The following is a 114958-nucleotide window of genomic DNA, read 5'->3' as shown; positions in this document are numbered from 1 at the left end:
GGGCTGACCCCGCTCGCCCGGATCGTGTCCACCGGGGTGTCCGGGCTGTCGCCGGAGATCATGGGACTTGGCCCGATCGAGGCGTCCAAGCGGGCCCTCGCCATCGCGGGACTGGGCATCTCCGACATCGACCTCGTCGAGATCAACGAGGCGTTCGCCGTGCAGGTGATCGGGTCGGCGCGGGAGCTGAACATCGACGAGGACAAGCTCAACGTCTCCGGCGGCGCGATCGCCCTCGGCCACCCGTTCGGCATGACCGGTGCCCGCATCACCGCGACCCTGCTCAACAACCTGACCACCCACGACAAGCAGTTCGGCCTCGAAACCATGTGCGTCGGAGGCGGACAGGGCATGGCCATGGTCCTCGAGCGGCTGTAGGCGGCTCCGCCGCCCGTGCGCCTTTTTGGTAGCCAGAACAACCACAAAGGCGCACGGGTGCGAAGCGCCTACGCCAGGCCCGACAGCGGCGGCGGGGTGTTCTCGTCGCGCCAGGCGATGGCCTCCTTCAGCGTGCCGAGGTCGTAGTCGGGTCCGCCCACACCGACGGTGAACAGGGTGACGCCGGCGTCGACGTGGGCTGCCGCGTCGTCGACACCCGGCCACGACGTGGAGTGCTGGATGCTGTCGGGGCTGCGTCCGGCATCCCGTGCGTACCCGGCGAGGATCCCCGACTTACGTTTGTACGTGTCCATGTCGCTGAAGCTGTGCCAGATGTCGCCGTACTGCCCGACCAGCGGCAGTGTCTTCTTCTCGCCGCCACCGCCGATGAGGATCGGAATGTGCCGGGTGGGTGCGGGTTCCAGCTTGCCGAACCGGGCGGTGATCCGCGGAAGGTACTCGGCGAGCAGGTTCAGCCGCGATCCCGCGGTACCGAATTCGTAGCCGTACTCGTCGTAGTCGCGCTCGAACCAACCCGAGCCGATGCCCAGGATCAGCCGTCCACCGCTGATGTGGTCGACGGTGCGGGCCATGTCGGCGAGCAGATCCGGGTTCCGGTAGCCGGCACACGTGACGAGTGCGCCGATCTCCACCCGCTCCGTCTGCTCGGCGAACGCCCCGAGCATCGTCCAGCACTCGAAGTGGGCGCCGGCCGGGTCGCCGTACAGCGGATAGAAATGATCCCAGTTGAAGACGATGTCGACGCCGGCGTCCTCGGCGCGCAGTACCGCGTCGCGGATCAGCCCGTAGTCGGGCGCGTGCTGCGGCTGAAGTTGGACACCGATGCGAACTGGACGAGTCATTCGTGGCTCCTCGGAGTAGACGTTGGGCCTTCTCGATCCATAGTGCTCGCGCGACGGTCGGGCGCACAACGAACCCGCCGAGCGGGCGATTTGAGCGGGCGAATGTACCGTCCGGCGCCCCAGATACGCCAAGCGGTACATTCACCCGGTTGTCGGCGCGTCTTCCGCCCATCGTCTCCGAAATGGACGAGGACGCATCACCGCCCGACTGCACGGCGGACGTGGAAGACTGGGTGTGTGAAGGTCACGCAGAGGCCTGACCCGCCCACCGGCATCCGGCGGGCGTTCTTCCGCGCGCCGATCTACCTCTACCGCGTCCACCTCGGTTTTCTCCTCGGGGGCCGATTCCTGCTCCTCGAACACGTCGGGCGCAAGACCGGCGCCCGGCGGCAGGTCGTGCTCGAGGTGGTCAACCACGACGCCGTCGGCGACGGCTACGTGCTGGCCGCCGGGTTCGGTCCCAAGTCCGATTGGTACCGGAACCTGCGGGCGCAGCCGAACGCGAGGATCCAGCTGGGCCGCCGGCGACTGTCCGTCACAGCCGAATTCCTCGACCCCGAGACCGGTGCGGACTTCATGGCGCACTACGGGTCGGAGCATCCGAAACTCGGAATGCGGATCGCCCGAGGCATGGGCTTCGACGTCGACGGCAGCGCGGCCGACTTCCGGGCGGCCGGCCGTGAGATCCGTTTCGTCCGGCTGCGCCCCCGCGTCTGAGGCGCCTCAGTTCAGCCGCACCCCGCCCGCGAGGAGCATGGTCCGCAGGACGAATGCCGCCTCGGGGCCGATGATCTCCCCGACCAGGGTGAGGTAGCGGTCCACGTACTCCGGTCCGTGCGGTGCGACCGTCGGGTACTCGGGGTCGGACGGATCCAGGTGATGGGCCACCTCGTGGAGCACCACCAGTTCGCGGAACGCCCAGGCATTTCCGTTCCGATGCTCGGGGACCGCGATTGTGGCGCAATCGCTTTCGTAGTGGGCGGCCTTGTTGCCCGACCGCGCGCGGACGTGAACCGGGGTGGCCGCCCGCGTCCACGTCGACCGCACCCAGTTCAGGGCGAGCACCCGGTCGACGTAGTCCTGCACCGAGTCGATCGACGCAAATTTGCGTTCCACCGGCAGCGTCACCTGCGACCCCATCACGTCCACGACGCGCAGCCCGCGCTCGTCGGCGCGGTCGAACATGGTGCGCACGAGGGCTTCCGCGTCGTACACGGCGGTCCGCTGAGTGTCGCGGGGTCGCTTCACGACGGGATCTGCTTGCGGGCGGTCGACAGTTCGGGTGAGTTGCTCAGGCGGGCGGTCCGGGCGGCGCGGTCGCCTGCCCGGCGGGCGCTCGACGAATGTCCTGCGGACGCCCGCCCTCCGCGCCACGTGCCGCGGGCCTGCGAGTTCTCCGAGTAGTAGTCCTTCAGCTCGAGCTGTTTGTCGCGCAGGACCAGCGCCGTCTCCGCCGACGACTCCGGCACGGACACCGCCTGCTCCTCGGCCTCCTTCTTGGCGTCGGCGAGGCGCTGCCCGATCCGCGCGGCGTAGGCGAGCTGGAAGTTCAACCGGGCGGTGACACCGGCGACGGGGCGCCGCACCCGTGTCGCGACGCGACGGCGTCCGCGCTTCTCGACCTGCGTCCGCACCGTCGTCTCGCCGCGGTACTCCCCCGACTTGATGTAGGAGTCGGACGCCCGGACCATCTGGATCAGCAGGCTCGCGTACAGGGCTTCGCAGACGTCGATGTCGCCGGCGAACCCGTACGCGTAGATGACGGCCGACGTCTGGGCGATGTCGCACTGGACGTCGTTGGCGGCGGCGATCACCAGGAACAGTTGCGCGTACGTGCGCAGACCCTTCTTCCCCGGTTCACCGATGGTGATCAGGCGCTGCGTGGGAGTGGCGCGCTTCTCCCGGCCCGCCGCGTGTGCGCGCGCCACCGCGAGGTCGATCGAGGAGGCGGTGGCGAGCCGCTGGGCGGCGGCCATGAAGGCCTCGCCCTCGTGCGGGTTGTCGGTGGATTCCGCCTGCCGGAGGAGCCCACCGATGCGGGTCAGCATCTTGTCGGAACTCACCCAGGCAGGCTAGCCCCCGTGCGCCTTTCTGGTCGTCGGCGCTACCAAAAAGGCGCACGGGCGGCGGAGCCGCCTACAGCCGCTCGAGGTCGTCGAGGATCAGGTTTGCGCCGGTGAGGCCGATGCCGGTGATCCACACCCGGTAGTCGGTCTGGCGGACACCGTCGCGTCGTGACGGCCCCATCTGCCCGATGAGTACGGGGTCGATCCCCAGTTCTCCCGGTGCGGACGTGTTGGCGACGAACGCGATGTCGGAGTCGATCTGGGCGACGTTCTCGAGCGAGATCTCGGACATGTCGTTCTTCGCGTCCCACGGCTGCCCGGTGATGGTGTAGCCGGCCGCGGTCAGCACGGAACCGGAGAACGTGCCGGGTCCGTGCAGGCGCAGACCGTCGTCCATCACGCGGATGACGTGCGCGGTGCGTCCCCGGTTGGTTTCGGTCAACGCGGCGGCGCGGGCGTGGAACGCCGACAGCTTCTGCTCGGCTGCTTCCGTCTCACCCATGGCCTCGGCGAACAACCGGAGAGTCCCCTGCCAGTCGACCGCAGGCGACACCGAGAAGACGGTGGGCGCGATCGCGGACAGCGCGTAGTACAGGTCGCCGTGCCGCTGCTTGCTGCTGAGGATGAGGTCGGGCTGCAGCGCGGCGATCGCCTCGAGGTTCGGTTCGGCGATCGATCCGACGACGGTGGTGCTGTCGAGACCGCCGCCCAGGTAGGCGGGCAGCGCGTCGGCGGAACCGGCCTGAGCAGCCCCGACCGGTGTCTTCCCGAGCGTGACGACGGTGTCGATAGGCAGGCTGTCGAGGGCGACGATGCGACTGGGCCGGTTGCTCACCGTCGTCGTGCCCATGGCGTGGGTGACGGTGCGCTGGGCGCCGCTGTCACTGCCGGTTGCCGCGTCGGGTCGCGCGCAGGCGGCGGTGAGGGCGGCCAGTGCGGCTGCTCCCAGCCCGGCCCCGAATTCGCGTCGCGTCAGGGCGTCGACGATCTCCTGCCATTGGACGTCGGTGACATTCGGAGAGCACGTGGCTGAACGCATCCTGGACCTCGATCTCGAAGGGGGTAGAAGATAGGCGAACCTAACCTTATACAGTCTGCTGCGTGAGCGTGCAGACGACGATGTCGCCCGAGGGGTGGAGGCCACCGGCCTGCGCGGCGCTCTCCCGGTCACTCCAGGAGCCGTTGTGCGGCACCGCGCCCCGGGTGCGCGGCTGGCTGCTGATCGAGCAACCCGGACCGTGGGGCCGCGACCGGCTCCGGCAGAGCCGCCTCGACCCTGTCCTGGGCGACGCGCTCGCCGCCCGGTGCGCCGACGCGGGAGTGCGTCCGGTGCTGATCCGCACCCGGCAGCGCCGCGACGTCGCCGCCGGACGTCACGTCTACCTCGTGCGTCCCGGACGAGCCGACGGCTGGGCGGAGCGTCTGCTGGTGCGTGAGGACCGGGAGCTGCTCGACCTCGATCTCGACCTGCCACCCGGAGTGGGGGAACGCCTCGACCCCACCGAGTCACTGTTCCTCGTCTGCACCCACGGCAAGAAGGACGCCTGCTGCGCGTCGTTCGGACGCCCCGTCGTCACCGGCCTCGGCCACCGCGACGGACGGGTCTGGGAGTCGACGCACGTCGGCGGCGACCGGTTCGCCGCGACCGTGGTGTGCCTGCCGTCGGGCATCTACTACGGCCGGGTCACCGCGGAGTCCGCGGAACACATTGTCGCCGAACACGATCGCGGACGCGTGGTGCTCGAGCACTATCGCGGCCGGTGCGCCGACGACCCGGTGATGCAGTTCGCCGAGCACACCGTGCGGGCCGAGCGGTCGCTGCTCGGACTCGACGACGTGATCCCGCTGTCGGCGGTCCCACGCCCGGACGGCGACACCGACGTCCTGGTCCGGCATCCGGACGGCACCGACCTGGTCCGGGTTCGCACGACCCGCGCCGAACCCCGCCTGACCGCCTGCAGCGCGGGTGTCGTGGACAGCCCGGACCGGTTCGAGGCGGCTCCGCCACCCGTGCGCCGTTCTGGTAGCTAGGGCAACCAAAAAAGGCGCACGGGCGCGAAGCGCCCCTTGCGGCAGGAGGTCTCGTTTGCGGTTGCGCCGGCGACTCGTGGTGTTCACGCGGAATTCACCGCGCCGATTCATCGGCACATTCATCCCCAGCTGTGGAGAAACCTGTAGATGAATGCCACCAACATGATTCGGACCGAGGCTAATTCGGCCGAATCGTCATCGGTGGCTTCGCGACGAGGCCTGACGGCGGTTGCGCGAGCCGATCATCCACCGACCCGTAGGTGAGTGAGAAAGTGCGTCAACAGGTACATTCTCACGCACCTGTGCGCGGCGCCGGGTAGAAGGGACTTCGACGTTCATGGCCACAGTGACCTATGACGGTGCCACCTGCCTGTTCCCCGGCTCGGACAAACCGGCCGTCGATACGCTCGACCTGAAGATCGAGGACGGTGAGTTCCTGGTCCTCGTCGGCCCGTCCGGCTGCGGCAAGTCGACGTCGCTGCGGATGCTGGCCGGGCTCGAGGACGTCCACAGCGGACGGATCCTCATCGGTGACCGCGACGTCACCACCCAGGAACCCAAGGAACGCGACATCGCGATGGTGTTCCAGAACTATGCGCTGTACCCGCACATGTCGGTGGCCGAGAACATGGGTTTCGCGCTCAAGCTCGCCGGCGCCGCGAAGGACGACATCCGCACGCGTGTGGAGGAGACGGCGAAACTCCTCGACCTCGAGCCGTACCTGGACCGCAAGCCGAAAGCGCTGTCCGGCGGTCAGCGGCAGCGTGTCGCGATGGGACGTGCCATCGTCCGGCAGCCGCAGGTGTTCCTGATGGACGAGCCGCTGTCCAACCTCGACGCGAAGCTCCGCGTGCAGACGCGCACCCAGATCGCGCAGCTGCAGCGCCGGCTCGAGACGACGATGGTGTACGTGACGCACGACCAGGTCGAGGCCATGACGATGGGCGACCGGGTGGCGGTGCTGAAGGACGGGGTTTTGCAGCAGTGCGCGTCGCCCCGCGACCTCTACAACCGGCCCGCCAACGTGTTCGTCGCCGGCTTCATGGGGTCGCCGTCGATGAACCTCTTCACGCTGCCGATCACCCCCGACGGGGTCGTGCTCGGCGACGCGACCATTCCGCTGCCCCGGCAGCTGCGCGCGGATACCGACGAACGTGAGGTCGTCGTCGGGATCCGCCCCGAACACCTGGAACTGTCGACCACCGGTATCCCGATGGAGGTCGCGGTGGTGGAGGAACTCGGATCCGACGCCTACATCTACGGCCGCAGCACCGTCAACGGGGAGACGCAGCAGTTGGTGGCCCGCGCCGACTGGCGGAACCCGCCCCGCAAGGGTGACCTGGTGAAACTGCACGTCGACCCGTCCCAGGTGCACCTGTTCTCGGCGTCCGAGGGCTACCGGCTGAGCTGAACCGGCGGTGAACGGAACGGCTCGTGACCGATTCAGGTCGGGGGTAATGCGGCACTTCGACGGTGTTCCATGCCACAGTATGTTCCGACACCGCGCCGGTGCCGCGAGTTCTGTCGTGCCGGTAACGGGTTCATCCACATCTACCTACGGGGAGACTCCATGGTTCAGATTTCGAGAGCGGTCCGGCGCGCCGCGGTGTTTGCCACCGCTGCCTCGCTGGTCACGCTCACCGCTTGCTCGAGCGACAGCGGCAGCGACTCCACGTCGGAGAACCTCGACGGTCGCGGACCCATCACGTACGTCGAGGGCAAGGACACCACCGAGACCGGTGTCGTCCGCCAGATCATCGACGCGTGGAACGCCGAGCACCCGGACGAGCAGGTGACGTTCAAGGAGCAGTCGAATGACGCCGATCAGGCGCACGACGACCTGGTCCAGCACCTGCAGGCCAAGCAGTCCGACTACGACGTCGTCGCGCTCGACGTCCCCTGGACCGCGGAGTTCGCGGCCAAGGGCTGGCTGCAGCCGCTGACCGGCGAGTTCGCGGTGGACAACACCGGAATCCTCCCCGCCACGGTCGACAGCGCCACCTACAACGGCACCCAGTACGCCGCGCCGAAGAACACCAACGGCGGCCTGCTGTACTACCGCAGCGACCTGCTGCCCGCCGCACCGAAGACGTGGGCCGAGCTGGCCGCCGCGTGTGAGGTCGCGAAGACCAACAACATCGACTGCTACGCCGGTCAGTTCGCACCGTACGAGGGCCTGACGGTGAACACCGCCGAGGTCATCAACGCGTACGGCGGCTCGTTCGTCGGCGAGGACGGCAAGACGCCGACCGTCGACAGCCCCGAGGCCCGCGCCGGCCTGCAGGTTTTGGTCGACAACTTCAAGAACGGTGACATCCCGGCCCAGGACACCACGTTCAAGGAGCCCGAGAGCCAGAAGGCGTTCGAGGACGGCAAGGCGTTGTTCCTGCGCAACTGGCCGTACGTGTACGGCACCGCCGACAAGGATTCGTCCGCGGTCAAGGGCAAGTTCGCGGTCGCCCCGCTGCCCGGCAAGGACGGCATCGGCGCCTCGACCCTCGGTGGCTACAACGCGGCCATCAGTGCGTACTCCGAGAACAAGGCCACGGCCCGCGACTTCCTGACCTTCCTGCAGGGTGAGCAGGCGCAGCGGATCATCGCCACGGGCTCGCTGCCGCCGGTCCGCGCCGCACTGTACGACGACCCGGAGATCATCGCGGCCTACCCGTTCATGCCGACGCTGAAGGTGTCGATCGAGAACGCCGTCCCCCGTCCGGTCACGCCGTTCTACCCCGCCGTGTCGAAGGCCGTGCAGGACAACGCCTACGCTGCCATCAAGGGTGAGAAGTCGGTGGATCAGGCGATCACGGACATGCAGTCCGGCATCCAGTCCGCAGGCTCGTAGAGCACAGGAGTGAACATGGCCGTTCCGACTGGGACCACCAGTGGAGCGCCGACCCGTCCCGCGGCCGGGGATAACGACCCCGGCCGCGGTTCGCGTGAGGTGAGCGAGAACAGGCGACGCTTTGGGCTGAGCAGTCGCCGCGCGTGGCTGTTCGTCGTCCCGACGCTGGCCGTGCTGGCCGTCGTCATCGGCTACCCGGTGATCCGGGCAGTGGTGATGTCGTTCCAGAAGGACGCGGGACTCGATCCGTCGACTGGCATGTTCGTCGAGGGCGGCTGGGCCGGATTCACCAACTACACGCACTGGATTCTGCAGCAGTGCACCTCCCCGAGCGGCGTGGCCGTGGCGTGCCCGCCCGGCACGCTCGGCTCGCAGTTCTGGTCGGCCGTCGGGAACACCGCGTTCTTCACGGTCGTCACGGTGGGCCTCGAGGTCGCGATCGGCCTGTGGATGGCGATCATCATGGGCAAGACGTTCAAGGGCCGCGCACTGCTGCGTGCGGCGGTCCTGATCCCGTGGGCCATCCCGACCGCGGTCACCGCCAAGCTCTGGTACTTCATCTTCGCCTACGACGGCATCGCCAACCGCCTCCTCGGCACCGAGATCCTGTGGACGTCGGACGCCTGGCCCGCGCGATTCGCGGTGATCATCTCGGACGTCTGGAAGACCACCCCCTTCATGGCCCTGCTGATCCTCGCCGGCCTGCAGATGATCCCGCAGGACGTGTACGAGGCGGCGCGGGTCGACGGCGCCTCCGCGTGGCAGCGGTTCCGGCAGATCACGCTCCCGCTGGTGAAGCCGGCGCTGATGGTCGCGATCCTGTTCCGCACGATGGACGCCCTGCGCATGTACGACCTCCCCGCCATCCTGACCGGCGGCAACCCTGCCACCACGACGGTGTCGATCCTCGTGGTCGACCAGGTGCGGCAAGGGTTCAACAGCGCGTCCGCGCTCTCCACCATCACGTTCCTCCTGATCTTCGCGGTGGCGTTCGTCCTCGTGAAGTTCCTCGGTGCCAACGCCGTCGAGACTCAGGAAGCCCAGCGAAAGGGGCCGAAGTCGTGACCCATCGCGCCCCGGAACTCGAACTCCCGAGCAGGCCCGTCCGCCGCAACCGTCCGAAGCGGTTCGCTTTCAAGAACTCCCGCATCTACATCGGTGTCGCGATCATCCTCGTCTGGGGGCTCGCACCGTTCTACTGGATGATGGTGACGGCGTTCCGCGACCCCGACTACACGTTCGACACCACACCCTGGCCCACGCACGTCACGCTCGAGAACTTCCAGAACGCGCTGTCGACGAGCAGCGGCAACAACTTCACCCGGGCCGTCGTCAACAGCATGATCATCGGCGGTATCACCACCGTCGTCGCCCTCGCCGTCGGCATCTTCACCGCCTACGCGCTGGCCCGCATCGAGTTCCGGTTCAAGTACGTGGTGGTCGGGATCGTGCTCGGCGCGTCGATGTTCCCCGTCGTCGCCCTCGTCACTCCGCTGTTCCAGCTGTTCACGAACATCGGCTGGATCGGCACCTACCAGGCGATGATCATCCCGAACATCTCGTTCGTCCTGCCGCTCACCATCTACACGCTGACGTCGTTCTTCAAGGAACTCCCCTGGGAGCTCGAGGAGGCGGCCCGGATCGACGGCGCCAGCCGCGGTCAGGCGTTCCGTCTGGTGATGTTGCCGCTCGCGGCGCCCGCCCTGTTCACCACCGCCATCCTCGCGTTCATCGCGACCGTCAACGAATACCTGCTCGCCAGCCAGCTCTCCAGCGATGCCACCGAACCGGTCACGGTCGCGATCGCCCGGTTCTCCGGCAACGACCCGCACGTCGTGCCGTACGCGGCGATCATGGCGGCGGGCACGATCGTCACCATTCCGCTGGTGATCATGGTGCTGCTGTTCCAGCGTCGCATCGTGTCGGGTTTGACGGCCGGCGGCGTGAAGAGCTGACGGTCGAGCGGAGCGAGGGGAAAGGTGTCGGCCATGCATCCGGTGGCGAAGCGGCAGCGGCTCGAGGTTCTGATCGGCGTCCTCGGGTTCTTCACGGTGATGGCGTTCATCGCCGCTGTCGTCGAGGTCGTCCGCGGCGACCCCGGCGTCACCCCCGCGCTGGTGTTGCTCGGATGCCTGGTGCTGTCGGGGCTGGCGATCGTCGCCCGGAATCGGGTGCACTGAAACAGTACGGTCGGTATGAACAGTACGGTCGGTATGGATATTTGCTGACCGTTAGCGCGGCGAGCGTCACACTCGAGGCCGTTCACATAACATACGTACGGGTGGGTGCGATGATCCTCCGTGACCGGATAACTGACCGGGAGTGTGGAAGTGAGTTCTGGCAACGACGCGACGGGCAATCATGCCTCCGAACCGGGGGGCACACCGCCCGTGGACGACGGTGCGGCTGACACGACCACTCCACCACCGGACGGGCAGAAGAAGCGCAACCGGTGGCGCACGGTCCGCCGGGTCAGCCTGGTCGTGATCGCGTTGCTGCTGGTCGTCCCCCTCGTCGGGTTCCTGGTCAGTTACGTCCGCGCCGAGGTCCCGCGCCCGTCGGACATGAAGACCAACCAGGTGGCCACCGTCTTCGCCGCCGACGGCACCACCGAGCTGACCAAGGTGATCCCGCCGGAGGGCAACCGCACCGAGATCGCGCTCGACGCCATTCCCCAGCACGTCCGCGACGCCGTCCTGTCGGCGGAGGACCGCAACTTCTACTCCAACCCCGGCTTCTCCGTCACCGGGTTCATGCGTGCCGCCCGCGACAACGTCCTCGGCAAGGAAAGCGCGGGCGGCGGGTCGACGATCACGCAGCAGTACGTCAAGAACGTGCTGGTCGGCGCGGACCGCAACGTGTACCGCAAGATGCGCGAACTCGTGATCTCCACCAAGATGGCCCGCGAGTGGTCCAAGGACGAGATCCTCGCCGCCTACCTGAACACCATCTACTTCGGGCGCGGCGCGTACGGCATCGAGGCGGCGTCGCGCGCCTACTTCGACAAGCCGGTCGGCGACCTGTCGGTGGCCGAGGGCGCGGTGCTCGCCTCCGTGATCCAGAGCCCGTCCTACCTCGACCCCGAGGCCAACCTCGACCAGCTGCAGGCCCGCTGGAACTACGTCCTCGACGGCATGGTCGCGATGGGTGTGCTCGCTCAGCAGGACCGCAGCGCGACCGAATTCCCGGTCACCGCCCCGTCCAACCGGCCCACCGACGCCAACTCCGCGCCGGGGCCCGACGGCCTGATCCGCAACCAGGTGCTGCGCGAATTGTCGGACGCGGGGATTTCCGAGCAGACTCTCAACACCGAGGGTCTGCAGATCACCACCACGATCGATCCGAGGGCGCAGCAGTCCGCGATCGACGCCGTCCACGACAACCTCGAAGGGGAGGATCCGGGGCTGCGGACCGCGGTCGTGTCGATCGATCCCCGCACCGGCGGGGTGCGCGCGTACTACGGCGGCGAGGACGGCGCCGGCTTCGACTACGCCCAGGCGCCGTTGCAGACCGGGTCGTCATTCAAGGTGTTCGGCCTGGCCGCCGCACTGGAACAGGGCATCCCCCTCTCCGCCCGCTTCAGCAGTGCACCGCTGACGGTCGGCAGCGTGCAGATCGGCAACGTCGAGGGCGAGTCCTGCGGCACGTGCACCATCGCCGAGGCGACGAAGCGGTCGCTGAACACGAGCTTCTACCGGTTGATGATGTCGCTGGACAACGGTCCGCAAGCCATCGCCGACGCCGCCCACAAGGCGGGGATCCCGGAGTTCATCCCCGGGGTGCAGGGCAAGACGCTCAGCGAGAACGGCGGCGAACCCGAGGGCGGGATCGTCCTCGGCCAGTACCTGTCGCGGCCGATCGACATGGCGTCCGCGTACGCGACGCTCGCGGCGTCGGGCATCTACCACCAGCCGTACTTCGTGCAGCGGGTCGTGACCGCCGACGGCGTCGTGCTCCTGGACCGTGCGCCGAGCCCGGGTGAGCGCCGGCTCGATGCCGCGGTGGCCGACAACATCAGCCAAGCTCTGATGCCGATCGCCTCCTACTCGCGTGGCCACGCCCTGGCGGGGGGACGCCCGTCCGCGGCGAAGACCGGCACGGCGCAGCTCGGGGACACCGGCGAGAACAAGGACGCCTGGATGGTCGGTTACACGCCGTCGCTGGCGACGGCGGTGTGGATCGGCAAGGCCGACGCCACCGCCATCAACAACAGCTGGGGCGGGCTGATCTACGGTTCGGGTCTGCCGTCCGACATCTGGAAAGACACGATGGACGGCGCCCTCGAAGACACCGATTGGGAAGACTTCCCGTGGCCCGACCCGATCGGCGGCCAGGCCGGTGTGCCCACGTGGTCCGGTCAAACCAGCGGCGACGGAACGGGACCCGGCACCAGCGGGGTTGTCCCGCCGCCCGGTGCCCCCACCCCAGCGCCCGTCGAGGTTCCGCCCCCGGCCGTCCCGGTCCCGCCCGTCCCCCCGGTGCCCGCACCCGTCCCGGCGCCGACCCAGATCGAAATCCTCCCGGGCGTCATCATCCCGCTGCCGGGTTAGCCGAGGTTCTGAATCCCGCCGCGCGGCGGAGTCCTGTTCGGCAGCACCACAACCCGCAGCGCGGCGCGGAGGCTTTCCTTCGTCTTGGCCCAGGCCGTCGCCTCGTCCTCGCACATGTCGGCCTCTTCGGGCTCCTCGTCGCGGGCGAGTTCCGCGTTGTGACGCCACTCGAACTCCTGCTCGGTGCAGAGCCGGAGGAACTCGAGGATGGTGTCGCGGTCGCGTCCGCAGATCTCCGCCACGTCGTCCGGGTCGAGCCCGCTCTCGGAGTCGAGGTGGATCAGCGTCACGAGGGCGGCCGGGAACTCGTCCTCGCATTCGTGGTCGGCGTACGAGGACGTGGCGCCGGGCGTGGAATTGAGTTTGCCGCCGAGCTTTTCGGCGAACGCGTCGTCGACGGTGTCCACGAAATGCTCGAACATCCGGAACACCGACACCAGATGATCGGCGACGAACGGTGACCCGTCGACGCGCATGACGGCGACCACGTTGTCGACGATGAGCAGGAACTTGATGTCGGGCCACTGGCGATTGAGGTCGGCGAGCGCTTCCGCGGTGCGCGTGCGATCGCTGATCGTGTGGACCACGCGGGCGAACACCTCGACGCGGGCGTCCTCCTCGATCACCCGCACATACGTGGGGAGGTCGCCGACCCAGACGAGGATGTCGCCGTCCGCGTCCTTGCCCGGTGCCTGCTCGAGCATCGATTCGACCGCGGCATCGACACGGTCGCGCAACCCGGCGCCGTCACGTAGCTGGGCCGGGACGTCAGCAGAGCCGAACTCCGGAGTCTCGTCCCGGCCACCGGTGATCGCCTTCAGGAACGAGGGATGCAGAAGGTCCCAGATCTCCCGGAACACGGTGACCGTCATCGACGCCAGCAGGTGGGCGTCCTCCCGGTCGGCGTCGAGGTAGTACGACGCGGAACCGTTGCCCTCGTCGGCGTGCTCGCACAGGTCGGGGCGGTTCCAGCCGAGCTCGATCAGCCGATCGTGCTCCTCCTCGGTGAGCGCCCGCGCCGGGTGCAGGAAGCGGTTGGACGGCACCTCGCACCGCACCTTGTCGCCGGCCCACGCGAAGAATCGCACGCACGCGGCGGTCTCGACGAGGCCGTCGTCGACGCTGTCGTACTGCGACTGCAGCACCAGTTCGTCGTCGTCCTCCATAGCGTGCACGTACCCGGTCAGACGGTCCTGGAGCTCGGTCCAAGCGTCGTCGATCTCTCGATCGAAAGTGTTGTCGGACATCACGCCTCCCTCGATGAATCCTGGGTGTCACCGTAGAGGGAGGGTCTGACAAGAAATCGAACACAAAGGCGAATGCACCTTTCATCGCCGTGAAGACGACGAAAGGTGCATTCGCCCGATATTGCTGCGTGGTGAACTACGCGTCGATGATGAACGCCTCGAGCTCGGTGCGAGCCTTGTCGTCCGCCATCTGGACCGGCGGGGACTTCATCAGGTACGCGGACGCCGGGTAGACGGGTCCACCGATGCCGCGGTCCTTGGCGATCTTGGCTGCGCGGACGGCGTCGATGATGATGCCGGCCGAGTTCGGGGAGTCCCAGACCTCGAGCTTGTACTCCAGGTTCAGCGGAACGTCACCGAAGGCGCGACCCTCGAGGCGGACGTACGCCCACTTGCGGTCGTCGAGCCAGCCGACGTGATCCGACGGGCCGATGTGCACGTTGCCCGGACCGAGGTCGCGCGTCAGGTTCGACGTCACGGCCTGCGTCTTGGAGATCTTCTTCGACTCCAGGCGGTCACGCTCGAGCATGTTCTTGAAGTCCATGTTGCCGCCGACGTTCAGCTGCATCGTGCGGTCGAGCTGCACGCCGCGGTCTTCGAAGAGCTTCGCCATCACGCGGTGGGTGATGGTGGCGCCGACCTGCGACTTGATGTCGTCACCGACGATGGGGACGCCGGCGTCCTTGAACTTCGCAGCCCACTCGGGGTCGGAAGCGATGAACACGGGCAGGGCGTTGACGAACGCGACATTCGCGTCGATGGCGCACTGGGCGTAGAACTTGTCGGCGTCCTCGGAACCCACGGGAAGGTACGAGACCAGCACGTCGACCTTGGCGTCCTTGAGAGCCTTGACGACGTCGACGGGCTCGGCCTCGGAGATCTCGATGGTCTCGGCGTAGTACTTGCCGATGCCGTCGAGGGTGGCGCCGCGCAACACCGGAACGTCGGCCGGCGGGACGTCGGCGATCTTGATGGTGTTGTTCTCGCTGGCGAAGATGGCCTCGGACAGGTCGAATCCGACCTTCTTGGCGTCGACGTCGAACGCGGCGACGAACTGGACGTCGCGCACGTGGTACTTGCCGAACTTGACGTGCATGAGGCCGGGAACGGTCGCCGTCTCGTCGGCGTCCTTGTAGTACTGCACGCCCTGAACCAAGGACGAGGCACAGTTCCCCACGCCCACAATGGCCACGCGCACCGCGGTGCTGTTCTCACCCATGGTCGGGTTCTCCTTTTTTCTTAGGTGTTGCTGTCGATTGCTCGGCGGCGATCAGCTCGTTGAGCCAGCGCACTTCACGCTCACTGGATTCGAGACCGAGCTGGTGGAGCTGCTTGGTGTAGCGATCCAGCGTGCCGCTCGCTTTTCCGATCGCGTCGCGAAGCGCCTCGCGGCGCTCCTCGACCTGGCGTCGTCTGCCTTCGAGAATCCGCATCCGCGCCTCTGCGGGAGTGCGGCTGAAGAAGGCGAGATGAACGCCGAATCCGTCATCGGTGTAGTTCTGCGGACCCGTGTCGGCGACCAGTTCCTTGAACCGCTCCTTGCCGATCGGCGTGAGCTGGTAGACGCGGCGGGCGCGACGCTTGACGGTCCCCGGAGGGCCTGCGTCCTCGGCGATCAAACCGTCTGCCTGCATGCGTCGGAGCGTCGGGTAGAGGGAACCGTACGAAAAGGCGCGAAATGCACCCAGCAGTCCCGTCAACCGTTTGCGCAGCTCGTATCCGTGCATGGGTGACTCGTGGAGCAGCCCGAGAATTGCCAATTCGAGCACGTCCACCCCCTGAGTCGCCCGACCTAACCGCGTGATGCGATTCAAAACTATATCGCACCGATATATAGGAGGATACGCGCGCTCGATACATGGGACAAGCCGTCACAGGTTGTTAACACAGGTCCGGGTGTCCGGCTGCGTCGCCGAATGTCACACCGGTGCCGTCTGACTGAACGAATGTCACATCGGGCGACCAACCAGCGGCCGACGGATCCCAGCGGGCACGACCCCGGACGCTCAGTCCTCGTAGGGGTAGATGTCGAACGGTTCGCCGTCGAATCCGACGACCATGTGTCCGGTGTGGCCGGCGGCGTTCTTCACGTGGATGGAGATGGTCGGCGGTCCGTCGTCGGACCCGGGTTCGTACCGGAAGGACACGATCTCCACCGCACCGTCGGGGACGCGCAGGGTTTCGGGTGCCCCGGCGAGCAGGCGGGCGATCGCAACCTGGTCGACGGTGCCGAGGTCGAAGGACTTCTCGTCGTCGGATCGGGTGGAGGAGCTGCCCCAGTCGTCGAATTCGCCGTCGTAGAGGTAGGAGTCGGATTGCCGGGCGTTGCCGGCGGACGGCCGGTCGAAGACGGCGTGGGCCGGGTAGAGGCCGAGTTCGTCGGCGACGGTGTCGCGGTATTCGGCGCGGTACTCGTCGAGGAAGAAGTGCAGCCCGGCGCCGGTGGTGAGGTTCGGCACCGATTTCGCCGGGCCGAGGTCGCTGTTCGCGACGGCTCCGGCGATGGCGCCCACGGCGGCTGCGGCGACGACGAGGACCGCGGCATACACCCACCGCCGCGACGATCGGCGGCGTCGCGGCGACACGACGGGGCTGGCCGCGAGCCGGCTGGGGATCTGGAGGTCCCCGATGAGGCGGTCCAGTTCGTCGAACGTCTTCGCCCGCATCGCCGTGGAGGTGCGGGAGGCGTGTTCCTCCGCGGACAGTTGCCCGTCGGCGAGTGCGGCGTCGAGCATCCCGCAGGCGTCGGCGCGGTCGGAGTCGCGGGCACGGATTCCCGCGAGTGTGGTCCTGGGCATCTGCGTCCTATCGACCGAAGGGGTAGACGCTCAAAGGCTCACCGGACGAGGCGAGTTCCATGTGTCCGCTCTCGCTGAATTCGTTCGTCACGTAGATCGACACGCTGGGGCCGTCCTCGTCGGCCTCGAACGAGATGTGGCTGACTTCTCCGTCGGGGACGTTGAGGCTCACCGGGGCACCCACGACCGTTCCGCCGATCCGATCGAGGTTCAGCGTCGACAGGTCGAACACGGGTGTGTCGACCTTCCGGGTGGTCGGGGTACCCGACGGCGTGAACCCGCCGCGGTAGTCGTAGCGGACCATCCGGTTCGGTTCGAGGGGAAGCGCGCGTTCGAGGCTGGCGTGGCCGCCCTCGTAGAGGGTGAGGTCCTCGACGATCAGGTCGCCGAACTTGGCGCGGTACCGGTCGAGGAACACCTTCATGCCCTCGGGGGTGACGGGATTCGGCGTCGCGACGACCAGCGGTTCGACGGAATCGAAATCGACCTGCTGCGCGACGGGGGTCACGGTGGCCTGCGCGTCGTCGCTGTCGACGAGCGTGAAGGCGCCGACGGCCGCCACCACTGCAGCGACGGCGACGGCGGCCGGGAACCATTGCTTGGCGGTGTCGCGTGGGGGACGTGCGTCCGGTGGTGCGTCGGCGGGCCTTTGCAGGTCACTGACCAGGACCTCGAGGTCGGCGAGGGTGCGCGCCTCCGCGGCGAGTTCGGACATCGCGCGGTGTTCCGCCTCGTTGATCTGGCCGTCGCCGAACGCGGCGTCGAGCAGTGCGGACGTGTTCGCTCGATCGACGTCGCGTGCCCGCGTGTTCGGTGGGTATCGGCTGGCCACGGGTGGATCTTAGAACTAGTTCGCGGGGTTCACCTGCCATACGTCTCCGCCGAGCGTCGCCCGCAGATAGCCCCCGCCGGTCTGTTGCTTGTCGTAGACGTACACGTTGATCGTCGGTCCCTTGCCGCCGTCGGCGAGGAGAACGTGCCCGATGGTGCCGTCCGGGACTCCGACCAGCCGGGGTGCGTCGGCGATGAGCGCGACGAGGGCCGGCACGTTTACCTGCGCGAGGTCGACCTCGCCGGTTCCGGGGAGGCGCTGCGTGCGGATGCCCGACGTCTTGAACCCGCCGCGGAAGTCGTACCGGTCGACCTTGTCGGGCGCGTCCGGGGCTGTCCGCGACAGGATCGCGTACTCGTCGTACAACCCCAGTTCGTGGACGGTGAGGTCGCCGAACCTCTGCCGGTATTGCTCGAAGAGGGCGTGGATCCCGTCCTGGGTGAGGGGCTGCGCCTGGCCCACGATGATCGGTTCCACCGCGGGCACCTCGACCTCCGGCTGGGCGAGTGGCTTGTCGACCTGCACCGGGACCGGTGGCGTGGCGGGGTCCGGGCCGTCCTGCTCGGTGAGCGCGAGACCGACCGCGCCGACCGTGATCACCGCACCGCACGCGAGCGCGATCCGCAGCGCCCGGCGGGGCGATCCCGGTGTCCGGACAGGTGCCTGTGCGGTGATCGACGACGGCAGCTGCAGGTCGCTGATCAGCAGGTTCAGTTCGGCGAGGGTCTTCGCCGACATGGCCTGGGCGGTGCGGTCGTGGTACTCGCCGGCGCCGAGCTGCCCGTCGGCGTAGGCGGCGTCGAGCTGGCTGCATGCGTTGACCCGATCGAGGTCACGTGCGCGAGTCTGCGAGGACGGTCCTGAGGCCACACCGGCATCGTAGTGCGGCAACCGTGTTTGACCAGCGTCACTCGACCGACCCCTTCTCTCCGGACGCGACGCACGTACTCTGGTCTCCGTGCGGATACAGCGGCAGGTGGTGGACTATGCGCTTCAGCGCCGGTCACTCCTGGCCGAGGTCTACTCGGGCAGGACAGGTGTCACGGAAGTGTGTGACGCCAGCCCCTACCTGCTTCGTGCCGCAAAGTTCCACGGCAAGGGCAGTGATGTGGTGTGCCCGATCTGCCGTAAGGAGCAGTTGACTCTGGTCTCCTGGGTCTTCGGTGACAAGTTGGGCCCGGTGTCGGGTTCGGCTCGTACGGCCGAGGAGCTGGTGCGTCTCGCGTCCACTCAGGAGGAGTTCTCGGTTCACGTGGTCGAGGTGTGCCGGACATGCAGCTGGAACCATTTGGTCCAGTCCTATGTTCTCGGTACCGTGCCCGAACCGAAACGGCCCAGGCGTTCGTCGCCACGGCCGCGGCCTCCGAGCCGTCGAACCGCGAGCGAGTAGACACGCCCGAACACGGACGCGGGCAGAAGAGTGCCCACAGACGTAACGCAGGACTGAAGCCGGTCCACAACCACTGGAGATTTGTACGTGAGTTCCCCCCGCAGCAACGCCCCGGGTGATCGACCGAACGGACCGAGACGACCGAGTGGCCCCCCGCCACAGGGACGCCCCGGAGGTCCACCACCCCGCGGCGGACAGCCTGCGGGTGGGCCCCCGCCGGGCCGATCGGGCGGCCCGCCGCCGCGTCGGATGCCGCCTCCGCCCCCGCAGGGTGGTGGCCGTCCCCCCGGCCCGCCGCCTCGTCGTCCCGGTCCGCCGCCGCAGGGTGGTGGGCGTCCGCCGGGTCCCCCGCCGCGTCGTCCGGGCCCGCCGCCCGGACGCCCCGCAGGCGCGCCCCCGGTGGCGCGTAACCAGTCGGGTCCCGGTGGGCGCCCGCCGGGACCTCCGCCGTCGAACGGTCGCAAGACCGGCGGCGGCCGCGGTGGCGAACCGCCCAAGGGTGGAAAGAAGGCGGCTGTGAAGAAGTCGCGGTGGAAGATCGTTCGCCGGACGGCGTACGCGTGCGTCGCGATGGGTCTGATCATTCCGATCCTGCTGTTCATGGCGGCGTACGTCGTCCAGGACGTCCCGCGGCCCGGCGACCTCAAGACCAACCAGGTGGCGACGATCTACGCATCCGACGGAACGTCGGTGCTGAGCAAGGTCGTGCCGCCGGAGGGCAACCGCACCGAGGTGACGCTCGACCAGATCCCGAAGCACACCCGTGACGCGGTGCTCGCTGCCGAGGACCGGGACTTCTACTCGAACCCCGGCTTCTCGATCGGTGGGTTCGCGCGTGCCGCCCGCGACAACGTCCTGGGCAAGGACAGCGCCGGCGGTGGCTCGACCATCACGCAGCAGTACGTCAAGAAGACGATGGTCGGTTCCGAGCGTTCGCTGACGCGAAAGATGAAGGAACTCGTCATCTCGTCGAAGATGGCCCGCGAGTGGTCCAAGGACGACATCCTCGCCGCGTACCTGAACACCATCTACTTCGGGCGTGGTGCGTACGGCATCGCGGCCGCGTCGAAGGCGTATTTCAACAAGCCCGTCGACCAGTTGACGGTCGAGGAGAGCGCGGTGCTGGCGTCGTCGATCCAGCTGCCGTCGCTGCTCGATCCGGAGAACAACCCGGAGGGTGCGCAGGCGCGCTGGAACTACGTCCTCGACGGCATGGTGTCGGCGGGAACTCTGGAGCAGTCGGCCCGGTCGGTGATGCAGTACCCGCCGTACGTGCCGATCGCGCAGGTCGACAACGGCAACCAGGACTCCGGGCCGGAGGGCCTGATCAAGAACCAGGTTCTGCGGGAGCTGGGTGAGGCGGGGATCAGCGAGCAGCTGCTCAACACCGAGGGCCTCGAGATCACCACGACGATCGACCCCGTCGCCCAGGCGGCGGCGGTGGATTCGGCGCGCTCCAACATGGAGGGTGAGCCGGAGAACCTGCGGACCGGTGTCGTGTCGGTCGATCCGAAGACCGGCGCGGTGCGCGCGTACTACGGCGGCGAGGACGGCGGCGGGTACGACTTCGCGAACGCGGGACTGCAGACCGGTTCGTCGTTCAAGGTGTTCGGTCTCGCCGCGGCCCTGGATCAGGGCATTCCGCTGTCGCAGATGTACGACAGCTCGGAGCTCACGGTCAACGGCATCACCATCAGCAACGTCGAAGGCGAGGGCTGCGGCACCTGCACCATCGCCGAGGCGCTGAAGCGTTCGCTGAACACCAGCTTCTACCGTCAGGAACTCGAACTCGACGGTGGACCGCAGGCGATCGCCGAGATGGCCCACAAGGCGGGCATCCCGAAGGAGATCCCCGGCGTCGGGCCGTCGCTGACCGAGCCCGACGGCAGCGGTCCGAACAACGGCATCGTGCTCGGCCAGTACCAGTCGCGGGTCCTCGACATGGCGTCGTCGTACGCCACGTTGGCCGCCTCGGGTACGTACCACGCGCCGCACTTCGTGCAGAAGGTCGTCAGCGCCGACGGAACGGTCCTGCTCGACCGCGGCGGCGACACCGGTGAGGACCGCATCGACAAGGACGTCGCCGACAACGTGACGTCGGCGATGGAACCCATCGCCGGGTACTCGCGCGGCCACAACCTGGCGGGCGGACGCCCGTCGGCGGCAAAGACGGGTACCGCGCAGCTCGGTGACACCGGCAAGAACAAGGACGCCTGGATGGTCGGGTACACCCCGTCGCTGTCCACGGCGGTCTGGGTGGGCACCACGGACGGTCAGGCGCTGGAGAACAGCGGCGGCGCCATGATCTACGGTTCCGGTCTGCCCTCCGACATCTGGAAGGACACGATGGACGGCGCCCTCGAGGGCACGGACGTCGAGAAGTTCCCGAAGCCGGGTGCGATCGGTGGCCAGTCGGGTATCCCCGCCTATTCGGCACCGGCACCGACCAAGACGTCGGCGCCGCCGACGAGCACGTTCCAGCTGCCGACGGAGCTCGTGCCGCCGGTGGTCGTGACGCCGTCGCCGGTCGAGATCCTGCCCGGGATCACCATTCCGATTCCGGGTCTGGCACCGAGGCCGACCACCGCGGCCCCGGCGGTTCCGGAGGAACCGGAGACGACGACGCCGCCGAACGCCGGTAACGGCAACGGCCAACAGCAGGTTCCGGCCCGTTAACGGCGACCGGTAGCCTCGCGGAGTGGCCGACAACCCTGACGCGCACGCCGTCCGCGACGCGGGTGAGACGGGATTCGTCTCGCCCGCGCCGCTGGCGAAGGATCGGCGTTCCGCGGATTGGCGGGACCTTCCCGGGCGCACCGACCCGCTGACCGCCGACCTCTCCGGGGTGATCGGTGGTCCGGTCGGACGGCATGCGGTCGTCGGGCGCAGCCGGTTCTTCACGCCGATGCGCGCCATTCTGTTGCTGGCGATCGTGTTTCTCGCGCTCGGCTGGTTCGCGAAGGCGCCGTGCATCCAGCAGGCGCCGGTCGGCGAGAACGGCGCGCTCGGGCTCGACTGGAGTGGCAGCCGGCAGTACGTCGCCATGTGCTACTCGGACACGGTCCCGCTGTACGGGGCGGAACGGCTGAACGAGGGCGCCTTCCCTTACAAGAAGTGGTGGGAGGAAGACGCCGGCAACGGCCAGACCCAGCGCCGCTACATGGAGTACCCGGTGATCTCCGGGCTCTACCAGTACGGCGCGATGACGATCGCGAAGTCGTGGGATGCGGTGCACTGGCTGCCCGGTGCGCTGCAGGTAGCGATCTATTTCAACGTCGTCGCGTTCGGTCTGGCGCTGGCGTGGCTGGTCACCGTCTGGGCGAGTGCGCTGCTGGCCGGACGGCGCATCTGGGACGCCGCGCTGATCGCAGTGTCCCCGCTGGTGATCGTGCACGTGTTCACGAATTTCGATCCCCTCGCAACGGCTTTCGCTACGGGTGGGCTGCTGGCGTGGTCGCGGAAACGGCCGGTTCTCGCCGGAATCCTGCTCGGGCTCGGTGGTGCCGCCAAGCTGTATCCGCTGCTGCTCCTCGGACCTCTGCTGGTGCTGTGCCTGCGCACGGGCAAGGTCCGTGAGTGGTCGGTGACGGCGCTGACCGGTATCGGCGCGTGGCTGGCGGTCAATCTGCCGATCGCCCTGCTGTTCCCACGCGGATGGGCCGAATTCTTCCGGCTCAACTCCGAACGCGGCGCCGACCCGGACTCCGTCTACAACGTCATCTCGTCGTTCACGGGCTGGACCGGATTCGACGGGATCCTGTCGGCCGGTCAGGCGCCCACCGTGCTCAACGCGGTGTCGTTCCTGCTGTTCGCCCTCGTGTGTGTCGGGATCGGGTACATCGCGCTGACGGCGCCGCGACGGCCGCGGCTGACCCAACTGTGTTTCCTGCTGGTCGCGGGTTTCCTCCTCACCAACAAGGTGTGGAGCCCGCAGTATTCGCTGTGGCTCGTCCCGCTGGGTGTGCTCGCGTTCCCGCACCGGCGGATCCTGCTGGCCTGGATGACGATCGACGCGCTGGTGTGGGTGCCGCGGATGTTCTACTACCTCGGCGTGTCCAACAAGGGACTCCCCGAGCAGTGGTTCACCGCCGCGGTGGTGGTCCGCGACATTGCGGTCGTGGTCATCTGCGCGCTGATCATCCGCCAGATCTACCGGCCCGGCGAGGACCTCGTGCGATACGGCTTCATCGACGATCCGGCGGGCGGCGTGCTCGACCAGGCGCCCGATGCGCAGCCGCGGTGGCTGCCCGCCTGGCTACGGCCGCGGCCGCCGGTAGAATCGGCTCCCGCTCACAGCGTTTAGGGCTTCGACAGCACCAGCGCCGCCCCGACCGCGAACACCGCGATCGACAGGCCGAGGGCGATGGCGCGGATCGACCACTGTCGGGCGTCGGCGGCGGCGCGCACCGAAAGGTCGTATTCGCCCCGCTCCCACAGTCGGTGGACGGTGAGCGAGCGCAGCAGTGCGACGATGCCGAACGGCACGAACGCGATGATCGCAACAATGGCCAGCGGCAGACTGCTGGCGGGCGGCGGTGCCAGCGGCCCGCTGTGGTCCGCCGAGGTGTCCTGCTGCTGCGACGTCATGCGTTGCCTCCCCGTGGTGGAGCCCACGACCGTGGGCGACGAGGTGGAGTATAGACCGTCGAGATTCCCGACTGTGCAGTGCCTTTCGCGCGGCGGGCGGTAACGGTCCGGTTATCGGCCGGTCTCCACGGCGGGCGGATGAGCCCGGGCGGCGACCCACGCCGCCACCTGCGTGCGGGAGCTGACGGCCAGCTTGTCGAAGATGTGCTCGACGTGTCCGTCGACGGTGCGCCGCGAGATCACCAACGACTCGGCTATCTGCCGATTGCTGAGGCCCTGGGCGAGCAGGCCGGCGATTTCCTGTTCCCGTTTGGTGAGCGGTGACGCCTCGGCGCGAGGTGCCCTGTGCTCGGTGGGGGTTCCCAGTGCGAGGTCGACGGCCTCCTCGATCGTGAGCCGGACTGCAGGCGTTGCGAGCTGGGCGAACTCGTCCGGTCCCACGATGCGGGCCGCGGTGCGCTCCGACGAGAGGGAGTCGTCGGTGATGTGCGGGCCGAACGCCGCGACGGACGTGCCCAGCCGATGCCACACACCCTTCGCGGCGCCGCACAGCCTCGCCGCCGCGTTCGCGTCACCGCTCGACGTGGCTACCCACGACAGCACCTCGATCGACAGGGCCGTGCAGATCTTGTCCTTGAAGTCGCGCTGGATCCGCAGTGCCTGCTGGGCAGCGTCGACGGCATCGTCGCCCCGGCCCAGGTGAAAGTACGCGACGCTCGAAACCCACAGGGCGTAGGCCTTGTTCCACTTCTCGCCGTGCGCGTCCGCCACCGCGATCACGTCGCGGCACGTCTCGAGGGCGTCGTCGAGTCGCCCGTCGTAGGTCTGCGCCATGCCCATCTCGAACGATGCGGTCAGCACCGAGGCCGTGTCGCCGACGGCGCGGTGAACGGCGATGGCATCACGGAACAGTCCGATGGCGTCGTCGGGGCGGCCGGAGAACACGGCGTGGATCCCCGCCCAGTGGTCGGCGTGCGCGCGCAGTCGTTCGTCACCGAGCGCGGTCGCGATCGCCGTGCACTCGTCGAGGTGCTCGCGCGCGGCGTCGCGGTCGCCCTGGATCAGCGCGGTCCACGCGGTCACCCACAGCACGTCGCCCCGTTCCCGGGTGGGTTCGGTGAGCCGTAGCAGTATCCGCTCGAGCCGGGTCCTCCCGTCGGACAGGTTGCCGCCCGCGATCCAGTGGTACCGCAGCGAGACGGCCAGTTCCGCGGCCGCCGCCCGCTGCGAGTCGTCGTGCAGCGCCCAGTCCAGGGCGGCCACGAGGTTGGGGTGGTCGATCCGCAGTTCCGCGAGGATCTCGGATTGTCCTGGCCCGCACCAGTCGAGCGACGACCGGCGGGCACGCTCCGAATAATGCTCGAGATGTCGCCGGTACAGCTCGTCGCGCTCCCCGCTCAGCTCGAGGAGCTCGTGCCCGTACTCCCGCACCGTCATCAGCTGCGAGTAGCGGAGACGCTCGGTCGAACGGTCCACGGTGACAAGACATTTTCCGACCAGGCGGTCGAGAACGTCGATGACCGGCGAGTCCGACAACGCACCGAACCCGCTGATGGCTTCCGCGGCTTCGAGATCGAAGCTTCCGGGGAACACGGCGAGCCGCGACCACAGCAGCCGCTCGGTGTCCGAGCACAGTTCGTAACTCCAGTCGATGAGGGCGCGCAGCGTCTGCTGGCGGGGCATCGCCGCCCGGTCACCGCCGGTGAGGAGTGCGAAACGCTGGTCGAGTCGTTCGACGAGCTGCGACGCGGACAGCGACCGCAGCCGGGCCGCGGCGAGTTCGATGGCGAGCGGGATCCCGTCGAGCTGATTGCACAGCTGCGCGATGGCGGGGGCGTTCGCGTCGGTGAGGCGGAAGTCGGCGACGACGCCCTGCGCGCGCTCGACGAGCAACGACACCGATTCGAACGGGGCGATGTCCGCGGCGCGGCAGTCCTCGATGTCACCCGGAGTGCTCAGTGGCGGAAGGAGGTACGTGAATTCGCCGGCGATCCCGAGCGGTTCGCGACTCGTGGTGAGGATCCGGACCTCCGGCGCCGAGGCGAGGACGGCACCGACGAATTCGCTTGCCGCGGACAGTAGGTGCTCGCAGTTGTCGAGGACGACCAGCATGTGCCGGGACTGCAGTTGGTCGATCACCTTGTCCATCACCGCACGGCTCGACTGGTCGGTGACGCCGAGGGCGGCCGCGGCCGCGGAGGGCAGCGCGGCGGGATCGCGGACGGGTGCGAGGTCGATCCACCGGACGGAATCGCGGAAGGCACGCGCGGAGCGGACCGCGAGTTCCTCGGCCAGCCGCGTCTTGCCCACGCCGCCGGCACCGAGCAGCGACACGAGCCGGGATTGCTGCAGTCGTGCGCGGGCTTCCTCGATCTCGCGGCGCCGGCCGACGAAGCTGGTCATCGACCTCGTGAGTTCTCTCGAGCGAGTCAGTGGATTTCTCCCGTGTCCGGTTGGCCAGGTGTGGAACGAAACCTACCCCCATCGAATGTGACGGACAACACAGGTAACCGAGGGGGTGTTTTACCCGGTGTGGGGGTGATGTGACGTGGGTCATTGTCGTTGGCATACCCCGGTTGCCCGCTCGACTCCGGCCGGAACCCATCGCCTCGAGGAGCTCAACACCATGTCAAAGCCCATTTCTTCTGCCGACGTCGATGTCGTCGTCGTGGGTGCCGGATTCGCCGGCCTCTACGCGCTGCGCAAGCTGCGCGACACGATGAAGCTGTCGACGCGGGTGTTCGAAGCCGGCTCGGACGTCGGCGGCACCTGGTTCTGGAACCGGTACCCCGGTGCCCGCTGCGACATCGAGAGCGTCCACTACTCGTACTCGTTCGATGAGGACCTGCAGCAGGAATGGCAGTGGAGTGAGAAGTTCGCCGGACAGCCGGAGATCCTCCGCTACCTCGAACACGTCGCCGACCGCTTCGACCTGCGCAAAGACATCACGTTCGACACCCGCGTGGTCGGCGTGCACTGGGACGACGAGAACTCCGTGTGGACGGTCCGCACCGACGACGGCGCCGTCGTGCGCAGCCGGTACTTCATCTCGGGGGCAGGCAACCTGTCGGTGCCGAAGACACCGGAGTTCGGCGGTATCGACAACTTCCGCGGCGAGGTGCTGCTCACCGGAAACTGGCCGCGTGCGGGCGCCGACTTCACCGGCAAGCGGGTGGCCGTGATCGGGACCGGGGCCAGCGGCATTCAGGCCATCCCGTTCATCGCCGAGGACGCCGCCGAACTGGTGGTCTTCCAGCGCACCCCCAACTTCGCGACCCCCCTCGGCAACGGTCCGATCGACCCGAACGAGGTGGCGGATATCAAGAGCAACTACGCGGACGTGCGGAACGCGGCCCGCAACCACTTCCTCGGCGTCCCGTTCACTCAGGTGCAGCCGTCCGCGCTCGCCGTCGATGCCGAGGAGCGCCGCCGCACGTTCGACGAGCGCTGGAACGCCGGCGGGTTCCGGTTGTTCATCGATTCCTACCAGGACATCCTGTTCGACAAGAAGGCCAACGACACGATCGCCGACTACATCCGCGATCGGATCCACGAGCGCGTGCAGGATCCGGAGAAGGCCGCGACGCTGGCGCCGACGGGCTACGCGTACGGCACCAAGCGTCCCCCGCTCGAGACCAACTACTACGAGGCGTTCAACCGCGACTCGGTGAGCGTCGTCGACGTGAAGTCCACGCCGATCGACGAGATCACCGAAACCGGAGTCCGGGTCGGTGACCGCACCTACGAGGTCGACACCATCGTCCTCGCAACCGGATTCGACGCGATGACCGGTCCGCTGATGGCCATGGACATTCGCGGTCGCGGCGGTCTGCCGCTGGCCGAGAAGTGGGAGCACGGACCCAAGACCTACCTCGGCATCATGGTCAACGAGTTCCCGAACCTGTTCCTCATCACCGGACCGCAGTCGCCGTCGGTGCTCTACAACATGCCCCTCGCAATCGAGGACCACGTCGACTTCGCGACCGACGCGATCGATTACCTGGACCGCCGCGACCTCGACGTCATCGAGCCCACCGCGCAGGCCGAAAGCGATTGGGGTGCCTTGACCAACGACATCGCCAACCAGACCCTGCTGCCGGAGACGAACTCGTGGTACATGGGCGCGAACATTCCCGGCAAGCCTCGTGCCTGCATGGTCTACCTCGGCGGCGCCCCCACCTACCGGGCGACGTGTGACGAGGTGGTGGCAGGCGGCTACTCCGGTTTTGCACTCACCCGGGCGGAGGCCCACGTGGCCTCCACCGTGTCCTGACCCCGAACCACTACGAAGGAGACCGACATGGCACTCGACGCACACGCAGCAGAATTGATCGCCGGACTACAGGCGCAGGGGCTGAAGGCTTTCGAGCACAGCACCGTGGAGGAGGCGCGGGCGGTGGTGGCGACGTTCACCGGACTGCAGGCGCCGCCCGAACCCGTCGCCCGGGTGGAAGAAGCGCACTACGAGAGCGGCGGAGCGCAGATCGCGCTGCGGGTCTACGTGCCGGAGGGCCGGGCGCCGCACCCGGTGGTTCTGTACTTCCACGGCGGCGGGTTCGTCGCCGGCGACATCGACGTCGTCGACGAACCGGCGCGGGCGGTCGCGAACGGCGCGGGCGTGATCGTCGTCGCCGCGACGTACCGCCGCGCGCCGGAACACCGGTTCCCGGCCGCCGCCGACGACGCGGCCGCCGCCCTGCAGTGGGTGGCCGACAACGTCGAAAGTTACGGCGGTGACCCCGGCAACGTCGTCGTCATGGGTGACAGCGCGGGCGGCAACCTGGCCGCCGTCACCGCGCTGCGGGCCCGGGACGAGGGCGGACCGCGCCTGCGGGGGCAGGTGCTGATCTACCCGGTGATCGATCCGAACGCGGACCTCCCGTCCAAGACGGAGTTCGCCGAGGGGTACGTGATCGGCGCCGGGGACCTCGACTGGTTCTGGAGCAACTACCTGTCCTCCCCCGAGGATGCGAAGCACCCGTACGCGGTTCCGAGTCGCGCCGGCGGTCTCGAGGGGTTGCCGCCGGCCCTCGTGCTCACCACCGAGAACGAGGTGGCCCGCGACGAGGCGGAGGCGTACGCCGAGTCGTTGCGGCAGGCGGGGGTCGACACCGAGGCGATCCGCTTCGACGGGCTGATGCACGGCGCGTTCTGGATGTCCGGGGCGGTTCCGCGCAGTGCCGAAATGCGCTCGGCGGTAGTCGAGTTCGTGAAGAGGGTGACGGCCACCGCACCCGTCGCGTGACGTGACGTGACCCGACCGTGTCAGCCCTCGACTCGTGCCTCGAGTCGGGGGCAGATGCGCGGCCACTCCTCGTCGATCATCGAGAACAGTGCGGTGTTGCGCCACGTTCCGTCGCGGCGCCGTCGGTGCTTGCGAAGGATTCCCTCGAACTCGGCCCCCAGCTTCGCGATGGCGCCGCGGGAGTGGGCGTTGCGTTCGTCGGTGTGCCATTCGACGCGGACCGCGCCGAGGTCTTCGAACGCCCGCCGCAGCAACAGCAGTTTCGCCTCCGGATTGATGAGCGTGCCCTGCGCGGAACGGGACAGCCAGGTGTGCCCGATCGCGAGGCTGCGGTTCTTCGGGTCGATCAGATACAGCGACGTCGAGCCGACGATCCGCTCGGTGGTGATGTCGATCTGCGCGTACGCGAGGCGGGTCGGATCCTCGTCGGCGGTGCGGACGAACGCCACCGCGTCGTCGCGGTCGGCGATGGCGGCGGACGTCCAGTGGAAGATGCGGGGGTCGTCGGCGGCGTCCAGCAGGCCGTCGACGTGGTCCTCGCCCAGCGGTTCGAGTCGGACGTGCCGTCCGGTCAGTGTGGGGTGCGCGAACCAGGATTCGCTCATCGCACCGGCTCGGGAGATTTCAGCACCGGCCGCCGGCCGGATTCGGGACCGGTGCGCCCGCGGACGGGCGGATGTCGTTGGGCGGCGCGCAGGAACACGAAGAACAGCACCACCAGCAGTCCCGCGCGGCCCCAGACCCCGAACTTCACGAGAACCTCGAACGTCGACGCGTCGGTCTGGGCGGCGAGCGCGCCGAAGTATTTGAAGACGCCGATCCCCATCGACAGGTCGGCCACCAGATACGCCGCGACGAGCCCCCACGGGACGCGCAGCAGGACGAAGAAGGGGATGAGCCACAACGTGTACTGCGGCGAATGCACCTTGTGCAGCAGCAGGAATCCGCAGAGCATGGCGGCGCTGACGGCGATCCACGGGTAGGCGCCGTCGCGTTGGAACCGCAGCCAGCCGAGACGCAGGGCGATCGCGAACGCCGCGCACACGAGGAGCGGCGACAGCAGGCTCACCGTCTGGTCGTACGCGGGGAGCGGGACGTCGTCGGCGACCGGACCGAACAGCGGCCGCAGGCCCCAGTACCAGATGGAGTTGGTGGTGAGGTCGGCCTGACGGTTCTCCTGGAACGTGAACGACGCCCGCCACCCGCTGTAGGAGATGAGGGCGAACGGCAGGTTCACCGCCACGACGGTGGTGATCGCGGCCACCGCGACCATCACCGCGCCGCGCACGTCGTAACGCCGCCCGGCGGTGCCGTTCCGAGTGAGGACGTAGGCGATCAGCGGAAGCACGAACGCACCCGGATACACCTTCAGGCAGAAGCCGACGGCGAGGAGCACCGCCGCGAGGACAGCACGGGCGCGGAGGGGGATCCGTTCGAGTGTCATGACGAAGATCGCGGCCACCGACGTCGCGACCACGGGCAGTTCCCAGTTGTGGAAGGCGTACAGCACCAGCGGCGGGGCGGCCGACCACAACAGCGCCCACCAGCCGGCCAGCCGTCCCAGCATCCACGCCGTGAGCAGGCCGAACGGGGCGAGGATCAGCGCCGAGTGCAGCAGGAAGTCGGCGTCGGTGTGTGAACCGATGCCGCCGAGCCACATCAGCACACCGCTCAGCACCGGGTACTCCACGGTGCCGCCGGTGAGGATGCCGTCGGCGTTGATTCCCCCGGTGACGTACGGAAAAACGTGCAGGTTGACGTCGCGTCCGAGCCACAGGAACTGGATATCGGAGTAGCAGACCTGTGTGTCCTTGATGCGGTCGAAGATCAGGCTTCGCCCGACGCCGTCGAACGGAGCCCCAGCGCACCGCGCCTTCTGCAGGTAGCCGGCGAGCATGGAGAGGCCCGCCAACCCGACGACGAGCGCCGTGATCGGCGACCGCTGCCGAGCTCCGATATGCATGAATCCACATTAGGGTGCGCGGGCCTCCACGTGCGAAGCGGAAACGCCGCGGGTGCGGAGGTCAGTCGCTCGGCCGGCGCAGGGCGTCGGGTCTGTGGACGGCGTCCCGCCCGCTCTTGTCGCTGACGACGCGGTACTGCGGGTCGTCCTCGGACGCCCGCACCGTGCGGCCCGCCGCCTCGGTGTCCTCGGTGATCTTCTCCTCGACCGTCCCCGACGTGGTGGTGCCGTGGGTGTTCCACTCCACCTCGTCGCCCTGTCGGAATTTCTTGTCCTCTGCCATCGTGTCGGCGTACCCCGCGGTTCCCGGTGTCACACCGGCTTGCCTGATTTCGCTGGTCAGGGGCTCGTCGTGTAACCTGCAAAGGTTGCTGACGCAACGACCCTCCTGCCACGGACAGTCCGTGGCCGTTTTCACTAGTCCATAGGAGGTGATGAGGTCTTATGCGTCATTACGAATTGATGGTCATCCTTGACCCCAGCCTGGACGAGCGCACTGTTGCTCCTTCGCTGGATACGTTCCTCAATGTTGTTCGCCAGGACGGCGGCAAGATCGACAAGGTCGATGTCTGGGGTAAGCGTCGTCTCGCCTACGAGATCCTGAAGCACAGCGAAGGTATCTACGCGGTGATCGACATCAGCGCTACTCCCGCCACCGTCGCAGAGCTCGACCGTCAGCTCGGTCTGAACGAGTCGGTGCTGCGTACGAAGGTTCTGCGCCACAACAAGTGATTTCTGTCGGTCACCGGCCCTAGGCTCGTGCCCAACCGAACTCCACATTCTGCAGGAGGAACCATATGGCAGGCGACACCGTCATCACCGTCATCGGAAACTTGACGGCTGATCCGGAGCTTCGATTCACCCCCGCGGGTGCCGCGGTCGCGAACTTCACTGTCGCGTCCACGCCCCGCACCTTCGACCGTCAGACCAATGAATGGAAAGACGGCGAAGCACTGTTTCTGCGTTGCAACATCTGGCGCGAGGCAGCCGAGAACGTCGCGGAGAGCTTGACCCGTGGCTCGCGAGTGATCGTGAGCGGCCGGCTCAAGCAGCGTTCGTACGAAACTCGTGAAGGTGAAAAGCGCACTGTCGTCGAGCTCGAGGTCGACGAGATCGGCCCCTCGCTGAGGTACGCCACGGCCAAGGTCAACAAGGCCAACCGTGGTGGCGGCGGCGGCGGTGGCTTCGGTTCCTCCGGCGGATCGGGCGGCGGACGTCCGCAATCCAACACCGGCGGAGATGATCCGTGGGGCAGCGCGCCGCAGGCGTCCGGCTCCTTCGGAGGCTCTGGTGGCGGGAGCGACGAACCCCCGTTCTGATCCGTACCTGATCGGAACATCCAGAAAAGAGCAAACTAATGCCGAAGCCGCCCTTGCGCGACAAGGTAATGAAGAAGAAGATCTGCATCTTCTGCAAAGAGAAGAACACGCAGATCAACTACAAGGACACGACGCTTCTGCGTAAGTACGTCAGCGACCGCGGCAAGATCCGCGCGCGCCGTGTCACCGGCAACTGCGTCCAGCACCAGCGCGACGTTGCCATTGCCGTCAAGAACTCACGTGAGGTGGCGTTGCTGCCTTACGCCACCGTGGCTCGCTAAGGAAAGGGAGGAAAGACATGAAGCTCATCCTCACCGCTGACGTGGACAACCTCGGTGCGCCTGGCGACACCGTCGAGGTCAAGGACGGCTACGGCCGCAACTACCTGCTGCCCCGCGGCCTGGCCATCGTCGCCACCCGTGGCGCCGAGAAGCAGGTCGAGGGCATCCGTCGTGCGCAGGAAGCTCGCGCCGTGCGCGGACTCGACCACGCCAAGGAGCTCAAGGACGCCATCGAGGGCCTCGAGAACATCTCGCTGTCGGTCAAGACCGCCGGTGACTCGGGCAAGCTCTTCGGTTCGGTTACCGCCGCCGATGTCGCCGGTGCCATCAAGGCCGCCGGTGGACCCGTCGTCGACAAGCGCAATCTGGAGCTGCCGAAGGCTCACATCAAGGCGACCGGCAAGCACGCCATCGTCGTGAACCTGCACCCCGACGTGGTTGCGAAGTTCCACCTGAACGTCGTCGGCGCCTAGTCGACTCGTTCACTCACAGGCCCCCCGGACGCCTCGGCGTGTGGGGGGTCTGTGCTTGTCGATTCCGGCTCGCAGCCGCCCTCTCGAACCCGTTTTCACTGGTGTGAAGCACGCAGAGGAGCGGCTTCCAGCTGTGTCTGGAAGTTAGCCGCCCCGCCGACGATCTGTGAGGTGAATCATATTGCCACGCAGGGGCGACCAACTCAACACGCCCGAGTCGTCAACGCGAAAGACACGCCGAACGGGTTTTCATCCACAGTGGTGAGAAACCAAAAAACGGCTCTGATCTGGGTTTTTGGGATTGTGATGTGCACTTATCCTCAGGTTATCCCCATGGGGTTAACAAACGTACCCAGCAGTTTCCACAATTTGTCCCCAGCTGTGTACACAGGCTGGTTTGAACACCGGGTAGCTAATCCCTAACGTCGTCCCGGCGTGTCTCGCGATCACGACGCCGGCTGCCGCGAAGAGCCTGCGAAGGTTGTCGGTAGGGGCGAGTACAAAGAGTTCGGGGCACCAACACCGGGAAGTATTTCCCGGGGTGGCGCAACAGTGATGGGGAAGGTCGGTCGAGTGGCTGTAGTAGACGATCGGGGCCGTTCCGAATACCCGGGTCCGCCTGACGCGGAGCCCGGCGAAGAGTTCGGCCGGCAGCCACCTCAGGACATGGCGGCGGAGCAGTCGGTGCTCGGCGGCATGCTCCTCAGCAAGGACGCCATCGCGGACGTGCTCGAGGTGCTCCGTCCCGGCGACTTCTACCGTCCCGCACACCAGTCGGTGTACGACGTGATCCTGGACCTCTACAGCCGCGGTGAGCCCGCCGACCCGGTCACGGTGTCCGCGGAGCTGGATCGCCGGGGCGAGCTCCGTCGGATCGGTGGAGCGCCCTATCTGGTGACGCTCACCCAGACCGTCCCCACCGCCGCCAACGCCGGCTACTACGCCGAGATCGTGGCGGAGAAGGCCATCCTGCGTCGCCTCGTCGACGCCGGCACCCGCATCGTCCAGTACGGCTACACCGGCGCCGACGGTCAGGACGTCGCCGAGGTCGTCGACCGCGCGCAGGCCGAGATCTTCGAGGTCACCGAACGCCGCACCACCGAGGACTTCGTCCCCCTCGAGGAGCTCCTGCAGCCCACGATGGACGAGATCGACTCCATCGCCAGCCGCGGCGGCATCTCCCTCGGTGTGCCCACCGGCTTCGTCGAACTCGACGAGATCACCAACGGCCTCCACCCCGGCCAGATGATCATCGTCGCGGCCCGACCCGGTGTCGGTAAGGCGCTCGCCCTCGACACTCCCCTGGCCACACCCACCGGCTGGACCACCATGGGCGACGTCCAGGTCGGCGACCACCTCATCGACGCCGACGGCAAGCCCACCCGCGTCGTCGCCGCCACCGACATCATGGTCGGCCGGCCCTGCTACGAGGTCGAGTTCTCCGACGGCACCGTCCTCGTCGCCGACGAGCAGCATCAGTGGTTGACGGAGACGCGGGCATCTCGGCGGTCCGCGCAGCAGGCCGCCACCGGCTACAACCGATACAAGAACCAGGGCACGTTCGCGGAAGTCCGCACAACTGCCGAAATCGCCGCCACACTCCGCTGCCCTGGCGTGGATGCGCGCGTGAATCATTCGGTCACCAATGCGAAACCGCTCGAGTTGCCTGCACAGGACCTGCTGGTGCCTCCGTACGCGCTCGGAGCGTGGCTCGGTGACGGCACTTCGGCGGCTGCTCAGATCACGTGTGCCGACCCCGAGATCATCATGCTGATCGAGGCGGAAGGCTTGGTCGCGGTTCCGTCGACGACTGCGAAATTGCGATACAGCTTGCAGTTGGCACCTGAGGCTCCGACCGCTCCCCGCGACTGCGTGGTGTGCGGAGAATCGTTCGTGCCGTTCACGAGCCAGGTGCGCACCTGTGGTCAGTCTTGCGGCGGCAAGGCGCGTTTCATGTCGGATCCGGTGCCGGCTCCGACCTGTGCACATTGCGGCGGGCCTTCGATCGGCTTGAGGCTCTGCCAGACCTGCCGGAACGAGGTGGGCACCCTACAGGCGCGACTTCGGACCCTCGGGGTGTTGGGTAACAAGCACATTCCCGTCCAGTACCTGCGCGGATCTGAGCTGCAGCGCCGCTGGGTTCTTGCTGGTTTGCTGGATACCGACGGCACTGTGACGGCCGGTGGTTCCGTGCAATTCTCCGTTACGAGTGAGCGTTTGGTGCGTGACGCGCAGGAGCTGATCGTCAGCCTCGGCTACCGCTGCCAGATGAGCACAAAGAAGGTGCGCGGTCGCACGGAGGCGTCGTCGACTGCCTACACCCTGACATTCGCAACCGATGACGAAGTTTTCGGACTCCCACGGAAGGCTCTGCTCCACAAGGAGCGTCGCGCAAGTAGCAGCACCGTCCGTTCTGGTTCGCGATTCATCACCGACGTGCGCAAGGTCGACAGCGTCCCCGTGCGTTGCGTCGAGGTCGACAACGCCGACCACCTGTACCTTGCGGGTCGCGCGATGGTGCCCACCCACAACTCCACGCTGGGAATGGACTTCCTGCGCTCGTGCTCGGTGAAGCACGGTATGGCCAGCGTCATGTTCTCGCTCGAGATGAGCAAGACCGAGATCGTCATGCGTCTGCTGTCGGCGGAGGCGAAGATCAAGCTCGGTGACATGCGCTCCGGCAAGATGACCGACGACGACTGGACGAAGCTCGCTCGACGTATGAGTGAGATCAGTGAAGCGCCGCTGTTCATCGACGACTCCCCCAACCTCACGATGATGGAGATCCGCGCAAAGGCCCGGCGGCTCAAGCAGAAACACGACATCAAGCTCATCGTGATCGACTACCTGCAGCTGATGAGCTCGGGTAAGAAGGTCGAGTCACGTCAGCAGGAAGTCTCCGAGTTCTCCCGTAGCCTCAAGCTTTTGGCGAAGGAACTCGAGGTTCCCGTGGTCGCGATCTGCCAGCTGAACCGTGGTCCCGAGCAGCGACAGGACAAGCGCCCCCAGGTCGCCGACCTTCGTGAGTCGGGATCGCTCGAGCAGGACGCCGACATGGTAATTCTGCTCTACCGCCCCGACGCCACCGAACGCGACGACCCCCGCGGCGGCGAGGCCGACCTCATCCTCGGCAAGCACCGTAACGGCCCGACAGCGACGATCACCGTGGCGCACCAGCTTCACCTGTCCAAGTTCGTCGACATGGCGCGGGGCTAGTACCGCCGCCGCCGACGATAACAGCAGCAGCTCGCCTGCTTGCTGCCGCCGCCGCTCCCTCCTCCTGCACTCGGCCTGTTGCCTGACGGCTACCGCTTGCGTGCTTGCAGGTGGCCGGATTCTCGTCCCACCGGACGTTTCGGCGACCGGCTGTCGGCCCGACGAAACGCTTCCATATGATGAGTGCGTCGGGCGCGCCGGTGTCCGCGAGTCGCGAAACCGGGTCCGGTGATCCAGGTCACCGCTGGTGGAACGGTGTGCGCTCGCCGGCATCCCACCTAAGGACACGCCACATGAGCCGGGAAGGCAGACAAGCGCAGTGAGCACAGTGGAACTGGCCCAGTGGAACTCAGAGGAAGCTCTCGCGGAGGCGATGATCCCGATCATCGGCGGCCTGCACCGCCGACGTTCGGTGACCATTCTGCTTCACAGTCGCTCCCTGGTGAACAAGTCGGTCATCAGTATCCTGCGGACCCATCGTTTCGCCCGGCAGATCAGCGGCGATGAACTGTCGGTCGAGGAGACGTTCCCCTTCCTCGAAGCGCTGACTCACCTCAATCTTCGGCCCTCGAAGATCGACCTCGGACTGCTGGTGATGGCCTATCGCGCCAACGGTGACGGAGCATCGGTCCCAGAGTTCGTTGCACGGAGCCTCGCCGACCTGGTCGGCGGCGCCCAGACGAGTCCCGCGCAGCCGCAGGACGTGATCCTGTACGGATTCGGGCGTATCGGTCGCCTCGTCACTCGACTGCTCATCGAGAAGGCCGGCTCGGGCAATGGGCTGAACCTGCGTGCCGTGGTGGTCCGCAAGGGTGGCAGCGACGATCTGACCAAGCGCGCATCGTTGCTGCGCCGTGACTCCGTCCACGGGCAGTTCAACGGCACGATCAAGGTCGACACCGACAACAACACGCTGATCGCCAACGGCAACGTCATCAAGTTCATTTACAGCAACGACCCGGAGAGCCTCGACTACACCGAGCATGGCATCGACAACGCCATCCTGATCGACAACACCGGAATCTGGCGCGACCGCGACGGACTGTCGAAGCACCTCCGCCCCGGAGTCGCGAAGGTGGTGCTCACCGCGCCCGGCAAGGGAGACGTCCCGAACATCGTGCACGGCGTCAATCACCGCGACCTCGACCCGAACGAGCAGATCGTGTCGTGCGCGTCCTGCACCACCAATGCCATCGTCCCGCCGCTGAAGACCATGGACGACGAATTCGGTGTGTCTCGAGGCCACGTCGAGACCGTGCACTCGTTCACCAACGACCAGAACCTCTTGGACAACTACCACAAGGCCGACCGTCGTGGTCGTTCAGCGCCGTTCAACCTCGTGCTCACCGAGACCGGCGCCGCGTCGGCGGTCGCCAAGGCGCTCCCCGAGCTGAAGGCCAAGATCACCGGCAACTCGATCCGCGTTCCCACTCCGGACGTATCCGTCGCCATCCTGCACCTTCAGCTGGGTCGTGAGACCACCAGGGAGGAGGTGCTCGAGCATCTCAGCCAGGAGTCGCTCACCGGAGCGCTGAGCCGGAACCTCGACTACACCGCTGCAACCGATGCCGTGTCCAGTGACTTCATCGGTTCGCGCGCCGCGTGCATCGTCGACGCGAACGCGACGATCGTCGACGGCGACACCGCCATCCTCTACGTCTGGTACGACAACGAGTTCGGATACTCGTGCCAGGTGGTGCGCACTGTCCAGTACCTGTCCGGTGTGGAGTACCCCATCTACCCCGCGGTCGACGCCGCTGATGCGATGTCCGTGGGCTGACCGGCGGCACCGTAGTTTCGCGACGCCCGGGCCGAGCAGTGGCTGCTCTCCCGGGCGTCGTCGCGTATTCGGTGGGCCTCGCCGCTGAAAGCTCATCGTTCGTATGGTTCCCGACGTTGAAATTTTCCGGCACCGAGGGCCCGTCGATGGATCGTAGCGGGGGAATCAAACCCTCCGGATCGTTCGGGTCCGGAATTTACGAGCTGACGGTCGTCGATCTGCCGGGCGAGAGCTGCGCAAGTTCGACCGGCTCCGCCCTGTCGTCTTGCTGGGTGCCGCTTAAGTCACGGCTCGATAGAAGCTGCGCGAGACGTAGCTTGGTGCGTCTTTGGCCAGAAGCGCACTCAGTTCGGATTTAAGTGTGCGGGCGTGGTGGGCCTCCGGGAAGTCTGCGGTCGCGAGTGCCAGCAGATCGACGACGTGCAGCGCTTCCTGAACCTGTCCGGCGTCACGCAGTCGGTGTGCCTGGTCGAGCACGGCCTGCTTGTCGGTGATCGCTGCCGCGCGTGCGTTGGCGGCGATGTCGGGCCGGGCGGGGTGTAGGTGGGTCGGGTTGCCGTCCCACCACCCGGTTTCCGAGCGGACGATGTCCCGCACGATGAAGTCCCGATGCCCGTAGGCTTGTTTCATCCACGGGACGTCGAACAGTTCGGTCGGGTAGTCGATATCGTGCACGATGTCGTCGACGCCCATTCCCTTGTTGAGGCGTTCCACGACGGCTCTGCGCAGCCAGCGAAGTGCCGCCGAGGTGGCGGCCAGCTGCTCTGCGCCGACGTCGTGGATGACTGATCCGAACTCGGGGATCAGGACGGCAGGATTGAGGGCGGCAAGACTGTCGAGGGTGTTCGCCCACCGCACGGCGTCCCGCATGGTGCGCATGGGCGTGCCGATGTTCGGGATGCTGTCGATGACTGCGGCGCTCCCGTAGAGGATCCGTTCATGGGGCAACCACACGGCGGTGACATCGTCCGTCTCCGAAGGCGCCCACAATAGCCGCACCTGACGGCTCGGGCCGCCGAGTGTCATTGCATCCCGGTAGGTTTGGTCGGGGAATGTCAGGGTCGGCACCGGCGCGAACTGTTCGATCGGCCGACGGAACTGGCGGGAGTTGATGTGGTTCTGGAGTCCGGCGGTCTCGATGTAGCGCTGGTAGCGGCGAACGACATTCTCGTGGGCGATGATCGTCGGGCGGGGTTCTCCGCGCCTCTCGGCTTCGGCCAGGAACCCTGGCACACCGTAGTTGTAGCCGAGGTGGCCGTGGCTGTAGACGATCCAGCGGACTGTCTGGTCGGTGTGTTCGCGGAGTTGTGCGAGTGCCTGAGGAACCACGGATGGACTCGGTCCGGAGTCGACGACGAGCAACCCCTCATCGGTTTCTACGGCCAAGCTATTTCCCTGTAGGCCCATCGTGAAGATTCCTGGGGCCACAACGGTGATTTCGGTGCCGCCGAACAGCGGGTTGTTGTCGACTTCCGCTACGGGCATCGGTGTCTCCTTCCAGTGTGTGCTTCGAATTGTGTTTCGAGACTGCGGCTATCGGGCAAAGGCTGCGGTCGCGGCAGCGGCGACCGCTGTGGCCGTGACGAGTAGCGCTATCAGACCGGCATGGTGTCCGGTCATTCCCTGAGTCCCCCGCCGCAGCGAACGGCCTCGCCGGTGGCTGACGTACGTGATCGCGAGCAGCAGCACCGCCATTGGTACCAAGCTGAGCGAAGCAGCGCGGTCACCGTGGACGGTGGGAATGTGGAGGAGCGCCACCGTCGCCGCCGCGGCGGAGAGTGTGGTTCTCCGCCAGGCCAATGCCGTGCGATCTGGTTGTAGTCCCGGATCCCGGTCGGCGGACCCGATCACGACCACAATGCCGCTCCGGCGGCGAGGAGCGTGAGGATCCCCAGACCGAGAGCGAGAGCGGGCACGAGGACGGAGCCCGGAAGTGGCAGGTTCCGCCTGATGGCCGACTGCGCGGCCCTCCAGCGCAGATACGCGCCGGAGGCGAGGACGGCAGCTAGCCCGAAACACACCATCGTGATCGTCATCTGCAGTGCCCCGGAGGGCAAAGCAAGTAACTGATGGGCAGCCACACCCGCAGCCAGGAGCGCCATAGCAGTGCGGATCCAGGCCAGGTAGGTGCGTTCGTTCGCCAGTGTGTACCGGTAGTCCGGTTCCTCATCCACCGAACCTGAGTCCGCTGATGGACGGGGATTGTCTGAGGTCAGAATGCCCATCGCGCGCGGCCGGCTGTTTTGGCTTTCAGTTCGGTCGCGTGGTCGCTGCCGTCGAGGAAGGCCCGCGATTCCGCCACCGCCCATCCGTAGACCCCTTTCGCCATGGTGGAGGTGGCGCCTTGTTCCAGCTGGCCGAAGATGTCGACGCGGGCCTGATGTGAGTCGCGGCTCTGCGGATCGGCGTCGGTGGCCATCTGGGCGAAGTGCCCCGCCAGCCGGTGTTCGCCTCGTGCCAGTAGGGCGCGGGCCCGCTCGGCCAGTTGGGCGGCGCCGCCGCCGAGGTCCGCGACCTCGCGGGCGAGGTCGGTGCGGGGGGCGGACTTGAGGTTGGCGGGGTTGCCGTCGTACCAGCCGCCGTAGAGGCGCCAGACGTTGCGAATGACGAACTCCGGTTCGTCGTAGGAGGGTGCGAGGTAGGGCTTGCGGAGCAGTTCCGCGGGGGCGGTAACAGTGTGCACGACCTCGTCGAGGGTCGCTCCGGCGTTCATCATCTCGAGGGTGCGGCCGTGCAGGATTTCCAGGAGTTCGGCGGCGTCGGTGAGGGTGGTGCGGATTCGGTCGGCGCCGAGGATCGGGAGCCCGTGTCCGGGGAGCAGGATTTCGGCGCCCAGGTCGGCCATCCACCGCAGGGTTTGGGCCCATTCATGTGCGAAGCGCTGCACCTTCTGCGGATTTCCGGCGTTGGGGCTGGCCCAGATGAAGAAATCCCCACAGCACAGGATCTTGCGGTCGGGGATCCAGGCGATCGCGGCGTCATCGGTCTCGCCGCGGGCGTGATGGAGGTGCACCTGCAGGTCGTCGACGGCGAGGGTGGTCTGGTCGGTGAAGGTGGCGTCGGGGTATCGGTATTCGTCCGGCCACATCAGGTTCGGTGCCTGGAATTGGCGTTGGTTGATGATGCCGTTGTAGCCGCGGGTTTCCTTGTAGCGGTCGAACCTGCTGATGACGTTTTCGTGTGCGAGGACCGTGGGGCGGGTCCAGCCGCGCTCGCGCGCTTCGGTGTCGAAGGGGTCCATGCCGAAGACGTGGTCGACGTGTCCGTGCGAGTAGACGGCCGTGTGCACCGGTTGCTCGGAGATTCGCCGGGTGGCTGCGAACAGGTCTTCGGCGGTGCGGCGGTCACCGGTGTCGTACACGAAAAGACCCGCCTTGGTTGGAAATACGTAGACGTTGCCGAACGCCGGCCACATGTATGCGCCCTCCGCGATGTAGTGCATTCCCTCCTTCCGGAGGTCTCCGTGGTGGTAGGCGTTCTGGTTGGCTTCGCCCTTCCAGACCTTGTCGGCGTAGTCGATGATGTCCGTCATGTGGCGCTCTCCTCGGCATGGGTATCGGACCGCGACGCTGCGATCCGTGCGCCTCATTCTGTGCACCGGACATCAGCCGAACAATCGTCTGCGCGCACACCCCTGGCGGCCCCAGTCTGTGACCGATCACAGATTCACAGCGGGTGGTCGGCCCCCGCGTCGGGGTGAACGGTGGCGGCGCTGACCGCGACCGCGAGAGTGAACAGCTCCGTGGTGACGTGTACGTCGAGGCCGGTCAGTTCGCGGACGCGGTTGAGCCGGTTGTCGACGGTGTTGGGATGGACCACCAGGGTGTCGGCAGTGGCCCGTCGATCCAGGTTGCTGGCCAGATAGACCCGGAGGGTGTGCACCAGGTCCGATCGTGATTGCAACGGGGCGCAGCGCTCCAGTAGCACCGGCAGCGACGCACTGGTGTGGGCGAAATGGTGCGCAAGTGCGACATCGCCCATTCGGCTGACCGTGCCGGTGCGGCCGGACCGGATCGCGATGTCGAGTACCTCGGCGGCCGTGGTGCCGGCACGCGGAAGATCCTCGATCGAGGTGGCGTCCTCGATCGCGATGGTCACTGGTGCGCCGCTGACCCGCGCAAGGTCCACGGCCAGCGGGTCGAGAGCCCCGATCGGTGGATACAGCAGAATCCGAGCGTGCCGAGGCCGGACATCGATGAGCCACAGGCCGGGGACCGCCCTGGCGAGGTGGGCGCGAACGGCGCGGACCTTCCGTGTGGCCGCCAGTGATCGGGCCTTCCGGTCGCCGGATCCTTCGGCGGGGGTGTCACCGATGTGCAGCAACATGATGCTCGGTTCGGCAGGGACGGAGTCGGGGTCGTCGAACACCCACCCGTCGCCGCGCAGGAGGGCATCGATGGTGGGGGCATGGTTTCGGTCTTGCGCCGAAATGAGGTCGTGCGCGTGGATCTCGTACGCGGAGACGACCTCTCGTAACATGCAGTCAAACGTGGTATGGGCTCGGCGGTATGCGAACCAGAACAGTCCGTGGTCGGTGCCGAGTTCGCGTTCCAGTTCTTCGGAGAGTACGTCGAATCCGATCTGCCAGCAGCGCATGTACTCCCGTAGCGGTAATCCTTCCGCGACTCGTTCGGTGCCGCGTTCGATGTTCTCGCGCATCGTGTCGGCGACGTCGATGGACTCGTCGGTGATCGACTGCAGGCACACCTCGAGCAGCGATCGAACGGTCTGGGCGCCTTCCCGGTGCAAATGTTCGGGCACCGCGGTCTGCGTGTAGAGCGGCGAGGTGGCGATGTAGCGGTCGATGATTGCCCGTGCCATCCGCGGCACCGACCGGCGAATACGGGCGATCGTGCACTGCAGATCGTCTTTGGTTGCCTCGGGCGCGGTGCGCATCGAACGCCTCCTAGGTGTGACGGGTCACACACTACCGACGTGAAGAGTGTGACAGCCGCCGATGGTACGACAGCTACCCATTCGGCCAGGCTGAGGACCCAGAACGGCTCCACCAGCCCCGAGGTCCACACCGGCACAGAATGAGGAACCATGCCAGACTCTGCGTACGCTCCCGATGACCTGCCCCTGACCGGGATCATGGTCGTCGATTTCGGTCAGTACATCGCGGCGCCAGGCGCCGCGCAGACCCTGGCCGACCTCGGCGCCGACGTCCTCAAGATCGAAGGCCCCGGCGGGGACCAGGCGCGCGGTATCGGCGTCTACGGCGAGGCCATCATGCGCGCCTACAACCGGCGCAAGAAGTCGATCGTGCTCGACCTCAAAGCCGAGGACGATCTCCGCCACGCGCGGGCCCTCATCGCCCGAGCCGACGTCGTGATCCACAACCTGCGACCAGGGGTGATGGAAAAGCTAGGCCTGTCGGCCGACGAAATACGCGAACTGAATCCCACCGTCGTCCTCGCCGCGGTGTCCGGCTTCGGCACCGAGGGACCCTCCCGCCGCCGGCCGGGCCTCGACATCGCCGCCCAGGCGGAAACCGGCATGATGTCCGTGACCGGAGAGGCGGACGGAGACCCGCAACGGGTCGGTTTCCCGCTCGTCGACCACGCCACCTCCTACGTGGTCACGCAGGCGGTGCTGGCGGCCCTGTTCCGACGAGAACGTACCGGCCTCGGGGACGACATCGACGTCTCACTGCTCGACGTGGCGATCGATCTGCAATGCGTGAACTGGGGCGAATACTCCCTCACCGGCGTCGCGCCCCACCGGCGCGGTAACGGGCAACCGACCGCGGCACCGGCCGCCGACATCTTCCCCACCGCCGACGGCTCGATCGTCGTCTCCGCCTACACCGAGCAGCGATTCACCCAGCTCTGCGACCTCGCGGGCCGACCCGACCTGCCGAAGGATCCCCGCTTCGCCGACAACCCGGCGAGGGTCGCCCACCGCGGCGAACTCCTCGCCGCGCTCACACCCTTCTTCGCCGGCCTCGACACCGAAGCCGCCCTCACGGCGCTGACTTCCGTGGGCATCGTCGCCGGCGCCGTTCGCACCTACGACCAGGTTCCCAGTGCGCCCGATGTGATTGCCAGCGGCATCTTCACCACCGGCAGCACCGCCGACGGACACACCTATTCCATCCCAGGACTCCCCTACCGCTCCCGCAGCACCCCCCGCACCGCAGACGCCGGGCGGGTCCCCGAACTCGGCGAACACAGCCACGAGATCGTCGCGCGCTACCGGCTGGGCGAGTACTCCCTGACGTGACCTGACACGCCACCGCGCCACCCACCCCTCACCGTCACGGCCCCAGGAGCACTCGTGTCCCTACAGAATCGACAAACCCGCACCGAGGGCGGCCTCGCCGCCGACCGTGAACTCGACAGCCCCCGCGTTCGCCGGCGCGGCTGGATCATCACCCTGATGCTGATGGCGTTCATGCTGATCAACTTCGCCGACAAGGTCGTCGTCAGCCTCGCCGGCGTCGAGATCAAGGCCGACCTCGGACTCACCAGCGAACAGTTCGGCACCGCCCAAAGCGCATTCTTCTGGCTGTTCGCCCTGGGCGCGATCGTTCTCGGATCCCTCGGCGGCCGTATCTCCGCGCGATGGCTCCTCGCCGGTCTGGTCGGACTGTGGGTGCTCAGCCTTGCCCCGATGACCACGACGGTCGGATTCGGGGTCTTCCTCGCCTGCCGGATGCTGCTCGGATTCGCCGAAGGCCCCGCCGGGGCGTTGTCCCAGCAGATCGCCCACACCTGGTTCTCCCCGACCCGCCGTTCACTACCGGCGTCAGTAGTCATCATGGGAGCCTCCCTCGGCCCGCTGATCGCCGCCCCGGTCCTGACCTGGATCATCCAGAGCTACAGCTGGCACGCAGCGTTTCTCGTGCTCATGGCCGCCGGAGTGATTTGGCTGGTGGCCTGGCTGTTCATCGGCGGTGAAGGACCCGCCGGCAATGCCGGGGCGGGCACCGGGAAACAGGCGGTGACGCTTCCCGACACCGTGCCCGTCCGGCTCCTGTGGACTCGCCCCACGGTGATCGGTGTCGCGATCTTCTCGTTCTGCTCCTATTGGGCGACCGCGTTGAAGGTGAGTTGGTTACCGCTGTACCTGCGCGAAGGCCTGCACTACAGCGCCAACGCCACCGGACTGCTGATCACATTGCCCTTCGCCGCGGCCGTCATCCTGACCTTCCTCGCCGGCCTGATCTCCACCCGCCTCTCGCTGGCCGGACGATCGTCCCGCACCGCCCGCGCCCTGTTCGCGGCCGGCCTACTCGCCGCCGGCGGTGTGTGCATGATCGGATTCACAACATTGCCCGTCGGACCCACTCAAATGGTGCTGATCGCGCTCGCGTTCTCCCTCAACACCGCAGCCTGGGGACTGGCGTTCTCCCTGCTTTCCGACGTAGTACCCGCCAAACAACGCGGATCCGTCATGTCCATCACCGTCGCGATCTACAGCCTCGGCGGTGTCGCGGCACCACTTCTCATCGGCTCCCTCGTCTCCGGCGCCGCCGATACCGCCGCTGGATACGGCCGAGGCTTCGTCATCGTGGGAGTCATCATGCTGGTCGGCGCACTCGCCGCCACCATCCTGGTCAACCCCGAACGCGACGCAACCACGATCGCCGCACACCACCCGAACAGTTAGGAAGAACCAGAACGTTCGACGGCACCGCCGTCCATAAACCTGGCCTGACGGCACCAGCCGGTCGTCAGCGACTCTGGAAGGAAGCAATGAGCACACCAATGTGGTTGAGAGGCAACGTGTCCCTGATAGGCGGCGAACGCGCCACGGGACGGCAGGCTGCTCCCGTCGGGCAGTTCGACGGCCTCGTGAGGAGCATGTTGTGAGTTCTACGGAGAGCGATGTCGTGGTCGTTCGGCACCATCAGAGCGGACGGCTGGACATAGAACTCAATCGTCCCGAGCGCAAGAACGCCCTGACGGTCCCGATGGTCACCCAGCTCGCCAGAACGTTCGCCGACGCTCAGGACGATGACACAGTCACAGCGGTGTTGCTGTATGGCGCGGGCGGATGCTTCAGTTCCGGTTTGGATCTGGCCGAGGTACGCCCGGGTGAGCCGGCGATTACCGCGGCGATCACCGACCTGCACGCCACCCTGTCCGAGTTCGAGAAGCCGCTGATCGGGGCGCTGGAGCGGGCCGCTGTCAACGGTGCTGCGGCGATCGCGCTGTCCTGCGACCTCCTCGTGGTGGGAGAGACGTCGTTCCTCATGGTCGGCGAGGCGGAGATGGGGGTGGCTGCGCCGAACAATCTGCGGTGGTTGCTCGCGAAATTCGACGTGAACCAGGCACTGCAGCTCACGCTGGCCTGTGAACGTCAGTACGGTCCCGACCTGTTGCGCCGCAGCTTCGCCTACGAGATGGTGCCGGACGAGCAGGTTTTGGTCCGGGCCACCGAGCTCGCCGACAAGATTGCGGCCTACCCCAACGGCGGGGGAATCGCCATGAAGCAAGCGATTCTGACGCGCCGAACACTGCTCGTGTGAGTGCGTGCGCACGGCGGCACCAGCGGTCGAAAAGCCATATAAGACAACATAATGCACAGCCGGGCGGGCAGGTCGCAGGCCGCCCGGTCATCCCAGGTCTGGGGATCCCGACCGAGGTGGTGCTACACGGGACACTCGAAGGAGACAATCGAATGGGTATGACTACAACCGCTGAACACCGCGCGCTTCGCGACGCGGTTCGAGAGTTTCTCACCGCAACCAGTGCACCGGCCGAAGTATTGGCCGTCCAGGACACGGAACTCGGATACCGACCCGAGATGTGGGCGACGATGGCCGAACAACTCGAACTGCAAGGACTGCTCGTCGACGAGAAATACGGAGGATCAGGCGCGAGTATCGGTGACCTCGTGGTGGTCGCCGAGGAATTCGGGCGCTCCGCAGCGTGCAGCCCCTTCTTCGCGAGTTCCGTGTTGACCACGCTCGCCATCGCGGATTGCGCCCGGGAGCGGTGGCTCAGTGAGCTGCTGCCAGGTCTCGCCGCCGGCACTCGTCTCGGGTGTCTGGCATTTGCCGACGCCGACGGGTGGTGGCAGGCCGGCTCGGAGACCGTGCGTGCACAGCCGGACGGCGATAGCTGGCGGATCGATGGACGGGCCGATCACGTGATCTTCGGACACTGCGCCGACACGATCGTCGTCGCCGCCCGAACCGAAGACGGGACCGGCCTGTTTCTGGTGGAACCATCGGACGCGAGCATGCTGCGGGTCCGGCAACCCGCGCTGGACCTGACCCGCCCGCTCACGACCATCACCTTCGACAGCGCAGCAGCGCAACGGATCAGTGGCACCGCAGACATTTCGGAGGCGCTGTCCCGAGCGCTCGACAAGGCGCTCGTCGTGCAGGCGGCGGAGAGGGTCGGTGGCGCTCGCAGGTGCCTGCAGCTGACAACTGACTATGCGAAGACCCGCAACCAGTTCGGTCGTCCGATCGGTACCAACCAGGCAGTCAAACACGGACTGGCCGATCTGACCCGTGCGCTCGAACCGATCGCCGCCGCCGTCGACGTCGCCGCTCACGCCGCGGATACCGGAGCGCCGGAACTGCCCGCACTGGTGAGCCTGCTCAGCGTCGCGGGGACCGAGAGGTACCTGCAGATCGCCGGCGAGACGATTCAACTGCACGGCGCGATCGGTTTCACCTGGGAGCACGAGGCTCATGTTCATCTCAAGCGGGCGAAGACCGATCAGCTGATGTTCGGGTCGTCGGTGTGGCACCGCGAGCGTCTGCTCGCCGGAGTCCTCGCCACCGGCGCCGCGTTCGAGGCGCCGGCGCGGGCCGACGAACCCGCTCGGCTGGCGGACCTGCGGACCGAGGTCCGCGCCTGGCTGGCCGACCACCGCGCCGAGGGGATGCCACTCGAATACGCGCAGGAACCGTTCGGGCACGAAGACACCGATGCCGAGAAGCACTGGACCGATCTGTTGCGGAAGGGGCGTTGGCTGTGCCTGTCGTGGCCGGAGGAACACGGCGGCCGGGGCCTGGGACCGGTCGAAACTCTCGTTGTGGAAGAGGAGTTCGCGCGCGCGGGACTTCGACGCCCGCAACTCGGAATGGGCGAGACCCTGCTCGCGCCCGCCCTGTTGGCCCATGGGAGCGAGGACCAGAAGCGCCGGTTCCTGTCCCGCATTCTGTCGGGCGAAGACACGTGGTGCCAGGGCTTCTCCGAACCCGAGACCGGATCCGATCTCGCCTCGCTGCGGACCAGCGGAATCGTGAACGGTGACGAGTTGCGGATAACCGGTGACAAGATCTGGACCAGCAACGGAGCCCGGGCCAACATGATGTTCCTGTTATGCCGCACCGACCGCGAAGCACCGAGACACCGCGGTATCTCGTTTGTCCTTGTTCCCATGACGGACAACAGCATCGACGTCGACTCCATCCGGATGGCGTCGGGCGACAGGGGGTTTGCGCAGGAACGGATAACCGATGCCCGCGCCCCCTTGACCAATGTGGTGGGTGGGCTCGGCAACGGTTGGGTGGTCGCGATGACCACACTCGGCGCCGAACGAGCGGGCAAGGCGGCGACGCAGTACGTCGGCTATCGCCACGAACTGGACGTGCTGGTGGAGCGGCTGGACAAGAACGGTCGGCTCGGCGACGTGATCGTCCGCCAGCGGTTGGCGGATCTGGTGGTCGAGGTCGAGTTGATGCGTGCCGTTGGTTCCGTGATCAGTGCCCGAGTCGCAGAGGGGCAGGCCGTCGACGAGTTGCTGGCTATCGACAAGGTCAACTGGTCGGAGTATCACTGCATCTTCGGCTCGACGGCGCTGGAGCTTCTCGGCGCGTCTGCGTTGACCCGTCCTGAGGGGGACGGATATCAACTCGACTCCCTGCAGCGAGTGTTCCTCGAGAGCCGGGGACGCCGGATCGCTCGCGGGTCGAATCAGATTCAGCGCAACATCATCGGCGAAAGAATCCTGGGTTTGCCGAGGTAGACACTCAACTGTAGGTAGTCGACCAGACGTCCGTGCCGGTCGGAACCCCGTGTGCAACATGTTTACGAGCCCGCTTCTCCAGATGTGAGTCCCACCAACGGTCGATGGCGTCAGTACCGGCGGACAGTTCCACGGAACTGTTGGCGGACAACGTCGTCGCCGTGTCAGGACTGTGGAAACAGTAAGAGCCCGGGAACGCTCAGTCGACTATGACGACGACGCCCGTAGGCTCGCCCAGCGCCTCCACCGTTCGTTCGGCAGCTCGGTCGATACCAACCCGAGGTCCCTCGGGTTGTTGCTGCTCGTGATAGGTACCGGGACCGTAGAACTGTCCATAGCGCAATACAACACCGCCCTCGGCGAGAACGGAACGCTCCAATTCTGCGACCGCCCGAGCGGCGGGCCCATCAGGCAATTGCCAGGCGACGCTTTGAGCCAGGATCTTCGGCGACCCGCTCTGCCGAGCGGCCTCGATAAGATTCTGGGTTCCCTCGGTTCGGATGCGAGCGTTCAGATCTGCGTGTTCACTGATCTGCGCCGAATCATCCGGCAGATCGGTCAGCTCGTTCAGCATGACGTCCGGTGTGAAGTCACGAACCGCCTGAATTACAGCCTCCCGATCGAAGACATCACACAGCACCGGTTCGGCACCGAGGTCGCCCAGTAGCTCCGTCTTGCTGGGTGAGCGCGTCATACCGCCGACTACGTGCCCCGCCTGAATCAACCGGGGAATCAGCCGCTGCCCGATCACGCCGGATGCGCCGGCAAGAAATATCCTCATGATTACTCCTTACTATACGAAATGGAAGTGAGCACCGAACCGCCGCTGTCAACCGCGGCACGGTGATGTCATACGGGTCCCTGCCTTTTCGGAAGCGCTGGCCTCTGTGCAGGCCCAAGGAGGCCGACTACCGCGGCCCTCGAGGGAAGCAATGGCTCTGGGGAGAAGAGCCGGGACAGATACCCCACTGGAACGGGTTGAACCTGTGACGTTCTGTTGGGCCTCCCCGCTCGTGACCGAATGGGTTGGGGCCGACGCGGTGAGGGGCGATGGGGTGGTGAGGATGGGGAGGGAACGAGTTTTCGATCGACGACTGGTGGACCGATGCCAGACTGTCCGGAGCGCCTGTCGGATGTGCCGACGCGGCGCCGGCGCCGTACCCTCCGACGACTGTGACGGCCGCAACCGCGATCAGCGCACCACGCGCAAAATTCTTCATGTCGAACTCTTTTCTGTGTTTCCAGGCAATCTGATGCCGAGAAGGGAACGGGGCGAACGCGAATCGGTACGTCCCAGCTTGTGAGGTCAGTGGATGCGATGATGTCATCGCTCCGGCCCCAGGTGACGAGTGTCGGAGGGCTGTGGGCTGCGCAAGTATTCATGCAATCGCGGGCCCCGCTCGTGGTGCGGTGTGCGGAACCGCCGGTTGATTACGTGGTCGAACGAGGCCCCGAGTGCCGCTCCCAGGACCGGCGCGACCAGATAGATCCATAGATCGGTGGTACGCCCAGAGAGTGCAGCAGGACCGAACTGGCGGGCGGGGTTGATCGATCCCCCGCTGCGGGGACCGAGGAGGGCGATGACCAGCCCGACCGACACTCCGATGACGTACGGCAGCAGGCGTGCACGGCCGGGACAGGCAAGGAAGAACCCGACGACAACGATCAGGACCATCATCGAGCCCATCTCGGCGAGAAAGACGGACGCGGGCTGCCAGTCGGACGCGGCCCTGATCGCGGCGTAGTCGACAGGAGCGAACGAGACCGCATGCCCCCACACCAGGCGCCCGAGCACCGTCCCCACCGCTGAACCCGCAAGTTGGGCGAGTATGTAGGGCGGAACGCTGCGACCAGGGAAGCCGTTCATGAGCCACAGGGCGATGGTCACGGCGGGATTCATGTGCCCGCCAGCGCGTTTGCCGGGTGGACTGAACATCAGGCCGGTGAGGATGATCCCGCTGAGAACCCCGATGACGGCAAGTGCGACGTGCAGGTCGGCGATGTAGAGGGTGGAGGCCGGATCACGCAACCACCGGACGACAGTCACCGCGAGGAACAGCAGGACGGTGGTGAGCGCGAACTCGTCGGCGGCGCGCGCCAGTGGCTGCCGGCGTGGCAGAGGCGAAGCGGTACTCACCATGATCTCCTAGTGTCGGTGTGTCGGTGTGTCGGTGTGTCGGTGTGTCGGTGCGTCGGTGTGCCGGAAGCGGCGTGGATTCCGGACGCATCCGGACAGCAGGTCCCGGTCGTTCTCGGCCACCGGCCGCCCGGATACCAGATTTCAGACGCGAGCCCCTCCGCGAGTTCGCTGGTCGCCCTATCGCGTTCGCTCGATCGGGTCGTTAGGAGTCCGGCGTGTAGTGACCGGGGACCAATCGGGTGGATACGCCGAAGCGGTTCCACGTGTTGATCGTCGCGATGGCGACGATGAGTCGGGCGAGCTCGGTATCGTCGAACTCGTTCGCGGCCTTCGCGTACACCTCGTCCGGGACGAATCCGTCTGTGAGCACGGTGATCGTCTCGGTCAGCTCGATCGCTGCGATCTCCTTCGCCGTGTAGAAGTGTTTCGACTCCGTCCATGCGTTGAGCTGGATGATCCGCTCCGCCGATTCGCCGGCGGCCAGTGCGTCCTTGCTGTGCATGTCCAGGCAAAAGGCGCAGTGGTTGATCTGCGATGCGCGGATCTTGACCAGGTTGAGCAACGTCGGCTCGACGCCCAGCCCGGCGGCCGTGTCGAGGCGGATCATGGCCTTGTAGGCCTCGGGTGCGAATTTTGCCCAGTCCAGGCGGGGTGCGTGCTCGGGGAGAAGTTCAGTGCTTTCGTGTACTTCGTTCATCGTCATGCCAGCAACGCTACGTCCCGAGTGGCTCTAGAGTATGGTCCATTTCTATGCCAGAAATTCATACCAATTCTGGGGGCTTGCCACCTTCCGGGTTCGGTGCCGACCTGCTGGTGGAACTGAGCGGACCCAAGCTGCGCGCCGGTCTCACGGACGCATTGCGAGAGGCCGTGCGCACGGGGCGGCTGGCGCCTGGCACCCGGCTGCCGGCGTCCCGCTCGCTCGCCGCCGATCTCGGTATCTCACGCAATACCGTGACCGAGTCCTACGCCGAATTGGTAGCCGAGGGCTGGCTCAGCGCGCAGCAGGGTTCCGGGACATGGGTGGCCAGGCGGGCCGTGGCGCGCACGGCCGCGCCTGCAGCTGCCCGTGCGAGGCCGACTCAGCGCCGTCCCACGTACGGACTGCTGCCGGGTTCACCGGACCTCACGGACTTTCCGCGCATGCAGTGGCTATCCGCGGCCCGCCGCGCTCTGACCGCGGCGCCGCACGAAGCGTTCGGCTACGGCGATGCCCTCGGCCGGGTCGAGCTGCGTACCGCCCTGGCGGACTATCTGGCGCGGGCCCGTGGGGTGTACGCCGAGCCGGAGCGGGTCGTCATCTGTTCCGGTTTCCATCATGGTCTGACGTTGATGGCGCAGGCACTCAGGGCGCGGCGGGTGCAGGCGGTGGCAGTCGAGTCGTACGGCCTCGACCTCTATCGGGACCTGCTGACCGGCGCAGGACTGCGTACCCCGCCCCTCTATGTCGACGAATATGGTGCCCGTACAGACGAGTTGGCACGATTGCGCGGAGTAGGTGCGGTTTTGATGACTCCGGCGCATCAGTATCCGACGGGGGTCGCGCTGAGCCCGGACCGGCGCTCGGCGGCTGTCAACTGGGCGCGTGCCACCGGCGGCCTGATCTTGGAGGACGACTACGACGGGGAGTTCCGATACGACCGTCAGCCGGTGGGTGCTCTGCAGGGCCTCGACCGCGAGCGGGTGGTGTATTTCGGTTCGGTGAGCAAGTCGCTGGCGCCGGGGTTGCGGCTCGGCTGGATGGTGCTACCAGAGGAACTCGTCCCGGAGATCGTGACGGCCAAGGCGCACGGCGACTACATGTCGAGTGCGCTGGAGCAGCTGACACTTGCGGAGTTCATCGCATCGGGCGCGTACGACCGTCATGTGCGCTCGATGCGGCTGCGCTACCGGCGCCGCCGTGACCAACTGGTCGCGGCCCTGGCGCAGAGGGCGCCCGGCATCCGCGTGACCGGCATGGCCGCCGGGCTGCAAGCGGTCCTCGAACTCCCGCGCGGGACCGAGCGCACGGTCGTGGAGGCGGCGGCCCGGCAAGGACTGGCGGTCAGCGGAATCGCTCAGTTCTGCTACGAAGTGGCGGACGCCGGGTGGCAGTTGCCCGAGCGGGACGCGTTGGTGGTCAACTACGCGGCTCCCTCGGACAGTGCGTGGGCAGGCGCGCTGGACGCATTGTGCAGGGTGATGCCCTAAACAGGGCGGTGCCGCAGCCCGATGCTGCTGACAGTCGGTTCGCACCGGAGGCGCCAATGTGTTCAGTGCGGCATGATTCCATCACCGGCTCCTGACGGAATCCTCCAGGTGGGCCAGTGCGTCGGCACCCTCGTTGGCGAGGTAGACCAGCTCCATCAGGGGTAGCGGCAGGAACCCTTCGTCCTCCATCCGTCGGAGCTGAAGTATCACCCCGTCATAGAAGCCGACCGTGTTCAGCAGGGCCACCGGCTTGTCGAGCAGTCCGTGTTTCCTCAACTCCAGGATTTCAGTCGCCTCGTCCAGCGTGCCCAGGCCGCCGACCATCACCACCACCGCATCCGATCTGGCGAGCAGCAGCGCCTTGCGTTCGGCGAGATCCTTGGCGATCACCATCTCGTCGGCGTCCTTTCTGGCAAAAGCCCGGAGAAACTCGACCGAGATCCCGACGAGCCGCCCTCCGGTCTCCTGTACTCCGTCGGCGACAACCTTCATCAGCCCGGTATCGGATCCGCCCCATACCAGGGTATGGCCGCCGTTTCCGATGAGTTCTGCGAACTCGCGAGCCGGTCGGGTATAGCGCTCGTCGAGGTCGGCGGAGGAGAGGAAGACACAAATGTTCATGGTTGAACTATAGGACTCTGATTAGAGGACTGCGATGTGCGATGCTGAACGCTTAAGGGGGACAACAGCAAACGGGGCCTTATGGTGGAGGCCCGGCGCACCTTCGCGGTCGAGCATGTGCGTGTGATCAGCCACTGGTCATCCCGATCAGGCCGGTGAAGCCCGGCCATCGGCAGCCGTCTCCGGAAGTTGATGTGGTCCGGCAAGGGCCTTGCTGATCGCGCTGGAACGCCGGAACCCGCGGTCCTTCGGCATCCCGCGTTCGCGTGCGTGCGTTTTCGCGGGGGCTGGGGTCGCGGTCGCCTACGTGTGGTGCTGACCAGGCCTGATGCCGATGGCGGGAGGCCATTGACTCGAAAGTGTGTGGCCGTCCTGACCCTTTGGTGGGCGATTAACGTTGCGGAAGAGGTGGGCACGCCCCTCCTCGTGTCAGTGTCGCCATCGCAATCAAGGCCTCTGGGCTGTGAAATCCGTAGGATCGCTTCGTCAGCGACCGCAGGTGGGTGTTGTTGGCCTCGACGCGGGCATTGGACAGGTCGTATTCGATTGCGTTGAGGATCTCGCGCCGATAGCGAGCGATGCTCTTAGCCAGGCCTACAAGTTCCGGGATCCCACTATCCTGGGCCATCTGCACCCACACTCGCAGTCGTACCGAGGCCCTCTTCTTCGATCCGGAATAGACATGTTGCAGTTGCTCTTTCAGGACATATCCTCGACACAGTTCGCTGTTTCTATCCTCGAGGATCTTTGCTCGGACTGATATCTGCGCGGGGGTGAGATTCTCGACGTTCTTCAACAATGCCCACCGCAGGTGCCGTCGATCCCGGTCGGTGAACCCCCACAACCGCGACAACACACGCGACCGCAGCCGGTCCAGAGCCCGCGTCATCCACTGAATCACATGAAACGGATCCATACACCGCTTCACCTGCGGCGCCCTACTGCGCACGGTCGAGGCGATCCACTTCGCAGCATCAGCACTGATATGCGTCAGACGAGCTGTGCGTTCTTCACCCAACTCGTCGAAGAATCGATTCAAGGTGCTCTCGTTGTGCCCTTCGGCCGCCCATACGAGTCGGCCTGTGTCATGATCGACCACCACGGTGAGGTATCGGTGACCTTTCCGGTAGGCGATTTCGTCGATCCCCAAGCGCCGCAGCCCTTGGAGCCGATCAGTACGTCCGACAGCGTCGCCGACGACGCGGGTGACGATCCTGGTCACAGATCGCCACGCCACTCGGGCGTACTCGCACACCGACGTAGCTGGACTGTGCGCGGCCAACCACGCCACGTTGTCGTCGAATGCCCTGGTCATGTTCGCAGCCGGCCGTGCCCACGGCACCATCTCGGTCACCACGCCGTGCTCGGGGCATCGAATTCTCGACACCGAAGCTTGTACGAAGCACCGCGTGCCGCCCATATCCAGATGACGCCACTGTCGAGGTCGATTCGGGCGATCGTATCCGGGACAGCGCTGTTCACAATGCGGACAGCGGGATCGCACCGAGGCGTGCGGCTCGAGGGTCACCAGGATCACCGGCCCTCGTTCGTCGTCCGTGAATTCGATACCGATTATCCGGGCCTTGTCGATTCCTAGCAGTTTCTGCAGTATTCTGGCAGCGCGCAACGCCTTCTCCCTTAGGTCTTGTCTTCGCAAACCAAAACCTATGCGAGGGAGGGCGTTGCGTCTATCAGGCTCGCGGAGATCACCCATCAAAAGGTCAGAAGAGCCAAGTGTGTTCGAACTAGAATTCGAGGATGGGGCTCGGGGGAGATATCCAGGGGGCGTTGTCGGACGAGATTCTGGCGACCGCGGTCGGTGATGCGTGGCGTCTGGCCGAGGCGGAGTTGCTCGAATCGGTCGTTCGTATCTCGGAAGAGATTCAGCGGCTTGAAGCCTTGCGCGTCAAGCTCGTCGGTGCCGTCGACCATCGCTGCAAGGTTGATGTGCTGGGGTTTCCGAACGCCAAGATGTGGCTGGCCTCCAAGACGTTGCTCGAGGTAGGTGCTGCGGGGCGAATCGTGCTGTTGGGCCGAGGGTTGCGTCTCCAACCGGAGATCGCGGACGAGTACTTCGATACGAACATTTCGGCGGAGCATGCTGCGCTGATCATGAAGTTCTGCGAACGGCCACCCAAGGGCATGCCACTCGAAGCGTTGGATGACTGCCGAAATGCTTTGCTGTTCGCGGCAACCGGTCCCACCGCGAACACGGATGCGGTGCGCGCCGTGATCGCCAGGCTGGAACGCGCCTTCGAGTCCGACGATCCGCCGCCCAGTGAAGACACCGACCTCAACGAGTTCCACGCCTCCAAGACACTCAACGGCCGTGTCGCCGTCAAAGGCGACCTGGATGCCGTGACCGGCGAGATGCTGCTCTCGGCGCTCTCCGGACTGTCCAAGCCACGGCCCGCGCAGGACGGAACCAAAGACAGTCGCACCCCCGGACAGCGACGGGCGGACGGGTTCACCGAACTCCTTCGCCGCTACCTCGACTCCGGGATCGCCGGCGAAGAAGGCGGCGAACGACCACACGTCTCCCTCCACGTCAACGCCAAAGATCTCGCCGACCACACCGACTGCAGCGCACGAGCACAGCAGGATGCTGCCGCCTCACCGGACGGCTCACTCTTCGCCGTCGACGGAGTCGCGTGGACCGAGTGGATGGGGCCGCTAAGCATCAAAGCAGCCCGGCTCCTCAGCTGCGATTCGATCTATACGCCGATCGTGCTCGACGAGAACGGGGCGCCACTCGACCTCGGTGTTTCCACCCGGACCGTCACGAAGAGGCAGCGAAAAGCGTTGGTGGCGAGGGATCGAGGATGCGCGTTCTCCGGGTGTGGTGCGCCGCCGTCCTGGTGCGAAGGTCACCACATCATCCACTGGTCCGCAGGCGGGCCGTCCGACATGGGAAACCTTGTCCTGCTCTGTGGATTCCACCACCGCTTGCTGCATCACAGTGACTGGGAAATAGAGATGGGAGCCGATCGGCACCCCACGTTCATTCCACCGCGGCAGGTCGACTGGGAACGGAAGCCGATACCGGCGCACAACCGGGGTCGGCCCCGAGCCTCCTGACCGCGCGGCACAGTACATCACCGACTCGGCGACAGGACAACTCCTGTCGCCGAGCCGGCATGCCGCCGTGGCGGGTATGCCAGCCACCCGTGGGATCCTGAATCGGTGGCGGCTGCAACAGCCAGCACCGGCGCGATCGGACCTCAGAAAACCGCCATACGGCCCGAGGGCGCTTCCACTGCGGTTGTGTCCGCCCCGACACGCGGGAATGGCACCTCAGAAATAAAACAAACCAATTGGCCCGTTTTCTGGTAACGTCTGGGCCGTCATGGTGGTCACATGACGACGCGGACGTCTCAGGCACACGAGTCGGTTCACGCGAGGGGTGGAGTGCAGGTGTCGCCCGAGCTGCTGGTTGGGCGGCACCTGCACCCGACGTCGTCGGCGTCGAGACGAATCGTCCGAAGCGCAGTGGTGCTTCGGAACTCAGTGGTGCTTCGGAACTGATATCACACAGCTATTTTCATAGCAACAGTCACTTCTTGTCTTCGGCCTTGCCGACGCCTCCTTGATGCGCGGGTCCCACTCCGGAGTCGCTGCCCTCGGTCTCGGCGGCGTGTGCGGCGGGTGTCTCCTCGGCCGGCGAGGCGACGGCACCGCGGGGAGTCTCCCCGGGCTTCGGTGACTGCGTTCCGCCGGAGTCCACGTGGTCGTCGTGCTCCGGGCGTCCTTCTTTCGTGCTGGTCGTCCGGCCGTCGTAGGGCGGTGTCGCCGGCTCGGCGTCGCCTGGGGGTAGCGAGCCACCGGCGGGCGCCGGGTTCGTGCCCGACTCCGCGGAGGAGGTGACTTCCTCCTGGTCCAGAGATCCTGGCTTACGGTCCGTCTGGCCTGCTCCGGCCTGGTCCGGGCCTGCGTCTCGTGAGCCCTTGGGGCCACGCTCCGACTGTGGTTCCTCGTGCAACTGCGTGCCTGGTTCGGTACCCATGATCACTCCTTTCCGACGCAGCAGAACGCCGGATTCTTACTTCGTTGGTGATTGATATCTGTTGTAGCTATGCCCTGGGACGCGAATGCGAAACCGCGTCTTCCGATTGGGGCACGATGCGGCGCAGTGCCCGCCCTGATTCGTTTTGCGAACGTTTGGGCACTCCGAGAAGAACGGCCCGTACAGCCACGATGCGGCGCCGATCCCACGGATTTTTCAGCGAGGAGCTACGCCGTGCCCAAGAAGAACCCGCCCATTCCCGGAACTCCCGGTTCCGGTACCCCGGCGCTCGCCGAGCCCACGGAACCCACCGAGCCGTTGCCCCCCAAGCCCGATCAGCGGGCTCCCGCGCTCGGCACCGCGACCGGGCTGCCCGTCGAGGGGCCGGACACGGCCCGCGGCCAGCAGGGTGAGCACCTCACCACGGCGCAGGGGGCGCGGCTGTACGACACCGATCACTCGCTCAAGGCTGGAACCCGGGGACCGACCCTCCTCCAGGACCACCATCTGCGTGAGAAGATCACGCACTTCGATCACGAGCGGATCCCGGAGCGCGTGGTGCACGCACGGGGGGCGGCCGCCCACGGCGTCTTCCGCGGGTATGGTTCCGCCGACCCGATCAGCAAGGCGGCGTTCCTCGGCAAGGACGTCGAGACGCCGGTCTTCGTCCGGTTCTCCACCGTGCTCGGCTCCCGGGGGTCGGCCGACGCCGTCCGCGACACCCGGGGGTTCGCGACCAAGTTCTACACCAGCGAAGGCACTTTCGACTTGGTGGGAAACAACATCCCGGTCTTCTTCATTCAGGACGGCATCAAGTTTCCCGACGTCATTCACGCCGCCAAGCCGCACCCCGATCGCGAGATTCCGCAGGCGCAGAGCGCGCACGACACGTTCTGGGACTTCGTGTCCCTACACACCGAGGCCACCGCGCACACGTTGTGGAACATGTCCGATCGCGGTATCCCGCGGTCGTACCGGATGATGGAAGGCTTCGGCGTCAACACCTTTCGGATGGTGAACGCGGCGGGCGAGAGTTCACTCGTGAAGTTCCATTGGAAGCCGAAACTCGGTGTGCACTCACTGGTGTGGGAAGAAGCGCAGATCGTCAACGGCATGGACCCCGACTACCACCGCCGCGACCTCGCCGACGCGATCGAGTCCGGCGCGTACCCGGAATGGGAGCTGGGAATCCAGGCGTTCCCGGACACCCCGGACCAGACGTTCGAGGGCATCGACCTGCTCGACCCGACCAAGATGGTGCCCGAGGAACTGGCCCCCGTGCAGCCGATCGGGCTGATGACGCTCGACGCGAATCCGACGAACTTCTTCGCCGAGACCGAGCAGGTGGCGTTCCATCCCGGGCACCTCGTTCCCGGCATCGACGTCACCGACGACCCGTTACTGCAGGCGCGGCTGTTCTCCTACCTCGACACCCAGATCAGCCGGCTCGGTGGGCCCAACTTCGGTCAGATACCGATCAATCGGCCCCAAGCCGAGGTCAACGACATGCTGCGCGACGGCATGCACCAGACGGGCGTCCACCCGGGTGTCGCGCCGTATCGGCCGAATTCCCTCGACGCCGGTTGCCCGTTCCTGGCTGGAGCGGACACGGCGTTCGTCGAGGTGCCGGTGCCGATGCCGGAGTCGACGAAACTACGCGCCGCCCCCGCGAGCTTCGACGACCACTTCTCACAGGCCCGACTGTTCTACGCCAGCCTCAGCCCGGTCGAGCAGGCGCACGTCGCGGAGGCTTACACGTTCGAGCTGGGCAAGTGCTACGAGCAGGTGATCAAGGAGCGCGCACTCGGTGTCGTCGCGAACATCGACCCCGGTCTGTGTGAGCAGGTGGCCGCGGGTCTCGGACTCCCGGCGCCCGCGCCGACCGTCGCCTACGACGTGGCCCCCACGCCCAGTCCCGCGCTGTCGCAGGTCGGAGCCGAGTGGCCGCTGGACGGCCGGATCATCGGCATCGTCGCCGACGACGAGTCGGACCTGTCCGAGGTGGCCGACGCGGTCGAAATGATCGGCAAGAACGGCATGGTGCCGCTCGTCATCGGACCGCACGGTGGCAAATTGGGGTCCGGTAAGGGCGCCGTCCCGGTGTCCCGGACGTTCCTCACCATGCGGTCGGTGGAGTTCGACGCCATTCTCGTCGCGGCGCCGGCATCGGACCCGCGGGTACAGGTGTTGCTGACGGAAGCGTTTCGCCACTGCAAGGCGATCGGGGGATGGGCCGCCGGCCGTGTCCTCCTCGAATCGGCCGGAATCCCGGCCGAGGCCCCGGGCATCGTGATCGCCGACGACGCGTCCGCGCTGTTCGACGGCCTCACGGCGCTGATGAAGTCCCACCGGGTCTGGGAGCGTCAGGTGTGAGGTGACCGGATGAAGTGAATGGTCTGGACGAGGGTCTCGACGCCGCCGATGGTGGTGTCGGGACCCTCGTCGAGCTGTGTTGCGTACCGGCATAGTCGGCGAATCCGAAAGCGAGGCAGCGTAACCGGTGAAATTCGCCGCCGGTGCCTACGCTGTAGAATTGCACTGAAGTTACTAATGGGTATACTTGCGGTGTATGGGTTCGCTCCAGCAGAGGGTCGCGCTCACCAACGTCCACCTCATTCGAGGAGACGTACGTGGTGACCCGAATCTGCAATGCCGGGCACCCCATTGAAAGGTCGTCCATGACCTCCACCAACCCCGTCGCCCGCACCGCAACCGGAACCGCAGCCCACGGCCCGCGCGCCGATCTCGATCCACGCCGCAGCGCCGAGACGAAGGCCGCGTTCAATACCACCGAATACTTCGGCTACATCGCCAGCCGGGGCAACGTGAAGTCCGGCAGCCGCGAGCACTACACGGACGCCGATCGGAATACCGGCGTCTAACCCTTCCTCGCCATGTCGTTGTCGATCGAATCCGTGGCACCCCTCTCGAACGAGATGTGTCCGCGCCCCAGACAGTTGGACCGAAATCGTGCCAGAATTGTTCTCACCCTTGTTCGTTGACGGTGCAGCATCGTCGCAAATCCACACCGCTCCCCCCTTCCACGCCGTGCACCCGTCCCTGGTCGAACTACCCACCGTCCGGCGTGTCCTCGACCTCGCGGCGCTCACCATGTTGTCGGTTGCCGCGGCCGCCACGACATCGTTCTCAATTGCGACCCTCGGTCTGCTCACCGTGATCGGCGCCCGGGTTGCGCTGCGCCGCAGCTTGACTGCACGATAAGAAAGGTTCTCCCTATGTGGATTCTCGTCAGCCGTCTGCTACGCCGATGGAAGATGATCGTTCTCGCTCTTCCCCTCGTGGCCACCGTACTGTCCCGACTCGGAAACCACCTCGAACGCCGCGCTGGTAAACCGACCACCACATCACGCGGGCTGCTCGGAATCTCGCGGTTCGCCCGCCGCAGGGCCGGCGCCGATGACGCCCGCAAGCGTCCGGCCGGCGTACACCGCACACCCGACCTCACTCGACCTCAGGAATAATGCATGACCGACAACACCGCCACAGTGATCAACCAGCTGCGAGTCGTACTGGATCTGACGCACACGGAAATTCAGGTCGCGGAGACCAGGATCGGGCAAGCCCGAACAGAAGCCGTCCGCCGGGAGCTGTCGCAGAATGCCGGCAATGCGCGTGAGCGCGCCGGTGCGGTGGAGGAAGCAGTCCGTTCCCTGGGTGGACTTCCCGATGTCGTGGGCCCGTTCCTCGGTCGCGCGACTGCGATGGTGAAGGCGATGGCCGAGCAGGCCCAGCCGTTCGACGGTGCTGGCGGAGGGCGCCCTCGGTGGCCCGGCGGCATTGCGACGCACCCCGATGCAGGCCGCGACCGGGACCGCGATCCGGTTGATCAACGTCCCGGCAACATGGTCGGCGCGCGGACTCGATCGCGCCATCGACACCGTCCGGGCAACCCCGAACCGGATCGGTGCGCTTCTCAGCCGGGGCGCCCACGCCGGTGACGTGGCCACGAAGACGCTCGTTGCCAGTCGCGACGCGGCACTCGAGTCGGCCGAAGAGGTGACCCGCCGAGAAGGCGCGTCCGGCGTCGCGAACGCCATCCGCAATGCCCGAACCGTCAACGGTTCACTCGTCGACGAAGAGCTCCCGATATCCGACTACACGGAACTCAATGTTTCCGGCGCCGTGGCCGCGGTGAAGGAACTCACTGCACCCGCCGAAATCCGCATCATCGTCGCCCACGAAGAGGTGAACAAGAACCGCCACGGGGTGGTATCGGCAGCGCAGACCCGCCTCGCCGCCATCGCGCAGGAAGTCGTCGGCATCAACTGATCTGGCGCCACCGCCCCACGCGGGTGGCGGTTCCGTCGCCCGCCCGAATACCAGGAGAACATTCTCATGAACGAGCAGAACACGTCCGGACAAGCGCGCAAGGGTCTCCTCGACTCGGTCAAGGGCAAGGTGAAGGAAGTGGCCGGGGCAGTGACCGGCAACGACTCGCTGGCCACCGAGGGACAGCTGCAACAGGCCCAGGCGCAGCAACGTAAAGAGGCGAACAGTGCAGAGGCCGTCGCACGGGCGGAAACCTCGCAGGCCGCAGAGGAACTCGGACAGGTGCGTCGCGAGAGTGCCGAGGAACGCGCTGCGATCGGCGCCGAGACGGCAGCCGCCGAGGAAGCTGCCCGGAACCGGCAGCACGCAGAGCACAGGGCCGCGGAGCAGCAACAGCACCGCCTGGTTGCGCAGGAGCAGTCCCGCGCGGCGGCCGACGCCCGCGACGAAGCGGCCCGAGCGGAAACTGTCGAACGAGCGAAGACGGCCGCCGCCGCCGAAGAAGCCGTCGACGCCACCGACGAACACCGGCGCGCCGTCCGTGAAGCGAACGCCGCCCGCGACGAGGCAGAACGAGTTCGGCGCGCCGCCGAGGGCCTCACTGGCGACGCCGGCCTGTCCTGATCCACTCCCCACGAATCATCGGAGATTCCATGAACATCCTCACCGTCCCCATCACGATCTTGCGGTTGCAGTACACGATCCTGCGGATTCCTCTGCAACTCGTCGAAGACCAGCTGATGTCCCGGCTGGCAACCGAATCACCGACCCGGCTGATGTACGAACGCACCCTCGGAGTGCTCGACGGCGCCGTCGGCAGTGCGCTCGGCGACCGTGACACCGAGCGCCGGGGTGAGGCACTCACCGAGCGCAGCGACGCACTGGCGCGGGCAGCGGAACTCGACCAGGAAGCGGCACGCACCGAGGGCGAGGCCGACACCGCACTGGAAATCAAGCGTAAGCAGGTTCACGACGAGCAGGCGGCGGCGCGCGAGGCGAAGCAGCGCGACATCGAGCAGGCACGCCGACGTGAGGACGAGCGGACACAAGCCGCCGAACGAGACGCCGAGCAGCGCAAGCAGGTCGCGAAGAAGAACGCCGATCAGCTTGCCGCCCAACGCACCCAGGCTGCAGAGGCCGAGCACCGCGCCGAGCAGGCCACACTCCGGGAGGCGGAGAAAGCGGCGGCAGCGCCGGCCAACGCCCAGCTGAAGGACGCCGCGAACAAACAGGACGAGGCAGCGGACAAACGCGCTCGCGCCGACCGCGTCGAGAAACTGGCCGAAGCGGAAAAGTCCAAGCGCCGCAACGAGACGGTAGCCAACGGGCAACGCTGACCGGACAGCCTGATTGGGAGCTCAGGTCGGCCCGCCGCGAGTCTCGTCCGTTCTGAGTCGAGCGTTGTCGCTCTCGAGCCGGCTATTGGCCTCGACGAGCCGAGCGTTGTCGCTCGCGAGTTCCATATTGAGGTGCTCGAGGTCGAGGACGCGAGCGATGCCCGTCAGGTTGACCCCGTCCGCAATCAGCTCGGCGATGCGCCGCAAGCGTAGGAGGTCGTCGTCGCTGTAGCGGCGGGTTCCGCCGCTGGTGCGCGCCGGGTTGATCAGGCCGTGCTGCTCGTAGAAACGTAGCGCCTGAGTGCCGAACCCGGAGAGCTCGGATGCCACGGTGATGCCGTAGACCCCTGTTTCGCTCGCGACTCGTCGTCGGTCGACATCGCGCGTCCTCCTCGCGAATAAGTTCGCCATACCCTCTTGCGAGCATTTACTGCGTTTGCTACAACGAATCTACAGCATTTGCTGAAGGTTACCTATCACGATTCGGGTTTCTGGAGGTGGAGACAATGTTGATGCGCACTGATCCGTTCCGCGATCTCGACCGCCTGACTCAGCAGATCCTCGGCACCACGGCGCGACCGGCGGCCATGCCGATGGACGCGTGGCGCGAAGGCGAACAATTGGTGGTCGAGTTCGACCTGCCAGGGGTGGACGCCGATTCGGTCGAGCTCGATGTCGAGCGCAATGTGGTGACCGTTCATGCCGAACGTCCCGCGCGCGCCGACAACCAGGAAATGCTGGCCTCGGAGCGCCCGAGGGGCGTATTCAGCCGTCAGTTGTTCCTCGGCGACAACCTCGACGCCGACCGGATCACGGCCAACTTCGAATCGGGGGTGCTTCGGCTGACGATCCCGGTGGCCGAACGCGCCAAGGCCCGGAAGATCGAGATCACCCAGAGTGACGACAGAAAGGCCGTCAGCGCCTGACCCGTGCCGATCCGACATACCGCGGAGGGATGAACACGATGGTGTACGCACAAATCAGCCCCTCGACCGTGGAACCGGAACTGCCACAGGCCGAGGACGAATGGGATGACCTCGAGTGTCTGATGCTGGCCGAGGTGGACCTGATCTTCGCCGACGCGCTCGCCCCCGTCCACACGGACTCGGCACCGGCTGTGACCACCGACGCCGACGGCGAGAACACCAGGACCCCGCTGCGCGCGGTGCCGACCACCACGCGACGCCAGGTTCCGAACCCGGAAGTATCTGCCACCCAACGCTCGCCACCGCAGGGGGACAATCGACGGCCACCGGTGTGGAAGGTAGGTGATGAATAGCGCATGAACACCTCCGAGGTGCAGCACCCACCTCTCTGTCTGCGATGTCCATCCGTGTACCCCCGGCGTTCGAGGTGAAAGCAATTGCGATGACACGGATTACTCTCGCTCGCCGCGGGGTACTTCGATACTCACGTCCTCGTCGTGTCCGGACGCGACGACGGCCAGGCTCCCCGGTTAAGCCCATAGCCGGCGGGGCCGCCCAAAGCGCGAGAGGGCGGCAACAAGCCCTGGCGCAGCGCACGATTGGAGGCAACGCTGACCGGCGGGGTCTACGGGGACGGTTCGCCGCGTCCGTGGCGGCTTCCCCGACTGTTTCACGGTGGGATGCAGGGGTACCACTCGGGAACAGACATTCGAGTTCCTACCCTCCGAGAAAGGCACTCCCATGACTCGACCGGCTGCGTCACCAACGACGCGCTCACCACTCCAACTCGCCGCCCTGATCGTCGGTGCGGTCTTTCTCCTGGTCGGAGTCCTCGGCTTCATCCCGGGTATCACCACCAACTACGACATGCTCACCTTCGCCGGCCACCACTCCGAAGCCAAGCTGCTGGGCGTGTTCGAGGTCTCGATCCTGCACAACATCGTGCACCTGTTGTTCGGTGTCGCCGGTATCGCGATGTCCCGCCGAGCGGACACCGCCAAACTGTTCCTCATCGGTGGCGGAGTCATCTACCTCGTCCTGTGGATCTACGGCCTGCTCATCGACCAGAACAGTGGCGCGAACTTCGTGCCCGTCAACAGTGCCGACAACTGGCTGCACTTCGTATTCGGTGTCGCCATGGTTGCGCTCGGGTTCCTGCTCTCCCGTAACACCGCGGCGACCGCGCCCCGGGCCGGGAGGCTGTGAGCGCCGGACCGTCCTCCGGATGACCAGACGCTCGGCCCGGGGTGCGCCGGCGGGGCATCGATGCGGTGATTATCGTTCTCGGTGAAGGGTATTCGGCTTCCATGCGCAGCGAGCTCGGACTGAGAGTGCTGGAGTATTCCCCGCATCCGGCTCGCTCGACGAGGGAGGGGCGAGCAGAACGGGTGCCACGGCGTCACTCGCACCGCTGCTGCTTCATCCCGACCACCGCGAAAAGGGCGTGCTGCTTCCTTCACCGAAACAGCGCCGCACTCCCTGCCAATGGAAAGAACCTGCATTTCGGGTTCGGCACAGGAGCCGGGGTGCTTATGGTGGTATGGGTGGCTTCCTGTAGCCATCCTTTTCGATCGAACCGAGGAGTGGTAATGAGCGATTCCGGCGCCGGGGACCTCAGTCGCACCATGGCTGAGCTGGCTCGCAGTCTCTCCGGTCCACGCACCCTCGACGAACGCCTGCGCGCAGTCACCGCCGCAGTGGTCGAGCTGATGCCGCACGAAACATGCGCGGGCATTCTGCTCATATCCGGCGGCAAGAAATTCGAGACCGTTGCGCCGACATCCGAGCTGCTCCGAAAGCTCGACCACGCTCAGCAGCAACTCGGGCAGGGACCGTGTGTGGCGGCGGCGCTCAACAACCTCGTGGTGCGAAGCGACGACTTTCGCTCGGAACCGCGATGGCCGCAGTTCGCTGCCGCCGCCGTCGATGTGGGAATTCTCAGTTCGATGTCTTTTCAGTTGTATACCTCCGAAGGAAAGATGGGGGCACTCAACCTCTTTGCATTCACTCCGAACGCGTTCGGTCCCGACGAGGAGGTAGCGGGCGAGGTTCTGGCCGCCCACGCCGCGCTGGCGCTCACCGCTGTACGCACCGAAGAGCAGCTGCGGTCGGCGGTCGCCTCACGTGACGTCATCGGGCAGGCGAAGGGCATGCTGATGGAGCGATTCGACATCGACGCGATCCGTGCGTTCGAGCTGCTCAGCAGACTCTCCCAGGAAACCAACACCCGGTTGAGTGTTATCGCGCAGCGGATTGCCGAACGCAGATGAGAGTACCGGCCACGAACCGGCACTTGGCCCATCCTCCAGCGATCCTCAGACTCCCGCCCGAGCGCGAAGCGCTGACAGCAGCCCACGGCGCTTGCCCGTGACCGGATCGATCTGTGGGCGCGGGTCGGTGAATTTGTGTTCCGATGCGGTTTCAGGCGCGTCGTCGGCGGTCGCTGTGAGGAACTTGTTCGGCAGCGCCAGCTTGGCGATGGTCCGCCACGACTCGAAGTACTGCGTCGACATCGAACCCGTGGTGTAGGGCAGGTCGTACTTCTGGGCCAGCGCCTGCACCCGCACGGAAATCTCACGCAGGCGGTTGCTCGGCAGGTCCGGAAACAGGTGGTGCTCGATCTGGTAGCAGAGGTTGCCACTCATGAACTCCATGACCGGGCCGGCCTCGAAGTTCGCGCTACCCAGCATCTGCCGCAGGTACCACTGACCGCGCGTCTCGCTCTCGAGGTCCTTCGTAGTGAACTTCTCGGCGCCGTCGGGGAAATGACCGCAGAAGATCACGGCGTTCGTCCACACGTTGCGGATCATGTTCGCCGTCAGGTTCGCGGTGAAGGTCGTCAGGAACGCCGGACCGGTGAGCGCCGGGTAGACGACGTAGTCTTTGCGCACCTGGCGGCCGACCTTCTCGAGCACCTCGCGGAACCGGCGTTCGAGCTCGTCGCGGTCGAAATCGCCCGTGGCCACCTTGCCGAGCTCGAGGTGCTGGAGGGCAACGCCGTACTCGAAGAACAACTGCAGCAACAGATTGTAGACCGGGTTGCCGACGCTCAACGGCGTCCACTGCTGATCGCGAGTGACCCGCAGCATGCCGTAGCCCACGTCGTCATCCATCCCCAGCACATTGGTGTACTTGTGGTGAACGTAGTTGTGGGTCTGCTTCCAATGCTCCGACAGGCCGGCGATGTCCCACTCCCAGAACGACGAGTGGATCTCCGGATCGTTCATCCAATCCCACTGACCATGCAACACGTTGTGACCGAGTTCCATGTTCTCGATAATCTTGGCGGTGCCGAGCATCGCGGTGCCCGCGAGCCATGCCGGCGGAAACAGGCTCGCGAACAGCATTGCGCGCCCACCGATTTCGAGTGACCGCTGCAGTCGGATCGCGTTTCTGATGTACCGGGCATCACTCTCCCCGCGCGAGGCTTCGATGTCTCGCCGGATCGCGTCGAACTCGATCCCGAGCGCTTCTACATCGGCCTCGCTCAGGTGGGTGTACATCTTGACATCCGAAATCGCCATGACCTAACGCTACGGCAAGTTACGCCACCGTAGGTTACGTGCAGATGAGATGTGGGTGAGTTCGGAGGTCGTCGCCGGCGCGGTTTGGGTTCGGCAGTTGAGGGCAAGCTGTGCAGGAGGGCGTTCGGACGATGATTCGGCCGACCGCTCGTGCCCCACAACAATCAGGAGATGTCATGCAGAAAGCGTTGATCTTCGCAGCTGGCGCGGCCGCGGGGTTCGTCCTGGGCACTCGGTCCGGCCGGCAGACCTACGAGAAGATGAGGCATCAGTCCGTCGAACTCTGGCACAACCCCACCGTGCAGGAGAAGGTGAGCGAGGCCACGGAGGCCGTGAAGGACAAGGCGCCGCAGGTGCAGCACAAGGTCGGCGAACTGGCGAAGAAGGCCACCCACCGTGGCACCGACACGAACACCCCCGCGAATGGAGTGTCACTAGGGGAAGCTGCGGGCCGCACTCCGATGACCACGGAACCGGCAACCGTCACGTCGCCGACGGAGGGCAAACACACCCAGGGCCCGAACTGAGCGAGTAGGCAGTAGTGCGGGCAGCTGATTTCTGCGCATTCGGATGTCAGTTCTCGGCATACTGTGACAGTGGTGTCGAGGCGAGGGTGGTCGAGCACGGCCGGCTGTGGGTGTCGTCGTGGACAGTCATGAGCTCCTCGGCTCGAACGCTCCCCCACAGGGCGGAAGTTTCCGGTTCTACCTCGACGGCGAGCGCTGGGAATGGTCCGATCCCGTCGCTCGGATGCACGGCTACCACCCGGGCGAGATCACCCCCACCACCGAACTGATGCTCTCCCACAAGCATCCGGACGATCATGCGCAGGTCGCCGCACTCTTCGACAGGATGATCCACGCGGGTGAGCCGTTCAGCAGCAAGCACCGCATCATCGACACCGACCGCCGCATCCACCACGTCATCGTGGTCGGCGATCAGATGCTCGACGAGAAGGGCCAGGTCATCGGCACCTCGGGTTACTACATCGACGTCACCGAAACGTTGGAGACCGACCTCCGTGAGTTCAACGCGGCGCTCACCGAGGCCGTCGCCGAACTCGAACAATCGCGGGCGGTGATCGAGCAGGCCAAGGGTGCACTCATGCTCGTCTACGGCATCTCCTCCGAGCGTGCCTTCGGCATCCTCACCTGGCGCTCACAGGAGAGCAACACCAAACTTCACACCCTCGCCCAGCGCTTCGTCGACGCCCTCGCCGCCGAGGCGACCCTCCCCGAATCGTTTCGCGCCCGGTTCGACCACCTACTCCTGACCGCACACGAGCACTCCGACACCCAGCCGGGGGCACCGGGCTGACTGGCGGCCGACATCCCGCAGGAACCGCTCCCGACCAGGTGTCCCTACCTATGTGGTGGTGACGTCCGGTGGGTCGGGAAGGTCGACCTCGAGAACGAAGTCGAGCCAGATGAGTGCGTCGGCCAGGGTTTCCGCGCGCATGGTGAGGTCGAATTGCTGTTCGGCGGCGGTGAGCGACCGCTGCACCTCTTCGTGATCCTCGGCGAGGACGGCCGACACCGTCCGCAGCACCCACCGCGCCGATGCCGGAAGGGCATCGACGTCGACGTACCCGCCGTCCGTGAAGCGCAGGTCGAGGATGAACCTCTCTCCCGGGCCTGCGGCGCCCAGGCGCGCGATCACCACTCCGACGATGGAATCGACAACCCAGGCGAGCAGATCGCCGTAGAGCGACCGCTCTCCGACGGGGTGCGGTTCGGCGGACACTCGGGATATCTCGCACGAGAACCGGGCGGCGTCGCGGTCTCCGACCAGTTTCATCAGGCGACCACCGAGAGCAGCGGCCGTCGAGCCGGCGGGGCGGCCTGCGTTCGATCCCATACTGGAGAGTGCCCGGCCCCGGGCGCAGCCACACAGGCCGCCATCACTGTCTCGCGCACATCACCGGCCGCTCCGGCAGCGCCGCAGTTGGCCGGACAGGTACCGCTTGGCGCGGCGATGCCCACCCACGTGGTCGAGTTCGACGTCCAACGCGTTCAGGAGGGTCGCGAGCAGGCTTGCCTGCGGGGCCCAACCGTGTCGGCTTCGGCATTGCGCGAGCCAGTCGACCGGACCGGTGTGGCCGCGGTCCGCATTGCACCGCGGGCAGGCGGCGGCCTCGTTGGCTGCGATGCTGGGTCCGCCCTTGAGTCGTGGCACGAGGTGTTCAGTGGTCGGCGGAATCAACGGTCCGAAACGACGACCGCACCACAGGCATCGTCCGCCCTGCCGGTCGACGGCGAGGGCGAGTCGGGCGGTGCGGTCCACCCGTCGATCGTGACCGATCCGCCCGCCGATGGCCAGTGCTCCGCCGGCCCACGGGCCGAGACCAGTTTCGCTACCTCTCCTCCTCCACCGAACTTCTCGACTTCCTGATGGTCACTGCGGTTCCGGAACAAATCAGCGGCGACCTCGCGGGGGTCCTTGCCGACGCGACCCGCGGGCAGGCGCTGCTCGAGGAGGTCGAAGAGCGGGATCTTTTCCTGCGCAGCCTCGACGACGACCGCGACTGGTTCCGTTATCACCATCTGTTCGCCGAGTTTCTCCGCCGCCGACTCGAGCGCGCCAGCCGCGATCAGCACACGAACAACCGAAATCGACGAAGATTCCCAGATCCGGCTGCTCGTGACCGCTCACGCCTACGACCATGCCTGTGCCCGTGTGGAAGCGGTGGTACGGGCACTCGAAACAGCGCGGCGACCGCGGGCCCTCCTCGAGGCCAGGATTCTGCACGCCCGGTGCCTGGCCGCCGCGGGAAGGGCCGTGGACGCGAAACGGGTCCTCATTCCCGTTACCGCCGACTGCGCCGAATACGGACTGCCCCGCCTGGTGGCCGACGGCGGCGAACCCGTCACCGGTCTCCTCACCGAAATCGCCGACGATCAACGCCGCGGCCGCTGGCAGCCCGAATGGCCGTCCATCCCGGAGACGTTCCTTGGCCAGACGCGCCCGCACTAGTGTCGCGGAGTGTCCCCCTCGCGCGCTGCCCGAAGGCTCTGAACGCAGCACACGGCGTCGATGCCCCACCCCTCACCCACCCGGACTGTGAAATCCGATCGTCACCGGTGGCGAGCCGATGGACGGTGTGCAACCGTTCGATGACGCCGTGGTGAACCGGCGCCGCCCCTCGTCGACAGCCGTGCAATGGTGGCTACCCTGACGATCCTGACACCGCCGGAGTCCACCGGCGTGGGGACGAACAGGACAGCAGCCGACATGTCGCATTCCTTCGCCGACCCGTGGCGTTCGAGCGCCACTCTCGCACGGTTGCGTGCCGGTCTGGCCACACTCGGCCCCGGTGAACAGCGAGTCGCGCGGGCTGTACTCGCTGAGCCGGCGGCGGTGGTCGAGCTGTCGACGGCGGAACTCGCGGCGGCATCGGGCACGTCCCCGGCTACTGTGGTGCGCGCATGTCAGAGACTCGGATTTCGTGGATTTCAGCATCTCCGGCTCGAACTGGCCCGCGTCACAACGGACCCCGAGCATCAGGCGGCTACCCCGGTGGACGCGGCGTTCGGGGCTGCCACCGAGGCGCTCACCGCGACCCACGCGACGATCGATGCCGCCGGATTCGCGGTCGTCGTGGACCTGATCGTCCGGGCCCGACGGATCCTGATGGTGGGTAACGGCTTCTCGTCGCCACCGATCCAGGACGCGGCGTTACGTTTCACCACCGCAGGGCGCAGTGTGGAGGCGCCGCTCGACATCCTCGGGCAGCAGTTCTCGGCGCGGTTGCTGAACGCCGAGGATGTGTGTCTCGCGGTCAGCTACTCCGGCGCCAACACCCACACATTGAGGGCGTGCGCGGCGGCGCGTGAACGGAACGCGTCGGTAATAGCGATCACGAGTTACTCCAATACCCCGCTGACCCGTATCTCCGAGCACGTCTTGTGGGCAGGAGCAGGTCTGCACGAGAACGAGGCGGATTCGTTCTCGGCGAGGATCAGCCAGTTCACGATCCTGTATGCCCTGCAACGTGCGGTGCTGGGCCATCCCGAGCGGGGTGCGGTGGACACCGGGGCGCGCGACGTCGTCGCTGACGCGCTCAGCGATTCACTTCCCGATGAACCGCATCGTACGAGCGGTTGCGACACTCGGAACCCCTCTGACTGTTAGCGTTCCCGCCACCGACTGTTGGGCGACGCGGTCCCACCCGTTCAATCCCGCCCCACACGATGTCACCGACGGAACGCCGTTCCGGAACGAATGGAACGTTGAGTGGTGAAAGGTGGATCGTGGAGGCGATGGAGGTTGCCGGCACATTCAATGTGCGGGCGGTCGCGGGGCCCGGCCTCTCACCGGGCGTACTGTTCCGCTCCGCAGCGCTCGATCACCTTCGCGACGAAGGCCGGAACAGTTTGCGCGCGTGTGGTATCCGCACGGTGATAGACCTGCGCGACGTCACCGAACGTGCCACCGCGGATACGACGGGCGACTGGTCGGTGGCGCACCATCCGCTGTACGACCCGCGCACGGGTCCGCCGCAGATCGGGGACATCGCCGTCGTCTACCGGACACTGCTCGACGAACGTGGCGGCGCCCTCACGGAGGCGCTACGCGCCCTCGCCTACGCCCCCGCCCCGGTCTTGGTGCACTGCACCGCAGGTAAGGACCGCACGGGACTGGTCGTCGCCCTGGCTCTCGCGGCAGTGGGCGTTCCGCACGCGGTGATCCTCGACGACTACGCCCGGTCGGGAACGCAGGTGCGACCCCACCGTGAGGAACCGGTGCGGCGACTGTTGGCGGGGCTTTCACTCGACCCCGCCGACTACGCCCGGGCACTCGAACTCCACCTGGATTCGCCACCGCCGGCGATGGCCTCCGCCCTCGCTCACGTCCGCGGCCGGTACGAAACAGTCACGAACTATCTTCGTGCCCACGGGTTCACGGAGACCGACTTCGAGGCGCTGCGCGTGCGATTGCTCGACACCACCGAACTCACGGTGCTGCACCTGAGCGACGTGCACGCCACCGCCGCCGCACCGCTCTACACACAGGTCGACGGCACCGCCCGGGTGCGGCAGGTCGCCGAGCGCGTGGAATCGTCGATGCTGCGTCCGGACGTCGTCGTGGTCACCGGAGACCTGTCGCACCACGGTGAATCCTCGACCTACCCGGCCCTCGCCGCGGCGTTCGCCGAGTTGCGCGCCCGGCTCGGATGCCCGGTGGTCGTCGTCCCCGGAAACCACGACGAACCATCAAGCTTCACAACGGTTTTCGGGCGAAACCCGATAGAACACGTGCACGGATTCCGGGTGATCGGGCTCGACACCGCGACAGGATCGGTGTCGCGAGAGGACCTGGACCGGCTGCGCGCCGAGCTTGGCTCGCCCGCACCGAACGGCACACTCCTGGCACTGCACCACCCACCGGTACCGTCACCCGCAGCCACACTCGCCGGACGTGAACTGGCCGCCCCGGAGGAACTGGCCGCGGCGCTCGACGGCTCCGACGTCATGGCGATCCTCGCCGGCCATTTCCACCACCCGATGAGTGGGATGTTCGCCGGGATCCCGTTGTGGGTGGGTGGTTCGCTCGCCTACCTGCAGGACATCGGGACGTCCGCCGACACCGTCGTCGGGTTCGATGCCCCGACGTATTCGATAGTCCGCTGCTCACGGCACGGGGTGAGCGCGCTGCCTATTCCCCTGCACACCCCCGACGTGCTGTTCAGGTCGAGCCCCACCCTCACCGCCGCCGCGCCCTGACCCGAACTCCTCATCCCATCGATACCCACCCCTTTCGACCAGGAGAAACTTGTGAAATCCCTGTCCCGCCGCATATCGGTCGCCGCGCTCGGCACCGTCGCCGTGCTCACCCTCGCCGCGTGCTCCGAGCCCGCCGCATCCGACGCCGAACAGACCGGCACCGCCGCGAGCGGCGACGCCCAGACTCTGACGGTGTACACCTCCGAACCGCAGGCCAAGATCGATGCGCTCGTCGCCGCGTTCACCGAGGAGACGGGCATCGACGTCGAGGTGTTCCGCGCGGGCACCGGCGACCTCACCGCCCGCATCGAGGCCGAGCGCACCACCGGCACGATCGGCGCCGACGTGCTGCTCGCCGCCGACGCCCCGACCTTCGAGGGCTACAAGGCCGAAGGGCTCCTGCAGCAGTACACCCCCGCCGACGTGGACGCACTGAACCCGGACGTCGTCGACCCCGACGGCTTCTACGTGGGCACCCGCATCATCCCGACGGTGATCGCGTACAACACCTCGGCGGTCGACTCGCCTCCCACCGCGTGGAAGGACTTGGCCGACCCGAAGTACCTCGGCAAGATCACGCTGCCGAACCCCGATGTGTCCGGTGCCGCCGCCTTCAACACCGCGGTGTGGCTCAGCACCCCCGAACTCGGCGAGAGCTGGCTCGAGGCACTGGCCGCGAACGAACCGGTGGTCGCCGAAAGTAATGGACCGGTCGGGCAGGCCGTCGCGGCCGGAACGCAGCCGGTGGGCATCGTCGTCGACTACCTGGTGCGGGAACTGGCGGCGAAGGGATCTCCGATCGGGCTGGCCTATCCCACCGACGGCATTCCCTACATCTCGCAGCCGGCAGGCATCTTCACCGACTCGGACGCCGCCGAGGCGGCACGTAAGTTCGTCGACTTCCTCGTGAGCAAGCAGGGCCAGGAACTGGCCGTCGAGCAGCAGTATTTGCCGGTGCGCGGCGACGTCGGCACCCCCGACGGAGCACCGGCACTGTCCGAACTCGCGCTGCTCACCCCGGATCTGCAGAAGATCACGCAGATCCAGGACGAGGCAGTCCGGAAGTTCAATGGCCTCGTCGGTTAGCACCGAATCTTCTCCCGCCGCCCGAGCCCTGCCCGGGCGGCGGTTCGAGCCCGTCGGCGCCGTGCGGGTGGCGGTGTGGTTGTTCGTCGCGGCGGTGATCGTCGCGCCGCTCGCCACTGTCGTGTCACTCGGCGTCGGCGGCAACCACATCGGACAGCTGATCGACGACGATATCGTCGGCGCCGCGACCCACAGCGTGGTGTCGGCCGGTCTGTCGGCGGTGTTCGCGGTGGTTCTCGCGACCGTGATGGCGTTGCTGCTCGACCGCACCGATCTGCCCGGGCGCGGTATTCTGCGCCTGATTCTGTTGTCGCCGCTGCTGATCCCGCCCTTCGTCGGCGCGATTGCGTGGACCGGCCTGCTCGGCCCGAGCGGCACGGTGAACCGGTTCTGGACCGAGACGTTCGGTGCTCCGCTGTGGAACATCGACGGCGGCGACGGCGTCGTGTTCCTGCTGACGGTGCACTCGTACCCGATGGCGTACCTGATCATCGCGGCGGCGATGCGAAGGGTGCCCGGCGACCTCGAACAGATCGCCCGCATCGGCGGCGCCTCCCCGTGGCACGCGATGCGCACCGTGACGCTGCCGCTGCTGCGGCCCGCACTGCTCGCCGCGTTCACCCTCACGGCGGTGTCGAACCTGGCCGACTTCGGGATTCCCGCCCTGATCGGTCTGCCGGACCGGTACGTGACGTTGTCGACGATGGTGTACCGGTACATCCAGTCCGGCACGGTGGACCGTCCGCTCGAGGTGGTCTCCACCATCGGGATCGTGCTGCTGCTACTCGCCGTACTCGCGGTGGTCGTCGATCGGCGACTGTCTCGGCGCACCCGGCAACTCGACGGCCCGGTCACCGCCCCGCAACCGCTACCTCTCGGCGGTGTCCGGATCCTGTCCGGTGCACTGGCCTGGACCGTGGGTCTCGCGCTGACGGGACTCCCGATCCTCGCGCTGGCGTCCCAGGCGCTCCTCCCCGCGCCCGGCGTGCCGTTGACCTTGGACAATCTGACACTCGACAGCATCGTGGCAGCGGTGACCGCGCCGGGAACCCTGGTCGGCGTACAGAACTCCCTCTTCCTCGCCGTCGGTGCGGGAATCGTGTGCGCGGTCGCCGGGCTGGTCGTCGGAGTGCTCACCACCCGCACCCGTGCGCGGGACAACACGAGCCTGGATCTGCTCACGATGCTGCCGCAGGCCGTGCCCGGGCTGGTCATTGCTGTGGGCTGGCTGATCGTCGGCCGCTACACGAGCTTGTTCGACACCCGGTGGGTGATCCTGTGCGCGTACGTCACCGCATTCCTGGCGATCGTCGTGCAAGCGGTGCGTGCGCCGTTGTCCACCACCCCCACCTCGCTGGAAGAGGCGGCGCGCGCGTCCGGTGCGTCCCGCCTGCGGTCGTTACGGGACGTGCCGTGGGCGATGACGGTGCCGGCCGCGACGACAGGCGGCATGCTGGTGGCGTTGACCGCGGTGCGCGAGCTGACCATGTCGGTGCTGCTGGTGGCACCGGGCACCCAGACCCTCGGGGTGTCCATCTTCAACCTGCAGCAGGCCGGCGACTACAACGCCGCGTCCGCGCTGTCCCTGCTCGTCGCGCTCGTCGGCATCGCGGGTATCGGCCTGCTCGCCGGCAGCCGCGCCGGGCGCTTTTGACCCATTTACAGATCGGAAGTCATCGTCATGTCCGCGATCACCCTCACCGGTGTCGACCTTCACTACCCCGACGGCACCGTGGGACTGTCCGGTATCGACCTGGACGTGCGTGATGGCGAGTTCGTCGCGCTCGTCGGACCGTCAGGTTCGGGTAAGACCACCCTGCTGCGGACCGTCGCCGGTTTTCTCGCCCCCACCGCCGGCCTCGTGTGCCTGGGCGACGAGGTCGTCGCCGACGGCGCACACACCGTGCCCCCGGAGAAGCGCAAACTGGGAATGGTCTTCCAGCAGCATGCGATCTGGCCGCACCGCAGCGTCGGGCGCAACGTTGCGTACCCGCTCGAGGTCGGGAAGGTGCCGCGCGCCCGGCGGGCCGAGCGGGTCGCCGAAGTGCTCGAGCTGGTGGGGCTGCCCGGGTTGGCGAAGCGCGATCCGGCGACCCTGTCCGGTGGTCAGCGCCAGCGCGTCGCGCTCGCCAGGGCACTGGTGGCACAGCCGCGCGCGTTGCTGCTCGACGAGGCGCTGTCTGCGTTGGACGAACCGCTGCGCGATCGGTTACGTCTGGAACTGCGCACCCTCACCCGCACACAGAACCTAACAGTCGTGCACGTCACGCACGACCGCGCCGAGGCCCTCGCCCTGGCCGATCGGGTCGTCGTGCTCGACAGCGGGCAGATTCAGCAGGTCGGCACACCGGAGGAACTGGTGCAGCGACCGCGCTCGGCATTCGTCGCGAAATTCCTCTCGGACGCGAACCTATTGCACGGCACCGTGTCCGATAACGGGTTCTCGAGCGCCGACGGCACCGTTCACGTGGGGCGGGATCGGCTGGCCGACACGTCGTCCGGCGTGGGCACCCTCGCCGTGCTGCCCACCGACATCGCGGTGACGACGGTGGAGAACGTCGGAACCACGCAGGGGATCGTCATGTCGTCTCTGTTCGGGCGTGACGCGAGCGACGTCGTCGTATCCTGCGACGGTGCGCAATTCCGTTGTGCGGTACGCGGCACCCGGCCGGTGGTCGGCGACCGCGTCGGTCTGACAATCCGCCGCGCTCTGTTCTACCCGGACCCGACGCAGGTCGCCGCACCCACTCTCGGTGCGGCAGCGCTGGCAAGTACGTCGCGATGAGCCAGACGACCCGATTGGCGCTGGTGCGCCACGGCCGCACCGACTGGAACCGGCGGGGGCTGCTGCAGGGCCACACCGACACACCGCTCGACGACGTCGGCCGCGCGCAGGCCCGCGATGCCGCGCGGATGCTCGGAGCCGATGCGTGGGATACGGTGGTCACCTCCCCGCTCTCGCGCGCGATCGACACCGGCAGGATCATCGCCGCGCATCTCGGAAACAGCATTGCGGGAACATATTCCGACCTTATCGAACGAAGCTACGGCGCCGCCGAAGGGCTGACCCGGGCGGACGCCGAGCAGCGATGGCCCGACTGCGACTTCCCCGACCTCGAGCCCCTCGAGGCGGTTTCTGCACGTGGACGCCGCGCCCTCGATGCGATCGTCGAGATGCATCCCGGATGCCGGATCGTGGTCATTACGCACGGGGCGCTCATCCGCGCGGTGCTCGGCGATCTCTGTGGCATTGCAGTGCCGCGCATCGTCAACGGCGCGGTCAGCGAGATCGAATGGGCAGAAGTGTGGCGGATACGGTCGGTCAACCGCACGACCACAACACGGTCCCCGAGCCGTTGACCGTCCCGGCGTTCATCGGCGGCACCCGCTGACTGGGTGCCGCCTGCAGCGACCGTCGGTCGCCTACCTGGGACCCATCCGGATGGCTCCGTCGAGGCGAATGGTTTCGCCGTTGAGCATGGCGTTGTCGATGATGTGCGCGGCGAGGGCGGCGTATTCGGCAGCCTTGCCGAGCCGGGAGGGGTGCGGCACCTGCTGTCCGAGGGACTTCTGGGCCTCCTCGGGAAGCCCGGCCATCATGGGCGTTTCGAAGATTCCGGGTGCGATGGTGACGACGCGGATGAGGTGGCGGGCCAGTTCGCGGGCGATCGGCAGTGTCATCGCGGCGACGCCGCCCTTGGATGCGGCGTAGGCGGGCTGACCGATCTGGCCGTCGAATGCGGCGACGGAGGCGGTGTCGATGATGACGCCGCGTTCCCCGTCGACGGGTTCGGTCTGGGCGATCTTCTCGGCGGCGAGGCGCAGGACGTTGAACGTGCCGACGAGGTTGATGCGGACGACGCGTTCGAAGTCCGCGAGGGGAAGGGCGCCGGCCTTGCCGAGAACCTTGCCGGGCGTGGCGATTCCGGCGCAGTTGACCACCACGCGAAGGTCGCCGAGCGACGCGGCGAAGTCGATCGCGGACGTGACGTCACCGGCGGAGGTGACGTCGGCGGCCGTGAAGTAGGCGCCCTTCCCGATTTCCTTGGCGGCCACTTCCCCGTCGGACGACGGGAGGTCGAGCAGCACGACCTGGGCGCCGTGCTCGTGCAGGGTCCGGGCGGTGGCGTTGCCGAGTCCGGATGCTCCGCCGGTGACGACAGCGACGGCTCCATCGATCTTCACAAAGTTCTCCTCGAATAGGGTTGCGGCAGTGTTGGGTAAGCGGGGTTGTCAGGGGACGCGCAGGATCAGGGCGTCGCCCTGTCCGCCGCCGCCGCACAGGGCGACGGCGCCGGTGCCGCCGCCGCGGCGCTGCAACTCGAGCGCGAGGTGCAGCGTGATGCGGGCGCCGGACATGCCGATCGGATGACCGAGGGCGATCGCACCGCCGTTGACGTTGACCCGGTCGGGATCGACGCCGAGTTCGCGGGTGGAGGCGATCCCGACCGCCGCGAACGCCTCGTTGATCTCGATCAGATCCAGCTCGGCAGGCGCGATACCGGCTGCATCACAGGCTTTCGCGATGGCACCGGACGGCTGGAACTGCAGACCCGAATCCGGTCCGGCGACCATGCCGTGCTCGCCGATCTCGGCCAGCCAGGTCAGTCCCTCGGCTTCGGCGCGTTCCTTGCTCATCACCACCACGGCGGCGGCGCCGTCGTTGATCGTCGATGCGTTCCCCGCGGTGACGGTGCCACCGTCCCGGAACGCGCCACGCAACCGCGCCAGGGTTTCGGCGGTGGTGTCGGGGCGGATGCCTTCGTCGCGGCGCAGCCAGGTGCTCTCACCGCGGCGGGCGGGGATCTCGACGGGGACGACCTCGTCGTCGAAGATCCCGTTGTCCCATGCCTTGGCGGCCAGATGGTGGGAGCGGGCCGCGAACGCGTCCTGGTCCTCGCGGGCGATGACGTCCCTGTCGTTGCCGGCCTCGGTGAGCAGCCCCATCGGCTGATCGGTGAACGCGTCGTGCAACCCGTCGAGGGCCATGTGGTCGACGAGGGTGACGTCGCCGTACTTGAAACCGCCGCGTGAACCGGGCAGCAGGTGCGGTGCCTGGCTCATCGACTCCATGCCGCCGGCGACGATCACGTCGAATGCGCCGGACCGGATGAACTGGTCGGCGAGGATGATCGACTCGACCCCCGACAGGCAGACCTTGTTGATGTTCAGCGACGGGGTGCTCATCGGGATGCCGGCCTTCGCGGCGGCCTGCCGGGCGGGCATCTGCCCGGCGCCGGCGGTGAGGACCTGCCCCATGATGACGTACTGCACCTGGTCCGGGGCCACACCGGCCTTGCCGAGCGCCGCGTCGATGGCGATTCCGCCGAGGTCGGCGCCGGAGAACCCGGCGAGCGAACCCTGCAGCCGGCCGATCGGGGTGCGGGCGCCTGCGACGATCACAGAAGTGGGCATATCAGGAGGAGCCTTTCTCGGGGGTGGGTACGTCAGTTCGCGGCGAGGGTGCGACTGATGACCAGGCGCTGAATCTGGTTGGTGCCCTCGAAGATCTGCGTGATCTTCGCTTCCCGCATGTACCGCTCGACGCGGAAGTCGCGGGTGTAGCCGTAGCCGCCGAGCACCTGGACGGCGTCGGTGGTGACCTTCATGGCGGCGTCGGTGGCGACGAGCTTGGCGACGGACGCGTTGCGGGAGTACGGCAGGCCGGCGTCGCGGCGGCGGGCCGCGTCGATGTAGGTGGCGCGCGCGGAGTCGACGGCCGCCGCCATGTCGGCGAGCAGGAAGCCGAGCCCCTGGTGGTCGATGATCTTCTTGCCGAACGCAGTCCGTTCCTGGGCGTAGGCGACTGCCTCGTCGAGGGCGGCCTGCGCGAGACCGACGGCGACGGCGGCGATGCCGAGCCGGCCGGAATCGAGTGCGCTGAACGCGATCTGCAGACCCTGGCCTTCCGTGCCGATACGTCGTTCCGCGGGCACGAAGGCGTCGTCGTAGTGCGCGGACGTCGTGGGCACGGCGTGCAGGCCCATCTTCTCCTCGGGCTTGCCGAACGTCAGGCCCTCGGTGTCCTTGGGGACCAGGAAGCAGGAGATTCCCTTCGATCCCTCACCGGTGCGGGCGAAGAGGTTGTAGAAATCGGCGATGCCGCCGTGGGTGATCCACGCCTTCGCGCCGTTGACGACGTACCCGCCGTCGGTTGCGGAGGCCTTGCAGGTCAGTGCGGCGGCGTCGGATCCGGCCTGCGGCTCGGACAGGCTGTAGGCGCCGATGGTGTTGCCGCCGAGCATCTCCGGGAGCCACTGCTGCTTCTGCTCGTCCGTGCCGAACGCCATCAGCGGGTGGCAGGCGAGGCTGTGGACGCTGACCGCGACCGCGACCGATGCCCAGCGGGCGGCGATCTCCTCGAGCACCTGCAGGTACACCTCGTACGGCTGCGCGCCGCCGCCCCACTCCTCCGGGTACGGCAGGCTCAGCAGTCCGGCCTCGCCGAGGGTGGCGAACACGCCTTCGGGGTAGGTCTCCGCCTTCTCGTGCTCGTCGACGATCGGCGTCAGGACCTTGTCGGCGACGTCACGCGTGAGCTGGATCAGGTCACGGGCTTCGTCAGTAGGCAGCAAGCGATCGACGGCCACGGTTTCTCCTCGAGAAGGCTACGGAAAACAGTACTGGATTACGCCCCAGGGTACTGATTGCGAAATAGTACTGCAAGGCATCGCCCAGTACTATTTCTGTCATGGAGCAGCCCACCCGAACCGGTTTCGCCACCCGACGGCGCACCCAGCTCTTCGACGCCCTCGTCGACCTGATCCTGGTCGAGGGGTTCGCCCACTTGACGCTCGACGAGATCGCGAACCGGCTGCGCTGTTCGAAGTCGACGCTGTACACCCTCGCCGGCAGCAAGGAACAGCTGGTCCGGGCCGCCACCGTGCACTTCTTCCGCCGCGCGACCGACGACGTCGAGTCGCACATCGAGCCGATCACCGGGGCCCGCGAGCGGATCACCGCCTATCTGTCGGCCGTGGGCACCGCACTGTCGGCCGCGTCCGACCAGTTCATGACCGACCTCGACGCCTTCCCGCCGGCACGGGAGGTATACGAACGGAACACGCAGTTCGCGGCCGGCCGGGTCCAGGAGTTGATCACCGAAGGCGTCGCCGGCGGGGACTTCCGCGACGTGCACGCCGCCTTCGCCGCCGACCTCGCCGCCACCATGATGGTCCGCATCCAGCAGCGCGGGGTCCGCGACAGCACCGGGCTCGACGACGCGCACGCCTACGCCGAACTCGCCGCCATCCTCACGGGCGGCATCAGCGCCTGAACCGTGTCACCGAGTTCGTGCGCCGAGTAGTTCTGCGGTTCTCCGCAACCGCATCAGCACCTGCAGATCGAGAGCCTTGTCGGGGTCGCGCCAGTCCGGGCCGAGGAGGCGGTCGATCGCGTCGAGACGCTGGTAGAGGGTGTTGACGTGCACGCCGAGACTCGACGCGGTCGCCGAATGGTGACGGCCGTGAGCCAGATACTCGGACAGTGTTTCCAGCAGTGGCACTCCGCGTTTGGCCTGCTCGGCCATCAGCGGGCCCAGTTGCGCCTCGGTGAGTTCGTCGAGGTGCTCACGCGCCATGTGGCTCAGCAGGATCCGGTAGATGCCCAGACCGCGCGCGGACGAGACCTCGCCTGCGCGTCCCAATGTGTCGAGCACATCGACGGTCTGCTGGGCTTCGACGTAGGCGCGCGCGAGCGCCTTCGCGCCACGCGCGGGCTCCGCGATACCGATCGTCGCGCCGAGCCGTCCGGCGGTGAACACCGCCTGGACGGAGGCCGAATTTTTGGCGGGCACGACCGCCAGGGCGCGGGAGCCATGCTCCGCTGCAACGGTTCCCGAGGGGAAGGGCAATGTCCCGAGAGCGGTGCGGACCGTGTCCTGGCCCGCGGCGATCGCCACGGCGACGCAGTACGTCGTGTCGGGGTTGAGTCCGGCCAACCGCAGTTGGCGGCGCTCGTCCTGTGCGGTGGCGGCGGGATGGGTCAGGAGGTCGACGAGAAAAGCATCCCGTGCGCGACGCGTCGCCTCCCCCGCCGCACGTTCCTCGGCGAGCGACAGTGCGATCGCGGGTGCCGCGCGTTCGAGCAGGAGGCGAGTGGTCGGCTGCCCGGCTCCCACGGACAGGAGCGCGCCGAGCATCTCGCCGGCAGCCGCGACACGCTGCGCGATCACCTCGCCGCGTTCGGCGTGGTCGTTGCCGCCCGCGCGCAGCTCACGGACCGCCGCCGACACCTCGTCGGCGTGCGGCATCAGGTCCACGGGCAACTCGGATTCGTCCTGCACGAAATAGGCCGGTTGCCGGGAGAGTTGGGCGACCTCCTGCACCAGACGCTGCACCCCGGCGCCGAGCAGCACCACCTGAGTCAGCGTCCGATCCCATTGCAGTATCTGTTCGAGCTCGGTTGTGCGCTGCGATAATTCGGCGTTCACCGATTCGAGCCGTGCGATGGTGTCTCGCTCACGTTCCAACGAGCGAACGTTCTCGATCGCGATCGCCGCATGGGCTGCCAGCGCCGACAACAGCGCGATCTCGGATTCGGTGAAGGCCCGTTCCTGACGCTTGCACGCGAACAGGGCACCGATGACGCGGTCGGCGACGCGCAGGGGCACCCCGAGCAGGCCGCGCATGTTCTCCGACCGCGCTGCGCTGTCGGCTCCGGTGATGTGCCGGAACGCCGGTTCGCTCTGGTAGTCGGGCGTCCACTCCGGCGCGGACCTGCGGACGATCAGGCCCACGAGTCCTTCGTCCAGGGACAACCGGATTCCGACGAGGTTCGGGGTCAGGGCCCCGCTGGTGACCTCGATGACGAATTCCTCGTCGTAGACCGACCCCATGTAGGCGAGATCCACACCGAGCAGCTGCCGCGCCTGATCGACCACTTCCTGCAGCAACACCCGGTCGTAGCGGACGGTCGTCAATCGGGCGGCGATGTCGTTGAGCGCCGCCAACTCCCTACTGCGCTGTTGGCGCTGGTCGAGCTGCGCCCGGAGCCGAAGTGCGGCGTTGGCTTCGCGTTCGACCGCGGCCCTGTCGGACGCGTCGGATTCCTCGATCAACGTGCGCCGGAGGGCATCGAGTTCGTCGATGGGTGCGTCGTCGAGCAGCAGTTCCATCCAGCCGCGATCGGCAGTACTCACTGGTGCCTCCATCCATGGATTCCTGGATTTGATAGATGAAATCTACATTGGCCGAGATGCAGATCACAGCTAGATTCGAGACATCACCTTCTCGCCCGCAAAGGACCGGTTTTCGCCATGTTGATCGATGCAGTGTTGGCATCCCTCCCCGCGGATCGCGTCGTGCGCGACCCCGACGTCGTCGCGAAGTACCAGCACGACGAAGCCGAGTGGGCGCCGTACGCCGCTCCACTCGCGGTCGTCAGGCCCCGAACGGCCCTCGAAGTCCAGGCTGTCGTGCGCGCCTGCCTCGACCACGACACCGCCGTCGTCACCCGGGGCGCCGGGACCGGTCTGTCCGGCGGAGCGAACGCCACCGACGGCTGCGTCGTCCTCGCCCTCGAGGGCATGAACGCGATCAAGGAAATCGATCCGCTCGAGCGGTATGCCGTCGTCGAGCCCGGCGTGGTGAACGACCATCTCCGCGCCGCGTGCGCCGAACACGGACTCTGGTATCCGCCGGATCCGGCCAGTTCGCCGTGGTCGACGATCGGAGGGAACGTTGCCACCAACGCGGGCGGACTGTGCTGCGTCAAGTACGGCGTCACCCGTGACTACGTGCTCGGCATGCAGATCGTGACCGGCACCGGTGACCTCGTGCGCCTCGGACGCAAGACCGCCAAGGGTGTGGCCGGTTACGATCTGGCGGGTCTCATGGTCGGGTCCGAGGGAACGCTCGGCGTCATCACCGAAATCACCGTCAAGCTGCGTCCACTCCAGGACCCGCAGCGCACGGTGGCCGGCTACTTCGACTCCATAGTCGACGCGGGCCGGGCCGTCAGCGCGGTGGCCGCGGCGGGACTCACCCCGTCGGCGCTCGAACTGGTGGACAAGCAGTGCCTCATCGCCGTCGACGCGTGGAAGAAGATGGGACTGTCGGTGGAGGCGAACGTCGTTCTGCTCGGCCGCATCGACACCGCGGGAGTCGTCGGCGACCAGGAAGCGGAGAAGATGCTGTCGTGCTTCGAGGAAGCCGGAGCCACCTGGTCTGTCGTCTCCACCGACCAGGAGGAAGCCGACGCGTTGTTCGCTGCGCGTCGTCTGGCCTACCCCGCGATGGAGCGGCTCGGACCGGTCCTCACCGAAGACGTGTGCGTGCCGAAACGGGCTGTCCCCGAGATGCTTGCGCGCATCGAACAGATCGGTATCGACCACGGGACCACCATCGCCAACATCGCACACGCCGGCGACGGAAACCTGCACCCACTCCTCATCACGCCGCGCGACGACGAGGCCGCCCGCGCCCGCGCGCAGGCCGCGTTCGCGGACATCATCGACGCGGCACTGGAACTCGGCGGCACGGTCACCGGCGAGCACGGTGTCGGTCTACTGAAGATGGACGGCCTCGCCCAGGAACTCGATCCGGTCGTCCTGGGCATGCATCGAGCGGTGAAGAACGCCCTCGACCCACACGGAATCATGAACCCCGGGAAGATCTTCTCGTAAACCACCCCGAGCACCAACGCCTGTCACGCAAGCTTTTCGGCCGAGCGGGACACGGCGGTCCGACCCATGCCCACTCCTCAGAAAGCCGAGTCATTCATGTCGTCTGTACTGCAGAAACCCGAGATCGAGGCGAGGGTGGTCCGGAAGGTCGCCCGGCGGCTCATTCCGTTCCTCGGCCTGGCCTACTTCGTCAACTATCTCGATCGGACCAATATCGGGCTGGCGAAGCTGACGATGAGCGAGGAACTCGGACTCACCGAGACCATGTTCGGTCTGGCCTCCGGGCTCTTCTTCATCGGATATCTCCTGTTCGAGGTGCCGAGCAATCTCGCGTTGCACAGGTTCGGGGCACGCCGGTGGATCGCCCGGATCATGCTCACGTGGGGAATCATCGCGGCGGCCATGGCCTTCGTGCCCAATGCCGGCTCGCTGTACACGCTGCGCATGCTGCTGGGTATCGCCGAGGCGGGTTTCTTCCCGGGTGTGCTGCTCTACCTGACCCTGTGGTTTCCCCGCGCCTATCGGGTCCGGCTGATGGGCCTGTTCCTTCTCGCGCTCCCGGTGTCGTCGGCGCTAGGCGCCCCGCTGTCGAGCGCCATCATTCAATACTGGGACGGGCTGTTCGGACTGTCCGGGTGGCGGGTCATGTTCCTGCTCGAGGGGATCCCCGCCGTCGTGCTCGCGGTGGTCACCTGGTTCTACCTGACGGACCGGCCCTCGCAGGCCACATGGCTGGACGAGGACGAAAAAGTCTGGCTCACTCGTGAACTCGAATCCGAGGCGGCCGAATCCGGTTCCCACATCAGCGGCTCGGTTCGCCGGGCGCTGACCGACTCCCGCGTGTGGATGCTGGGGCTCGTCTACTTCGGAATCACCTACGGCTTGTACTCGCTCAGCTTCTTCCTGCCCAGCATCGTCGCCGGTTTCAAGAAGACGTTCGACACCGACTTCTCACTGGTCACCACCGGGTTGATCGTCGCGGTCCCGTTCGCGGTCGGTGCTGTCGCAATGGTGTTGTGGAGCAGGCACTCCGACCGGACCGGGGAGCGGATCTGGCACGTCGCCATCCCCACCCTGATCGGAGCCGTCTCCATCCCGATCGCCCTGTACATGCAGTCTCCGCTCACGACGATGATCGCGGTGACCGTCAACGCGGTCGGTGTGTTCTGTGCCCTGCCGGTGTTCTGGTACCTGCCCAGCACGTTCCTCACCGGCGCGGGCGCCGCGGCAGGCATCGCCGTCGTCAACTCGGTGGGCAACACGAGCGGTTTCGGGGCCCCGTACGTCACGGGATGGCTGTTCGACGCCACCGGGAACTCACGCGCAGGCCTGTGGGTCGTCGGGGCGGTCATGCTCGTCGCCGTGGTGCTGGTCCTCGTACTCAGATCGCGGGTAACTCCCACTCGCAGCGTCGAAGACGTCGGCGGGGAGGTCGTCGCCGCACATCACTGATCGGAGAACAGGCGCTGCCGGGCGGTCGACGGCAGCGCCTTCGTCATTGCTCCTCGGCGATCCGCTCGAGCAGCGGCCGGGTTCGGTAAGGGATGGCGTCGCGCATCGCCACGGACACCGTGGTGCGCTCGATCCCGGGCACGGCGAGGATGAGGCCGGCGACCCGATACAGATCGTCGGCATCGACGGCGACCACGCCGATGTGCAGGTCCGCCGCCCCGGAGATGCCGACGACCTCCACGACCTCGGCGATGTCCCGCAGGTGTTCGATGACGTCCTCGAGGCGATGCTGGTCGACCACCGCGGTGACGAACGCCTGCAGGGGGTATCCCAGATCGCGGGGTGACACGCAGCGGTCGACCGGTGCGAGCACTCGTTGCTCCTCCCAGCGAGACATCCGTGCTTGCACGGTATTCCGTGCCATCCCCAGCAGCGAGGCCAGCTGCACCCCGGTGGCGCGAGGGGCGTCGCACAGGGCGAGCAGCAGCCGGGCGTCGGTCCGATCGAGTTTCGTCATGTAGCGCAGTATGCCAGAGTTTGCCGCTCGCTATTTGAGCATTCTGCTTATATTGAATGACAACACTTGCGCATGATGGATCCTGATGATTGTGTGAATGCAACATTCTGACCGACACGGTCACTCGCGGGTGGCGAGCTCTCCCGGTACATCACTTTCGGAGGTTTTCGTGTTCGACAATGACGATGTGGTGCAGCTGGTCACCGAAACCGGTGCGCGAGTAGAGCATCCGGACTACTCCCGGTACGTCGACGATGTCGACATCACCGCGGTGCGTGCGCTGTACGAAGACCTGGTCGTGGTGCGACGCATCGACGCGGAGGCGACCGCGCTGCAGCGTCAGGGCGAACTGGGGCTGTGGGCTCCGCTGCTGGGGCAGGAAGCCGCGCAGGTCGGGTCGGCGCGCGCCCTCCGTCCGGACGACTTCGTCTTCGCCAGCTACCGCGAACACGGTGTCGCGTACTGCCGCGACGTCGACCCCACCCACATGCTCAGGTTCTGGCGGGGGTCGACGCACTCGGGCTGGAACCCGTTCGAATACAACATGACGACCCCCGCGATCATCGTCGGCGCGCAGGCGTTGCACGCCACCGGGTATGCGATGGGCATGCAGTTCGACGGCTCCGACGGCGCCGCGATCACCTACTTCGGCGACGGCGCCACCAGTCAGGGCGATATCTCCGAGGCCTTCGGGTTCGCCGCGAGCTTCAACGCGCCCGTGGTGTTCTTCTGCCAGAACAATCAGTGGGCGATCTCCGAACCGGTCAGCCTGCAATCGCGGGTGAGTATCGCCGCGCGGGGCCGGGGCTTCGGGGTTCCCGGCGTGCGCGTCGACGGCAACGATGTCCTCGCCGTGATCGCCGTGACCCGGGCCGCGCTCGAACGGGCACGGGAAGGCAGCGGACCCACCCTGATCGAGGCGGTCACCTACCGGATGGGTCCGCACACCACGTCCGACGACCCGTCCCGGTACCGGCCGGCCGCGCTCGACGAGGAATGGAAACGCAAGGATCCCCTCGACCGCATCCGCGCCCTCCTCGAGTCGGCGGGCGCGATCGACGACGACTACCTCGCCGCCGTGCAGCAGCGCGCCGACGACACCGCAGCGGCGTTGCGCCGTGGATGCCTCGAGACCGTCGAACCCGAGCCGATGTCCCTGTTCGACAACGTGTACGCCGAACCTCATCCCCTCGTCGACGAAGAGCGGCGCCAGTTCGCCGCCTACCTCGACAGTTTCGAAGGAACCGAAGCATGAGCACAGCCATCTCCGCGGCCGCCCCGACCACGCTTCCGCTCGGCAAGGCCCTCAACGCCGGCCTGCGCCGCGCCCTCGAGAACGACCCGAAGGTCGTGCTCATGGGAGAGGACATCGGCAAACTCGGCGGTGTCTTCCGCATCACGGACGGACTGCAGAAGGACTTCGGTCCCAACCGTGTCATCGACACCCCGCTCGCCGAATCCGGGATCATCGGCACCGCAGTCGGTCTCGCGATGCGCGGATACCGCCCGGTGTGCGAGATCCAGTTCGACGGGTTCATCTACCCCGGCTTCGACCAGATCGTCTCGCAGGTCGCCAAACTGCACTACCGCACGAGCGGAAACGTGAAGATGCCGATCACCATCCGCGTCCCGTACGGCGGCGGCATCGGTGCGATCGAGCATCACTCCGAGTCGCCGGAGGGGTATTTCGCCGCGACCGCCGGTCTTCGCGTCGTCACCTGCAGCACCGCCGCCGATGCGCACACGATGATTCAGCAGGCCATCGCGTCGGACGATCCGGTGCTGTTCTTCGAACCCAAGCGCCGGTACTGGGAGAAGGGGCAGATAGACCCGGCGGCCGAGACGAGTCCCCTGCACAAGGCCCGGGTGGTCGCACCGGGCACCGACGCCACCGTCGTCGCCTACGGGCCGCTCGTGACAACTGCACTGCAGGCCGCGAAAGTCGCTGCGGGCGAGGGTAGGTCGATCGAGGTGATCGATCTGCGGTCCATCTCCCCGCTCGACGTCGACACCGTCGCCGCGTCCGTGCAGCGCACCGGACGCCTGGTGATCACCCACGAGGCGCCCGTGTTCCTCGGGATCGGTGCCGAAATCGCTGCCCGCATCAGCGAGCGCTGCTTCTATCACCTCGAAGCGCCGGTGGCCCGCGTCGGCGGCTTCACCGTCCCGTATCCGCCGGCGAAACTCGAGGAGCACTTCCTGCCGGACGTCGACCGCATCCTCGACGCCGTCGACCGCACCTTCACCGCGTAGGAACCAGGAGTTCGCCATGCCCACTGTCCAGACATTCCTGCTGCCCGACCTCGGCGAGGGCCTCACCGACGCCGAACTGCTGACCTGGCTGGTGAAGGTCGGCGACACCGTGACGCTCAACCAGATCATCGCCGAGGTCGAGACGGCGAAGGCGTCGGTGGAGTTGCCCTCGCCCTACGCCGGAACGGTGGTCGCGTTGCACGCCGAGGAGGGGACAACTATCGACGTCGGCAGCCCGTTCATCGACGTCGCGGTCGCCGGCGAGGGCCAGGCGGACGCGCCCGAGCCGACCGCTCCCGCGGCCCCGGCCGAGCGGACCCCGGTCCTGGTCGGCTACGGCGTGGCCGAGGACTCCTCCAGCCGGCGCCGGCAGCGGCGTCCGGCGGGAACCCGGGTCGACGTCACCCCGGCGCCGCGCACGTCGCGGCCGCTGGCCTCTCCCCCGGTGCGGTTCGCCGCGAAGCAACACGGAGTCGACCTCACCGAAGTGGACGCAACCGGGGTGCACGGTGAAGTCACCAGGGACGACCTCGAGCGCCACCGCACCGCCACCCCGGTCACGACGTCGGCGGCGACGGTCCCGGCGGACGCCGACGAGGAACGCATCCCGATCAAGGGTGTCCGCAAGCACACCGCCGCAGCGATGGTCCGCAGCGCATTCACCGCCCCGCACGTCACCGAGTTCGTCACGGTGGACGTCACCCCGACGATCGACCTCCTGGCTGACCTGCGCGACACGAAGCACTTCACCGACGTGCGCCTGACACCACTGACGTTGGTGGCCAAGGCATTGCTCGTGGCGCTGCGCACCAACCCGACCCTGAATTCGTCCTGGGACGAGGACGCCCAGGAGATCGTCGTCAAACGCTGCGTGAATCTCGGCATCGCGGCCGCCACCCCGCGCGGGCTGATGGTGCCGAACATCAAGAACGCCCACACCCTCGGTCTGCGAGACCTCGCGATCGCCCTGTCGGATCTGACGACCACGGCGAAGGAGGGCAAGACCGGGCCCGCCGATCTGGCCGACGGCACGATCACGATCACCAATGTCGGCGTCTTCGGTGTCGACGCGGGCACGCCCATCCTCAACCCCGGGGAGGCGGCGATCCTGTGCTTCGGGGCGATCCGCAGGCAGCCGTGGGAACACCAGGGAGAGATCGCGTTGCGGTCGGTCACCACACTGAGCCTGTCGTTCGATCATCGACTGGTCGACGGCGAGCAGGGATCGAGATTCCTCGCGGCCATCGGTCAGATCCTGTCGGACCCGTTGACGTTGATCGCACTGAGCTGAAATCCAGTCCACTTCGACCTTGCTGCACGTCCCATGGCGTGCCCGACCGAGGGAGTTTTCCCATGTCCGACCAACCGGACGTCCTGATTCTCGGCGGTGGATCCGGCGGGTACGCCTGCGCCTTCCGCGCCGCGCAACTGGGTAAGACCGTCACCCTGATCGAAGAGGACAAGGTCGGCGGAACCTGCCTGCACCGAGGGTGCATCCCCACCAAGGCGCTCGTGCACGCCGCCGAGGTCGCCGACACCGTCACGCACGCGTCGGCCCTCGGGATCGGGGCGACGCTCGACGGAATCGACCTCGGCGGTGTCCACGCGTACAAGAACGCGACGGTCGACCGCCTGTACAAGGGCCTGCAGGGGTTGGTCCGCGGCCATAAGATCGAGGTGGTGCACGGCACCGGCCGCTACGGCGGAGGGCGCACCGTGCACGTCGGCGATCGCACGATCACCGGCACGTCGCTGGTGCTCGCGACCGGCTCGCAGGTCCGGAGCCTGCCCGGACTCGAGATCGGTGGCCGCATCCTCACGAGCGACGAGGCACTGACGTTTCCCGAACTTCCGAAGCGCGTCGTCGTACTCGGCGGCGGTGTCATCGGGGTCGAATTCGCCAGCATCTGGGCATCGTTGGGTGCCGCCGTCACCATCGTCGAAGCGCTGCCCCGGCTCGTCGCCGCCGAAGACGAGTGGTCGTCGAAGCAACTCACCCGGGCCCTCCGCAAACGCGGCATCACCATCATGACCGGCACCCGATTCGCGAAGGCGGTCCAGGACGAGAGCACGGTCAGCGTCACGGTGGAGTCGGGCGACACGATCGAGGCGGACCTGCTGCTCGTCGCGGTCGGCCGCGGACCCCGGACCGCCGACATCGGACTCACCGAGAACGGCGTCGTACTCGACCCCCGCGGTTTCGTCACGGTCGACGACTCCCTGCGGACCTCGCAGCCGGACGTGTACGCGGTCGGTGACATCGTCGCCGGTCCGCAACTGGCGCATCGCGGATTCCAGCAGGGAATCTTCGTCGCGGAAACGATCGCAGGCCTGAGCCCGGCACCGATCGAGGACAGCGGCATCCCCCGGGTGACGTACTCCAACCCCGAGGTCGCGTCGGTCGGGCTCACCGAAGACCAGGCCCGCGAGCGGCACGGAGACGTCGCCACCGTCGTCTACGACCTCGCCGGCAACGGCAAGAGCCAGATCCTCGGAACCAGCGGCGGCGTCAAACTGGTGCGCGCCGGAGCCACGGAGGGACCGGTTGTCGGGATCCACATGGTCGGAGAACGCGTGGGCGAACTGATCGGCGAGGCCCAACTGATCGTCAACTGGGGCGCCTACCCCGACGAAGTCGCCACCCTGGTTCACGCGCACCCCACTCAGGCCGAAGCGCTCGGCGAGGCACACCTCGCTCTCGCGGGAACACCACTGCACAGTCACAGCTGATCGCTGGCCGACCTCGCGGGTCGCGCCCGTCGCCGGCGGAAGCCGTTCACGATCCTGCAGTCCAGAACGTCTCGAGCTTCTCGGCCGTGATCACGGTGCCGAAGTTCTGTGCGACGACGGACACCGAAGCGTCGTGGGCAGTTCGGCTGTAGGTGGCAGCGCAGTCTTCGACGAGCGAAACCCAGTATTCGTGAAACAGCGCGCTACGCAGACTCGACTCGACACACACCTCGGTGGCGACGCCGGTGAAGAGCAGGGAATCGATGCCGAGGGAACGCAGGGTGAGGTCGAGGTTGGTGCCGACGAATGCGCTGAACCGGTTCTTCGTGATCACCACGTCGCCGTCCCGCGGAGCGACGGCATAGTAGTCTGCTCCGGGTGTTCCTGTGCGGCAAGTAATTCCGGTGCGTGCCGCGTCCGGTCCCTCGCCCACGCGGCCGAGCCACTGGGGTGTATCAGTGGTTTCGTCGTGCAGGGTGCGTACGAAGATCACCCGGACCCCGGCCGTGCGCGCAGACGAGACGAGGTGGTCCAGGCGCGGAGCCATCGCCACCGGGGCGGTCACGTCGAAGCCCTTCTGTGCCAGCGACCCGTCGGGGGAGCAGAAATCGTTCTGCATGTCGATGACGATCAGTGCGCACCGGGCGGGGTCGTAGCGGAACGGGACCGAGCTCAATTCGTGGTGTCCTTCCATGTCAGGGGTTGTGCGGAAACCTTGTTCGGCGATGAGCCGCTACCAGATGACGACGGCGGCTCCGGTGGCCAGCAGCAGTCCGGCCATCACCGGGACGACGAGGTGGCGGACCAGTTCGGCAACCGGTATCCGGCAGAAACCGGCGACCACCACCAGCGACGACCAGATCACGAGAGTTCCCCCGCCCGTCCACGTGGCACCGTTCTGGGCGATGGCCGCCAAGGTCGCGGTGTCCATCCCGGACTGCGGCGCCAGCGCGGCAGCCAATCCACCGGTGAGGGGTAGGCCGGCCCACCCCGAACCGTCGAGACCGACCGCCATACCGATGAAGAGCATGCTGAGCGCGACGAATACGCCGTTGTCGGGGATGTACGGCTGCACGCGTTCGACGGTGTCGAAGAGGAAGGCCGGACCGGTGGTGTCGTCGTCGAGTCCGAGAATGGCGCCCGAATAGTCGGGAATGCCGATGTACACGAACCCTGCGACGGGAAGGATGATGCCCATCGCCTTGAAGGCGTACGACAGACCGTCGACGAAGTGGGTGGCGCAGAATTCGAGAGCCTCGGATCGTCGTGACGTGATGGTCACGAGTGCCATCAGGATGATTGCCGTGCCTCCCACCAGGGACGCGCCGCCGCCGTCCTCCCAGGGGACGATGTCGGTGAAACGACCGACCAACATGTAGGCAAGGACGGCGAGGAACGCGGCGGGCACGCCGATCGCCCACGCACGGGTCAGTGTCGGGCGATCCGTGATTCTCGTTCCGTCGTCCTCGAAGCCGGGCAGTTCCTCGTCGAGCACGTCCGTGGCGGTGGGTGAGACCGCGACGTCCTGACCCGGCGGGAAACCAGCGGACGTGCCGGCGGGCGTGCCACCGACACCGCCGGTGGGATGCACGGTTCCACCCATCGGTTCGGTGCCCGGAACTGGGTCCGTACGCATCCTGCGGCGGACGGTCAGGAAGTAGGCGAGCACCGCCGCGGTGACACCGACGATCAATGAGATCACCAGGGCACGGTCGGCGATGTCGTCGGCGGGAACGCCTGCGCCGCTCGCGGAAATCGACGGCGCAAGACCGATCACGTAGTCGGAGGCGATCGACATTCCCTGCCCGGAGATCGCGAGAACCACCGCGGCTCCGAGCGGCGGCAGACCCACCTTGATCGCGGCAGGAAGTAGGACCGCACCGATCAGGGCCAGTGCCGGGGTCGGCCAGAAGAACAACGAGAGAAGATAGGTGAAGACGAACAACACGATGTAAGCGACGCGGCCATTGACCATCCACCGGCTGATGGGGCGCACCATCACCTCATCGGAACCGATCGCCCGCATCGCCGCGAGCATCGAGGTCACCGCGGCGATGACGATGAAGATCTCGAACAGCGCGGTGCCGGAAGTGATGGTGGCCCGGAACACCGACATGATGGCATTCGGGACGCTGCCGCTGTACGCAAGTGCTGTGGCAAATGTCGCGACTACCGCGGGGATCATGACGTTCTTGCGTAGCGCCATGGCCACGATCAGAGAAGCGAGGCCGACTAAGAACACGATCTGCGCAGCGCCCACGTGCGACTCCTTGTATCGAACTACTTGCGGCGAGTACCTCGGAAGTGTGCGGGCGAGGACGGCCGAGTAGCGACCTATGTCGGGTCACGACGCGGGGCGCCGCAGCCCGGTTGTCGCATGATCGTGGCCTACCTTTGATGTGTCGTCAACGTCAAAGTGACTATGCGAGAGCCCATTCGATGTGCAAGGTGCGCAGAAAATGACAACCGCGTTTCGGCTTCGGCGGGTCGTGTGAACGATTACAGTATTCTGCGGCTTCCGTTGGCCACGTATAGGATGTCGCCGGTCGCCGGCACATCGTCGCCCGTCTTGACCGCACCACGTGCAGGCGCACGAGGAGCCGCCCGCGGCAGAGGAAGAGGGGGGCGTCCCCGGCCACGAGCGGCGGACGGCCTCCCAGCCGAGGGGGACCGGTCAGGGGGCCTGGCTGCCACTCGGGGCCGTCGAGCCCGGGGCAGCGTGGATGCCGGGTACCCGCCGACGTGCGGGGCTACTCGCTTCGGGCAGGAAAAATTTCGTCCTAGTGACGATGCTGCCCGCGACAGTCTGACCTGCGAAGATCATCCTTCTCGCGGGCGACCCCGCCGGACGCGCTCGAGAGCGCGGGTGTTTAGTTGTGCGTAACACGATCTGTGCGGGTGGCGAGTTCCCGGCGAGACGACGTTCTCGGCGCCGTTTCGGCCGGAGCTCTGTTCGTCCAGCGCCGGCGGCGCCCTCGTCAGGGTCAGCTATCTCAACGTCTCCAGCGGTGACCGCGGGTCGGTGGTCGTGAAGCCGTGCGTGAATTTCCTGGAGCCCGCACCGGAACGCGCCACCGTGCGCACGGGTTCCGGTCCGGTTGCGTTCACAGTGTCCGTCATCGGTTCGGGGTTCTACCCGCGGGCCGGCCAGCCCTCGCTCCCCGGAGTCGGAGGCTTCGTCGCCCCCTGACCGGGAATCCTCGAGTACTCCGCCCAGGGTAGGTCGTAAGTCGGCCATCGGATGGGGGGCGTCGGCGATATCCTTGGGTATCTCCTCGAGAGGCCAGCGGTGGTGCACTTCTTCGACAGTGGCTCGGACCGGAAGAATCGGTCCGGTCGATGACCGACGACGATCCCTTCGCGACGCAACGCGACGCGTCGGGTTCGGTCACGGCCGATCTGGCGGCTGCCGGATTCGAGGACGCGCAAGAGATCGGCCGCGGCGGTTTCGGTGTTGTCTACCGCTGCACCCAGGCGGCCCTCGACCGCACTGTGGCGGTCAAGGTCCTGACCGCCGACCTCGACGAGCAGAACCGGGAACGTTTCGTCCGCGAGCAGCGCGCGGCGGGCCGGCTGACCGGGCACCCCAATGTCGTCAATGTTCTCCATGTAGGTGTCACCGACAACGGTCGGCCGTACATCGTCATGCCGTACCACGCCCAGGACTCACTCGACACGCGGATCCGCCGCCACGGACCGCTCCCGCTCGACGAAGCGCTGCGACTCGGGGTGAAAATGGCCGGTGCCCTCGAGACTGCCCACCGCCTCGGGATCCTGCACCGTGACGTCAAGCCCGGGAACATCCTGCTCACCGACTACGGTGAGCCGGCACTGTCGGATTTCGGCATAGCCCGGATCGCCGGCGGGTTCGAAACCACCGCCGGCGTCGTGACGGGTTCGCCGGCGTTCACTGCCCCCGAGGTGGTGACCGGCGAACCCCCGAGTGCTGCTGCCGACGTGTACGGCCTCGGTGCCACGTTGTTCGCTGCGATGACCGGTCACGCTGCCTTCGAACGCCGTAGCGGGGAGCAGGTGGTGGCCCAGTTCCTGAGGATTGCCGCCGAGCCTGGTCCGGACCCACGGAAGCACGGCATTCCCGAGGACGTCAGCACGATCATCGAACGTGCCATGTCCGGCACCTCGGAGGGCCGTCCCTCCGCCACGGAACTCGGTCAGCAACTCCGAGCATCTCAACGCCTCCACGGTTTTCCCGTCGACGAGATGGCACTGCACGCCGAAGCGGGAGCCGTGCAGCCGAAGGAAGACGTGATGGTGCCGCCGCCTCACCAACTCGTCTCTCATGCACACGAATTCTTCCGCGAAGTGACAAGTTTCGTCGGACGCCGCAATGAAGTAGCCGCGGTGAAGGCGCGTCTGTCGGATTCCCGGATAGTGACCCTCACCGGATTTGGTGGGGTAGGGAAAACCCGGCTGGCGTGCCGCGTCGCCTCGGAAGTGCGCAGAACCTACACCGGCGGCGTCTGGTTTGTGGATCTCGCCGCGATCTCCACTCCAGACCTTGTCGTCAGTGCGATTACCGAGGCGCTCGACATTCGCGACGGAATGAATGCGGACGGTAGTCACTACCTGTTCGAATTCCTCGGTGGAAGACATGCACTCATCGTCCTGGACAACTGCGAGCACTTGATCGAGGCGAGCGGAAGCGTCGCCGCCGAGATTGTTCGGCGGTCGGACCGTGTGGAGATCCTGGCAACCAGTCGGGAACCTCTCGGTGTGCTGGGTGAGACCGTGTTCGAGGTACCCCCCATGCCGGTCCCCGACGAAGCTCAGCTCGCCGACGGGCAGAACGCCAAGAGCTTTCATTCCGAGGCGGTCGATCTTTTCGAGCAACGCGCTGCCTCCGTCGTCCCCGGATACACCCTCGACGACGAGAGCCGCCTGGAGGTTGCCCGCCTGTGCCAGCGGCTGGACGGCATCCCTCTGGCGATCGAACTCGCAGCGGTCCGGATCAGGTCCCTACCCCTCGACCGCGTCCTGTCGCGCGAGGGCGCACTCTTCGAAATTCTGACGCGGGGAAACCGTGGCGGACCGGTACGGCATCAAACGCTGCGTGGCGCCATCGATTGGAGCTTCAATCTGTGCTCGCCGGAGGAACAAGTCCTGTGGGCACGGCTGTCCGTCTTCGCGGGCGGATTCGATTTCGACGCGGTCGAGAGCGTGTGCACCGATCCGGACATCGTTCCGGACGCGTTTGACCTGATCTCCAGTCTTGTCGAAAAGTCGGTCATTTCCACCGTTCAATCCGGATCCACAGTTCGATACAAACTATTGGAAAGTATCAAGGACTACGCGGCCGAGAAACTTGCCGAGCACGGCGACGAGAATGCGTGGCGCAGAAGACATCGAGACTACTTCCTGCGTTTGGCCGAACGCAGCGAGAGCCAGTCACTGGGGTCAGGGCAGCTGGTATGGAACCGTCGTTTGCGGCACGAGCGGGCGAATCTGCGGGCGGCGCTGGAGTACTGCCTGTCTACCCCCGGGGAGGCCCGAACCGGTCTTCGGATGGCGGGTGCGTTGTGGTTCTTCTGGAACGCGAGTGGCCTGCTGCGCGACGGGCGGTACTGGCTGACCCGAGCCTTGGAGGCAGACCGGGAGCCGAGCAGCGAGAGGGCGAAAGCGCTCTGGGTGATCGCTTGGAACGCCATGGTTCAGGGCGACAACCCGACCTCCAAGCAGTATTTGCTGGAATGCAGCGCCGTCGCGGAAGCGATCGGTGATCGAACCGCCCAGGCGTTTGCAGTTCAGTTCCGGGGTGCGGCGGAGATGCTCGGAAACGGAAATCTCGACGTCGCACTGGAGTACCTCACTGCCGGCATGGCACTTCACGCCGAGTCAGGGGAGGTCAATTCCCTGACACTGCTGGGCGGCGCTCAGCTCGCTTTAGTGCACTGCCTGTCCGGAAACCTGGAACAATCCCTTGCCTGGGCGGACGACACCATCGCCTCAGGTAGGTCGCTGAAGGAGCACTTCTCGACGTCATGGGCGCTGTGGGCCCGCGGACTTGCCCTGTGGACCCAGCGCAAGTACCCGCAAGCCTCGGACTCGTTGAAAGAAGCGCTCGAGCTGAAGCAGTCATTGAGTGACTGGTTGGGCGTGAGTACATGCACCGAGATTCTGGCGTGGATCGCGATCGAGGAAGCAAACCCCGTCCGATCCGCCCGCCTGCTCGGTATCGGGCGCACACTGTGCGGCGAGATGGGGAGCGCTCCACTCTTCGGAAACGACACGTTGATCCGCACGCGGACTCGTTACGAACAACGCACCCGTCAGCTGCTGGGTGACTCTGCGTTCGAGAAAGAATCCCGGGCCGGTGAGCGTCTCGAACACCTCGCGTCGATTGAATTCACGTTGCAAAAGCGCACGTCCCAGCCCGCAGCGGCGGCCACTCCTGCAGCGAAGGTGAAACTCACACCTCGTGAGAAAGAAGTGGGAAAGCTGGTGGCCGAGGGACTGACGAACAAGGAGATCGCGGAAAGGCTGGTTATCTCGCCCCGTACCGCAGAAGGACATGTAGATCGCATCCTCACGAAGACCGGGCATCGATCCCGCGCGCAGCTTGCCGCCTGGATCGCCCGCGAGGAGAGCATCGAGTCCCGAAATCCGTAGTTCGGGCAGTGCCCCCGCTACGTTGGGTGCGGACCCGGGCTGAACTCATCGAGGGCTTCGCTGGTCCCCGCGGATACCTGCGTAGGAAATGCGGGTAGTGAAGCACGTAGATCTTCGCCGTCCCACTCGCCGCGCAATTGCGAGTCTTATCGGCATGAACAGCACACACCAACACCACACCAGGACACACACCACCAGCACCTCCTGGAAGCGGTTCGCCACCGTCGGAGTCGCCGCCGCCGCACTCGCCGTCATCCCCGCCGGCGTCGCGGCCGCATCCACCAGCACACCGGCGCTCAGCCCCCTCGCCGCCGTCGCCGGCCACGACATCCCCCGCGATCACGACAACACCATGCAGCAGCGCCGGCACGACCGTCAACGCGACCAGAGGCGGGACCGCCGCGCCGAAATCACCATCGGCAACGAGATCCTCGACGGCTGGGGAAGCAGCACCCCGAGGTAGACGGTCGCACCGTCGAACGCAGGCGCCAATCCAACGAAAACCCTTCTCGACCAACAACCGACACAGCAAGGAAACCTACATGTCTTTCACCACCGACGTCACCATCCGGCCGTTCACAGTCCAGTTCCCCGACTCCGAACTCGAGGCACTGCGTGAGCGCATCGAGACCACCCGGTGGCCCGAAACGGAAACCGTCGCAGATCAGTCGCAGGGCACACCGCTCGCGACGAGCAAGGCACTGGCGCAGTACTGGGCCTCGGAATACGACTGGCGCAAGGTCGAGGCGAAGCTGAATGCTCTGCCGCAGTACATCACTGAGATCGACGGATTGGACATCCATTTCATTCACGTCCGCTCGAAGCACGAGGATGCGTTGCCGCTCATCGTCACACATGGGTGGCCCGGTTCGATCGTCGAGCAGCTGAAGATCATCGACCCCCTGACCAATCCCATCGCCCATGGTGGTGACGCGTCGGATGCTTTCCATCTGGTGATTCCGTCGATGCCCGGCTACGGCTTCTCGGGCAAGCCCACGACGACCGGCTGGGGCCCCGACCGCATCGCACGTGCCTGGGTGGAGCTGATGAAGCGCCTCGGGTACAACCGGTACGTGGCACAGGGCGGGGACTGGGGTGCGATCGTGACTGAGGCGATGGCGGTGCAGGCGCCGCCGGAGCTGCTCGGCATTCACACCAACATGGCCAAGGTGGTTCCACCCGAGATCGACCAGGCGCTCCTCACCGGGCATCCCGTGCCCGCCGATCTGTCCGACGACGAACAGGCTGCGTGCGACCAGCTGGCATTCTTCTATCAGCACATCGGCTACGCCGTGGAGATGGGATCGCGGCCGGAGACACTGATCGGATTGGCGGATTCGCCCGTCGGTCTGGCCGCCTTCATGATCGACCACGACCCGGCGAGTTTGGCGCTGATCTCGCGGGTCTTCGCGGGACAGCCCGAAGGCCTGACGCGAGACGATGTACTCGACAACATCACCCTGTTCTGGCTGACGAACACGGCGTTGTCAGCGGCTCGTCTCTACTGGGAGAACAAGGCCCCGTTCTTCGCCGCCGGTAGCGTCTCCATCCCGGTTGCCGTGAGCGTCTTTCCCGACGAGCTCTATCAGGCACCGCGCAGTTGGGCAGAGAAGGCCTATCCCAACCTCATCCACTTCAACAAGCTCGACAAGGGCGGGCACTTCGCCGCCTGGGAGCAGCCCCAGCATTTGGTAAACGAGCTCCGCGTGGGATTGCGGTCGCTTCGATAACGACCATGACGTGCGCGCCAGCGCACGAGCTGAGAGCGACCGGGTGGCTCATTCCGAGCCACCCGGTTCGCCTTCGGCCGTCCAGCCAACCCCGTGTTCACCATTCTCATCGACTTCGCAGCGGTGCGGCGCGGCGATATCCTGGGGTACATCGTCGAGAGGTGAGCAGTGTGGCATTCGTCGGCAGTGCCTCGAGCGGGATGAATCGATGTAGTCGATGACGGACGTCGATCCGTTCGCGACGCAACGCGACGTGTCCGGTTCGGTCACGGCGGAGTTGGCGGCGGCCGGATTCGAGGATGCCCAGGAGATCGGCCGCGGCGGTTTCGGCGTCGTGTACCGGTGCACGCAGGCTGCGCTCGACCGCACCGTGGCGGTCAAGGTCCTCACCGCAGACCTCGACGAGGAGAACCGGGCACGGTTCCTGCGTGAGCAGCGTGCGGCCGGCCGGCTGACCGGTCACCCCAATATCGTCACCGTTCTCCACGCCGGTGTCACCGGCAACGGCCGGCCCTTCATCGTGATGCCGTACCACGCTGAGGGGTCGCTCGACGAGCGGATCCGGCGTCACGGACCGCTCCCGCTGGACGAAGCGTTGCGACTCGGGGTGAAGATGGCCGGCGCGCTGGCGGCCGCGCACCGCCTCGGGATCCTGCACCGCGACGTCAAGCCCGGGAACATCCTGATCACCGACTACGGCGAGCCTGCGCTGACGGATTTCGGCATCGCCCACATCGCCGGCGGGTTCGAAACCACGGCCGGCGTCGTCACGGGTTCGCCGGCGTTCACCGCCCCCGAGGTGGTCGCCGGTGAGTCCCCGAGTCCGGCCGCCGATGTGTACGGCCTCGGCGCCACCCTGTTCGCTGCTTTCACCGGTCATGCGGCGTTCGAACGGCGAAGCGGTGAGCAATTGGTGGCACAGTTCCTGAGGATCACGTCCGAGCCGGTTCCGAACCCGCGCGAACACGGCATTTCCGAGGGGGTCAGCGCTGTCATCGAACGTGCCATGTCCGCCGAGGCCGGCGCTCGCCCCTCCGCTGTGGAACTGGGTCGGCAACTGCGCGAGTCCCAACTGCATCACGGCTTCCCGGTCGACGAGATGGCAATGCACACCGAACCGGCCGCGGTGCAGGGCGGAGCGTCAGTCCGGCCGTCGTGGTCACCGGCGGATTCGGGCCGAACGGGTGGACTTCCGCTGGAGCTGACCAGTTTCGTCGACCGCCGCACGGAACTGGCCGAGGCGACGAACTTGTTGTCGACGTCGCGGCTGGTGACGTTGACCGGAATCGGCGGGGTGGGAAAGACCCGGCTTGCTCTACGCGCAGCCGCCAAGGCGCAACGAAACTTCTCCGACGGTGTGACGCTGGTGGAACTGGCTGAGTTGCTGGATGATTCGCTGTTGTCGGGGGTCGTGGCGGCCGCACTGGGGTTGCGCGACCAGTCTGCCCGACCCTCACACGAGGTGCTCGTCGAGTTCCTTGCCCCGCGTGAAGTGTTGCTCGTGCTGGACAACTGCGAGCAGGTGGTGGCCGCGGCCGCGAAACTTGCCGAGATCCTGCTCCGCGTGTGCCCTCGGCTGCGTATTCTCGCGACGAGTCGCGAACCGCTCGGAATCGGCGGGGAAACAGCGCTTCTGATTCCCCCGCTGCCCGTCCCTGATCCCGACCACCTGCCGAAAGGACTGCCCCGCAACGATGCGGTCACTCTCTTCGCGGAACGCGGCGCCGCCGTAGTCCCGGGATTCGAGCTGACCGAGGAGAACAAGGTCACCATCGCCCGAATCTGTCAGCGGCTGGACGGGCTGCCGCTACCGATCGAACTGGCGGCGGCCCGGCTTCGCGCGATGACGCCCGACCAGATCCTGCAGCGCCTCACCGACCGCTACCTGCTGCTCACTCGCGGCAGCAGGGACGCGCCCTCGCGGCAGCAGACGTTGCGGATGTGCATCGACTGGAGCTATGACCTGTGCACCCCTGCGGAACAACGGATGTGGGCGCAGCTCTCGGTGTTCGCGGGCAGTTTCGAACTCGAGGCCGCGGAACAGGTCTGCGATGGTGACGACGTAGACGACCTCCTCGACACCGTGACGTTCCTCGTCGACAAGTCGATCCTGACGAGAGAAGAGTCGGGTTCCGCGGTGCGGTTCCGAATGCTCGAGACCGTCCGCGCCTACGGACGGGAAAAGGCGCAGGAGAACGGCGACTACATCGCGCTTCGCCGTCGGCACCGCGACTGGTGTGAGCGGCTGGCGGTCGAGGCGGAAACCGAATGGATCAGCTCCCGGCAGCTCGCGTTGATCTCCAGACTGGGTCGGGAACAACCGAATATCCGCGAGGCGCTGGATTTCTGTGTGTCCGACAGTCCCGCAACGGGACTGCGGATCGCTGCCGCACTGTACCCGTTCTGGCTGTCCCGGGGATTGCTCAGCGAGGGTCGGCGATGGCTCGGTCGCCTCCTGGCTCGACAACCGGCCGAGCCTACCGGCGATCGGGTCAAGGCGCTCTACGCCGCCAGTGTGCTGGCCGGAGTGCAGGGCGACATTCCCGTGTCGGACACGCTGGCGGAGGAAGCGCAGGCGGTCGCCGCTCAGACAACCGACCCGCTGGTGCGTGCGCACGCCGACCACACGGTCGGATACGCGGCACTGTTCGCGGGGCGCCTCCCCGACGCCCGCGCACACCTCGAGAAGGCCGTCCGAGGGTTCACGGCACGCAACGACCTTTACGAGGTGGCTGCAGTCGTCGGCCTCGGCATGACGCACGACCTCGTGAACGACACGGAACGAGCCATCGAATGCCATGAGCGCGTCCTCGCGATCACCGAGGCGCAGGGCGAATCGGTATATCGGTCGTATTCGCTGTGGGCGCTGGCCGTCGCGGTGTGGCGGCTCGGGGAGAGAGCACGAGCGGTCCAGCTCCTCGGGCAGGCGCTCCGAGTCGAGCGTCGGGTGAACGATCGACTCAATGCCAGTGTGTGTCTGCAGGCACTCGCATGGATAGCCGCCGAGGAACAGGACATGGAACGCGCGGTCGTATTGCTGGGCGCCGCAGACGAGTTCACCCGGTCGGTGGGCAGTTCGACGGTGTTGGTGCCCGGCCTGAGCGTGTACCAGGACGAGTGCGAACGCCGGACCCGAGAGGCGATGAGTGAGCAGGCCTTCACCGCGGCCCGCAGAAGGGGCACGGCACTCGGTTTCGACGCAGCCGTCGCCTACGCGCTGGGCGAGCAGATTTCGCCCTCTCCGACGTCCGCCGGTCCGTCGCCTGCACCGACGAAGCGGGAGCGTGAGGTTGCCACCCTCATCGCCGAGGGGCTGACCAACAAGGAGATCGCCGCTCGGCTGGTGATCTCGCCCCGCACCGCACAGGGGCACGTGGAACATCTCCTGACGAAGCTGGGATTCAATTCACGTGCGCAGATCGCGGCGTGGGTCGTGGAATCGCAGGGCGAAGGGTGAGATCAGGGCGAGAAGCGACTGCATGATCCCCTGGCGATGGCGCGATCAGTTACCTGGTGATCGGGTGGTCGCGTGACCAGTCCGCGCTGACCTCGCGTAAAGCCTGGATGAGTTTGCGCACGGCCGGTGCCGGCTGAGTGTCCGCCCGCCTGATCATGCAGACGGTCAACTGAGGCGGATTCCATTCCGTTGCCGGAGTGACAACTTCGTCGGCGCAGTGGTCGCGGAGCGTGTGCCGGGGCAGCATTGCGATGCCCACCCGGGCCGCGACCATGAGCAGGCTCGTGTGCGGGTTCGTCGTCTCGTAGACGATGTCCTGTGCCGGCGGTGCGAACGCGGTGTCCACCAACTCCCGCAGGGCGAAACCGTGCGCGGACACCACCCAGGACTGGCCGGCGAGGTCCTGAATTCCCACTGTCGACTTGCCGGCCAGAGGATGTCGCCGGGACACGCACAGCACGACCTCGTCGGAGATCAGATCGGTTGCGGTGAGGCTGGCGTCGGAGGCCGGGTCGTTGGCCCTCACGACGAGTCCGAGGTCGAGTTCGCCGTTCGTCACGCTGTCGCGCACACCCTGGGAGCCCGATTCCCACACCGAGAAGCGCACGTTGGGGAACGAGTTCCGGTAGAGCGGAACCACTCTCGGTAGCAGTATCTGGCTGGCCGTGGTGACGGCACCCAGGCGCACGCTGCCGCTGCGCAGTCCGTTGATCAGCCCCGCCTCCTCGCGGAGCGCGCGATCGGCCTGCAACACCTGCCGAATGTGCGGTAGCAGAATCCGGGCCTCCGCGCTGGGGAGAACCCCGTTGGCGCGGCGGATCAAGAGGACGACATTGAGGTCCTCCTCGAGGCGCCGGATCTGCTGGCTGAGGGTCGGCTGCCCGATGCCCACCTCCTGAGCGGCCTTGCGCAGCGAACCGAGGCGGATCGCGGCCTCCAGATAGCGCATCTGCTCCGACCTCATGCCGCGACCCTAGACCCGAGTGATCGATGATGGCAATCACCCTGGTCGCCTGCGCTCACTTCCGTGAATCAGTTACCCGGATCACACTGGGAAACGAATCGAGAGGCCCGGGGAGGGCCCCAAACGAAGGAGACGCGATGCCCCGCGCCACTGAGAGCGCCGCAATGCCATGGCTGCGCAGGGTCGGCCTTGCGACGCCCGAGTTGGTCGTCGTGACGCATGAGCACGAACTTCTGCCGGACGGGCCGGCGTTCGGCCCGCCGTGGGTCGTGAAGCCGGACATCGCCGGCAGCGGCAAGGGCCTCGCCGGCCTCGTGCACATCTGCAGGTCCCGGGACGAGCTGTCCTCCGCCGTCACCGCAACTCTTCGGAGCGGTGCGCCCGCGGTGGTGGAGGAATTCGTCGAGGGCGAGGAGTGCTACCTCTCCATCGCCCTGGACGAGACGACTCGTGGTGCTGTCGTGCGCGCCGCCGCCACCGGTGGAGTCGGATTCGATGCGCACCAGGCGGCTGCCATGACGGTCGGCCTGGCGGAAGGCCCCGACGACCACGCGGTCGCCGGCCTGCTCGACCGGGCCGCCGTGTCGGACCCTCGGTTGCACAGTGCGATCAGTGATGCCCTGCAGGTTCTCTGGACCGCCTTCTGCAGTGCGGAGGCCGTCCTCGTCGAGGTCAACCCGTTCCGCTGGGACGGTCAGCGACTGGTCGCCGTCGGTGTGGCGGTCGAATTCGACCCCCACGGTCATCCCGACGCACAGGCACTCCGTCCGTCGGCACTGGTGGATGCCGACCCCGTGGTGGACCGCTCACCCACCCCACGCGAACTGGCAGTCCGCGAGGCCGACGCCGCCGAACCGAATAGGGCGGGCATCAAGTTCTTCGAGTTGGACGGCGACGTCGCCTGCATGATCACCGGCGGCGGTGCGGGGCTTCTCGCCCTGGACTACCTGACCGACCTCGGTATCCGTCCCGCCTGCTACCTCGACGCGTCGCCGGGTGCCGGTAGCGCGAAGCTGCAGACGCTGTTCAGTTCGGCGCTCTCCGTCCCCGGGCTTCGCGGGGTGCTGTTCGGCGGCGCCGTGCTGAGTCTCGCCGATGCCCGCGACGTGGCGGTCGAGTTCGCTGCTGCCGCGGATCGGGCCGGATTCGACTCCACACGGGTGCCGACCGTCGTCCGGCTGGCCGGCCCACACGAAGCGGAGGCGCACGCCGTCCTCCGTCGGCGTCTGCCCGGGGCTCTCGTCCTGGATCGCGCGGCCTCACTCGAAGACGCATGCGACCTACTGCTGACCGCGATGGAGCAGTCGCCGCAGGAACTGGAAGGACTCGTCCGATGATTCGTGAGCTTCTCGAAGCCCGTTCAGGTCTTCTAGTGCAGGGCATCACGGGCAGGCAGGGGCAGCTGGAAACGCGGTGGATGCTCGATTCCGGTGTCGACGTGGCCGCCGGTGTCACCCCCGGCAAGGGGGGTTCCGCGGTGCTCGGCGTGCCGGTCTTCGACACCGTCGCCGAGGCCGTGGCGGCGACAGACTCCCGGGTCGCGATGAGCTACGCGCCGCCGCACGCCGCCTCGGATGCGGTCGTCGAAGCCGCACAGGCGGGCGTCGAACTGATCGTGGTCAGCTCGGAGAACATCCCGCAGCATCGCTGGCTCCGGGCACTCGCGGTCGCGCGAGAGCACCACTGCCACGTCATCGGCCCGAACTCCCAAGGTGTCGTCGTCCCCGGCGTGGGCCGAATCGGCTGCCCCGGCGGTAACGAACCGTGGCAGCGATTCGCGCCCGGCTCGGTGGGCATCGTCTCCCGCAGCGGCGGTATGGCCTCCGAACTGGCGATGCTGATGCGCAACTGGGGATGGGGAACCAGCGTGCAGATGTCCATCGGCGGCACGCCCGCGGTCGGGACGACCCTCACCGAAGGCGTCGAACTCGCCGCGAGTGACCCGAACACCCGTGCTGTAGTGGTGTTCGGCGAACCGTCCGGCGGCCAGGAAATCGACCTGGCAGTCGCGGTGGCAGACGGACGAATCGACGTGCCGGTCATCGCGATGGTGGCCGGGCGTGCCGCAGATTCCCTCCCGACGACGCTGCCGTTCGGGCACGCGCCGCGCAGCGCCGACGGAGCCACCGTGCAGGAGAAGTGTGCAGCGCTCGCCGATGCGGGCGTCCTCGTGGCCCGCTCCACCCACCACGTGCGCGCCCACCTCGCGGACGTACTGCCGGCCGCTGCGCTTCGCTGACCGTCATCCCAGACAGAAGGAAATCTCGTCATGACCCAGATCGAATCCGGAGCGGCGGCCCCGGTCCTGACCGTCGGCACCAGCGCAGCGGACAGCACCGGCCGGCCGTGGTTCGAAGCGGAGATCGCCAAGCGCCGTGAGTTCGCTCTGGCGATGGGCGGCCCGGACAAGATCGAGCGCCAACACGCGCGCGGCCGACTGACGGCGCGCGAACGCATCGAACGGCTCGTCGACGAAGGATCGTGGCGCGAGATCGGCATGATGACCGGATCGGCCCGCTACGACGAACGCGGGCAGCTGATCTCGGTCGAACCGTCGAATGTCGTGTGCGGGCAGGCGAAGATCGACGGTCGGGACGTCATCGTCGTCGCCGAGGACTTCACCGTCCGAGGGGGATCGTCGGAGGCGACCAACCCCGAAAAATGGCAGTACGTAGAGCGTTTGGCATTGACGTACCGGTGGCCGGTGATCCGGCTGGTCGAGACCGCCGGCGGGAGCGTCAACCTCCTCGAGCAGATGTCCGCCACCAAGATTCCGGGATACCCGCACTGGCCGATGGTGGAGTTGCTGGCCACAGTTCCCGTCGTCGGCGTCGCGCTCGGCGCGGCCGCAGGCCTCGGCGCGGTCCGGGTGTGCGCGAGTCACCTATCGATCATGACCGCCGAGGGTTCCTACCTGTTCGCGGGTGGACCGGCAGTCGTGAAGAAGGCGGTGGGCGAAGACGTCACCAACGCCGAGCTCGGCGGCGCGGGTGTGCATGCGCGTGCATCGGGTGTCGTCGACAACGAGGCGGCCGACGAGTTCGAGGCACTCGACGACGTCGTCCGATTCCTGTCGTACCTTCCGTCGAGCGTTCACGAGCTCCCTCCGGTGAGGGCCTGCGCCGATCCGGTGGATCGTCGTGACGAGGCCCTGTCCACGACGATCCCGGAAATCAAGCAGTATTCGTACGACATGCGCACGCTGCTGGCCTCGGTCTTCGACGACGGTAGCCTGTTCGAGATCGGACGGTATTTCGGACAGTCTCAGATCACGATGCTCGCCCGTCTCGACGGTCACACCGTGGCGGTCCTCGCGAACGATCCCAGGTGGCTCGGCGGATCGTTGACCGTCGATTCCGCGGAGAAGATCACCAGGTTCGTCGACATGGCCGACACGTTCCACCTGCCGGTGGTGAACCTGATCGACCAGCCCGGGACGTTTGTCGGCCGCGACGCCGAGCAGAAGGGCACCCTCCGCAAGGGCATCAGGACGGCCATGGCCCTCGAGCAGGCTCGCGTCCCCTGGCTCTCGCTGTTCGTGCGTCGGGCCTACGGGCTGGCAGGCGCCGCCTACGGGCCGATAGGTGGTGGCAGCATCAACCGACGCCTCGCCTGGCCGACGGCGCACTGGGGATCGATCCCCATCGAGGGCGGCGTCGAGGCCGCCTACCGGCGCACCCTGGCCGAAAGTGATGACCCGGACGCGCTCCGTGCCGAACTCTACGCGCGGTTCCAACCCGTGGAGAACCCGTTCCGAACTGCGGAAAGGTTCGGAATCCAGGACGTCATCGACCCCCGCGACACCCGTCCGATGCTGTGCGAATGGGTACGTCAGGCCTACCGAATCCTGCCCGCACAGCTCGGCACGACCACACGCACCATGCGGGCCTGACCGACACCTCATCGCGAACGCCACTTACGAGGAGCAGACCATGAATCTCCAACACGCAGACGTCCGACGCATCCTTGAACTACTCGACACCGCAGAGCATCTCGATTCGCTGGACCTCCGGATCGGCGACGTCGTCCTGCAGGCGCGCAAACCGGGCGCCGCGCCGACGAGCGCGCTGCCGGTCGAAGCCCTCGCGCCGACGACCGCCCCCGCCACCCCGGCCCCCGCCCCGGCCGTGACGCCGCCGCCCGCGCCGGCCGCCTCGGTCACCGTGAGCAGCCCGGCACTCGCCGAAGTCCCGGATCGGATGATCGCCATCCGGGCACCCATGCCGGGCACGTTCTACCGCACGCCGGCACCGACTCAGCCGCCGTTCGTGGAAGAGGGTCAGCAGATCGAGGCATCCGCGACACTCTGCCTGATCGAGGTGATGAAAATGTTCAACTCGGTCCCGACGCCGACAGCGGGCCGGGTTCATTCGATCCTCGTCGAGCACGGTCAGGCCGTCGAGCACGAGCAGATCCTGATGATCGTCGATCCCACCGACGCGGAGGCCGCAGCATGACCGACGACATCCCAGTCGTTCGGCACGACATCCGGAGAGTGTTCGTCGCCAATCGCGGCGAGATCGCGGTCCGCATCATCCGGGCGTGCCGTCACCTCGGCGTCGAGACCGTGGTCGGGGTTTCCGACGCGGACGTCGACAGCCTGGCCGCGCGGATGGCCGACGAGGTCGTAGTCCTCGGTCCGCCGCAGCCGACCCACAGCTACCTCCGCGCGGACCTGCTGATCCGGGCGGCGAAGCGGACCTGTTGCGACGCGGTCCATCCCGGCTACGGATTCCTGTCCGAACGAGCGTCGTTCGCCCGTGCCTGCCGCGACGCCGGCCTGATCTTCATCGGCCCGACACCCGAGTCGATCGACAGCATGGGCGACAAGATCACGGCGGTGGGCCTGGCATCGGAGGCCGGGGTTCCCTGCGTGCCCGGCTCGGGGGCAGTGTCCGATCCGGACGAGGCTCTGGCGATTGCCACGGAGATCGGGTTTCCGGTGCTGATCAAGGCGACCGCGGGCGGCGGGGGCCGCGGCATGCGGGTCGTGGGGTCGGCGGCGGAACTCCCGGAACTGTTCAGGTCCGCGTCGTCGGAAGCCCAATCGGCCTTCGGCGATCCCACCCTGTACGTCGAGAAGTTCATCGAACGCGCACGGCACATCGAGATCCAGGTCATCGGTGATCAGTTCGGCAACGTCGTCCACCTCGGTGAGCGAGAGTGTTCGACGCAGCGGCGGCATCAGAAGCTGATCGAGGAGGCGCCCTCGCCTGTACTCGGGGAGAGCGAACGGGAAGCGATGGGCGAGAGCGCGGTCCGCCTCGCCCGGAACGTGGACTACGTCGGTGCGGGCACCGTCGAGTTCGTGGTCGACGACCGCGACAACAGCTACTACTTCCTGGAAATGAACACCCGCATCCAGGTCGAGCATCCCGTCACCGAAATGATCAGCGGGCGCGATCTGGTGGCCGAACAGATTCGTATCGCGTCCGGGCTACCGTTGTCCTTCACACAGGACGAGGTGATCCTGGACGGTCATGCGATCGAGTGCCGCATCAACGCCGAAGACCCCGATCGCGGCTTCTTCCCCAGTCCGGGGTTGGTCGAGGAGTGGGGACCACCGAGCGGGCCGGGCGTTCGGGTCGACACCCACTGCTACTCGGGATACACGGTCTCGCCGTACTACGACTCACTTCTCGCGAAGATCATCGTGCACGCCCCCACCCGAGCCGAGGCGATTCAGAAGATGAGCACCGCCCTGTCCGAGTTGACGGTCACCGGTCCGACGACCACCGCCACGTTCCACCACTCGGTGCTCGCTCACCCCGACTTCGCCGCGGGAGCGGTCACCACCAGATGGGTCGAGGACACCTTCCTTCGCCAGTCCCTCACCGAGGCGGGAGCATCGGCATGAGCAACCATCAGATCACCTTCACCGACACCAGCCTGACCGACGGTCAGGCCGCGGTATGGGCGGGTGCATTGGACAATCGGATGGTCCTCGCACCCGCCGCCGCGCTGTCGTCCAGCGGCCTCGCTGCGGTCGAGGTGCTGAGCCCGGCGGTGCTGGACGAATGCCTGGCCCGCGACGAACACCCGCTGCAGCGGGTGGAACTCGCCCATCGGCACTACGGCCCCGTTCCGTTGCGGGCCACCGTCAACCTGCTGACCGGGCATGGGCGGCCGGGTGCCGACGTCCTCGGACCCACGGCGGTCGACGGCTGGCTGACGGCACTGGCAGCTGCGGGCCTGCGGCAGGTGGTCCTGCTGGATCCGTTGCTGGACCTGGTCCGCCTCAAGGCCGCTCTGGAATCTGCCACCACGGCGGGGCTGACCGCCATTGCCGCGCTTCCTTATACAGCCGATGACGGCGTGTCCGACGAAACCTATGCGGAGCGCGCCGCATCTCTCATCGCTGCCGGCGCCGACCGGGTGATGCTGCGAGACGAGAGCGGAGTCCTGACACCGGACCGGGCGCGCACCCTTGTCCCGGCACTGGTGTCGGCGCTCGGTGACACTCCCCTCGACCTGCACACCCGGTGCCACACCGCACTCGGAACCGTCGTCGCCCTCGAGGCCGGCCGGCTCGGCGTCCGCGGCATCGACACCGCACTGCCGTCGGTCGCCAACGGCGCCTCCCTTCCGTCGCTGCCGTCGTTGATCCGCGTCCTGCGACGCGAAGACGTTCAGGGTCTGCCCGACCTCGACGCTCTGCTGTCCGCCGATGCGATCCTCGCCGGGATCGCCGATCAGGAAGGCTTTCCCGCGGCAACCCCGTGGCCGTTCGATCTGGCGACGTACGTCCATCAGCTGCCGGGTGAGGTGGCGGCCGACGTGCGGAGCGCCCTGCGTGAGCGTGGACGGTGGGCCGACCTGCACGAGTTTGCCGCCGAATGCGCGGCCGTGCGCCGTGAGATGGGCTCGCCGCCGATGGTGCCCCCCTTCGCCCGGGCGATCGCCGAGCAGGCGATGTGCCACTTCGGTGGGGAGCAGAGGTACGAGACCCTCCGGCCGGTTCTGCGCAGGTTGCTGCAGGGCGTGTACGGCACGGTGAACGGTGACCAACGCGTCGACCTCCAGGAACGTGTCGGCTCGTTGCTGACGTCCGAATCTGACTCCCCGACAATCGAAGCAGATCTCGCTGCCGATGAGGACGTTCTGCTCGCGTGGATAGCGGGAGTCACGGTCGCGACCGTCCCGCGGAGAGTGGACGTGCAGCCCTACGAAGCATTGACACCCTACGAAAGCCTCACCCGTGGATTGCTCGGGCGGGCCGGTCGCTACGCCACGCTGACCGTGTCCGCGCCCGGTCTCCGCATCCATCTGCAACAGGAAGGGTGAATCACCGTGCTCACCAACCTTCGTCACCTCGTCGAGGCCGAATTCGCCCGGACGGGTCGGCGCCGGACGATCGCCCTCACCGACGGCACGCTCCGGGACGCGCACCAGTGCCTGTGGGCGACCCGGATGCGCACCGAACACATGCTGCCCATCGCGAGCAGGATCGCCGACGCGGGATTCGGTGCCGTCGAGGCCATCGCCATGGTCGGCTTCGACGCGGGAGTTCTGTTCCTGAATCAGGACCCGTTCGAACGGGTGCGGCTGCTCGCTGACCGGATCTCGACGGCTCCGCTACGTGCGGCGGTCCGCAGCAACCTGCTGCACGGCTTCTACCCGCAGCCGGACGACATCAACGAGCTGTTCGTCGAGCGGATGTTCGTCAACGGGATCCGTGACTTCGCGGTCCTCGACTCCCTGCATTCGTGGGACAACGTGGCACCCGGGATCCGCATCGCGAAGCGGCTCGGCGCGAAGGTCACGATTGCTCTCGTGTTCAACCTCGCACCGGGTTACGACGACGATTTCTACGTGCGGCAGGCACGGGAGGTCATCGACCGGTTCGGCGTGGACACGATTTCTCTTGCCGACGCGGGTGGCAGCCTGACCGTCGAACGCACCCGGACGCTGGTACCGGCGCTGCGAGCGGCGATCGGCGAGACCCGGTTGGAGCTGAACACGCACTGTTTGACCGGGATGGGTCCGCAGGTCGCGCTCGAAGCGGCCGTGTACGGAGCGGATCAAATCCTGACCGCCGTCGATCCGCTGGCCAACGGCAACTCGTTGCCGTCGGCTCAGACGATGGCCCGGGATCTGCGTGCACTGGGGTTCGATGTCGACGTCGACGACCGATCACTCGACGAGGTCGGCGACTACCTGGGCAAGCTCGCCGCGCAACTGGACTACCCCGTCGGAGTCCCCGCGGAGTACGACCCCGCCAATTACCAGACGCAGTACGCCGGTGGCGCCATGACGAACCTCGAGGCTCAGCTGAAGGCCGCAGGAATTTCCGACAGACTGCCGGCGGTGATCGAGGAGATCGGCCGGGTCCGTGAGGAATTGGGTTCCCCGGTCATGGCTACGCCGTTCCCCGCCATCGTCGCCGCCCAGGCCGTCATGAATGTCCTGAACCCCGAGCGCTACGCCGTGGTTCCGGACGAGGTGAAGAAGTACGTGTGCGGATACTTCGGTGCGTTGCCGCTGCCCGTCGACGACAACGTCAAGGATCTCGTGATGAACAACGGGTCGTGCGACATCTCCGAGACACCGCCACAACTCGACCCGATCCTGCCGGAACTGCGCAGACGGTACGGCCACCTGTCGCCGGACGAGATGATCCTGCGGTACATGTACGGCGACCAGAAGATCGACGCACTCGTCCCGGTCGAGGACACCTTCTCCGTCCAGCAGTCGATCGTGGAGCTGGTGGCCGGACTCGGTCGGATGCGGAGCAAGCACACCGTGCGCCTGGTGGCTCCCGGCCTCGAACTGCGGGCCAATGGCTGACACCCCGGTACGGCCGGAACCCCGGCCCACCGCCGAGACCGAGGCGTACTGGGATGCGGCCCGGGAGGAACGCCTGGTGGTCCAACGGTGCGAGCAGTGCGGGCGTCATCAGTTCTACCCCCGCGCCTTCTGCACGGTCTGCCTCTCCGAGAACCTCGAATGGGTGGACTCGGCGGGAGCGGGAACCATCTACACCTTCACGATCTGCCGGGTTCCCGCCAATCCGTCGATGGCCGACAAGGTTCCCTATGCCGTGGCCGTCATCGAACTCGACGAGGGTGTGCGCTTGCTGACCAACATCGTGGACTGCCCGATCGATCGCATCCGCGTCGGTGCCCGCGTCGAAGTGCGCTTCGAACGGATCAGCGCCGAGACGATCCTTCCCCAATTCACTCTGACAGAGGTGGACGACCGATGATCACCGACTACTTCGACACGGGTGCTGCCCGGTACCCGGACCGAACGTTTCTGCAGTCCGACACACTGCGGCTCAGCTACCGGGACGTCGTCGTCGCGTCGCACGCGATCGCGCACGGACTGACCCGGGAAGGGCTGGCGAGCAGCAGGATCGGAATTCTGTCCCCCAACCATCCCGACGGCTTCGTCGCGATGCTCGGGATCCTGCGCGCGGGCGCCACCTATGTGCCACTCAACGCCCGCGACCAGATCGAGGACCTGATCTGGTTCATGCGATTCACGGAGATGTCGGCGCTGGTGTACCACGAGCAGTACCTCCCCCACATCGACCGGATCCGGTCCGAAGTACCCACGCTCACCTCCTGCATCGCGTTCGGCGAGCACTCTGCGGCAGGGCTCAGCACCGAGGCCTGGAAGCGGGAGCACAGCGGACAGACCTGCAACACTCGACGAGGCCTCGACGACATTGCGCTGATCAAGTCCTCCGGCGGCACCACCGGCCGCCCGAAGGCCATCATGCAGAGCCACCGCTGTCTGCTCGCCGCCTACCGGATCGCCAACCAGTTCACCGCACCCGCGAAGGATCCGGTGCATCTGGTGGTTGCGCCGCTGACCCACGCTGCGGGAGCAACGGCAATGGGGCTCTCGGCCTTCGGTACCCGCAATGTGATCGCGCCGTCGACCGATCCCGCCACCGTGCTCGAACTGATCGAACGCGAGCACGTCACGCACCTGTTCCTACCGCCGACGATGATCTACCG

At 66.8% G+C, this 114958-nt stretch carries 104 protein-coding genes and 2 pseudogenes (2 of these 106 cut by a window edge); 68 read left to right on the top strand and 38 right to left on the bottom strand.

Going from position 1 to position 114958, the window contains the following annotated elements; translation table 11 throughout:
• Positions 1-378: the 3' end of an acetyl-CoA C-acetyltransferase gene (locus ACLIVD_RS35945; protein ID WP_491931618.1), read on the top strand. The gene continues 837 nt to the left of window position 1, outside the view; only the last 378 of its 1215 coding nucleotides appear in the window; its start codon lies beyond the left edge, outside the window; the stop codon is at positions 376-378.
• Positions 379-446: 68 nt separating this feature from the next.
• On the opposite strand, the gene ACLIVD_RS35940 is transcribed toward ACLIVD_RS35945, so the two are convergent.
• Positions 447-1241: an LLM class F420-dependent oxidoreductase gene (locus ACLIVD_RS35940; protein WP_005264455.1), complete on the bottom strand. Its 795-nt coding sequence runs from the start codon at positions 1239-1241 to the stop codon at positions 447-449.
• A 237-nt stretch (positions 1242-1478) separates the two neighbouring features.
• Between ACLIVD_RS35940 and ACLIVD_RS35935 the strand changes: the two genes are divergently transcribed.
• A complete protein-coding gene (locus tag ACLIVD_RS35935) occupies positions 1479-1958 on the top strand; it encodes a nitroreductase family deazaflavin-dependent oxidoreductase (protein WP_317571457.1) in 480 nt (159 codons plus the stop codon).
• A gap of 6 nt (positions 1959-1964) precedes the next feature.
• On the opposite strand, the gene ACLIVD_RS35930 is transcribed toward ACLIVD_RS35935, so the two are convergent.
• From ACLIVD_RS35930 to ACLIVD_RS35920, 3 genes are all read right to left on the bottom strand, one after another.
• Positions 1965-2489 (bottom strand): TIGR04338 family metallohydrolase, encoded by a 525-nt coding sequence (locus ACLIVD_RS35930; protein ID WP_041811575.1) that lies wholly within the window; start codon positions 2487-2489, stop codon positions 1965-1967.
• Positions 2486-3304 carry a DUF2786 domain-containing protein gene (locus ACLIVD_RS35925; RefSeq protein WP_317571459.1) on the bottom strand — a complete coding sequence of 273 codons (819 nt, stop codon included), beginning with the start codon at positions 3302-3304 and terminating at the stop codon, positions 2486-2488. Before ACLIVD_RS35925 ends, ACLIVD_RS35930 begins: the two co-directional genes overlap by 4 nt.
• Before the next feature lie 73 nt (positions 3305-3377).
• Positions 3378-4346 (bottom strand): ABC transporter substrate-binding protein, encoded by a 969-nt coding sequence (locus tag ACLIVD_RS35920; protein ID WP_491931617.1) that lies wholly within the window; start codon positions 4344-4346, stop codon positions 3378-3380.
• A gap of 62 nt (positions 4347-4408) precedes the next feature.
• On the opposite strand from ACLIVD_RS35920, the gene ACLIVD_RS35915 reads away from it, so the two are divergent.
• The 7 genes from ACLIVD_RS35915 to ACLIVD_RS35885 all read left to right on the top strand — a co-directional run bounded on the left by ACLIVD_RS35915 (position 4409) and on the right by ACLIVD_RS35885 (position 12733).
• Positions 4409-5338 (top strand): ferredoxin family protein, encoded by a 930-nt coding sequence (locus ACLIVD_RS35915; RefSeq protein ID WP_491931616.1) that lies wholly within the window; start codon positions 4409-4411, stop codon positions 5336-5338.
• A gap of 337 nt (positions 5339-5675) precedes the next feature.
• On the top strand, positions 5676-6749 hold the full coding sequence (locus ACLIVD_RS35910) for an ABC transporter ATP-binding protein (RefSeq protein WP_283352219.1): 1074 nt from the start codon (positions 5676-5678) through the stop codon (positions 6747-6749).
• A gap of 159 nt (positions 6750-6908) precedes the next feature.
• Positions 6909-8183 (top strand): ABC transporter substrate-binding protein, encoded by a 1275-nt coding sequence (locus tag ACLIVD_RS35905; protein WP_491931615.1) that lies wholly within the window; start codon positions 6909-6911, stop codon positions 8181-8183.
• Positions 8184-8198: 15 nt separating this feature from the next.
• Entirely contained in the window at positions 8199-9248 is a 1050-nt protein-coding gene (locus tag ACLIVD_RS35900; RefSeq protein ID WP_491931614.1) for a carbohydrate ABC transporter permease, read from the top strand.
• Entirely contained in the window at positions 9245-10138 is an 894-nt protein-coding gene (locus ACLIVD_RS35895; RefSeq protein WP_005249640.1) for a carbohydrate ABC transporter permease, read from the top strand. Before ACLIVD_RS35900 ends, ACLIVD_RS35895 begins: the two co-directional genes overlap by 4 nt.
• 33 nt (positions 10139-10171) lie before the next feature.
• Entirely contained in the window at positions 10172-10363 is a 192-nt protein-coding gene (locus ACLIVD_RS35890; RefSeq protein ID WP_105420079.1) for a hypothetical protein, read from the top strand.
• Positions 10364-10513: 150 nt separating this feature from the next.
• On the top strand, positions 10514-12733 hold the full coding sequence (locus ACLIVD_RS35885; protein ID WP_491931613.1) for a transglycosylase domain-containing protein: 2220 nt from the start codon (positions 10514-10516) through the stop codon (positions 12731-12733).
• On the opposite strand, the gene ACLIVD_RS35880 is transcribed toward ACLIVD_RS35885, so the two are convergent.
• The 6 genes from ACLIVD_RS35880 to ACLIVD_RS35855 form a co-directional block, all read right to left on the bottom strand.
• Positions 12730-13980 (bottom strand): T3SS (YopN, CesT) and YbjN peptide-binding chaperone 1, encoded by a 1251-nt coding sequence (locus ACLIVD_RS35880; RefSeq protein ID WP_491931612.1) that lies wholly within the window; start codon positions 13978-13980, stop codon positions 12730-12732. The two genes, ACLIVD_RS35885 and ACLIVD_RS35880, sit on opposite strands and share 4 nt — an antisense overlap.
• Positions 13981-14116: 136 nt before the next feature.
• Positions 14117-15199 (bottom strand): inositol-3-phosphate synthase, encoded by a 1083-nt coding sequence (locus ACLIVD_RS35875; protein ID WP_491931611.1) that lies wholly within the window; start codon positions 15197-15199, stop codon positions 14117-14119.
• Positions 15192-15749: a PadR family transcriptional regulator gene (locus tag ACLIVD_RS35870; RefSeq protein ID WP_005264441.1), complete on the bottom strand. Its 558-nt coding sequence runs from the start codon at positions 15747-15749 to the stop codon at positions 15192-15194. The genes ACLIVD_RS35875 and ACLIVD_RS35870 overlap by 8 nt, the downstream gene beginning before the upstream one ends.
• A gap of 237 nt (positions 15750-15986) precedes the next feature.
• Entirely contained in the window at positions 15987-16778 is a 792-nt protein-coding gene (locus ACLIVD_RS35865; RefSeq protein ID WP_491931610.1) for a DUF1707 SHOCT-like domain-containing protein, read from the bottom strand.
• A 7-nt stretch (positions 16779-16785) separates the two neighbouring features.
• Complete coding sequence (locus tag ACLIVD_RS35860) at positions 16786-17610, bottom strand: DUF1707 SHOCT-like domain-containing protein (protein ID WP_491931609.1); 825 nt, start codon at positions 17608-17610, stop codon at positions 16786-16788.
• 15 nt (positions 17611-17625) lie between these two features.
• Positions 17626-18480: a DUF1707 SHOCT-like domain-containing protein gene (locus tag ACLIVD_RS35855; RefSeq protein WP_283352214.1), complete on the bottom strand. Its 855-nt coding sequence runs from the start codon at positions 18478-18480 to the stop codon at positions 17626-17628.
• An 88-nt stretch (positions 18481-18568) separates the two neighbouring features.
• Between ACLIVD_RS35855 and ACLIVD_RS35850 the strand changes: the two genes are divergently transcribed.
• From ACLIVD_RS35850 to ACLIVD_RS35840, 3 genes are all read left to right on the top strand, one after another.
• Positions 18569-19000 carry a DUF5318 domain-containing protein gene (locus ACLIVD_RS35850; RefSeq protein ID WP_029539769.1) on the top strand — a complete coding sequence of 144 codons (432 nt, stop codon included), beginning with the start codon at positions 18569-18571 and terminating at the stop codon, positions 18998-19000.
• A gap of 399 nt (positions 19001-19399) precedes the next feature.
• Positions 19400-21676, top strand: a complete 2277-nt coding sequence (locus ACLIVD_RS35845) for a transglycosylase domain-containing protein (RefSeq protein WP_349307496.1) — start codon at positions 19400-19402, stop codon at positions 21674-21676.
• Between the two features lie 22 nt (positions 21677-21698).
• Positions 21699-23303 (top strand): glycosyltransferase family 87 protein, encoded by a 1605-nt coding sequence (locus ACLIVD_RS35840; RefSeq protein WP_283352213.1) that lies wholly within the window; start codon positions 21699-21701, stop codon positions 23301-23303.
• Here the strand turns inward: ACLIVD_RS35840 and ACLIVD_RS35835 are convergent.
• Together ACLIVD_RS35835 and ACLIVD_RS35830 are read right to left on the bottom strand one after the other, a co-directional pair.
• Positions 23300-23587, bottom strand: coding sequence for a CD225/dispanin family protein (locus tag ACLIVD_RS35835; protein ID WP_009476441.1), 288 nt, complete (start codon positions 23585-23587; stop codon positions 23300-23302). The genes ACLIVD_RS35840 and ACLIVD_RS35835 overlap by 4 nt on opposite strands.
• Before the next feature lie 111 nt (positions 23588-23698).
• Positions 23699-25990 (bottom strand): ATP-binding protein, encoded by a 2292-nt coding sequence (locus tag ACLIVD_RS35830; RefSeq protein WP_283352212.1) that lies wholly within the window; start codon positions 25988-25990, stop codon positions 23699-23701.
• A 223-nt stretch (positions 25991-26213) separates the two neighbouring features.
• On the opposite strand from ACLIVD_RS35830, the gene ACLIVD_RS35825 reads away from it, so the two are divergent.
• Both ACLIVD_RS35825 and ACLIVD_RS35820 read left to right on the top strand, forming a co-directional pair.
• On the top strand, positions 26214-27860 hold the full coding sequence (locus ACLIVD_RS35825; protein WP_283352211.1) for a flavin-containing monooxygenase: 1647 nt from the start codon (positions 26214-26216) through the stop codon (positions 27858-27860).
• Positions 27861-27887: 27 nt separating this feature from the next.
• On the top strand, positions 27888-28832 hold the full coding sequence (locus ACLIVD_RS35820) for an alpha/beta hydrolase (RefSeq protein WP_283352210.1): 945 nt from the start codon (positions 27888-27890) through the stop codon (positions 28830-28832).
• Positions 28833-28852: 20 nt separating this feature from the next.
• Here ACLIVD_RS35820 and ACLIVD_RS35815 read toward each other — a convergent pair whose 3' ends face one another.
• From ACLIVD_RS35815 to ACLIVD_RS35805, 3 genes are all read right to left on the bottom strand, one after another.
• Positions 28853-29437: a GNAT family N-acetyltransferase gene (locus ACLIVD_RS35815; protein WP_283333283.1), complete on the bottom strand. Its 585-nt coding sequence runs from the start codon at positions 29435-29437 to the stop codon at positions 28853-28855.
• Entirely contained in the window at positions 29434-30795 is a 1362-nt protein-coding gene (locus ACLIVD_RS35810) for a hypothetical protein (protein ID WP_491931608.1), read from the bottom strand. Before ACLIVD_RS35810 ends, ACLIVD_RS35815 begins: the two co-directional genes overlap by 4 nt.
• A gap of 61 nt (positions 30796-30856) precedes the next feature.
• Positions 30857-31078 (bottom strand): hypervirulence associated TUDOR domain-containing protein, encoded by a 222-nt coding sequence (locus ACLIVD_RS35805; protein WP_280779753.1) that lies wholly within the window; start codon positions 31076-31078, stop codon positions 30857-30859.
• 161 nt (positions 31079-31239) lie between these two features.
• Here ACLIVD_RS35805 and rpsF point away from each other — a divergent pair, with 161 nt between their 5' ends.
• The 6 genes from rpsF (at position 31240) to ACLIVD_RS35775 (ending at position 37864) form a co-directional block, all read left to right on the top strand.
• Positions 31240-31527, top strand: a complete 288-nt coding sequence (gene rpsF, locus ACLIVD_RS35800) for a 30S ribosomal protein S6 (protein WP_005249677.1) — start codon at positions 31240-31242, stop codon at positions 31525-31527.
• Positions 31528-31592: 65 nt separating this feature from the next.
• On the top strand, positions 31593-32114 hold the full coding sequence (locus tag ACLIVD_RS35795; protein ID WP_012690423.1) for a single-stranded DNA-binding protein: 522 nt from the start codon (positions 31593-31595) through the stop codon (positions 32112-32114).
• Positions 32115-32152: 38 nt separating this feature from the next.
• Complete coding sequence (rpsR, locus tag ACLIVD_RS35790; protein WP_005249686.1) at positions 32153-32395, top strand: 30S ribosomal protein S18; 243 nt, start codon at positions 32153-32155, stop codon at positions 32393-32395.
• Between the two features lie 17 nt (positions 32396-32412).
• A complete protein-coding gene (gene rplI / locus ACLIVD_RS35785; protein WP_009476433.1) occupies positions 32413-32868 on the top strand; it encodes a 50S ribosomal protein L9 in 456 nt (151 codons plus the stop codon).
• 573 nt (positions 32869-33441) lie between these two features.
• Positions 33442-36084 carry a replicative DNA helicase gene (dnaB, locus tag ACLIVD_RS35780; protein WP_491931607.1) on the top strand — a complete coding sequence of 881 codons (2643 nt, stop codon included), beginning with the start codon at positions 33442-33444 and terminating at the stop codon, positions 36082-36084.
• A 319-nt stretch (positions 36085-36403) separates the two neighbouring features.
• The gene (locus tag ACLIVD_RS35775) at positions 36404-37864 is read left to right on the top strand and encodes a glyceraldehyde-3-phosphate dehydrogenase (RefSeq protein WP_283352208.1); all 1461 of its coding nucleotides are present in this window, start codon (positions 36404-36406) and stop codon (positions 37862-37864) included.
• 279 nt (positions 37865-38143) lie between these two features.
• Here the strand turns inward: ACLIVD_RS35775 and ACLIVD_RS35770 are convergent, their stop codons facing one another.
• The 5 genes from ACLIVD_RS35770 to ACLIVD_RS35750 all read right to left on the bottom strand — a co-directional run bounded on the left by ACLIVD_RS35770 (position 38144) and on the right by ACLIVD_RS35750 (position 42760).
• Positions 38144-39349 carry an alkyl sulfatase dimerization domain-containing protein gene (locus ACLIVD_RS35770; protein WP_491931606.1) on the bottom strand — a complete coding sequence of 402 codons (1206 nt, stop codon included), beginning with the start codon at positions 39347-39349 and terminating at the stop codon, positions 38144-38146.
• Between the two features lie 48 nt (positions 39350-39397).
• Positions 39398-39721: a DUF202 domain-containing protein gene (locus tag ACLIVD_RS35765; protein ID WP_477952314.1), complete on the bottom strand. Its 324-nt coding sequence runs from the start codon at positions 39719-39721 to the stop codon at positions 39398-39400.
• The gene (locus ACLIVD_RS35760) at positions 39712-40089 is read right to left on the bottom strand and encodes a YidH family protein (protein WP_280779362.1); all 378 of its coding nucleotides are present in this window, start codon (positions 40087-40089) and stop codon (positions 39712-39714) included. The genes ACLIVD_RS35765 and ACLIVD_RS35760 overlap by 10 nt, the downstream gene beginning before the upstream one ends.
• Positions 40077-41396 (bottom strand): alkyl sulfatase dimerization domain-containing protein, encoded by a 1320-nt coding sequence (locus ACLIVD_RS35755; protein ID WP_317571472.1) that lies wholly within the window; start codon positions 41394-41396, stop codon positions 40077-40079. The genes ACLIVD_RS35760 and ACLIVD_RS35755 overlap by 13 nt, the downstream gene beginning before the upstream one ends.
• Before the next feature lie 134 nt (positions 41397-41530).
• Positions 41531-42760, bottom strand: a complete 1230-nt coding sequence (locus ACLIVD_RS35750) for a PucR family transcriptional regulator (protein WP_491931605.1) — start codon at positions 42758-42760, stop codon at positions 41531-41533.
• A gap of 150 nt (positions 42761-42910) precedes the next feature.
• On the opposite strand from ACLIVD_RS35750, the gene ACLIVD_RS35745 reads away from it, so the two are divergent.
• From ACLIVD_RS35745 to ACLIVD_RS35730, 4 genes are all read left to right on the top strand, one after another.
• Complete coding sequence (locus ACLIVD_RS35745; RefSeq protein WP_280779365.1) at positions 42911-44089, top strand: CaiB/BaiF CoA transferase family protein; 1179 nt, start codon at positions 42911-42913, stop codon at positions 44087-44089.
• Between the two features lie 54 nt (positions 44090-44143).
• On the top strand, positions 44144-45478 hold the full coding sequence (locus ACLIVD_RS35740) for an MFS transporter (RefSeq protein ID WP_283333275.1): 1335 nt from the start codon (positions 44144-44146) through the stop codon (positions 45476-45478).
• A gap of 199 nt (positions 45479-45677) precedes the next feature.
• Positions 45678-46340, top strand: coding sequence for an enoyl-CoA hydratase/isomerase family protein (locus tag ACLIVD_RS35735; protein WP_477952318.1), 663 nt, complete (start codon positions 45678-45680; stop codon positions 46338-46340).
• 158 nt (positions 46341-46498) lie between these two features.
• Positions 46499-48799, top strand: a complete 2301-nt coding sequence (locus ACLIVD_RS35730; RefSeq protein ID WP_491931604.1) for an acyl-CoA dehydrogenase family protein — start codon at positions 46499-46501, stop codon at positions 48797-48799.
• 199 nt (positions 48800-48998) lie between these two features.
• Here ACLIVD_RS35730 and ACLIVD_RS35725 read toward each other — a convergent pair whose 3' ends face one another.
• The 3 genes from ACLIVD_RS35725 to ACLIVD_RS35715 all read right to left on the bottom strand — a co-directional run bounded on the left by ACLIVD_RS35725 (position 48999) and on the right by ACLIVD_RS35715 (position 51642).
• Positions 48999-49580 (bottom strand): NAD-dependent epimerase/dehydratase family protein, encoded by a 582-nt coding sequence (locus tag ACLIVD_RS35725; protein WP_283333272.1) that lies wholly within the window; start codon positions 49578-49580, stop codon positions 48999-49001.
• Between the two features lie 543 nt (positions 49581-50123).
• Positions 50124-50936: an MIP/aquaporin family protein gene (locus ACLIVD_RS35720; protein ID WP_477952321.1), complete on the bottom strand. Its 813-nt coding sequence runs from the start codon at positions 50934-50936 to the stop codon at positions 50124-50126.
• Between the two features lie 205 nt (positions 50937-51141).
• On the bottom strand, positions 51142-51642 hold the full coding sequence (locus ACLIVD_RS35715) for a carboxymuconolactone decarboxylase family protein (RefSeq protein WP_283333270.1): 501 nt from the start codon (positions 51640-51642) through the stop codon (positions 51142-51144).
• A 47-nt stretch (positions 51643-51689) separates the two neighbouring features.
• Here ACLIVD_RS35715 and pdxR point away from each other — a divergent pair, with 47 nt between their 5' ends.
• Complete coding sequence (gene pdxR, locus ACLIVD_RS35710; protein WP_491931603.1) at positions 51690-53129, top strand: MocR-like pyridoxine biosynthesis transcription factor PdxR; 1440 nt, start codon at positions 51690-51692, stop codon at positions 53127-53129.
• 81 nt (positions 53130-53210) lie between these two features.
• Here the strand turns inward: pdxR and ACLIVD_RS35705 are convergent, their stop codons facing one another.
• Complete coding sequence (locus tag ACLIVD_RS35705; protein ID WP_283333268.1) at positions 53211-53750, bottom strand: LOG family protein; 540 nt, start codon at positions 53748-53750, stop codon at positions 53211-53213.
• A 391-nt stretch (positions 53751-54141) separates the two neighbouring features.
• Complete coding sequence (locus tag ACLIVD_RS35700) at positions 54142-55377, bottom strand: ISL3 family transposase (RefSeq protein ID WP_491930712.1); 1236 nt, start codon at positions 55375-55377, stop codon at positions 54142-54144.
• Between the two features lie 131 nt (positions 55378-55508).
• Between ACLIVD_RS35700 and ACLIVD_RS35695 the strand changes: the two genes are divergently transcribed.
• Positions 55509-56828, top strand: coding sequence for an HNH endonuclease signature motif containing protein (locus ACLIVD_RS35695; RefSeq protein WP_491931602.1), 1320 nt, complete (start codon positions 55509-55511; stop codon positions 56826-56828).
• Positions 56829-57303: 475 nt separating this feature from the next.
• On the opposite strand, the gene ACLIVD_RS35690 is transcribed toward ACLIVD_RS35695, so the two are convergent.
• Positions 57304-57753 carry a hypothetical protein gene (locus ACLIVD_RS35690; protein ID WP_280779375.1) on the bottom strand — a complete coding sequence of 150 codons (450 nt, stop codon included), beginning with the start codon at positions 57751-57753 and terminating at the stop codon, positions 57304-57306.
• A 234-nt stretch (positions 57754-57987) separates the two neighbouring features.
• On the opposite strand from ACLIVD_RS35690, the gene ACLIVD_RS35685 reads away from it, so the two are divergent.
• The 7 genes and pseudogenes from ACLIVD_RS35685 (at position 57988) to ACLIVD_RS35655 (ending at position 63380) form a co-directional block, all read left to right on the top strand.
• Positions 57988-60126 carry a catalase gene (locus ACLIVD_RS35685; protein WP_491931601.1) on the top strand — a complete coding sequence of 713 codons (2139 nt, stop codon included), beginning with the start codon at positions 57988-57990 and terminating at the stop codon, positions 60124-60126.
• A 305-nt stretch (positions 60127-60431) separates the two neighbouring features.
• Entirely contained in the window at positions 60432-60635 is a 204-nt protein-coding gene (locus ACLIVD_RS35680) for a hypothetical protein (protein WP_280779377.1), read from the top strand.
• Positions 60636-60723: 88 nt separating this feature from the next.
• Positions 60724-60975: a hypothetical protein gene (locus ACLIVD_RS35675; protein ID WP_491931600.1), complete on the top strand. Its 252-nt coding sequence runs from the start codon at positions 60724-60726 to the stop codon at positions 60973-60975.
• 14 nt (positions 60976-60989) lie between these two features.
• Entirely contained in the window at positions 60990-61235 is a 246-nt protein-coding gene (locus tag ACLIVD_RS35670) for a hypothetical protein (protein ID WP_283333263.1), read from the top strand.
• Positions 61236-61238: 3 nt separating this feature from the next.
• A pseudogene (locus tag ACLIVD_RS35665) lies at positions 61239-62043 on the top strand (ferritin-like domain-containing protein).
• A 66-nt stretch (positions 62044-62109) separates the two neighbouring features.
• Positions 62110-62667 (top strand): CsbD family protein, encoded by a 558-nt coding sequence (locus ACLIVD_RS35660; protein ID WP_317571448.1) that lies wholly within the window; start codon positions 62110-62112, stop codon positions 62665-62667.
• 29 nt (positions 62668-62696) lie between these two features.
• Positions 62697-63380 (top strand): IF2 family translation initiation factor, encoded by a 684-nt coding sequence (locus ACLIVD_RS35655; protein WP_491931599.1) that lies wholly within the window; start codon positions 62697-62699, stop codon positions 63378-63380.
• A 21-nt stretch (positions 63381-63401) separates the two neighbouring features.
• Here ACLIVD_RS35655 and ACLIVD_RS35650 read toward each other — a convergent pair whose 3' ends face one another.
• Positions 63402-63710: a MerR family transcriptional regulator gene (locus ACLIVD_RS35650; protein ID WP_491931598.1), complete on the bottom strand. Its 309-nt coding sequence runs from the start codon at positions 63708-63710 to the stop codon at positions 63402-63404.
• Positions 63711-63886: 176 nt separating this feature from the next.
• Here ACLIVD_RS35650 and ACLIVD_RS35645 point away from each other — a divergent pair, with 176 nt between their 5' ends.
• From ACLIVD_RS35645 to ACLIVD_RS35630, 4 genes are all read left to right on the top strand, one after another.
• Positions 63887-64306, top strand: a complete 420-nt coding sequence (locus ACLIVD_RS35645; RefSeq protein WP_491931597.1) for an Hsp20/alpha crystallin family protein — start codon at positions 63887-63889, stop codon at positions 64304-64306.
• A gap of 38 nt (positions 64307-64344) precedes the next feature.
• A complete protein-coding gene (locus ACLIVD_RS35640; protein ID WP_491931596.1) occupies positions 64345-64659 on the top strand; it encodes a hypothetical protein in 315 nt (104 codons plus the stop codon).
• Between the two features lie 388 nt (positions 64660-65047).
• Positions 65048-65512: a DUF4383 domain-containing protein gene (locus ACLIVD_RS35635; RefSeq protein WP_491931595.1), complete on the top strand. Its 465-nt coding sequence runs from the start codon at positions 65048-65050 to the stop codon at positions 65510-65512.
• Positions 65513-65895: 383 nt separating this feature from the next.
• Positions 65896-66576, top strand: coding sequence for a GAF and ANTAR domain-containing protein (locus ACLIVD_RS35630; protein ID WP_491931594.1), 681 nt, complete (start codon positions 65896-65898; stop codon positions 66574-66576).
• Positions 66577-66621: 45 nt separating this feature from the next.
• On the opposite strand, the gene ACLIVD_RS35625 is transcribed toward ACLIVD_RS35630, so the two are convergent.
• The gene (locus ACLIVD_RS35625; RefSeq protein ID WP_280779388.1) at positions 66622-67830 is read right to left on the bottom strand and encodes a fatty acid desaturase family protein; all 1209 of its coding nucleotides are present in this window, start codon (positions 67828-67830) and stop codon (positions 66622-66624) included.
• A 176-nt stretch (positions 67831-68006) separates the two neighbouring features.
• On the opposite strand from ACLIVD_RS35625, the gene ACLIVD_RS35620 reads away from it, so the two are divergent.
• Together ACLIVD_RS35620 and ACLIVD_RS35615 are read left to right on the top strand one after the other, a co-directional pair.
• Positions 68007-68357 (top strand): YtxH domain-containing protein, encoded by a 351-nt coding sequence (locus ACLIVD_RS35620; protein WP_280779389.1) that lies wholly within the window; start codon positions 68007-68009, stop codon positions 68355-68357.
• Between the two features lie 106 nt (positions 68358-68463).
• Positions 68464-69147 carry a PAS and ANTAR domain-containing protein gene (locus tag ACLIVD_RS35615; RefSeq protein WP_491931593.1) on the top strand — a complete coding sequence of 228 codons (684 nt, stop codon included), beginning with the start codon at positions 68464-68466 and terminating at the stop codon, positions 69145-69147.
• 48 nt (positions 69148-69195) lie between these two features.
• On the opposite strand, the gene ACLIVD_RS35610 is transcribed toward ACLIVD_RS35615, so the two are convergent.
• Positions 69196-69687, bottom strand: coding sequence for a hypothetical protein (locus ACLIVD_RS35610; RefSeq protein ID WP_283352187.1), 492 nt, complete (start codon positions 69685-69687; stop codon positions 69196-69198).
• A 60-nt stretch (positions 69688-69747) separates the two neighbouring features.
• Entirely contained in the window at positions 69748-70113 is a 366-nt protein-coding gene (locus tag ACLIVD_RS35605) for an HNH endonuclease (protein WP_280779392.1), read from the bottom strand.
• A 92-nt stretch (positions 70114-70205) separates the two neighbouring features.
• Here ACLIVD_RS35605 and ACLIVD_RS35600 point away from each other — a divergent pair.
• The 8 genes and pseudogenes from ACLIVD_RS35600 to ACLIVD_RS35565 all read left to right on the top strand — a co-directional run.
• Positions 70206-70409 (top strand): annotated as a pseudogene (locus ACLIVD_RS35600) (winged helix-turn-helix domain-containing protein); the annotation flags it as partial.
• Positions 70410-70470: 61 nt separating this feature from the next.
• Positions 70471-70803, top strand: a complete 333-nt coding sequence (locus ACLIVD_RS35595) for a hypothetical protein (protein ID WP_477952355.1) — start codon at positions 70471-70473, stop codon at positions 70801-70803.
• A 258-nt stretch (positions 70804-71061) separates the two neighbouring features.
• Entirely contained in the window at positions 71062-71961 is a 900-nt protein-coding gene (locus tag ACLIVD_RS35590) for a MurR/RpiR family transcriptional regulator (RefSeq protein ID WP_283350952.1), read from the top strand.
• 128 nt (positions 71962-72089) lie between these two features.
• Positions 72090-73553, top strand: a complete 1464-nt coding sequence (locus tag ACLIVD_RS35585) for a tyrosine-protein phosphatase (protein WP_491932959.1) — start codon at positions 72090-72092, stop codon at positions 73551-73553.
• A 51-nt stretch (positions 73554-73604) separates the two neighbouring features.
• Positions 73605-74639: an ABC transporter substrate-binding protein gene (locus tag ACLIVD_RS35580; RefSeq protein WP_491931592.1), complete on the top strand. Its 1035-nt coding sequence runs from the start codon at positions 73605-73607 to the stop codon at positions 74637-74639.
• Complete coding sequence (locus ACLIVD_RS35575) at positions 74623-76293, top strand: ABC transporter permease (protein WP_491931591.1); 1671 nt, start codon at positions 74623-74625, stop codon at positions 76291-76293. The genes ACLIVD_RS35580 and ACLIVD_RS35575 overlap by 17 nt, the downstream gene beginning before the upstream one ends.
• Positions 76294-76320: 27 nt before the next feature.
• A complete protein-coding gene (locus ACLIVD_RS35570; RefSeq protein WP_491931590.1) occupies positions 76321-77424 on the top strand; it encodes an ABC transporter ATP-binding protein in 1104 nt (367 codons plus the stop codon).
• Positions 77421-77999, top strand: a complete 579-nt coding sequence (locus ACLIVD_RS35565; RefSeq protein WP_491931589.1) for a histidine phosphatase family protein — start codon at positions 77421-77423, stop codon at positions 77997-77999. The genes ACLIVD_RS35570 and ACLIVD_RS35565 overlap by 4 nt, the downstream gene beginning before the upstream one ends.
• Positions 78000-78062: 63 nt before the next feature.
• On the opposite strand, the gene ACLIVD_RS35560 is transcribed toward ACLIVD_RS35565, so the two are convergent.
• Genes ACLIVD_RS35560 through ACLIVD_RS35550 form a run of 3 tightly spaced genes read right to left on the bottom strand, consistent with a single transcriptional unit; the run spans position 78063 to position 81229 of the window.
• On the bottom strand, positions 78063-78824 hold the full coding sequence (locus tag ACLIVD_RS35560; RefSeq protein ID WP_491931587.1) for an SDR family NAD(P)-dependent oxidoreductase: 762 nt from the start codon (positions 78822-78824) through the stop codon (positions 78063-78065).
• A gap of 48 nt (positions 78825-78872) precedes the next feature.
• Positions 78873-80054, bottom strand: coding sequence for an acetyl-CoA C-acetyltransferase (locus tag ACLIVD_RS35555; protein ID WP_491931586.1), 1182 nt, complete (start codon positions 80052-80054; stop codon positions 78873-78875).
• Between the two features lie 32 nt (positions 80055-80086).
• Positions 80087-81229 (bottom strand): acyl-CoA dehydrogenase family protein, encoded by a 1143-nt coding sequence (locus ACLIVD_RS35550; protein ID WP_009476363.1) that lies wholly within the window; start codon positions 81227-81229, stop codon positions 80087-80089.
• Between the two features lie 101 nt (positions 81230-81330).
• On the opposite strand from ACLIVD_RS35550, the gene ACLIVD_RS35545 reads away from it, so the two are divergent.
• Entirely contained in the window at positions 81331-81915 is a 585-nt protein-coding gene (locus ACLIVD_RS35545; protein ID WP_009476362.1) for a TetR/AcrR family transcriptional regulator, read from the top strand.
• 6 nt (positions 81916-81921) lie between these two features.
• Here the strand turns inward: ACLIVD_RS35545 and ACLIVD_RS35540 are convergent, their stop codons facing one another.
• Positions 81922-83790, bottom strand: a complete 1869-nt coding sequence (locus ACLIVD_RS35540) for a helix-turn-helix domain-containing protein (protein WP_491931585.1) — start codon at positions 83788-83790, stop codon at positions 81922-81924.
• Positions 83791-83895: 105 nt separating this feature from the next.
• Between ACLIVD_RS35540 and ACLIVD_RS35535 the strand changes: the two genes are divergently transcribed.
• Together ACLIVD_RS35535 and ACLIVD_RS35530 are read left to right on the top strand one after the other, a co-directional pair.
• On the top strand, positions 83896-85263 hold the full coding sequence (locus ACLIVD_RS35535; protein ID WP_283333242.1) for an FAD-binding oxidoreductase: 1368 nt from the start codon (positions 83896-83898) through the stop codon (positions 85261-85263).
• Between the two features lie 96 nt (positions 85264-85359).
• Entirely contained in the window at positions 85360-86715 is a 1356-nt protein-coding gene (locus tag ACLIVD_RS35530; RefSeq protein ID WP_491931584.1) for an MFS transporter, read from the top strand.
• A 43-nt stretch (positions 86716-86758) separates the two neighbouring features.
• Here ACLIVD_RS35530 and ACLIVD_RS35525 read toward each other — a convergent pair whose 3' ends face one another.
• Positions 86759-87232 carry an Lrp/AsnC family transcriptional regulator gene (locus ACLIVD_RS35525; protein ID WP_016881876.1) on the bottom strand — a complete coding sequence of 158 codons (474 nt, stop codon included), beginning with the start codon at positions 87230-87232 and terminating at the stop codon, positions 86759-86761.
• Between the two features lie 169 nt (positions 87233-87401).
• On the opposite strand from ACLIVD_RS35525, the gene pdhA reads away from it, so the two are divergent.
• From pdhA to lpdA, 4 genes are all read left to right on the top strand, one after another.
• On the top strand, positions 87402-88487 hold the full coding sequence (pdhA, locus tag ACLIVD_RS35520) for a pyruvate dehydrogenase (acetyl-transferring) E1 component subunit alpha (protein ID WP_491931583.1): 1086 nt from the start codon (positions 87402-87404) through the stop codon (positions 88485-88487).
• On the top strand, positions 88484-89485 hold the full coding sequence (locus tag ACLIVD_RS35515; protein ID WP_280779404.1) for an alpha-ketoacid dehydrogenase subunit beta: 1002 nt from the start codon (positions 88484-88486) through the stop codon (positions 89483-89485). Before pdhA ends, ACLIVD_RS35515 begins: the two co-directional genes overlap by 4 nt.
• A gap of 16 nt (positions 89486-89501) precedes the next feature.
• Positions 89502-90776: a dihydrolipoamide acetyltransferase family protein gene (locus ACLIVD_RS35510; protein ID WP_283333239.1), complete on the top strand. Its 1275-nt coding sequence runs from the start codon at positions 89502-89504 to the stop codon at positions 90774-90776.
• 62 nt (positions 90777-90838) lie between these two features.
• Complete coding sequence (gene lpdA / locus ACLIVD_RS35505) at positions 90839-92215, top strand: dihydrolipoyl dehydrogenase (protein WP_283333238.1); 1377 nt, start codon at positions 90839-90841, stop codon at positions 92213-92215.
• 46 nt (positions 92216-92261) lie between these two features.
• Here the strand turns inward: lpdA and ACLIVD_RS35500 are convergent, their stop codons facing one another.
• On the bottom strand, positions 92262-92891 hold the full coding sequence (locus ACLIVD_RS35500; protein ID WP_349307413.1) for a cysteine hydrolase family protein: 630 nt from the start codon (positions 92889-92891) through the stop codon (positions 92262-92264).
• Between the two features lie 57 nt (positions 92892-92948).
• Positions 92949-94475: a permease gene (locus ACLIVD_RS35495; RefSeq protein ID WP_491931582.1), complete on the bottom strand. Its 1527-nt coding sequence runs from the start codon at positions 94473-94475 to the stop codon at positions 92949-92951.
• A gap of 780 nt (positions 94476-95255) precedes the next feature.
• Here ACLIVD_RS35495 and ACLIVD_RS35490 point away from each other — a divergent pair.
• The 5 genes from ACLIVD_RS35490 to ACLIVD_RS35470 all read left to right on the top strand — a co-directional run bounded on the left by ACLIVD_RS35490 (position 95256) and on the right by ACLIVD_RS35470 (position 104029).
• The gene (locus ACLIVD_RS35490; RefSeq protein ID WP_280779410.1) at positions 95256-95405 is read left to right on the top strand and encodes a hypothetical protein; all 150 of its coding nucleotides are present in this window, start codon (positions 95256-95258) and stop codon (positions 95403-95405) included.
• A gap of 149 nt (positions 95406-95554) precedes the next feature.
• Positions 95555-98842: a protein kinase domain-containing protein gene (locus ACLIVD_RS35485; RefSeq protein WP_283333235.1), complete on the top strand. Its 3288-nt coding sequence runs from the start codon at positions 95555-95557 to the stop codon at positions 98840-98842.
• A 154-nt stretch (positions 98843-98996) separates the two neighbouring features.
• Complete coding sequence (locus tag ACLIVD_RS35480; protein WP_491931581.1) at positions 98997-99305, top strand: hypothetical protein; 309 nt, start codon at positions 98997-98999, stop codon at positions 99303-99305.
• 79 nt (positions 99306-99384) lie between these two features.
• Entirely contained in the window at positions 99385-100572 is a 1188-nt protein-coding gene (locus ACLIVD_RS35475; protein WP_283333233.1) for an epoxide hydrolase family protein, read from the top strand.
• A gap of 217 nt (positions 100573-100789) precedes the next feature.
• The gene (locus tag ACLIVD_RS35470) at positions 100790-104029 is read left to right on the top strand and encodes a protein kinase domain-containing protein (protein ID WP_283333232.1); all 3240 of its coding nucleotides are present in this window, start codon (positions 100790-100792) and stop codon (positions 104027-104029) included.
• Positions 104030-104078: 49 nt separating this feature from the next.
• On the opposite strand, the gene ACLIVD_RS35465 is transcribed toward ACLIVD_RS35470, so the two are convergent.
• Positions 104079-104993 carry a LysR family transcriptional regulator gene (locus ACLIVD_RS35465; RefSeq protein ID WP_280779415.1) on the bottom strand — a complete coding sequence of 305 codons (915 nt, stop codon included), beginning with the start codon at positions 104991-104993 and terminating at the stop codon, positions 104079-104081.
• A 137-nt stretch (positions 104994-105130) separates the two neighbouring features.
• Here ACLIVD_RS35465 and ACLIVD_RS35460 point away from each other — a divergent pair, with 137 nt between their 5' ends.
• The 9 genes in view from ACLIVD_RS35460 to ACLIVD_RS35420 are tightly spaced (at most 40 nt apart) and all read left to right on the top strand, a layout consistent with a single transcriptional unit that may run on beyond the window.
• On the top strand, positions 105131-106330 hold the full coding sequence (locus tag ACLIVD_RS35460; RefSeq protein WP_491931580.1) for an ATP-grasp domain-containing protein: 1200 nt from the start codon (positions 105131-105133) through the stop codon (positions 106328-106330).
• Positions 106327-107232 (top strand): succinate--CoA ligase subunit alpha, encoded by a 906-nt coding sequence (locus tag ACLIVD_RS35455; protein ID WP_491931579.1) that lies wholly within the window; start codon positions 106327-106329, stop codon positions 107230-107232. The genes ACLIVD_RS35460 and ACLIVD_RS35455 overlap by 4 nt, the downstream gene beginning before the upstream one ends.
• A gap of 30 nt (positions 107233-107262) precedes the next feature.
• Complete coding sequence (locus ACLIVD_RS35450) at positions 107263-108885, top strand: acyl-CoA carboxylase subunit beta (protein WP_491931578.1); 1623 nt, start codon at positions 107263-107265, stop codon at positions 108883-108885.
• A gap of 40 nt (positions 108886-108925) precedes the next feature.
• Entirely contained in the window at positions 108926-109450 is a 525-nt protein-coding gene (locus ACLIVD_RS35445; protein WP_280779419.1) for an acetyl-CoA carboxylase biotin carboxyl carrier protein, read from the top strand.
• On the top strand, positions 109447-110850 hold the full coding sequence (gene accC, locus ACLIVD_RS35440) for an acetyl-CoA carboxylase biotin carboxylase subunit (protein ID WP_491931577.1): 1404 nt from the start codon (positions 109447-109449) through the stop codon (positions 110848-110850). The genes ACLIVD_RS35445 and accC overlap by 4 nt, the downstream gene beginning before the upstream one ends.
• On the top strand, positions 110847-112277 hold the full coding sequence (locus ACLIVD_RS35435) for a beta/alpha barrel domain-containing protein (protein ID WP_491931576.1): 1431 nt from the start codon (positions 110847-110849) through the stop codon (positions 112275-112277). The genes accC and ACLIVD_RS35435 overlap by 4 nt, the downstream gene beginning before the upstream one ends.
• A gap of 6 nt (positions 112278-112283) precedes the next feature.
• A complete protein-coding gene (locus ACLIVD_RS35430) occupies positions 112284-113780 on the top strand; it encodes a pyruvate carboxylase (RefSeq protein WP_491931575.1) in 1497 nt (498 codons plus the stop codon).
• Entirely contained in the window at positions 113773-114198 is a 426-nt protein-coding gene (locus ACLIVD_RS35425) for a Zn-ribbon domain-containing OB-fold protein (protein WP_283333226.1), read from the top strand. Before ACLIVD_RS35430 ends, ACLIVD_RS35425 begins: the two co-directional genes overlap by 8 nt.
• Positions 114195-114958, top strand: the 5' end (the start) of a protein-coding gene (locus ACLIVD_RS35420; protein WP_283333225.1) for a class I adenylate-forming enzyme family protein. Its footprint extends 781 nt past the window's final position; the window shows 764 of its 1545 coding nt (coding positions 1-764); the start codon lies at positions 114195-114197; the stop codon falls past the right edge of the window. The genes ACLIVD_RS35425 and ACLIVD_RS35420 overlap by 4 nt, the downstream gene beginning before the upstream one ends.

Source organism: Rhodococcus sp. G6(2025), assembly GCF_058628105.1.
The sequence above is the reverse complement of the archived record's forward strand: the minus strand, read 5'-3'. Positions and strand labels throughout refer to the sequence as shown.

What these genes read in the sequence shown, in the direction of transcription:
- ACLIVD_RS35940 (WP_005264455.1), bottom strand. Translation starts at nt 1,241, where the DNA reads ATGACTCGTCCAGTTCGCATCGGTGTCCAACTTCAGCCGCAGCACGCG.
- ACLIVD_RS35920 (WP_491931617.1), bottom strand. Translation starts at nt 4,346, where the DNA reads ATGCGTTCAGCCACGTGCTCTCCGAATGTCACCGACGTCCAATGGCAG.
- ACLIVD_RS35910 (WP_283352219.1), top strand. Translation starts at nt 5,676, where the DNA reads ATGGCCACAGTGACCTATGACGGTGCCACCTGCCTGTTCCCCGGCTCG.
- ACLIVD_RS35905 (WP_491931615.1), top strand. Translation starts at nt 6,909, where the DNA reads ATGGTTCAGATTTCGAGAGCGGTCCGGCGCGCCGCGGTGTTTGCCACC.
- ACLIVD_RS35900 (WP_491931614.1), top strand. Translation starts at nt 8,199, where the DNA reads ATGGCCGTTCCGACTGGGACCACCAGTGGAGCGCCGACCCGTCCCGCG.
- ACLIVD_RS35890 (WP_105420079.1), top strand. Translation starts at nt 10,172, where the DNA reads ATGCATCCGGTGGCGAAGCGGCAGCGGCTCGAGGTTCTGATCGGCGTC.
- ACLIVD_RS35880 (WP_491931612.1), bottom strand. Translation starts at nt 13,980, where the DNA reads ATGTCCGACAACACTTTCGATCGAGAGATCGACGACGCTTGGACCGAG.
- ACLIVD_RS35875 (WP_491931611.1), bottom strand. Translation starts at nt 15,199, where the DNA reads ATGGGTGAGAACAGCACCGCGGTGCGCGTGGCCATTGTGGGCGTGGGG.
- ACLIVD_RS35865 (WP_491931610.1), bottom strand. Translation starts at nt 16,778, where the DNA reads ATGCCCAGGACCACACTCGCGGGAATCCGTGCCCGCGACTCCGACCGC.
- ACLIVD_RS35835 (WP_009476441.1), bottom strand. Translation starts at nt 23,587, where the DNA reads ATGACGTCGCAGCAGCAGGACACCTCGGCGGACCACAGCGGGCCGCTG.
- ACLIVD_RS35830 (WP_283352212.1), bottom strand. Translation starts at nt 25,990, where the DNA reads ATGACCAGCTTCGTCGGCCGGCGCCGCGAGATCGAGGAAGCCCGCGCA.
- ACLIVD_RS35825 (WP_283352211.1), top strand. Translation starts at nt 26,214, where the DNA reads ATGTCAAAGCCCATTTCTTCTGCCGACGTCGATGTCGTCGTCGTGGGT.
- ACLIVD_RS35820 (WP_283352210.1), top strand. Translation starts at nt 27,888, where the DNA reads ATGGCACTCGACGCACACGCAGCAGAATTGATCGCCGGACTACAGGCG.
- ACLIVD_RS35815 (WP_283333283.1), bottom strand. Translation starts at nt 29,437, where the DNA reads ATGAGCGAATCCTGGTTCGCGCACCCCACACTGACCGGACGGCACGTC.
- ACLIVD_RS35810 (WP_491931608.1), bottom strand. Translation starts at nt 30,795, where the DNA reads ATGCATATCGGAGCTCGGCAGCGGTCGCCGATCACGGCGCTCGTCGTC.
- ACLIVD_RS35805 (WP_280779753.1), bottom strand. Translation starts at nt 31,078, where the DNA reads ATGGCAGAGGACAAGAAATTCCGACAGGGCGACGAGGTGGAGTGGAAC.
- rpsF (WP_005249677.1), top strand. Translation starts at nt 31,240, where the DNA reads ATGCGTCATTACGAATTGATGGTCATCCTTGACCCCAGCCTGGACGAG.
- ACLIVD_RS35795 (WP_012690423.1), top strand. Translation starts at nt 31,593, where the DNA reads ATGGCAGGCGACACCGTCATCACCGTCATCGGAAACTTGACGGCTGAT.
- rpsR (WP_005249686.1), top strand. Translation starts at nt 32,153, where the DNA reads ATGCCGAAGCCGCCCTTGCGCGACAAGGTAATGAAGAAGAAGATCTGC.
- rplI (WP_009476433.1), top strand. Translation starts at nt 32,413, where the DNA reads ATGAAGCTCATCCTCACCGCTGACGTGGACAACCTCGGTGCGCCTGGC.
- ACLIVD_RS35770 (WP_491931606.1), bottom strand. Translation starts at nt 39,349, where the DNA reads ATGCCCGTAGCGGAAGTCGACAACAACCCGCTGTTCGGCGGCACCGAA.
- ACLIVD_RS35760 (WP_280779362.1), bottom strand. Translation starts at nt 40,089, where the DNA reads ATGGGCATTCTGACCTCAGACAATCCCCGTCCATCAGCGGACTCAGGT.
- ACLIVD_RS35755 (WP_317571472.1), bottom strand. Translation starts at nt 41,396, where the DNA reads ATGACGGACATCATCGACTACGCCGACAAGGTCTGGAAGGGCGAAGCC.
- ACLIVD_RS35750 (WP_491931605.1), bottom strand. Translation starts at nt 42,760, where the DNA reads ATGCGCACCGCGCCCGAGGCAACCAAAGACGATCTGCAGTGCACGATC.
- ACLIVD_RS35745 (WP_280779365.1), top strand. Translation starts at nt 42,911, where the DNA reads ATGCCAGACTCTGCGTACGCTCCCGATGACCTGCCCCTGACCGGGATC.
- ACLIVD_RS35730 (WP_491931604.1), top strand. Translation starts at nt 46,499, where the DNA reads ATGACTACAACCGCTGAACACCGCGCGCTTCGCGACGCGGTTCGAGAG.
- ACLIVD_RS35725 (WP_283333272.1), bottom strand. Translation starts at nt 49,580, where the DNA reads ATGAGGATATTTCTTGCCGGCGCATCCGGCGTGATCGGGCAGCGGCTG.
- ACLIVD_RS35715 (WP_283333270.1), bottom strand. Translation starts at nt 51,642, where the DNA reads ATGACGATGAACGAAGTACACGAAAGCACTGAACTTCTCCCCGAGCAC.
- pdxR (WP_491931603.1), top strand. Translation starts at nt 51,690, where the DNA reads ATGCCAGAAATTCATACCAATTCTGGGGGCTTGCCACCTTCCGGGTTC.
- ACLIVD_RS35705 (WP_283333268.1), bottom strand. Translation starts at nt 53,750, where the DNA reads ATGAACATTTGTGTCTTCCTCTCCTCCGCCGACCTCGACGAGCGCTAT.
- ACLIVD_RS35695 (WP_491931602.1), top strand. Translation starts at nt 55,509, where the DNA reads ATGGGGCTCGGGGGAGATATCCAGGGGGCGTTGTCGGACGAGATTCTG.
- ACLIVD_RS35690 (WP_280779375.1), bottom strand. Translation starts at nt 57,753, where the DNA reads ATGGGTACCGAACCAGGCACGCAGTTGCACGAGGAACCACAGTCGGAG.
- ACLIVD_RS35680 (WP_280779377.1), top strand. Translation starts at nt 60,432, where the DNA reads ATGACCTCCACCAACCCCGTCGCCCGCACCGCAACCGGAACCGCAGCC.
- ACLIVD_RS35670 (WP_283333263.1), top strand. Translation starts at nt 60,990, where the DNA reads ATGTGGATTCTCGTCAGCCGTCTGCTACGCCGATGGAAGATGATCGTT.
- ACLIVD_RS35660 (WP_317571448.1), top strand. Translation starts at nt 62,110, where the DNA reads ATGAACGAGCAGAACACGTCCGGACAAGCGCGCAAGGGTCTCCTCGAC.
- ACLIVD_RS35655 (WP_491931599.1), top strand. Translation starts at nt 62,697, where the DNA reads ATGAACATCCTCACCGTCCCCATCACGATCTTGCGGTTGCAGTACACG.
- ACLIVD_RS35645 (WP_491931597.1), top strand. Translation starts at nt 63,887, where the DNA reads ATGTTGATGCGCACTGATCCGTTCCGCGATCTCGACCGCCTGACTCAG.
- ACLIVD_RS35640 (WP_491931596.1), top strand. Translation starts at nt 64,345, where the DNA reads ATGGTGTACGCACAAATCAGCCCCTCGACCGTGGAACCGGAACTGCCA.
- ACLIVD_RS35635 (WP_491931595.1), top strand. Translation starts at nt 65,048, where the DNA reads ATGACTCGACCGGCTGCGTCACCAACGACGCGCTCACCACTCCAACTC.
- ACLIVD_RS35630 (WP_491931594.1), top strand. Translation starts at nt 65,896, where the DNA reads ATGAGCGATTCCGGCGCCGGGGACCTCAGTCGCACCATGGCTGAGCTG.
- ACLIVD_RS35625 (WP_280779388.1), bottom strand. Translation starts at nt 67,830, where the DNA reads ATGGCGATTTCGGATGTCAAGATGTACACCCACCTGAGCGAGGCCGAT.
- ACLIVD_RS35620 (WP_280779389.1), top strand. Translation starts at nt 68,007, where the DNA reads ATGCAGAAAGCGTTGATCTTCGCAGCTGGCGCGGCCGCGGGGTTCGTC.
- ACLIVD_RS35610 (WP_283352187.1), bottom strand. Translation starts at nt 69,687, where the DNA reads ATGGGATCGAACGCAGGCCGCCCCGCCGGCTCGACGGCCGCTGCTCTC.
- ACLIVD_RS35590 (WP_283350952.1), top strand. Translation starts at nt 71,062, where the DNA reads ATGTCGCATTCCTTCGCCGACCCGTGGCGTTCGAGCGCCACTCTCGCA.
- ACLIVD_RS35585 (WP_491932959.1), top strand. Translation starts at nt 72,090, where the DNA reads ATGGAGGTTGCCGGCACATTCAATGTGCGGGCGGTCGCGGGGCCCGGC.
- ACLIVD_RS35575 (WP_491931591.1), top strand. Translation starts at nt 74,623, where the DNA reads ATGGCCTCGTCGGTTAGCACCGAATCTTCTCCCGCCGCCCGAGCCCTG.
- ACLIVD_RS35570 (WP_491931590.1), top strand. Translation starts at nt 76,321, where the DNA reads ATGTCCGCGATCACCCTCACCGGTGTCGACCTTCACTACCCCGACGGC.
- ACLIVD_RS35565 (WP_491931589.1), top strand. Translation starts at nt 77,421, where the DNA reads ATGAGCCAGACGACCCGATTGGCGCTGGTGCGCCACGGCCGCACCGAC.
- ACLIVD_RS35555 (WP_491931586.1), bottom strand. Translation starts at nt 80,054, where the DNA reads ATGCCCACTTCTGTGATCGTCGCAGGCGCCCGCACCCCGATCGGCCGG.
- ACLIVD_RS35545 (WP_009476362.1), top strand. Translation starts at nt 81,331, where the DNA reads ATGGAGCAGCCCACCCGAACCGGTTTCGCCACCCGACGGCGCACCCAG.
- ACLIVD_RS35540 (WP_491931585.1), bottom strand. Translation starts at nt 83,790, where the DNA reads ATGGAGGCACCAGTGAGTACTGCCGATCGCGGCTGGATGGAACTGCTG.
- ACLIVD_RS35535 (WP_283333242.1), top strand. Translation starts at nt 83,896, where the DNA reads ATGTTGATCGATGCAGTGTTGGCATCCCTCCCCGCGGATCGCGTCGTG.
- ACLIVD_RS35530 (WP_491931584.1), top strand. Translation starts at nt 85,360, where the DNA reads ATGTCGTCTGTACTGCAGAAACCCGAGATCGAGGCGAGGGTGGTCCGG.
- ACLIVD_RS35525 (WP_016881876.1), bottom strand. Translation starts at nt 87,232, where the DNA reads ATGACGAAACTCGATCGGACCGACGCCCGGCTGCTGCTCGCCCTGTGC.
- ACLIVD_RS35515 (WP_280779404.1), top strand. Translation starts at nt 88,484, where the DNA reads ATGAGCACAGCCATCTCCGCGGCCGCCCCGACCACGCTTCCGCTCGGC.
- ACLIVD_RS35510 (WP_283333239.1), top strand. Translation starts at nt 89,502, where the DNA reads ATGCCCACTGTCCAGACATTCCTGCTGCCCGACCTCGGCGAGGGCCTC.
- lpdA (WP_283333238.1), top strand. Translation starts at nt 90,839, where the DNA reads ATGTCCGACCAACCGGACGTCCTGATTCTCGGCGGTGGATCCGGCGGG.
- ACLIVD_RS35485 (WP_283333235.1), top strand. Translation starts at nt 95,555, where the DNA reads ATGACCGACGACGATCCCTTCGCGACGCAACGCGACGCGTCGGGTTCG.
- ACLIVD_RS35480 (WP_491931581.1), top strand. Translation starts at nt 98,997, where the DNA reads ATGAACAGCACACACCAACACCACACCAGGACACACACCACCAGCACC.
- ACLIVD_RS35475 (WP_283333233.1), top strand. Translation starts at nt 99,385, where the DNA reads ATGTCTTTCACCACCGACGTCACCATCCGGCCGTTCACAGTCCAGTTC.
- ACLIVD_RS35470 (WP_283333232.1), top strand. Translation starts at nt 100,790, where the DNA reads ATGACGGACGTCGATCCGTTCGCGACGCAACGCGACGTGTCCGGTTCG.
- ACLIVD_RS35465 (WP_280779415.1), bottom strand. Translation starts at nt 104,993, where the DNA reads ATGAGGTCGGAGCAGATGCGCTATCTGGAGGCCGCGATCCGCCTCGGT.
- ACLIVD_RS35460 (WP_491931580.1), top strand. Translation starts at nt 105,131, where the DNA reads ATGCCCCGCGCCACTGAGAGCGCCGCAATGCCATGGCTGCGCAGGGTC.
- ACLIVD_RS35455 (WP_491931579.1), top strand. Translation starts at nt 106,327, where the DNA reads ATGATTCGTGAGCTTCTCGAAGCCCGTTCAGGTCTTCTAGTGCAGGGC.
- ACLIVD_RS35450 (WP_491931578.1), top strand. Translation starts at nt 107,263, where the DNA reads ATGACCCAGATCGAATCCGGAGCGGCGGCCCCGGTCCTGACCGTCGGC.
- ACLIVD_RS35445 (WP_280779419.1), top strand. Translation starts at nt 108,926, where the DNA reads ATGAATCTCCAACACGCAGACGTCCGACGCATCCTTGAACTACTCGAC.
- accC (WP_491931577.1), top strand. Translation starts at nt 109,447, where the DNA reads ATGACCGACGACATCCCAGTCGTTCGGCACGACATCCGGAGAGTGTTC.
- ACLIVD_RS35435 (WP_491931576.1), top strand. Translation starts at nt 110,847, where the DNA reads ATGAGCAACCATCAGATCACCTTCACCGACACCAGCCTGACCGACGGT.
- ACLIVD_RS35425 (WP_283333226.1), top strand. Translation starts at nt 113,773, where the DNA reads ATGGCTGACACCCCGGTACGGCCGGAACCCCGGCCCACCGCCGAGACC.